This window comes from Pseudoxanthomonas sacheonensis, assembly GCF_031455975.1.
Taxonomy (GTDB): domain Bacteria; phylum Pseudomonadota; class Gammaproteobacteria; order Xanthomonadales; family Xanthomonadaceae; genus Pseudoxanthomonas_A; species Pseudoxanthomonas_A sacheonensis_A.
Map to the genome: position 1 here is coordinate 286,899 of NZ_JAVDTT010000002.1, position 111,125 is coordinate 398,023.

Consider the following 111,125-nt stretch of genomic DNA (forward strand, 5'->3'; position numbering starts at 1 on the left):
ACGATCTGATGTTGGCCGCACCGGTGGAAATGCGCGAGGCCATGCAGCGGGGCGGCGATAGCCTGTTCGCCATCGGCAACGAGGAAGCGGACGAGGAAGAGCAGGTCTACCACCTGTCGCGCCGCCACTTCCGCCTCAACGGACGCAAGCACGAACTGTTGCTGCTGCGCCTGCTGACCAACGAACTGCGCCGCCAGGAAGTGCAGACCTGGAAGAAGGTCATCCGTGTGATCAGCCACGAGTTGAACAACTCGCTGGCGCCGGTCGCTTCGCTCGCCCATTCCGGCGCCGAACTGGTCCGCCGCGGACGCCACGAACGGCTGGAGGAGATCTTCGGCACCATCGAGGAGCGCGCGCGACATCTGGAAGGATTCATCCGCGGCTATGCGCGTTTCGCCAAATTGCCGCAGCCGCTGTTGAATACGGTGGACTGGACGAATTTCCTGGCCAGCTTGCAACGCCAGATCGGATTCGAACTGGAGAGCTCCGCCGAGGGAATGAGCAGCCGCATCGATCAGGCGCAGATGGAGCAGGCGCTTTTGAATCTGCTCAAGAACGCGCACGAAGCCGGCGGCGAAGGTTCATCGGTGAGCGTGAAACTGACCCGCTTGCCGGAATGGCTGCGCATCGAGGTGCTGGATCGTGGCGGCGGCATGAACGAGGCGGTGCTGCAGAACGCGCTGGTGCCGTTCTATTCGACCAAGCGCAACGGCACCGGACTTGGGCTGGCGCTGACCCGCGAGATCGTGGAGGCGCATGGTGGACGGTTGTCGATGCATAACCGCGAGGGTGGCGGGCTGTGCGTGGCGATACAGCTGCCGGATGCGGGCTGAAGGCACTTCGGAAGCCTGAAAAGATTTCCCTCTCCCTTGATGGGAGAGGGTGGCCGAAGGCCGAGAGAGGGTGAACCGGAGCCAGTGCAGATCGATAACCACATCGCATCGAATGAGGAAGAGCCCAAGCACGCATCGCTACGCTCGCGCCCCTCTCCTGCCCTATGGGCATCCTCTCCCACAAGGGGAGAGGAGAACCTTCAACGGCCTGACATCCGTCGCTGCATAACTACCCGCAACTGCGTGGGAAACCCAAGCAGCCGTTCCCGCACCACAATCCCGCCGAGCTGCGGACCCCATAAGGACTCCGGCATCTCCACGAAACCGCGTGCCGCATAAAACGGCGCATTCCACGGCACATCGCGCAGCGTAGTCAGCGTCATCGTGGAGAATCCGCGCGCGGCAGCCTCGCTGCAGGCCGATTCGAGCAGCGCGCTGCCGATGCCGCGGCGGCCGTGTTCCGGCACCACGTCCATTTCGAACAGATGCGCATGCCCGTCGATCTCGCCGCACAAGGCGAAGCCCACCGCTCGTTCGCCAACTTCCGCCACGCGCAGGATTCCGTGCGCTATGCCGTCCTGCAGGTTCTGTGGCGATAAGGTATGCATGGCGAAAAGGTCGTACGCGCCATGGCCCAGCAATAGCTCGGCAGCACGACGTTCGACTTGCAACAATGCGTCTATGTCGGCTTCGGTTCCGGCGCGGAGAAGCGGATCGGTCATCGCCAAGATCTAGCTGATCCGCGCATGATGCCATTGCCAGACCAACCCGACACAAAGCCCTGCCGTGCCAACCATGCCGGCCAGAATGAAAGACATCGTGGATGCTCCGAACAACTCAACGAGACCCCACGCAGCAAGGGCTCCTGCTGTCGTAGGCAGGAAAAAACACCACGAATTGGCAAGATCTACAAGTTCGACTACCACTTCCACAATGTCGGATAGCGCCATCAGGATTCAGCCGTCTGGTTAATACGAGAGCCATCGATCCTGGCCATCAACCACTGCAATCCGGCCAGATGCTGCTGATCGTGGCTGCACAGCATGTGCACCAGGCCGCGCACGGTGATCGGTGCGCCATCGAACACGGCGGTGCGCTCGGACTGCTCTGCGGTCAGCGTCGAGAGGGTTTCAAGCGTCTTCACGCGAGCGGCACGGAAAGCGGCGAAGACCTCGGCTGGTTCGGCAGCAGCGTAGGCGCGCGCTATCGCCAGTGTCTCGCCGTCGACGTTCTCCAGCGCTGGGTTGGTTTCCTGCAGAGTGCGCCGGAAGCGCTCGTGGTAGCCGTCCACCTCGATATCGCGCACATGGCAGATCTGCTCGATGGCGCTGAAGGGTTCGCTGGGAATGCCTTCCCACGAATCCGGCTTCCAGTTCTTGGAGCCTGTGGGGATGATGTCGTAATAGGCTTCCAACTGCTGCGGGAAAGCGGCGAGTGCGTCGAGCGTGGTCTGGTTCATAGCTAGCGCCTGAATTAAGCTGCGAAGCGGGTTCGGCTTGAATGAATTGTTAGACGGCACGCTTGTCAACTATGCGCAGCAGGTGGCTGGCCAGAATAATCATCTCGACAGCCTCCATGGGCTCTATTGCAACCGATCGGTGGCTATGAGGATTCTTGTAAGATCCAATTGCCCCCGCCATCAGATGCATTAGCGCTTCCTGTTCCCCCGCTGGCGATGAAGCTTCCGAAAGCGGCCCCGTACCAGGTTTGAAAGCTTTGCGCATTAAGTCCATGCCGATATCAGAAGCCTCAAGAGATGCAAGCTTTCGAGTACGTACTTCCAACTCTTTAAAGCATTGAAAGACTGCTGTGTCGTAGTCTCCACGAAGGAAGGTGGCCCACACCTTTTGCGCAATTACCGGATGGAGCTTCTCTTTTGGGAGCAGGTTGATCTTCTTGTATGCATCAAACGCATCTGGACTAGCAAGTTCTTTGCCCCGGCGGGTAATAAATACCCAGTTGTTTGTACCGCCAGGCTTTGGCGCGAGCAATCCTTCTCGCTCAAGCCACACCCAAGCCTCCATCAACGCTTCTTGTGCTTGCTCGCGCCTGTTCTGGGGATAGCCTTCGACGTTGCTGTTAAGAGTGAAATTTCCGGCATGAAGTTCGGACGTACTTGCAGTTGTCAGGTATTGCAGAACGACGCCTGCGAGCTCTTCTGGCTCCAGGGCCAAAAGGGCGTCGACATCAGGAATGAGTTGATAGAACGCCATGATGCCTCCTGTGCCGTCTAACGCTTCTTCGGCCGCTGCCAACCCTCGAGCGTCTGCTGCCGCGCGCGGGTGATAGTGAGCTTGTCGGCCGGCGCGTCCTTGCCGATCACCGAACCCGCGCCGATGGTGGCGTTGGCGCCAATGGTCACCGGCGCCACCAGCGCGGAGTTGGAGCCGATGAAGGCGCCGTCCTCGATGGTCGTCGTGAATTTGTTCACGCCGTCGTAGTTGCAGGTGATGGTGCCGGCGCCGATGTTGACCTTGGAACCGACGACGGCGTCGCCCAGATAAGTGAGGTGGTTGGCCTTGCTGCCTACACCCAGCGTCGCCTTCTTGGTTTCCACGAAATTGCCGACATGCACACCATCGGCCAGCACCGTGCCCGGCCGCAGACGCGAATACGGGCCGATCTGTGCGGCGCCTTCGCTGACCACGCCGTCCAGATCGCAATGCGAACGCACCAGCGTGCCGGCGCCCAGTTTGACGTCCTTCAAGCGCGTGAACGCGCCGATGCTGACGCCGTCGCCCAGCTCCACGTGGCCTTCCAGAATCACATCCACGTCGATTTCCACATCGCGACCCACGGCCACCGTGCCTCGTTGGTCGAAACGCGCCGGATCCAGCAAGCGGGCGCCCTGCGCGCAGATCGCGCGCGCCTGACGCAGCTGGAAGGCGCGTTCGAGCTGGGCGAGCTGCCAGGGGTCGTTCGCGCCCTCGGCCTCGATGGGTTCGCCAACCAGCACCATTTCGGCAGCGCTGAATTCGGCGGCGGCGGCGGCGAACACATCGGTGAGGTAGTACTCGCCCTGCGCGTTGTCGTTGGACAGGTGCGCCAGCCAGCGCTTCAGCGCGGTGGATTCGGCGGCGATGATGCCGGTGTTGATGACGCGGATGCGGCGCTGCTCCTCGTCGGCGTCCTTCTGCTCGACGATGGCGGCGACGCGGCCTTCGGCATCGCGCACGATGCGGCCGTAACCGGTGGGGTCCGCGACTTCGGCGACCAATACAGCCAGCCTTCCTGGCGCTTCCAGCAACCGCTGCAGGGTTTCGCTGCGGATCAACGGCACATCGCCGTACAGCACCAGCACGGTGGCCGCGTCGGGCACGTTGGGCATCGCTTGTTCGACCGCATGGCCGGTGCCGAGCTGCTGCGCCTGCTGCGCCCATTGCAGATCGGGCTGGTCGGCGAAGGCGGCCTGCACCTGGTCGCCGCCATGGCCATGGACCACGTGGATGCCTGCCGGATTCAACGCGCGCGCGGCGGCGATGACTTGCGCCAGCATCGGCTGCCCTGCGATAGGCTGCAGCACTTTCGGTTTGGCCGAACGCATGCGCTTGCCTTCGCCGGCGGCGAGGATGATGACGTGCAGGGGTCCGGCCATGTGCGCTCCAGCGATTCGATGTCGTGACCCATTCTAAATCGGCGCGCTGTTAGCATGCGCGCGATGATTTCTTCCCCTTCTTCCGTTCGGCCGCCGGATCCGCCGTTAGCCGACCCGCCTTTGAACGACCCGCCTTCGAGCAGCGCTCCCGCTAGTGGCTGGCAGATCGCCCTGCTTTGGGCGGGTGTGCCGTTGTGCGCCTTCGGCCTGTTCCACTACCGGCTGTGGGAACAATGGCATTCGGGCCGTTTCGGCGAGCTCTTGCTGCTTTCCCTGCTGGCATGGGGCCTGTCCTGGCCGTTGCGGCGATTCGCGGGCTGGTCTTGGGCCAGCGCCCTGGCCTTGCCGTGGTGTTTGGCATTGGCGCTCTTCGCCGGCGTAGTGCCGGTGGCGGCGACTCTGGTACTTGCAGCCACGGCCATCGCTCTGGGTGGAATACTGGCCGGCCGCGAGTCGCTTGCGCTGCAGGCGGTCTGCGGCCTGGCGCTGCTGGGAGGCGTGCTGGGATGGCTGCTGCCATTGCCTGTGCATTACCGATGGAGCTATTTATGTTTGAGCATCGTACTTGTGGTGCTTAGGCGCGAATCGCTGCTTGCGGCGCTGCAGGCGCTGCGGCAGGGCTGGCGGGATGCGGCGGCTACCGCACCGCGTGGCGCGGCCTTCGCAGTCCTCGCCTTGGGTCTGGCCAGCACCGGATGCTGGTTGCCGACCCTGCAGGTGGATGACCTGGGCTATCACCTGCGCCTGCCCTGGGAGCTGATGGAACAGGGCCGCTATGCGATGGATCCGGAAACGCACATCTGGGCGCTGGCTCCTTGGCTGGGCGATGTGCTGCAGTCATTCCCTCAGGCGATCGCCGGCGAAGAGGCCCGAGGCCCGGTTAATGCCTTGTGGATACTGCTGACCGCTTCCGGCGTCTGGCAGTTGAGCAAGGCGCTGGGAGGCGATACGCGTGCCAGCTGGGCGGCCGTTGCGCTCTACGCCAGCCTGCCGCTGACCGCAGTGCTGGCGGGCAGCATGCAGACCGAAACGCCGACCGCTGCGTTGCTGGTGTGGCTGGCGGTGCTGATAGCGCGCGCTCCCCTTACGCAGTCGCGCGGCCTGTATAGCGGAGCGGCACTCGTCGGCGGTCTGCTCGGGTTGAAGTTGGCGGCCGCCGCCGCTGCGATCCTGCTGCTGCCATGGGCGATCTGGCGGCACTGGCGCTCACTGCGACCACTTCGGACTTTGCTTGCGATCGCACTGGCGCTGGCGGTCGGTGCCAGCAGTTATGTGTATGCAGCGATCCTCGCGGGCAATCCTTTCCTGCCGCTGTTCAACGCTTATTTCCGCTCGCCGTACTTCCAGCTTTCCGATTTCGACGATACGCGCTGGCATGCGGGCTTCGATGCGCTGCTGCCCTGGAAGCTGACTTTCGACACCGGCCGTTATCTTGAAGCGTTCGCAGGCGGTGGCGGTTTCGTGCTGATCGCCTTGCTCGGCGGCTGGATACTGGCGATGACGCAACGCCGGACCGCACTGGCGGCAGTGATGATGGCGGTGTCGATCGCCATTCCGCTGATTCCGATGCAGTACCTGCGCTACGCATTCCCCGCCAGCGTGATGTTGCTGCCGCTGCTGGCGGTGATGGCCTTCCGTGTCCATCCGCGGCGCGCGAGCTGGTTGCTGGGAGGCGTGTGCCTGCTTAACGTGGCTTTCCAGGCCAATGGCCACTGGATGCTGAGGACGGGCGCATTGAAGGAGGCTATCGTGGCGCACGGCGATGACGACGCCTCGTTCCGGCATTACGCGCCGGAACGGATTCTGCTGGCCGAATTGCGCGCTGCGCCGCCCTCCGCCGGCAATGTGCTCGCGCTCGATCCGGACATCGCCTTCTCGGCGGAGATGGGCATGCGCGCTCGCACGGTGTCGAACTACGATCCCTCCCTCGCCGCAGCGGCAATCGCCGCCAATCAGGACTCCACCGGTGCTGCCTGGCAATCGCTGCTGGAGAAGGAAGACATCAGCGAAGTGCTGCTGCGCGCCAAGACGCTGACCGCTGCGCAGCGCGCCGGCTTGTCGCGCGCGAACGCGACGTTGCGCGCCGAAGAAGGTGATGCGCAGTGGTGGAGCGTTCCGGCCAAGGGAGATGCGCGATGAGTATTCTCCGCCAGAGCCGCTACTACCTGCTGATCGGCATCCTGCAATGGTTGCTGGACTGGGGCGTGATGGTGGGCCTGAGCCATAGCGGCATGCCGGTGGAGCCGGCGAACGTGCTGGGGCGCGTCAGCGGTGCCTTGCTGGGCTTTTGGTTGAATGGCCGCATCACCTTCTCCGGCGATCAGCACCGCATGGGACGCAAGCAGTTCGCACGCTTCCTGCTGATGTGGCTGGCCACCACCGCGGTGAGCACGTGGTCGATGGGTAGCATCGACGACTGGTTCGGCTTGCAATGGGCCTGGATCGCGAAGCCTGCGGTGGAGCTCGTGCTAGGTGCGCTCGGCTTCCTGCTGTCGCGGCATTGGGTCTATAACCACTGAACGTAGAGCAGGCACTGCCCGCCTGAAGGACCCTTCGCATCGTGTCAGACGCGGCGGGCAATGCCCGCCCTACGGCGTCGCGGCCTGGCGTATGTGGTGGGACAAACAAAAACGCCGGCATTGGGCCGGCGTTTTGATATTGCGTAGCGCGAGAGGAACTCAGTGCTTGAGGGTCTTGCGCAACCGCTCCAGTGCCTGCAGCTGCACTGTCGCCTCGACCAGCTTCTGCTGGGCCTCGGCCACGTCCATCGCTTCGCCACGGTTGGCCAGCATGCGCTCGGCCTCTTCCATGGCGGCGCGCACGGCGGCTTCATCGATGTCCGTCGCGCGGATCGCGGTGTCGGCCAGCACGGTAACCACCTGCGGCTGAACTTCAAGGATGCCGCCGCTGATGGCGAAATCCAGGTGTTCGCCGCTGGGCAGGGTCACCACGACCTTGCCCGGCTTCAGGCGCGTGATCAGCGGCGCATGGCGCGGGGCGATGCCCAGCTCGCCCTGCTCGCCGGTGGCCACGACCAGCGTCGCTTCGCCGTGGAAGATTTCCTGCTCGGCGCTGACGATGTCGCAACGGATGGTAGATGCCATGTGTGTCTCGCTTTGTTCGGCTTGGGAAGGTGAGAAGTGAGTTGGGAGAAGTGAGAAGTGAGAGCTTCTACTCGCTCCTCACTCCTCTCCCCTCACCACTATTCTTACGCCTTCTCGGCCAGCTTCTTAGCCTTCTCGACCGCTTCTTCGATACCGCCGACCATGTAGAACGCCTGCTCGGGCAGGTGATCGTACTCGCCATCGACAATCGCCTTGAAGCCGCGGATGGTGTCCTTCAACGACACGTACTTGCCCGGCGAGCCGGTGAACACTTCGGCCACGTGGAACGGCTGACTGAAGAAGCGCTCGATCTTGCGCGCGCGCGACACGGCCTGCTTGTCCTCTTCCGACAGCTCGTCCATGCCCAGGATGGCGATGATGTCCTTCAGTTCCTTGTACTTCTGCAAGGTGGACTGCACGCGGCGCGCGGTGTCGTAGTGCTCGTGGCCGATCACGTTCGGATCGAGCTGACGCGAGGTGGAGTCGAGCGGATCGACCGCCGGGTAGATACCCAGCGAAGCGATGTTTCGCGACAGCACCACGGTGGCGTCCAAGTGGGCGAAGGTGGTCGCCGGCGACGGGTCGGTCAGGTCGTCCGCAGGCACGTACACGGCCTGGATCGAAGTGATGGAACCGGTCTTGGTGGAGGTGATGCGTTCCTGCAGCACGCCCATTTCCTCGGCCAGCGTCGGCTGGTAACCCACCGCCGACGGCATGCGGCCGAGCAGCGCGGACACTTCGGTGCCGGCCAGGGTGTAGCGGTAGATGTTGTCGACGAAGAACAGCACGTCGCGGCCCTTGCCGTCGGCGTCCTTCTCGTCGCGGAAGTACTCGGCCATGGTCAGGCCGGTCAGCGCGACGCGCAGGCGGTTGCCCGGCGGCTCGTTCATCTGGCCGTAGACCATCGCCACTTTCGACTCTTTCATGTTCTCCAGCTTGATGACGCCGGCTTCGGCCATCTCGTGGTAGAAGTCGTTGCCTTCGCGGGTACGCTCGCCCACGCCGGCGAACACGGAAAGACCCGCGTGCTCGGTGGCGATGTTGTTGATCAGCTCCAGCATGTTGACGGTCTTGCCGACGCCGGCGCCGCCGAACAGGCCGACCTTGCCGCCCTTGGCGAACGGGCACATCAGGTCGATCACCTTGATGCCGGTTTCCAGCAGGTCGTTGCCCGAGGACTGATCGGCGTAGGCGGGAGCGGCGCGGTGGATTTCCCAATGCTCGGTCGCTTCGACCGGACCGGCTTCGTCGATCGGCTCGCCCAGCACGTTCATGATGCGGCCCAGCGTGCCCACGCCGACCGGCACCGACACGGCCTTGCCGGTGTTGGTGGCGATCAGGTTGCGCTTCAGGCCGTCGGTGGAACCGAGCGCGATGGTGCGCACGATGCCGTCGCCCAGCTGCTGCTGCACTTCCAGCGTGATGGCGGTGTTGTCCACCTTCAACGCGTCGTAAATCTTCGGCACCTCGGTGCGCGCGAATTCGACGTCGACGACGGCGCCGATGATCTGAACGATCTTGCCCTGGTTCATTGCTGCAGCCTCTAAGTTATGCATTCTTTATTTAAAAACAGTGACCGCGCGCGTCAAACCGCCGCTGCGCCGCCTACGATTTCGGAGATTTCCTGGGTGATGGCTGCCTGGCGGGCCTTGTTGTAGACCAGTTGCAGATCGCCAATCAGTTTGGTGGCGTTGTCGCTGGCCGACTTCATGGCCACCATGCGCGCGGCGTGTTCGGACGCTACGTTTTCCAGCACGGCCTGGTACACCAGCGATTCGACGTAGCGCGTCAGCACGTGCTCGAGCACGGTGGCGGCATCGGGTTCGTAGATGTAGTCCCAGTCGTGGTGGGTGATCTGGGTGTCGGCGGCCGGCAGCGGCAGCAGCTGGTCGAACGCCGCGCGCTGGGTCATGGTGTTCACGAAGTCGTTGTAGACCAGATAGACGCGGTCGACCTTGCCGGATTCGTAGGCGTCCAGCATGACCTTGACCACGCCCACCAGCTGCTCGAGCTGCGGCTTGTCGCCCAGATGGGTGACGCTGGCCAGCATGTTGACCTTGATGCGACGGAAGAAGGACGACGACTTCTGGCCGATGGTGACCACGTCGACTTCGGCGCCCTTGTCCTGCCACTGGCGCACTTCGCCCAGCACCTTGCGGAACAGATTGTTGTTGAGGCCGCCGGCCAGGCCGCGATCGGAGGACACGATGATGTAGCCGACGCGCTTGATCATGCCGCCCTCGAGCAGGGCGCGATCGACCAGGAACGGATGCTGGTATTCGGAGTTGGCCTGCGCCAGATGGCCGATGACCTGCTTCATGGCGCGCGCATACGGACGCGAGGCCTTCATGCGTTCCTGCGCCTTGCGGATTTTCGAGGCCGAGACCATTTCCAGCGCGCGCGTCACCTTGCGGGTGTTCTGCACGCTCTTGATCTTGGTTTTGATTTCTCTGCCGCTTGCCATTCGTTGTCGCTCGCTATGCTCGCTGTAAAGGGTGAAGGGTGAAGGGGGCGCTTGCTGCGCAAGCTCAAGAGTTGAAGCGGTGCCGCTTTACTTCACTCTTTACCCTTTGCCATTTACCGCCTTCGTTACCAGCTACCGGTGGTCTTGAACTCGGAGATGCCGGCCTTGAAAGCGCCTTCGATCTCGTCGTTCCAGTCGCCGCTGGCGTTGATCTTCTCGATCAGCGCGCCGGCGGTGTTGGCGAAATGCGCGTGCAGGCCTTCCTCGAACGCCAGCAGCTTGTTCACCGCCACATCGTCCAGGTAACCCTCGTTGACCGCGTAGATCGACAGCGCCTGGTTGGCGATGGACATCGGCTGGTACTGCTTCTGCTTCATCAGCTCGGTGACGCGCTGGCCGCGCTCGAGCTGCTTGCGGGTGGCTTCGTCCAGGTCCGAGGCGAACTGCGCGAACGCAGCCAGCTCGCGGTACTGGGCCAGCGAGATACGGATGCCGCCGGACAGCTTCTTGATGATCTTGGTCTGGGCCGCGCCGCCGACGCGCGACACCGAGATACCGGCGTTCACCGCAGGACGGATACCGGCGTTGAACAGGTCGGTTTCCAGGAAGATCTGGCCGTCGGTGATCGAGATCACGTTGGTCGGCACGAACGCGGACACGTCGCCGGCCTGGGTTTCGATGACCGGCAACGCGGTCAGCGAACCGGTCTTGCCCTTCACCGCGCCGTCGGTGAACTTCTCCACATATTCCTCGGACACGCGCGCGGCGCGCTCCAGCAGGCGGCTGTGCAGGTAGAACACGTCGCCCGGATACGCTTCGCGGCCCGGCGGACGCTTCAGCAGCAGCGAGATCTGGCGGTAGGCCACGGCCTGCTTGGACAGATCGTCGTACACGATCAGCGCGTCTTCGCCGCGGTCCATGAAGTATTCGCCCATGGTGCAGCCGGAGTAGGCGCTGATGTACTGCATCGCGGCCGATTCCGAAGCGGTGGCGGCGACCACTATCGTGTGGGCCAGGGCGCCGTTCTCTTCCAGCTTGCGCACCACGTTGGCGACGGACGAGGCCTTCTGGCCGATCGCCACGTACACGCACTTAATGCCGGTGCCCTTCTGGTTGATGATGGCGTCGATGGCCAGCGCGGTCTTGCCGGTCTGGCGGTCGCCGATCACCAGCTCGCGCTGGCCGCGGCCGATCGGGATCATGGCGTCGACGGTCTTGTAACCGGTCTGCACCGGCTGCGACACCGACTTGCGCCAGATCACGCCCGGGGCCACACGCTCCACCGGGGCGGTCATCTTGGCGTCGATCGGGCCTTTGCCGTCGATCGGCTCGCCGAGGGCATTGACCACGCGGCCCAGCAGTTCGGTGCCGACCGGCACTTCCAGGATGCGGCCGGTGGTCTTGGCCACATCGCCTTCGCGCAGGTTTTCGTAATCGCCCAGCACCACGGCGCCGACCGAGTCGCGCTCCAGGTTCAGGGCCAGGGCGAAGGTGTCGTTCGGCAGTTCGATCATTTCGCCCTGCATCACGTCGGCCAGGCCGAAGATGCGCACGATGCCGTCGGACACGCTGGTCACGGTGCCTTCGTTGCGGGCCTCGGCGGCCAGCTTGACCTTCTCGATCCGGGTCTTGATCAGTTCGCTGATTTCGGAGGGGTTGAGCGTGGTTGCCATCGGTAAGTCCTATGTGCCGGTTGAGGCCGGCGGTTCAAATGAATTTGGTCGCGCGCAACGCCTGAGCGTTACTGCGCGAGTGCGGCCTGCAGCCGCGAGAGCTTGCCTTTCAGCGAGCCGTCGATCACCACGTCGCCCGCATCGATCACCGCGCCGCCGATCAGCGACGCGTCGATCGCGGTGCTGAGTTCGACTTCGCGGCCGAAGCGTTTCTTCAACGCTGCTTTCAGCACGTCCAGCTCGCCGGCCGGCAGTTCGGCCGCCGAAGTAACGGTGGCCTTCACCACGCGCTCGGCCTCGGCCTTCAGTTCCTCGTACAGGCCGGAGATCTCCGGCAACTGCGCCAGGCGGCGGTTTTCCGCCAGCAAGGCGAGGAAACGCGAGAACGATTCGCCTGCGCCATCGACCGACAGCAACGCAACCGCTTCGGCGTGGGTCAGCTGCGGATTGAGCAGCAGCGAAGCGGCGCGCGGGTCGGCGGCCACCTGCGCGGCGAAACCCAGCGCGTTGGACCAGACGGCGAGACCGTTTTCGTCCTGCGCCATCGAAAACGCGGCGCGGGCGTACGGGCGGGCGAGCGTGAGGGCTTGGCTCATCGATCAGATTTCCGCGGCCAGCTCGTCGAGCAGCGCCTTGTGGGCGTTGGCGTCGATTTCGCGCTTGAGCAGCTTCTCGGCGCCGCTCACGGCCAGGACCGACACCTGCTTGCGCAGGTCTTCCTTGGCGCGGGTGCTGGCGGCGTCGATCTCGGCGAGGCCCAGCGCCTTCTGGCGGTTGGCTTCGGCGATCGCGTCGTTCTTGGCGGCTTCGACGATCTGGTTGGCGCGCTGGTGCGCCTGATCGATGATTTCGTTGGCCTTCGTGCGCGCTTCTTTCAACGCGTCGTTGACCTTTTCCTGCGCCTGCGCGAGGTCTTTCTGGCTGCGGTCGGCCGCGGCCAGCCCTTCGGCGATCTTCTGCTGACGCTCTTCGATGGCCGCGATGATGTGCGGCCAGCCGAACTTCATCACCATCCACGCCACCGCGAAGAACGCGAAGCCCTGGACGATGAAAGTGAGGTTGATATCCATTGCGTACTCCAGACGCCGGCGCGCTAGACGCCGGCGTTAGCCAAGACCGGTTGCCTGATCAGCCCGCGATCGCGGACAGGAACGGGTTGGCGAAGATCAGCAGCAGGGCGATGGCGACGCCGATGATCGGCACCGCGTCCAGCAAGCCGGCGACGATGAACATCTTGGTCTGCAGCATCGGGGTCAGTTCCGGCTGGCGGGCCGAACCTTCCAGGAACTTGCCGCCGAGGATGGCGAAGCCGATGGCGGTGCCGAGGGCGCCGAGACCGATCAACAGGCCGGCCGCGATGACCGTGAACTTCGCAATTTCTGCGTAGAGGGCGACATTTTCCATGGTGTTCTCCGTACTGCTCGTCAGGTAAAAAGGATTGGATTGAAAGGTAAGGGTGAAGCGAAACTCAGTGGCTTTCCGCCGCCATGCTCAGGTACACGACGGTCAACATCATGAAGATGAAGGCCTGCAAGGTGATGACCAGAATGTGGAAGGCGGTCCACACGAAACCGGAAATGAACTGCAACGGCGCCATCACGTAGGTCATGCCGCTGGAGAACAGCGAATTCCAGGTCATCAGCGCGATCAGGATGAAGATCAGCTCGCCGGCGTACATGTTGCCGAACAGTCGCAGGGTCAGCGAGAGCGGGCGCACCAACTCCTCGATCACGCGCAGCAGCAGGTTGGCCGGCGCCAGCAGGATCTTCATCACCGTACCTTCCGCATGGAAAGGCGCGGTGAAGGCCTCGGCGGTGAACTTGCCGATGCCCTTGTGGCTGATGCCGAAGACCTGGATCAGCAGGAACACCATCAGCGACAGGCCGAGGGTGGTGTTGAGGTCCGCGGTCGGCACCACACGCAGATAGGCGTGATGCGGATCATGGCCGGCCAGTTCGTTGCCCTTGACCCAGGCGCCCGGCAGCCAGTCCACCGGCAGCATGTCCATGAAGTTCATCAGGAACACCATGCAAAAGATGGTCAGCGCCAGCGGCGCGATCATCTTGCTGCGGCCGTGGAAAGTCTCGCGCACCAGACCATCGACAAAGCCGACGACCATCTCGACGGCGGTCTGGAACTTGCCCGGAACGCCAGCGGTGGCTTTCCGCGCAGTGCGCAGGAAGAAGAACAGAAACACGGTCGACAACACCAGCGTGATGATCACGCTATCGATATTGATGACCGGGAACTTGCCTTCCCCAACATGCCATTGAAGATGCTTGAGATGGTGCTGGATGTATTCGGTGGACCCGCCACCGGAGGCCGATTCAGCGCTCACGTTCTACCCTGACACTAAAGTTCAAAACCAGTGGGTGCGCGATCAAAGCGACCGCGAGCCCTGCCAGCAACGGGAGCGGCGCCAAGCGCCCAACACCCAATGCCATCGCAAATATCGTTATTACCACCGCCCATTTCAGGCCGGTTCCCAGCAGGAGCCGCAGGAATGCGGATCTCGCCGGAACCACTCCCCCGCCCAGCGCGACATTCGCGGCCAGAGCGCCTCCCAACACCACGCTGGCCCCGCCCAGAAGCGCCGCCAGCGAAGCGGACCACCCCTGTACAAGGAAAACCAGCGCCACCAGCACTACGGCGACCATCTGATAGGCCACCGCCCGCAATGCCAGTCGCCGGCCCGCAGCGGCGGAATTCAGCACACGCGAAACCCGGTGAGTAGGAAGGGACAAGGCCATTGAACGCGCCTCGCCGAGCCGCAAAAGTATAGCAGGCGTTAAATTTCAGCGGCAACCGCCGAAAGCCGTGTTTGCGACCAAGCCACCGGATTCGAGGCGGGATTCGACGCAGCGGAAGAACCACGCCGATGCTGGCGCTAAACGATTTCAATCAATTCGCCTATTCAGCCGGAAAGATCGGAACTTTCCCTTCAGGGCCGGGTCAGTCCTTGCACGGTCTGCGCTCAACTTCCTCGTCGATGCTCCGCCGCAGACCTTCCCAAGAAGCCCCGGCCCGCTGCCGGGGCTTCCTCTTTGGTGGCCCACAAGAACCAATCATAGGTAAAACCTATTGATTGACTAGAAACTATGCGCTGGACTTTGGCGCATTGCCCCCAATAATGAGACCAATTCTCATTTGGAACCGGCCATGACCAAGACTTTCAGCTTCGCGATGCTGCACTTCACCGTCGCCTTCCTGTTGGGCTGGCTGTTCACGGGCAGCCTGCTGGTGGGCGGCGCACTGGCGCTGGTCGAACCGGCCTGCAATACGGTGGTGTTCCACTTCCACGAGAAAGTCTGGAAGCGGATCGAACGTCGGCGCGCCGAACGCGCGGTGGCGCCATTGCCGGCCTGAATCCTTACATACGATTGAACCACCCCGCTGTCAGGATTTTCTCTTTGAACCTGCGGAAATGACCGGGTGCCAGCTCTGCTGCCTTGTCGCCCTTCATGACGACGGCGACGCGAGTTGGGGTGAAACATCGGCCAACGGCCACGGATCGCTGTCGACTTAAGTCGCCGTAACGTCCGATCTGGATCGCTACGGCTTTTTGCGCACGAGATTTTTGCGCGCGAGATAAGTAACGTCCATGGCACATTGATAGTCTGCAAATGACATCATTCCTATTGCCGCCCGGCGCTGATCGAGCTGCTCTACGGGCTCCTCGATCGGTTGCGGTACTTGGCGACCGTCTTCCTCAGTGAACTGGCTCCCGTAACGCTGAGGCTTGCCTTGAGCGCGCAGCACACGATCGGTCAACAGCGCGAGCTGCTCGCCCTCAATCAGGTGCTTTTCCATCAATAGTTCAAGCATGTCCTGCTGAAAAGCGGGATCGGGGTCGGCGTGCTGCACCAGCAACCATGCTGCGTTGAATCCATCGCGACCGACCATCGCCGCATCCGGAAATCCCTTTTCCAGGACAATCTGCTTCAAGCGGGCAAGATTGGCCGCATCGACTGCGGATAACCGATTCCATGCTTCGGGAGTACTCATATCCCCAAGCCTGGCGGCCTGATCTTTGCGGCTCATTTCCAGCAATTCGTCCCGCAATGCGGGATAGACGAGCGACGGCGAGGACGCTTGCGCAACCTCTTTCGCTTGGGACTCGGATTTCTCCAATGAAGCCAAGTCCGGATGTCCCCGCAGAATGAACTTGGCGGCGCCAGGGCATTTTTCCATCACCACCGTCATTATGGCGTCGCCTTCATCGGCGGCTGCCGTTTCAGGAAATGCGCCTGGGGTGAGGAGCAACATCGCCCAGAACGCCGCGCGGATGATGGGCATCTGCTATTTCTTCTTGGGAATATAGAGATCGGTGATGGTCCCGTCGAAGACCTCGGCCGCCATCCCCACCGATTCGCTCAGCGTGGGATGCGGGTGGATGGTGTGGCCGATGTCGGCCGCATCGGCGCCCATCTCGATGGCCAGCGAAATTTCCGTGATCAGGTCGCCCGCGTGCACGCCGACGATGGCGCCGCCGATGATGCGGTGGGTTTCCTCGTCGAAGACCAGCTTGGTGAAGCCTTCGCCGCGGCCGATGCCCACCGCGCGCGCCGAAGCGACCCACGGGAACTTGCCCACCCCGACTTTCAGGCCCTTGGCCTTGGCCTCGGTTTCGGTGACGCCGACCCAGGCGATCTCCGGATCGGTGTAGGCCACGGACGGAATCACCCGCGCCACCCATTCCTTCTTCTCGCCTGCGGCCACTTCCGCCGCCAGCTTGCCTTCATGGGTGGCCTTGTGCGCCAGCATCGGGTTACCGACGATGTCGCCGATGGCGAAGATGTGCGGCACGTTGGTGCGCATCTGCCGGTCGACGGGAATGAAGCCGCGCTCGGTGACGGTAACGCCGGCCTTGTCCGCGCCGATCTTATTGCCGTTCGGCGAACGGCCGACAGCGACCAGCACGCGATCGAAGGTGGTGGTCTGCAATTCCGCAGCTTGCCCTTCCACCGCACTTTCGAAGGCAACACTGATGCCTTTCTTCGAGGCTTCCACCTTGGTCGCCTTGGTCTTGAGATAAATCGCCACGCCCTGCTTCTTCAGGCGATCGGCCAACGGCTTGACCAGGTCCTTGTCGGCGCCCGGCATCAGCTGGTCCATGAATTCGACCACGGTGACCTGGCTGCCCAGCGCGCGGTACACCGTCGCCATCTCCAGGCCGATGATGCCGCCGCCGACCACCAGCAATTGCTTGGGCACGTCGGCAATCTGCAGCGCGTCGGTGGAATCCATCACCCGCGGATCGTCCCACGGGAAGGCGGGGAGCTTCACCGCCTGCGAGCCGGCAGCGATGATGCATTGTTCGAAGCGCAGCAGCTGGGTCTTGCCGTCTTCGCCGACGATTTCCAGCTCGTTCGGCGATACGAACGAAGCCACGCCCTGCACGACGCGTACCTTGCGCTGCTTGGCCATGCCGGCCAGGCCCTTGGTGAATTGGCCTACGACCTTGCCGTCCTTGAACGCGCGCAGCTTGTCCAGGTCGATCTTGGGCGGGCCGAATTCCACGCCGATGTCGGCCGAGTGCGCGGCTTCCTCGATCAGGGCGGCGGCATGCAGCAAGGCTTTGGACGGGATGCAGCCGACGTTGAGGCAGACGCCGCCAAGGCTGGAATAACGCTCGATCATCACCGTATCCAGACCGATGTCGGCAGCGCGGAACGCAGCGGTATAACCGCCGGGACCGGAACCGAGCACGACCATGCGGCATTCGATGTCGGCGGTCTTGCCGGTGCCTTGCGCGGCTTTGGGCGCTGGCGCTGCGGCAGGAGCGGCAGGCGATGGCGTCACCGGAGGCTTGGCCGGTTCGGCAGCGGCTTTCGCCGGCGCGGCAGCGGCCGGTGCGCTTGCGGCGGCACCTTCGGCTTCCAGGACCGCGACCACGCTGCCTTCGGAGAGCGTATCGCCCAATTTAACTTTCAATTCCTTCACTACGCCCGCAGCGGACGAAGGCACTTCCAACGTCGCCTTGTCCGATTCCAGCGTGACCAGGCCCTGGTCTTTCTTCACTGTGTCGCCGACGGCGACCAGGATTTCGATGACGGGAACATCGGTGTAATCGCCGATGTCCGGAACCTTGATTTCGATGACTGCCATTGGTTTCTCCAGATACCGTTTCAGCCGCCCGCACCAGCGAGGGATTGCTGCAAGGTTTGCAGCGACGCATCGATCTCAGCCCAGCGCCGCTCGCGTTTGCTTTCTTTCTCGTCGCTGGCCTCGATCAGCAGCCCGGCTTGTTCGAGGATTTGTTCGAGCGGGCCGCACTCGGAAACCGGACCGCTGAAGCGCACGCCATCGACCACGGCCGACAACACGTCGCCTTCATGGAAAGTGGCGGCCGCGGCTTCCGGCACCGCCTGCCGCAACGAGTCGCCCCACACTTTCATCAAACGCTGCGCGAGCGCTGCGGGAATCGGCACGGTGGACTGGCGAGGCGTCTGCTCTGTTTTCAGCTCGAGAGCGTCGCGGCCCCAGTGATAGACACGCTCGTCGGCTTCGCTGTAACGAAGGGCCCATGCCATGCCTTCGGATCCCGGTAGGAGGGCCAATCCGGTTTCCTTGCCGCTGCGGGGCAGCCAGACCAAGGACAGGGCCGGCGATGCCTGTCCGTCGAACAACCGTTCCACCGCCCCACCATAGTTAGCGGTTCCGGGCGGCCATCCACGACCGAGTTGCGCTGGGCACTCCTTCGCCATCGCCGACCAAGGCATCAGCGCTGCCGACAACACCAGCAACGCCGCAGGCAGCCCGGCCGCAGCGGCGACAACGCGTGGGTTCACAGCAGCACGCGGCGCATGTCGCCAAGCAGTTGGGCGAGATACGCGGTGAAGCGCGCGGCGGAGGCGCCGTCGATGACGCGGTGGTCGTAGCTCAGCGACAGCGGCAGCTGCAGGCGCGGCTGGAACTGCTTGCCGTCCCAGACCGGCTGGATCGAGGATTTGGATACGCCGAGGATGGCGACTTCCGGTGCGTTGACGATGGGGGTGAAGGCGACGCCGCCGATGCCGCCCAGCGAGCTGATCGAGAAGCAGCCGCCGGACATTTCCGCCGGACCCAGCTTGCCGTCGCGCGCCTTGCCGGCGAGCTCGGACATTTCCTTGGCCAGTTCGGCCAGGCCTTTCTTGTCCACGTCGCGGATCACCGGCACCACCAGGCCGTTGGGCGTGTCGGCGGCGAAACCGATGTGGAAATACTTCTTCAGGGTGAGGTTCTCGCCGCTGGCGTCGAGCGAGGCATTGAAGTCGGGATATTTCTTCAGCGCGGCGACCGTGGCCTTGAGGATGAAAGTGAGCATGGTCAGCTTGATGCCGGCCTTCTCATTCTCCTTGTTCAGCAGCACGCGCAGCTCTTCCAACTCGGTGATGTCGGCGTGGTCGTGCTGGGTGACGTGCGGGATCATGGCCCAGTTGCGCGCCAGGTTGGCGCCGGAGATCTTCTTGATGCGCGACAGCGGTTTGACTTCGATCTCGCCGAACTTGGCGAAGTCGACCTTGGGCCACGGCAGCAGGTTCAGACCATTGCCGCCGCCCGCAACCGGCGCCGCGGAAGCGACACCGCCGCCGGCCAACGCGTCCTTCACGTATTTCTGCACGTCTTCCTTGCTGATGCGGCCGGCGCGTTCGCTGCCTTTGACCCGGGTCAGGTCGACGCCGAGCTCACGCGCGAACAGGCGCACCGACGGGCTGGCGTGCGGGACTTTCTGCGGCAGCACCGCATCGGCGTTGAATTCCACCGGTGGGCTGTGCGGCGGCGAGGCCTCCGGATCGATGCCGGGCCTGCTGTCGAGCACCTGCGGACTGGCGGCTTGGGCCGGGGCGGCTCGTTCTTGCGCGATCTCGCGCTCGGCGATCTTGTCGGGCTGGGCGGCGGCGACGACCGGTTCGACTTTGGCGCCGGTTTCCGATGTCGCGACTTCCGCTTTCGCCGCAGGCGCAGGCGCGGCGGCGGTTTGGGAAGCGGCGCTATCGGCCGCTTCGATCATGGCGACCACCGAGCCTTCCGAAAGCGTGTCGCCCAGCTTGACCTTGAGTTCCTTCACCACGCCGGCGAAGGGTGCCGGCACTTCCAGCGTGGCCTTGTCCGACTCCAGCGTGACCAGGCCCTGGTCCTTGACCACCGTGTCACCGACCGCGACCAGCACTTCGATGACGGGCACATCGCTGTAATCGCCGATATCGGGAACGCGCGCTTCCTTGAGTTCGGCCATACAGAGACTCCAGTGATCAGATCGTGTGGGGACCCCTATTGTGGCCATCTACACGCGATGCGCCAACCTCTCACTGGAACAATTTGTCTCCTTATGCCTTACCGCAGCCCTGGCGTGGCGGAATAAGCGCTATTTTTCCGCATCGGCGTCGACCTCCGGCTTGATCCGCAACATATCGAGCGCCGCACCGCCCGGCAGACGATACGCCAGCGCACTGTCTAGCCGGTCCAGCGCCTCCATCTTTCCGCACAGCTGCTCGGCGCGCTGTTCCAGCGCCTTGGCGCGCGGCTCGATGCGTGCCTCGATCTGCTTGTCCAGGCCTTCCATTTGTTCCAGGCGCTGGGTGTCACCGCTCAGCGCGGCCCGCACTGCGCCGCCGACGATATCGCCGATGACCAGGGGAACGACTTCCGATACGGCCTGGCCGATGCCCTCGCCCAGATCGCCGCCGTCGAAACGGTTGACGGTGATCGAGCGCGCCAGACGCGTATCGATCTTCTTGCGGGCCTGATCCAGCTTGGCGCGGGTTTCGGTCGGGTCGCTGCTGAAACCGGCGGCGACTTCGCCCAGCGCGGTGAAGGCGATGCCGGCGGCCTCGCGGCCGATTTCGCGCGCCAGCGGCATGATCTCGCGTGTGCCGCGGTCGAAGTCGGCGATGCGCCGGCGATCTTCCTTGCCGAGCGCGACCCATCGATCATCGACGAACAACCGGTCGCCGCGGATCACGATCCACTTGGGCGTGCCGCTTTCGCGAGTCAGGATCACGCTCTGGTCGTTGATGCTGAGGTCGTAGTCGCTTTCGATATTGCAACTGACGTTCTTGGCCTGGGCGCTGACGGCCAGCGACAGCAGGGCGAGAGAGCAGAAAGTGCGGCGCATGGGAATCTCCCGGGTGATCGGAGGACGCCAGCATGCCATTTCACGCGCCGCCGCCAACGTGCCGTTCGGCAGGGAGGTCGTTGGTCATGCCTGCTTGTGGTCTTTAACGTGGGAGCGGCGTCCCACCGCGAGCTTTTCGCATGACAGAAAAAAGCAGGAGCTCGCGGCGGGACGCCGCTCCCACCCCCGCCTCTTTCTACTGCCATCAGGCGGCCGACTGCCAGGGTTTCACCACCAGCAATGCGCCGGCCACCACCAGCAGCGCGCCCACCACGCGCAGCGGATCGATCGGCGTGCGCGTGTGCAGCACGCCGAAGTGGTCCAGCAGCAACGATCCGACCACCTGCCCGAACACCACCGCGCAGATCAGCGCCGCCGCGCCCATGCGCGGGACCAGCAGCGTCGCGGCCGCGACATAGACAGCGCCGATCGCGCCGCCGGTCCAGGCCCACCATGGCACTTTCGCCAACGCCGCCGCTTCGAACGTCGGCCGCGATGCCGTCCACCACACCGCCAGTACGATGGTGCCGACGGCGAACGACATCAGCGCCGCGAACAGCGGACCGAAGGTCTGCCTTCCCAAGGCCGCATTGATCAAGGCCTGCAAGGGCAACAGCATGCCGATGAAAACCGCCAAGGCCAGACCGCTCGTCGCATTCATCCCGCTCTCCTAGCAATATCGAAGGCGTCCAAGATACGCGAGCCGATCCCGCTTTCCTTGTCATCCCGAGCGCACTTTGTCGTCCCGAGCGCAGGGAGGGATCTGCTTCATCGTTTTTCGCCGGGCTTCCGGGAAGCAGATCCCTCGCTGCGCTCGGGATGACAGGGGTTGGGGGCCTAGTTGCCGGTCGCGCCTTCAATCGCGGCACGGCCCAGCCGGCGATCGAAGAAGCGTGCGATCAGGCCATAGGCTTCTTTCGATTCCGGCAGATCCGGGAACACGAAGAAGGCATGCCACAGCCCGTCGAAGACCACCAGTTCCGCGTCGACGCCGGCGGCCAGCAAACGGCGTTGCATGGTGGTCAGCGCGCTCACCGAGAAATCGCGACCGCCAGCCAACAGCAGCGTCGGCGGAAACCGCGCCAGCAGTTCCGGCGACTGCCCCGGATAAGCAACCGGATCGTCGGCTTTGGCGGTCTGCAGGTAAGGCAGGCGAAGCTCGCCGTCGGCCGGCATCGGCGCCGCGCCCACGGCCAACTGGCCCAGGATGGCCGAATCGCCGCCGAAGGGCAGGCCGGAACCGCAGAAGGTGCCGATGGCGCCGGGACGCGGCAGGTTGGCCTGCAGGATGCGCGCGGTCGCCTGCGCGGTCAGCGCGCCGCCCGCCGAGCACCCGTAGATGCCGATGTTTTCCGGGCGATGGCTTTTCAATAATTCGCGGTAGACCGCTTCCACATCGTCCACCGCCGCTGGATAGGTATGCTCCGGCGCCAAGCGATAGCCCACTGCGACCACGCGCATGCCTGCGACTGCGGCGATGGGGATCGCTTCGACCAGCGCCCCGCTGCCCGCGCCCCACATGAAAGCGCCGCCGTGCAGGTTGATCAATACACGATGCGCGTTGTCGCCACGGGCGCCGCCTTCCGGATCCACTACCTGCACCGGCACGCCGCCCATACGCGTGGACTGGACGCGGCTTCGGTACGCGCGTTCGACCTCACGCAGGCGATCGTCGTTGTAGCGCTGGTAGAAGCGGCGCTGGTCGGCCAAGTCGGCCGGATCTGGGCCTTTGCCTTCGCGTGTTTCCGCCAGCAGCTCGGCAAACTTGGCGCGCGCCTGCGGACTGGCGAAGCGGCTATAAGGCAGCGCGGTGGCCGGCATCGCAGCCGTGGCCGATTCGTCGGCCGGTGCCTGCGCGGCACGCAGCGGCGCGTGCGCGGCCAGCAATACGGCTGCGACCGTTGCGTGCATGCCGTACCGGCCCAAGGTGGTGAAAACTTGTCGGAGGCTCATGGGCGCTTTTCTTCCTGCGGCGTTGGCTGCTGCGCCGCGCTCGGCGATGGCAACGCCAGGAACACCGTGCTCCACAACTGCGCCGCGTTGGATTCGTCGGCGTCGCCGCTGTTCTGCCCGAACGGCGCCGGCTGGTAACGACCATCGGTATAGGTCCATGACCACAGTTCCGACGTGCGCATTCCCCGGGTGTTGCCGATCACCGTCCACAGCTGGCGCTGGGCCGAACGCAATCGGGTCAGGGTGGCCGCCGGCAGATCCTTGCGTTGCAATTGTCGTTGCAGGCCTGCCGCCAACAAGGCCTGCTGCCACGACCACACGACGGTGCCGTGATAAGCGTTGCGGCCGAAGCGACGCTGAATATCGGCATCGGCGAAGGCCGGGTTGGCGACCAGCAGCCCAGCATCGGTGAGCAAGCCAGCGGGGAACGGGCGCAGCATCGCGTCGACCAGCGGCTCCAGCTCGGTCGCCGGTGGATCCTGCAACAGCAACGCAAAGCCGCCGTCCGAATGCAACACCGGGATCGGCCGGCCTTGCGCATCCAAAGCGATGGCGGCGAAGTCGAGCCCCGCGGTCGTCAGGCTGGAGAGGGCGGACGCAGGGGCGATTCCCTGGCTATCGGCGTAGGCCTGCACCTGGCGCTGGGCATCGGCGGTCGGCAAGTGCACCTGGAACAGCGCCGGCACTTGTCGCGACCACACCTCGGCCCGACCGGCCGCGGCCGACAGAGCCTCGGCTTGTTCCGGTGTCGCGTAAGGCGCGAGCAGTCCCTCGTCGCGAAAGCGCCCGATCGCGTTCAATGCGGCAGGCACGAACACTGCGTTGACATCGTAGGGATAGCGTCCGTCGGCCAGGCCGTCCTCGCTGTCGCGCCATTGCCCGGTCTTGCGACCTGATTTGATCGGCACCAGGTTGCGCGCCTCCGGCGTTGCCGCGAAGGCCTGCGCCGAATCGGCGACGAAAGCGAAATTGCGCGCGAGCGCGGCGCCGACCGTTTCTCCCGACGGCAGTTTCCGCGCCAGGAACTCGGCGGCGCGCGCGCGGCCATCGCTCTGGTCGAGCAGATACGCCGCCGCCACTGGAGCCAACATGAAATCGTCGTCGACCATGCCATAGTCGTAGATCGGCGCATCGTTGGGCGGGTCGCCCTGTTTGCGATGGCGCAGCACCGCGAACTCGCCGATGTCTTCCTCATGCGCCACTTCGCCCTGCGCGTTGAGTCGTTCCAACACTGACGCCAGTCCATCTTCGATCGCTACCGGCTGCAGTGCCGGCATCAGCAAGCGCAACGACATCAAAGTGTCGCGGCCGAAATAGGTGTCAAAACGCCAGGAACCGGCGAGGAATTTTTCCTCATAGCTCAGGAAGGCCAGCGCCTGTCGGCTGCGTAGGTCGGCGCCGGCGCGCGCATTGAGCAAGCGGTTTTCGCCGAGCGGGGTGAGCGGAGTTTCGCCGGTCAGGGCGGTGATGCGCAGACGCATCGGTTTGCCGGGAGCGGATGCGGCGAAGGTCCACGGCGACTTGCCATCGCCCACGAGGCTTCCGTTTTCGACGGCGACCGAGATCAGATATCCCGCCGCGCCGTCCAGTCTCGGTCGCGACCAAGTAAGCGTGTTGCCGCTGCGCGTGGGTGTGGCCGCGGTTTCGGCGGGATAGCGGCCATCGATCTGGTAGTCGCGCAGGATGCGTACGCTACCCAACACCGCGTCGCGCACTACCAGGTCCCCATCGACGCTGGCGGTAGCGACGATTCCGTGCAGCGGCCGTCCTTTCGCGTCGGCCTGTTGGAGAGCGTGCGTTTCTTCAAGCGTCCAGTGCACCGGCGCCTTGGTCGGCTCGAACCAGATTCCGGTACCGCTGTTGCCGGCCGGGAACGCCACCAGCACCCGCGGCTGGGTGCCGGAATTCAACAACAGGTGCGCAGCCACCGGACCTTGCTGATAGAACGCGTTGAGGGTACGGCCTTCGGTGATGTTGAATTGCAACGGCGCCGATGCGACAGGCGGCTTGGCGCCGGCAACAATGGCCAGGCTAAGCAGAACAACGGCCAGCAATCTTTTTGCGTATGCGGTCATGGCCAAAGTTCTCGGTTCAAGCCGCTTGCGGCGCGGACGCGGCATGCAGGGTCGATTGCCGCTTCAGCAGAAATACCGCGATGAGCAGAAGCGCCATCGGGATCAGCGACAGGTAAAACGCGGTCTGCCCACCCAGGCGCGCGAACACCTGGCCGGTGATGAAGGATCCGGTGGTGCCGCCCAAGGCGGAGAACACCACGATCAAGCCGGTCATCGCCGCATGCCGAGCCTTGGGCAGCGCGCTCAGCACCACCGAATTAATGGCCGGATAGATCGGCGCCATGAACAAGCCCAACAACGGGAAGATGAACGCGACCGCCGGCGCATGCCACCAGCCCTCCTGCGCAGGCGGCTGCACTTGCGCAGCCATCGGCAGCACCAGCAATACCAGGGTCGCCATCGCCAACAGGCAAATGATCAGCAACCAATGCCAAGGCAGGAAGCGCAATACCAGCCCCGCGCCGAGACGTCCGATCGCGGTGGACGCGGCGAACAGACTGGCCAACTGCACGCTGGTCACCGTGGACAGATGCAGCACCTTGTTGTTGAACGTCGGCAGCCAGGTATTGATGCCCTGCTCTATCAGCACGTAGAGAAAGGCCGAAACCAGGAACACGATCACCAACGGCAACGCCAGTAGCCGGAACAGATCCGCGAACGACTGCGCCGCACCGGTGTGCGCTGCGCCTTCGTCGATATGCGAAAACATGAGCAATGCGATGGTCACCGCGCAGGCCAGCGCCAGCCACCAGTACACATCCAACCAGATCGGGTCGGTCGAGCTGTCCTGCTGTCCCACGAATGCGGCCAGCACCCAGGGCCAGGCCAGCACGCCCAGCATGAAACAGCCTTCGATGAAATTCATCAGACTGGCGTGGGCTTTGTTGCCTTCGGTGAGCAGGCCGATAGTGGAATACACCGACATCTTCGCCAGCGCGAAGCCGGCGCCGACGGCGACCAGCATGATCTTGACCATCCAGAACGCGTTGGCCAGCGGCATCGCCACGCAAGCGGCGGCGACCAGCGTCAGGCCCAGCATCATGCTTTTCCGGTAGCCGATCCGTGGCAACAGCGAAGTCGCCACGAAGGCCACGACTGCGATGGTCAGGTCTTTGAACCCGTCGAGGAAACTGGTGGCCTCTATGCTGGCCCCCAGCGCGTTCTGGCTCATCAGAATCAGGGTACCGACGCTGTTGAGCAGCATGGCGAAGATCACGTAAGTCAGGATCATCGCCAGGATCATGCGGGTTCGGTTCATGCGGGCGCCGGAGACTAGAAAGGAAAGAATGCTTCTCTGCGCGCTAGCGGGAGAAGATGGCGTGAAGCGCCGGGTGAGCGGCGATAGGCGAGGGAATACCCTGCTTCGGACACCCTCGGCAGTCTACCGGCGCCTTCTCCCCGCGAACGGGGAGAAGGCCCTCGCACTTCCTTAGCTCTTTACTCGCTTACCAGCTGTACTTGGCCTGGAAGTTGACTTCGCGACCTTCCAGCGGACGCGCCAACAGCACGCCACCCGCGCTGGCGGCCGAACCGAAGATGCGCGAGTTGCTCTCGGTCAGACCCAGTTCGTTGGTCATATTGGTGCCGCGCAGGTTGAACTGCCAGTTCTCGCCGACGTTGGAGGTCACACCGAAGTCCACGGTGTGGTACGAACCCAGCTGCTGCAGACCGGACTGGTCCTGGGTGTGGTCGCCGACGTGGGTATAGGTCACGTACGGCATGATGTCGCCCCAGTCGAACACGAACTTGTAGCTAGGCGTGAACATGAAGCGCACCTTGGGCTGGCGTTGCAGTTGCTGGCCTTCGATCGGCGCGCAGGCGGGCTGGTCGTTGATATCGGTGTATGGGAAGCAGGCATTGAAGTCGGTGTACTCGCCATCGAGATAGTTGGCGACCAACTGCAGACGCAGATTCTCGATCGGAGTCAGCGCGCCGATGAAGTTGACGCCCACAGAATCGGAACCGTAAATCAGTGGCGTACCCACTGGCGTACCCGCGCCATCGGTCGGCTGATACTGCAGGCCGCTGAAAACGCGCCGGTATGCGCTGATATCCGCATACAGCAGATCCGACTGGTACTTGAAGCCGATTTCGTAGTTACGGATCTTCTGGATCGGCGGGGTGTTGCCGGTAGTGCTGCCGCGAATGCCGTTATCGAAGTCGAGGAAGTGGCCGCCGGTGTTGACGCGGCCGTACATCGACATATGGTCGTTGAACGAATAATTGGCGCCCGCGGTGAAGGCCGGATGGCTCTTCTTGTAGTCGGTCCGCGCATAGGTGCCGTTGCACATTTCGACATTGTTGTCGTAAAGGGTGTTCGGGTCGCCATCAAGGCCGCCCGCGCCCGGATTAACCGCGCTGCGATTGCAAACGTTGTTGGTCGCGTCCTGATTCTCCAGGCGACCGGACAAATCCAACAGCCATTTGCCGACCCGCCAGGAATCGGACAGATACAGCGCCATGTTGGTGGCGCTGCCGTGCTGGGCGATGTGGAAGCCGCCGAAGTCGGCGAAGCCCTGGCTATCGGTGCGCTGGTAAGTCTGTCCACCGTCGACGTAGCTGACTGTGATCGGCGTGGCGTTGGGCGTGTTGCTCATCAGCATCTGATTGCCCAGCGACCACTTGTCGTCCATGGTGTAGTGGTTGACGTAGAAGCCGATGGTGAGTGTGTTGCCCTCGAACAGCTCCTTGCTCAGCCGGAAGTCGTTATTGAAGCTCCTCAGGTGCTTGTGGATATGCCACCAGCCCTGTTGGATCACGCTCTGGTCCAACGGCACCGCACCACCGCCGACATAAGTGGCCGTGGCCGAACCGGCGGGCAGGCTGAAGCCGCTCGGCGTACCTGCGGTGTAGAGCATGTCCTGCAACGTGGCCGGATTGTTGCCGGAGAACAAGGCATTGGTATCCACGTCGCCGTCGTTGAACAGGAACTTGTCGCTGATCGACCAGCCGTTGTCGAAACTGAAGTCGAAGTTGCCGCCGACGAAGATCATGTCGGCGCCGCGGCCGTCGGCGAGGTCCGCGTCCGTGCCGCCACCCGGATAGGTGGGCAGATGCACATGCTGGATCGCGCGGCTGTAATAGGTATCGGTGAGCGGATCGAAGCCCGGATATTCGCTGAAGCTGTCTTCGCCGGTCTGGATCAACGGAATCGGAGTGATGAACTGGTTCTTGTCGTTGAGGTAGCGCGCGTACAAGACCATCGAACCCTTGTCGAAATCGTGGGCCAGGGTCGCGGTCAGCTGACCGCCCTCGTCGGCCTTGAACTCCGGCGAACGCACGCCATCGGAAGTGCGCCAGAAACCGCCGACGCTGCCGTACCAGCCCTCGGCGATCTTGAAGCCGGTGAATGCGTCCAAACGATAAAGGCCTTCGTCGCCATAGGTCAGGCCGACGCTGCCGGTCGGCTCCTCGGTGCCGGTTTTCAGGAAGAAGTTGGCGGTCGCGCCCATCTGGCCATCGGCGAACACCACCGACGGACCGCCCTGCAGGATTTCGACCGATTCGATGGTGTCGTCAAGGCGCATCAGCGTCGTGGTTTCGAAGAACGACAGCGTGGGCATGCCGTAGACCGGAGAACCCATCAGCAAGGTGGAGAAATAAGGCGCGTCGCCACCGCCCGGGAAGCCGGCGATCTCGATGTTGGCGCCGGTCTGGCCACCGGTCGATTCGGGCCACATGCCAGGAGAGATCTTGAGCAGATCGGCCGTGCTCTTGGGGTTGGCCTGCTTTATCTGCTCGGCGTTGGCGGTGACGATGTTGTAACTGGCCTCGATTTTCTTCACACCGCCGGCCGCGCTACCGGTGACGACGATGGTGTCGAGCGTAGTGGCGTCCTGCCCGCTGTTGGCCGGCTCTGCTGGAGCAGCTGGGGTCGGCTCTGTGGGAGCGGTCTCCTGGGCGTAGGCCAGGGCCGGCGCCAAGGCCGCGGCGATGGCTACGGACAATGCGTAACGGATCAGTGTCGTCTGTTGCATGGGTGTTCCCTCCACTCTTGTTTAGACAGGTTGGTTACGAATCCGTCGCGGCTCTGCGGCCGCGTACGGTCAGGTTGAAACGAAATCCTCCAGCCGCAACGCGGCGATATCCGGCAGTACCGCATCGGCCTGGTCGAGCACGCGTGAATCGCCGATGCCGATAGCGGGCATGCCCGCGGCGTGGATGGCGACGATGCCGGCGGCGGCGTCCTCCACGCCGATGCACCGTTCCGGCGCGACGCCAAGTTCGCGGGCGACGGTCAGGAATATTTCCGGGTCGGGTTTTGCGCGTGCGATCCGCCCGGCATCGGCGATGTAATCGAAGCGGTCCTCGATACCGAGTTTGCGCAGCAACGCGGGCGCGTTGCGGCTGGCCGAAGCGAGTCCGAGCTTGAGCCCGGCCGCGCGCGCCGCTTCCAGCAGTTCGCGCACCCCCGGGAACAGGTCCTGCGGGCCGAAACTCTCTATTTCCGCCACGTAGTAGCCGTTCTTGCGTTCGGCCAATGCGCGTTTGGCTTCGGCCGTGAACGGAGCCGCGGCGCTTTCCAGGATGATGTCCAGCGAAGCGGCGCGATCCACGCCTTTCAAGCGTTCATTGGTACGCAGATCGAAGGGCACGTCGATCTCATCGGCCAGCCGTTTCCACGCCAGGTAGTGGCTGTGCGCGGTGTCGGTGAGCACGCCGTCCAGATCGAAGATCAACGCCTGGCATGGCCGTGGGAACACCGCGTCCGATTCCTCCACCTGCTCCTTCCCCAACTGCGCCAGCGCCAGCGTCTGCGCTTGTCCGCCTCGCAATTCCAAGGCCCGTCCGGCGTGATGAATCGTCAGTGCATCGCCATCGCGCAAGACATAGGTCGCTCCTTCCCGGGAGACGTCCACGCGCAGGCTGCGCCCGCGCCAACGCAGGTTGAAGCCGTAGCCGTTCCACGCCTGCGGCACGCTAGGTGCGAAATGCAGTTGCGATTCGCGCACGCGCAATCCGCCGAAGCCCTGCACCAGTCCCAGCCAGCTGCCGGCCATGGCGGCCATGTGCACGCCGTGGTCGGTGTTGCGATGCAGATCGTCCAGGTCCACGCGCAGGCTGTCGTGGAAATAGCGCCAGGCCTTGTCCGCGTGGCCGACTTCGCCAGCGAGGATGCCGAACACCGGCGCGGACAAAGTGGAATCGTGGGTGGTGACCGCTTCGTAGTAATCGAAGCTGCGACGCTTGCGCGCCAGCTCGATATCGTCGCCGGCCAGCACCAGCGCCATCACCACGTCGGCTTGCTTGCAGACCTGGTGCCGGTACAGAGTGAGCGGATGGTAGTCGAGCAGCAGCGGGCGGTGCTCACTACTTTGCGACGAGTCGTGCCTGTTTCTCGCGTGCACTGGGAGCGGCCAGCGCGGCTTGTCCAGGAAGCCGTCGTCCTGTTCGAAGATTCCCAGCGCCGCGTCGTAAGGCAAGTACATCGCATCGGCTGCGCGTTGCCACAGTTCGATTTCCTGCGCATCCAGCTTCAGGCGCGCAGACAGTTCCCGCATCCGCTGCGGGCGTTCCCCCGACAGCCAGCGCCAGGCGGCGACCGCGCAGCGCAGATGCCGCTGCGCCATGCGGTTGGTGTAGTAGTTGTTATTGACCAGGGTGGTGTATTCGTCGGGACCGGTGACTTCGTGGATGCAGAAGGCGCCGTCGCGACGCGGATTGAAGTGCCCGACCTGCGGCCAGATGCGCGCGGTTTCGAACAGCATTTCCGCGCCGGCCTGGTCCAGGAAGTCGAGGTCGTCGCTGCTCTCCAGATACAACCCGATGCCGTAAGCGATAGCGGCATTGATGTGGTACGCCGCCGAACCGCTGGGGTAGTGCGCGGAACCCTCGCCGCCATCGATGGTGCGCCAGGGATATAGCGCGCCGGTCTGGTGATTCATTTCGCGCGCATGCCCGCGCGCAGCTTCAAGCGTGCGGTAGCGGTACATCAGCATGGCGCGCGCCACTTCCGGCGCGGTGAAAGCCATGGCCGGCAGCACGAAGGCTTCGGTGTCCCAGAAGCAATGGCCTTCGTAGCCTTCGCCGGTCAGCCCCTTCGCGGCGGTGCCATCGACGCCGTTGCGTCCTGCCGATTGCAGCAGGTGGAACAAGTTGAAGCGCAATGCCTGTTCGGATGCCGCGTCGCCGTCGATGGACAACTCCGCATGGCGCCAGAACGTTTCCAGCGCGTCGGCCTGATCGGCGGCCAGTCCGTCGAAGCCCGCAGCGGTCGCTTCCGACAAGGTCGCCCGCAAGCGGTCCTCGCGCGTGGCTGCGTCGCCGTCGACGACGTAGGCGACGAACTTCTCCAGCGTGACCGTACGGCCCGGCTGCAGCATGGCGCGGAAATGCTGTTCGACGCGCGTGCCTTGCGCTTGCGCTTCGACGAAAGACAGATCCTCGGTCGGATCGCCGGTCGGAAAACGGTGCGCCTGTCCGCAGGCCACTTCGATGCCGCTGCCCGAGGCGCGCTGCGACAGCTGCGCGCCGTGGCTGTCCGCATGCAGGCCGAAGATCTGCATGCCTTGGCCGCCGGATACGCCGATGCGCGGATCGTCGCCCTGTTCTACCGCCTGGCGTCCGCCTTCGATAAAGGAAACGAGCGTCAGCGGGCCTTGGTAATCCAGCGAGGTAACGCTGAAGCGGATGGCCAGTAGCGCCGGCTGGGTGAGCGGCACCACGCGTTCGGCGCGGATCTCGATACGCTGGCCTTCGGCGGTTCTGATTCGCAGGCGTCGGTCGAGCGCGCCACGACGCAGATCGAGCGAACGCTCGAACTGCAGCCATTCGGCCTGATCCAGCCGTACGCGCCGGTCGCCCAGCCATACGCCGATGCCCTTGCCTTCGGCCACCGGCACGCGCGTGTCGGTGCTACGCGCGAAGCCGGACAGGCGCTCGTGATAGTGGATGGGATTCTTTTCGAACACCGCGGCCAGGAAACTGCCGTCGCTGGGGCTGTCGTCTTCCTCGAAGCCGCCACGCACGCCCAGCGATCCGTTGGCCAGCGCGAACAGGCTTTCGTCGCGCGCCCGCTGCGAAGGCTCGAAGCTGGTTTGTTGCAGGCGCCAAGGATCGATAGCCGCTTGCGCGCCCTGGGTCCGACCGTTGTCCTGGATTGCTTCCGCCACGCGCGTCCCTATCCCGATGCTTGCTTGTCTGCCGCCGGCGGCGATGCCGACGGGGAGGCAAGCTAGGAAGCGTTGTTATCGATGTCAAGTTATCGATAACAAATGGCTGCTGCGGCCCTTGTTGCGCTTGGCTCGGGACATTTGGTAATACGAATTACCGTAGCCGACGGGGGTTTTCCCTAAACGAAACAGGGACTTGGCGCCACGATCGTGCCCGCCGCGCCAGCAAATCCATCGAATGGGTATCTAGCGCGTTCGCTGCGATGCAGCAGACTCCAGCGCTCAGGTGGCGCGCAGCACCAGATGGGTAGGCAGGGTTTCGGACGTGGCGGGCTGGCCTTCGATCAGGGTCCGGATCTTGCGGGCCAGCAACACGCCGGCATCGATGAAGTTCTGGTGCACCGAACTCAACGGCGGCACATAGGTGGCGCCCAGGGGTGTGTCGTCGTAGCCGATCACCGAAACGTCGTCGGGCACCCGCCGCCCATGCTCGATCAGCGCGCGGATGGCGCCGATGGCCAGCAGATCGCTGGCGGCGAACAAGGCGTCGATCTGCGGATGCTGTGCCAGCAGCGCATGCACTGCTTCGGCGCCCGCGGTGACGGTGAAACTGGAAACCATGGGCGTGAACGGGGTGATGCCGTATTTCGAAAGGGTACCGGCGAAGCCTTCCAGTCGTTCGGCGAATTCGGCGTGCGCCGGATCGCCCAGGAACACGGGGCGACTGCGGCCCAGGGCCAGGAATCTTTCCGCGGCCAGCGCGCCGCCGCGGCGATTGTCGCTGCCGACCACCACGTGCGACTCGTGCCGGCTGACTGCGCCCCAGACCACCATCGGACGGCCCCAGCCCTGCACCTCGTGCATCGCATCCTCATGCGCGCCCTGCCCCAGCAGGATCACGCCATCGGCCGCCTGCACGTGCGACAGCGCACCGCCCTGCAGGGAAGTGAGCAATACGCTGTAACCGGAGGAAGTCAGTTCCTGGGTGATGCCGCCCAACAGGTCCAGCGGATACGGACCGGACATCTGCCGCTCCAAGGTAGGCTTCATTTCCACCACCACCGCCACGGTCATGCTGCGGCGCAGGCGCAGATTGCGCGCGCTGACATTGAACGCATAGCCGTACTGGCGGGCGATCTCGGCGATCCGCGCCCGGGTTTCGGGATTGACCAGCGGGCTGTCGCGCAACGCGCGCGACACGGTGATGGCGGAAACGCCGGCCACCTTGGCCAGATCGGCCATGGTCAGGCTGTCGCTTTTTCTGCCGTCGGCAGGGCCGGTCTTGGGGGGGCGCATGGGCTCAGTCTCGCACGCGGCTGGCTTCGTAGCGCGCTATGTGCACTTCCGGCGGGGTCGAAGCGATCGCCGCGGCCACCGCGGATTGCAGCAACGCGTCGAGCCGGCGGAAGCGCAGGCAGCTCTTTCCCAGGTCCAGTTTCAGGCCGGCCGCGGCATAGGCGGCGCGCAGGTCGCGCTCGTTCTGCGAATCGGCATACGCGCACATCAAGTACAAGGCGTAGTGATTCTTCTGCGCCGCCAGCGCGGCGTATATCAAAGGCTGCTTGTTATAGGTGACCGGGTAACGCGACAGCGGAATCTCCCAGCTGACCATTCCCCAGTTCATGCCCTCCACATAACCATCGGGCAGGTTGGCATTGACCAAAGCGCGCACCGTTGCGATCACTTCGCGACGCTCGGGCGGAAGTTCGGCCAGATACGCTTCGACGGTTGTGGCGGCGCTGCCGACCATGTTCTTTCGTCCCTCATGTGGAGTTGCTTAAGCGAGCGCTGCAAGCGGAAAACTGAACCCATTGTTATGCGATGCACGCGAAAAACGCCAGACTGAAGCAAAGATGAAAACGGGCGTTAACAAAAATGCGCGTGCCGGTTCGCATTCATGCGTCGGTGGCTAGGGTGTGCGCGCCCACTCCCCGGGCAAACAAAAAACACATGGAGAGAATCATATGTCTTCACTTCGCCCCCTGAGCATGGCCCTGCTATCCGCTCTGGCGTTCGCGCCTTCCGCATTTGCGCAGGATGCAGGAACCACCAGCACCGACACCACTTCCACCGATACCGCTTCGGGCAAGCGCATCGCCATCGTAGGCGGCGGCGCGATCCTGCAGCCCGACTCCGATCCGCTGCCGGGTGCGCGCATCGACATCGATGGCGGCACTGCGCCTACCTTGAGCGCCAGCTGGTACATCAACGACAACATCGCCGTCGAGTTGTGGGGCGCTGCCGACAAGTTCAATCACCGCGTGCGCGGCGATGGCGGCAAGATCGGCACCATCGAGCAGCAGCCGATCGCGTTGAGCGGCCAATACCATTTCCGCAGCGCCGATAGCGTGATGCGTCCGTTCGTCGGACTGGGCTATTACGAGTCCAACTTCAGCAACGAGGACATCTCCGGCGGCGGCCCGCACGTCGGCCTGGACACCGCCAAGGGCGCCATCGCCACCGCCGGCATGGATTTCAACATCAACAGCCGCTGGTTCGCACGCACCGACGTGCGCTACATGAAGGGCGATGCCAAGGTGAACGTGGCAGGCGAGCCGAACGGCGACGAAATGACCATGGACCCGTGGACCGTCGGCCTGGGTCTGGGCGCACGCTTCTGATTCTGCGCGCTTGATCCACTGGCTAGCGGCGCAGCAAATCGCTGCTGCATCCCGGCAACACCGGACGACGGGCCCCGCAAGGAGCCCGTCGTTTCTTTTGCAACTGATTCGGCCTCGTTGGTTGGGAGCAAGTGGTCACCTGATTGAAGGATCCCTCTCACTCCGCCTTAGCGCGGCGATGGCTACGGTACCCGTCCCCTTCTCCTTATACCGGACTAACCTATGCCCATCGTCCGACTGCGCGTTACTGGCAACGAGTACGCGGCTTCCGAGATCATTCATGCACTGGAAGCCATCGAAGGCATCGAACACGTGGAAGAAGTCGCCGACCTGATGCCGCACATGGACGACGACGATTCCAGTTCCGCCGGCCTGCCGGACGACGAATCGCCGGGGCTGCACAACATCGAAATCGAAGCCCCCAACGACGAAGCCGTGCGTCGCATCCATGCCGTGGCCGAAGTGCTGGCCGAACGCACCGAAAGCGCGATCGAGATCGTCGAGGACTTCTAGGCCACGCGTGGCGGCAACCGCCGCCGCAAGCCCCAGGTATAGCTGAGGTAATAGCCAAGCAACAGACCGGCCACGGCGAACAGGCTGGCGTGATCGAGCACCGGGATGATCGACAGCGCTTCGCGGCCCTGCCAGTAACGCCACATTTCTACGAAGCCCATCGCGATGCGGGCGGCCACCAGCAGAGTCAGGGTCAACACCAGCCAGGGATTGGGCGTGTAGTACATGCCTTGCGGGGTCTGTTCGAAGCGGCTGAGCCACAGTCCGATGATTCCGGTGAGCAACCCGGCCCCCATTCCCGCCAATGCATAAGCCAACGCACCGGGCCACCACACGTTGGTGATCGCCATGCTGGTCACGAACAGACCGACGGAAAGCAACAGCAGCCACGAATTCAGTCTCACCAGCCATGGCCACGCCTTGCGTCGCGCCTTGCCCAAGCGATAGCGCTGCCATAACGACAGCGGCAGCAACAGCAGCCACAGAACCAGCAGGACCAGGATGACCAGCGGAACGATCAGCAAAGGCATCAGGGATGCTCGGTTTCCGCATGCACTTTTTCGCGGCGCAGCAGGTACAGGCCGCTGATGACGATGATGCCCGCACCCAGCCAGGTCACCCCATCGGGCAGCACATGCCACAGCGCCAGATCCAGGCATACGCCCCAGACCAGCGCGCTGTATTCCAGGGGCGCGATCAGCGAAGCCTCCCCGCGTTGAAATGCCTCGGTCAGGGCCACTTGGGCCAACGACCCGGCAACGCCCACGCCCGCGATCACCCACAAGTCGGCCGAACGCAGCGGCAGCCAGTTCGGGGCAGCCATCGCTCCGGCGCCCAGCGACAGCAGCACGATGAACCACAACACCATCGCCTGGATGCTGTCGCGCTGCGCAAGCAGGCGCACGGTGATCGCGCTGGCCGCATAGCAGATCGCGGCGACGAGGATGGCCAACCCGCCCAGCGTCGCCATTCCTTGCCCCGTCGGCCGCAGGATCACCAGCACGCCGACCAGACCGACCACGATGGCGGTCCAGCGCCGCGGACCCACCCGTTCGCCCAGGAAAGGGCCGGCCATGGCGGTGACCAGCATCGGCGCGACGAAAGTAATGGCATACGCGGTGGACAGCGGCATGCTGCGCAGGCCATACACGAATCCGAACATCATCCCGATACCCAGGGCTCCACGCAGCAGGTGCAAGGGCCAGTGCACGCGCCAGAGGGTGTTCGGCTTGGCCGTCCACAACACCCACACCAGCACCAACGGCAGCGACGACAGGCCGCGCAAGGCCGCCACCTGCAGCGGCGGATAGTGCGGCGCCAGCAGCTTCAGGCCCGCGTCCATCAACGCGAACAGCGCTACGGCGGAAAGCATGAAAGCGATGGCGGACAGGTGCGAGGCGCGGGTAGTCATTCGGCATTATCGCCAATTTACTGCGGCTCTTTCGCCTCAAAGGAAAGGAAAACGGGACCGCCTGCGTTAACCTAGCCGCCTCCCCACCGCACAACGCACGCCCATGCCTTCCTTCGACGTCGTTTCCGAAGTCAACACCCACGAACTCACCAATGCGGTCGACCAGGCCAACCGCGAGCTCACCACGCGCTTCGATTTCAAGGGCGTGGACGCCAGGTTCAGCCTGGACGACAACGTCATCAGCCAGTCCGCACCCAGCGACTTCCAGCTCAAGCAGATGTCCGACATCCTGCGCGCGCGCCTGATCGCACGCGGCATCGACGCGCGCTGCCTGGAGGAAGGCGAGGTGGAAACCAACCTGGCCGGCGCGCGCCAGAAGATCACCGTCAAGCAGGGCATCGAGCAGAAGCTGGCCAAGAAGATCGCCGCGGCGATCAAGGAAGCCAAGCTGAAAGTGGACACCCAGATCAACGGCGACAAGCTGCGCGTCAACGGCAAGAAGCGCGACGATCTGCAGGACGCGATGGCGCTGCTGAAGAAGGGCGATTTCGAATTGCCGCTGCAGTTCGACAATTTCCGTGACTGAATTTCTCTCCTTCCCCTTCAAGGAGAAGGCCGGGATGGGGATGGTTTTCTCCTCCGACGATGAAAACTCTCCCAACCCCGGTGCAACACCCTCCCCACCCAACCCTCCCCTTGAAGGGGAGGGCTATCGACGCCGATCTCAATGACCTCCAACTCAGATCCCATCGCTGAGACCAAGCACTGGCTGGAGCGCGCGGTGATCGGCCTGAACCTGTGCCCGTTCGCCAAAGCCGTTTACGTCAAACAGCAGGTACGCTTCGTGCTGAGCGATGCGAGCACGCCCGAGGCCTTGCTGGAGCAACTGGCCGAAGAACTGCTGCTGTTGCGCGACACGCCTGCCGACGAGATCGACACCACTCTGATCGTGCACCCCGATGTGCTGCAGGATTTCCTGGACTACAACGATTTCCTGGACAACGCCGACGCCGCGGTCGAGGCGCTGGATCTGGAAGGCGTGCTGCAGGTGGCCAGCTTCCATCCGGCCTACCAGTTCGCCGGCACCGCTTTCGACGACATCGGCAACTACACCAACCGCTCGCCCTATCCCACGCTGCACCTGCTGCGAGAAGACAGCGTCAGCCGCGCGGTGGAGGCTTTCCCGGACGCGGACCAGATCGTGGACCGCAATGTGGAAACGCTGGATCGGTTGGGCGTGGAAGGCTGGCGCAAGCTGTTCGCGCCATGACTCCCTCAGATCAGGCCGCAACCCTCATGGGCACCCGCATTTCGATGACAAGGCTTGGCGAAGAGGAAACCCAGCGCCTACTGGACCATATTCCGTACGTAACGCTGGCCAAGCAGGGAAACGCCAAGCGTCATGTCGAACGCCTGGTCCGCGATGCGGAAGAACTGGAATCCATGCTGTTGCGGTATCCACAGGTCAAGTACGAGCCGCTGGACCCGCACTACGTTCTGCTGAAATGCATGGCCAACCTGGATGCGACGTTCATCGACGATCTTTGCAACCATTTCGACTGGCGCGGCGTGGTGTTCGCGGGCTGGTTCGCCGCGCTGCGGCCGGACATCACCTATCGCGAATCGTTGGTTGCGGCGCTAGGGAAGTCCCAGCGGAACGATTGGCTGCTGGAATTGGCTCTGGCCGAGATCGACAACAGGATTTGGGCGCTGGACCCGGATCTGCAGCAGTTGATCCGTCGTTTGCGTTCTTGCCTGCAGCCCTTGCTCGAGCTCGCCTGATCGCAGCACCCGGCTCAGGGCGACAGGCTTATGCTCGGGTCCAGCGATTCCAGATTCAGCCACTTCTGAAACCAGGCTCGGGCCCGATCCAGATCGGGAACGACCTTGGCCAGTGTCAGGGTTGTCTCGGATGCGGGCAGCAGATCGGGCACCTGGATCACCCGCATTCCGGCTGCGGAAGCCGCGCGCACGCCGAATTCCGAATCCTCGATCGCTATGCATTCGCGCGGCGGGATGCCCAGTCGTTCGGCAGCCAGCAAATAGAGATCAGGCGCGGGTTTCGCTTGCGCCACATCGCTGCTGGTGACCACATGGTTGAAATATCCATCGATGCCGCTGCGCGCCAGCTTGAGTCGCGCCCGCTCGCCGCGGGTCGAGGTAGCGACGGCCAGCGGCACGCCTAGATCGAAAAGATCCTGCAGCAGTTCGCGGGCGCCCGCCTTCAGGGGCAATCCCTCTTCGACCAACAAGTCGTATCTGCGCTTGCACTCGAGCGTCAGCCGCTCGGCCCGCTCGGCGCCGAGCAGCCCGCTCAGCAGTTCGGCGCTGCCCGCATCGTGCAGACCCACCATCGACAGCCACAGCGTGTCGTCCACCGCCAACGACTGCTCCGCAGCGGTGACCCGCCAGCATTCCAGGATGACGCGCTCGCTGTCGATCAGCAGGCCGTCCATATCGAAAATCACCGCGCGTGCGCTCATGCGTTGAACAGCTCCGTTCTCGCCGCCTCATCCAATAGGCGCCATTCGCCGGAAGGCAGATTCTCCAGCCCGAGCCCGCCGATTCGGCTGCGATGCAACGCCTCGACATGATTGCCGACCGCGGCGAACATGCGCCGCACCTGATGGTAGCGACCTTCGTGCAGCGTCAACCTGACATGGCGTGAGTCGACAATCTCCAGGTCCGCGGGCAGCAATGGCGTCTGCTCGGATTCCAGCATCAGCGTGCCGCTGGCGAAGGCCTGCGCTTCATCACCACGCAAATCGTTGGCGAGGGTCGCCTCGTAGACTTTGGAGAGTTTCGATTTCGGCGACACGATCCTGTGCAGCAGCGCGCCGTCGTCGGTGAACAACAGCAGACCGCTGGTGTCCCGGTCCAATCGTCCCACCGAGGACAGCAGCGGCGAACGAAGCCGATAACGTGGCGGCAACAGATCGTAGACGATGCGGCCCGGATCCTTGGTGGAGCAGGTATAGCCCACCGGCTTGTGCAGCATGATCAGCAGGCCCTGCGGCGGATCCAGCGGCTCGCCGTCGACGCGGAGATTGTCATGGTCCACGGGATCGTCGGCATACATCACTTCGCCCTGCGCATCGGTGATGCGCCCTTCGCGGAACATCAGGGCGACCTGCTTGCGACTGCCATAGCCCAGGTTGGCGAGATGCTTGACCAGTTTCATCGCGGAGACTTGTTCGACCTTGACGACGGCATGGCCTTGATGGCTTCGATCACCTTGAAGCCGTCGCGCTCGCCCACCACCCGCACCTGGCCGAAGCTGGCGTTCAGCACCGCCTCGTACGGCAGGTGCCGGTTGGCGACGAGGAACAACCGGCCGCCGGGCTTGAGGGATTCTGCGGCCACCGCAATGAAACGGCGGCCGACATCGGGACGGTCCGCACGGCTTTGGGTATGGAAAGGCGGATTACTGACGATGAAGTCGTACTGCTCCGGCACGCCGGTGGTGACATCGTGCCAGCGATAACCGAGCGTCGCCTGCTGCTCGAACCGCGCGAGATTCTGTTTCGCGAGCGCGAGCGCGCGCGCCTCGGCTTCGTAGAGATCCAGCGCCGAGACCTTGACGCAACGCGACAGGATCTCCGCCGAGAGATATCCGTAACCCGCGCCCAAGTCGGCGCCCTTGCCCGCCAGATCGGCGGGAAGATGCTCGACCAGCAAAGCCGACGCCGGGTCGATGCGGTCCCAGGCGAATACGCCCGGACGGCTGCTGAAGCGACCCTCCAGGATCGGACGCGGCGCATCCAGCCCGGTCCATTTCGCGATCGCCACCTGATCTTGGGAACCATCGATCGGTTTGCTCCAGAACACGCGGCAATGGTTCTTGGTCAGGCTTCCGCCCAGGCCGGTGAGCTGCTTGAGGTCGGCCTCGCCGGATTTGGCGCCCTCGTTGTTGGTGATGCTGGCCACGATTACGCCGCCTGGCGCGCACAGCGAGACCGCCCGTGCGAACAGCGCGCGCGCCTCTTCGCGCTGGCGCGGCGGCAGCACCAGCACCAGTGGGTAGCGGGCGGTCGATTCCGACGCATCGGCGATCACCTGCAATCCGCCGCGCTCCAACTCATCGGCGAACGGCTTGTAGCTCTGTTCGCACACCAGTTGTGCGAGCGGAAACTGCCGCATCGCCCAACCTTCGCGCGCGCGCAGGAACAGCATCGGACCGTCCGCCCACGTCAGCGAGCGACTGGAGAACGGCAGGAACAGAGAATCGAGCGCGGGATCGGAAATGGGGGCGGACAAGAGGTGTCACCGAAAAGAATCAGCGACGATTCTACCTGTCGCGCCGATTCGGCAACGATGCGGATCGTTCGCCACTGCATCGCAACCGTTCGTCGGGTTCGCGATTCTGATGTTAAAAAATAGTTGCGGATCGAAAACAACGCGCGTATCGTGCGCGGCCTTCGCCCTTGCGGCGCATTGCGACACAAGAATTTCCCATGAAACCGAACTTCGTCAACGCGATCCTCTTTGCACTGTGGCCCACCGGCCGCGGCGCGGACGCGCGCGGATGCATGAAGGACAGCGATCGTCTACCCGGCGAACGCAACCGGTACACGCACACCTAGTCACGGTCGGACTCCCTGGGAGATCGGCCACCCCGATCTCCCGAGGCAACGCGAACGCCCTCGGGTCGCAAGTCCCGGGGGCGTTTTGTTTCCAGCGTTCGCAAAGGAAGCGCATGCAGCGCAAGAGTTCGGCAAAACCAGCCAACGGAAAATCGGCTTTCAACAAGCGATATTCGCCCTGAAGCATCCGGGCGCAGCGATGCTGCGCGCCCGAGGCAGGGGCGCGGCTGCGACCGGCGCATGTGCGCCGCGTGGTGATGCTTCGACGCGGGCGGCGCGAGGCTGGGTTTGCAACGCACAAGGCGCAATGCGCCTGCAAGGATTGCCGGTTGGCGACAGCCGGCAATACGGAACATCGATCGAACACGCTACAGCGGTACGGCTTGCGACGTCGTCCGGTGCGCGCGGCCTTGCCGTGGCGTATGCCGAAGCGTGGGAGAAGGTGTTTCGCGAGGACGGAAGCTCAGAGGCAGAGCAGCGGCGCAAGCCGTTGGCCACCGGTTCGAATCCGGTTCGTCCACCACTGGATAGCTCAAATGGTTAGAGCATCGGTCTGATAAACCGACTGTTGCGGGTTCGATTCCCGCTCCAAACATGACCAGTTACGTCATGACCAGGAACGAAAGTTCCACAACAGGAAATGCCCCGTGCGGCGTTCCGGATATCCGCGAAGGAATGCGGACAACGGAACAAGGCAGCGGTGGCGAAGCCGGATCGCCGCCCTCGAGGCGGATGGACGGAAGCGGATCGTCGACGCGGCAGGACATCGCCATGCCGACAGGAGGCTTCCGGCTCTCCGCGGACAGCGCCGCGGTTCCGCTTCGTCGACGTCAAGGGGGTTTCCACTTTTCTTTCCCTTCTCCCCTCGGGAGAAGGTGCCCGCAGGGCGGATGAGGGCGTGAACTCACCGACCCACGGGCAGTTTTCGAAGGTCGGAATTCTCCCGCCCTCATCCGGCGCTTCGCGCCACCTTCTCCCGGTGGGAGAAGGGATAACCACAACGCGCGCGCCAACCGATCCGGCATGCGTATTGAAGTAAGAAACGGATCGGACCACCAGAGCCATACCAAGGAGTAGTGCCATGTTCTGGACCAAGAGGGTCGTGATCGGTGACGGCGAGCGCGGCCTGGTGTACCAAAATCGTCAGTTCGAGCGCGTGCTCGCGGCAGGCGTGTACCGCATGTTCGATCCGCTGAAGCGCATCGAAGTCGCAGTGCACGGCATCGCCAATCCGGAATACGCCGGCCGCGATGCCGACGCGTTGATCGCGCGCCTGGGCGACAAGCTGGACGAGACCTTCGTGCTGGCCGACATCGGCGCCGATGAAGTCGGCCTGGTGTCGAAGAACGGCAAGCTGGAAGACGTGTTGGCGCCGGGTTCGCGCAAGCTGTACTGGCGCGGACTGGTGAAGGTCGAAGTGCAGCGCGTGTCGCTGGCCGACAACCTCGAGGTCGACGCCACCGTCACTCGCCGTTTGCGCCAGCTCGGCGTGCTGTCCAAGGTCGCGGTGATCGCGGAAGTGCCGGCGGAATCGGCGTGCCTGGTGTTCGTCGACGGCAAGCTGGCGCGCACGCTGGCGCCGGGCGCGTACGCCTTCTGGAATTTCCAGAAGAACGTGAGCGCCGAGGTGATCGAGTTGCGCGTGCAGTCGGTCGAAGTTTCCGGCCAGGAACTGTTGACCAAGGACAAGGTCAGCCTGCGTGTGAACCTGGCCGCCAGCATGCGCGTGACCGATCCGGTCGCCGCGCGCACCAAGGTGGCCAAGTTCGGCGACCACTTGTATCGCGAACTGCAGTACGGCCTGCGTAAGGCGGTTTCGGCCAAGACGCTGGACGAATTGCTGGGCGACAAGGCCTCGCTGGACGCCGACATCTTCGGTTACGTGCGCGGCCAGGTCGGCGCGTTCGGCGTCGAGGTGCTGGGCGTGGGCGTCAAGGACGTGATCCTGCCGGGCGAGATGAAGGAGATCCTCAACAGCGTGGTGCAGGCGGAGAAGGCGGCCCAGGCCAACGTCATCCGTCGTCGTGAGGAGGCGAACGCCACGCGTTCCCTGCTCAACACCGCCAAGCTGATCGAGGAGAGCCCGGTGCTGATGCGCCTGAAGGAGCTGGAGGCCTTGGAGAAGGTCACCGAGAAGATCGACAAGCTCACCGTGTTCGGCGGCCTGGACGGCGTGCTGAAGCAGTTGGTGACGTTGAAGTAACATCCCGCGTATCCGCAGGGAAGCGGATGCGCGGACTTTCCATGGAACCAGGAGAAGTTTTATGAGTACTTACGAACTACTGCATGCCGAAGGCAGCGCGACGCCGATCAAGGGCTGGGTGCGCGGCGTGCCGTTGGAAGAGCAGGCCCATGCGCAATTGCGCAATATCGCCAGCATCCCGTTCGTCGGGCCGTGGGTGGCGGTGATGCCCGACGTGCATCTGGGCAAAGGCGCGACGGTGGGCTCGGTCATTCCGACCCGCGGCGCGATCATTCCGGCTGCGGTCGGCGTGGACATCGGCTGCGGCATGGCCGCCGTGCGCACCACCCTGCGCGCCAACGATCTGCCGGACAATCTGGCGCAACTGCGTTCGTCCATTGAACGCGGTGTGCCGGTCGGCAACGGTCCGGGCGGCGAGCACCGTCGCTTGCCCGACAGCCACGAAACGCGTATCGCGCAATCGGGATTGCATGCCGGCCTGGAAGCGATCAAGCAGAAGCACCGCAAGATCCGCACCGACAAGCTGGAGCGCCAGATCGGCACGCTGGGCGGCGGCAACCACTTCATCGAGATCTGTCTCGATGAAACCAACGCGGTGTGGGTGATGCTGCACAGCGGCTCGCGCGGCACCGGCAATCTGATCGGCAGCTACTTCATCGAGCTGGCGCGTGAGCAACTGGCGCATCGCGTGCTGGGCTTCCACGTCCCGGACAAGGACCTGGCCTTCTTCATGGAAGGCGAGCCGTTGTTCGACGACTACGTGGAGGCGGTGTCGTGGGCGCAGGACTACGCACGCCACAACCGCGAGGCGATGATGGCGCGGGTGCTGGCGGAGATGCGCCATCGCCTGCCGAAGTTCCAACTGGAGAAGACCGCGGTGAATTGCCATCACAACTACGTGCAGAAGGAAACGCACGGCGGCGAGGAACTGCTGATCACCCGCAAGGGCGCGGTCAGCGCACGCGAAGGCGAGTTGGGCATCATTCCGGGCAGCATGGGCACGCGCAGCTACATCGTGCGCGGCAAGGGCAACGCGGACAGCTTCCACAGCTGCAGCCACGGCGCCGGCCGGGTGATGAGCCGTACCCGCGCACGCGCCGAGATCACCCTCGCACAACACCGCGAGGCCACCGCGCACGTGGAATGCCGCAAGGACGCGGCCGTGGTCGACGAATCTCCGGCCGCCTACAAGTCGATCGACGCAGTCATGGCTGCGCAGAACGACCTAGTGGAAGTGGTGCATACCCTGCGCCAGGTGATTTGTATTAAGGGCTGATCAAGCTCGCAACAAACGGCGCCGCCCTTCACAGGGCGGCGCTTTCTTATTGCTGCCGTAGGAGCGACGGAAGTCGCGAACCCATCCGTCCATGCACTAGGTTTCGCGACTTACGTCGCTCCTACGTCGGTCCTACGGCGCCTCTACCGCGCATCCCGCTACTTCGCCTTCACCTTACGGTCGCCGAACAGCGCGCTGGCCACGATGCTCGCGCCCAGGCCCACGCCAAGCAGGAACAGCAACAGCGCCATGGTCGGATAACCCCACAGCGTGCTGCTGGTGGGGATGCGCATCATCAGCGCCGAAGCCAGGATCAGGGCGGCGGTGACCACGCCGGCGGCGATGCGGTTGGCGATCTTCTGCAGGCTCTCCATCAGATGCGATTCCTCCAGCCCGGTCACGCGCAGCTGCAGGCGGTTGTCCGCGACCAGGCCTAGGATGTCGGTGACTTTGCGCGGACCATCGCGCATCAGCGATTGCAGTTCCATCAGTTCGCTGGCCAGGCTGGGCGAGGACAGCGACCGCCGCAGGCGCGCGCGCATGACGTGCTGCAGGTGGTTTTCCACCGCCTGTTTCGCGTCGAATCCCGGCACCAGCAGCTGGCACACCGCGTCCAGGTTCAGCAGGGTCTTGCCCAACAGGCTCACTTCCGGCGGCGTGCGCAGACCGTGGGCGGTCGCCAGCCGCACCAGCTCCAGCACCACCCGCCCTTCCGACATCGAGGCGCTGTGCGCGGCGTACCGGGCGACCAGTTGCCCGACTTCACGGGTGAAGCGCTCGTCGTCGTAGTCGTCCAACGGCGTGCCCAGTGCGATGGCTTCCTGCGCGACCTGTTCGCCGCGTCCGTCGACCGCTGCGAACAACAGTTTGAGCATGCGTTCGCGCTGGCGCGGCGGCACGTTGGCGACCATGCCCAGGTCGAAGATCGCCAAACGGCCGTCGCCGGTCACGCGCAGATTGCCGGGGTGCGGGTCGGCATGGATCTCGCCGTGCACGAACATCTGGTCCAGATAGCCGCGCATCAGCGCGTCGGCCAAAGGCTGCATCGGTTGTTCGGTGCGGCGCACGCCGGGCACGTGATCCACGCGCGCGCCTTCCAACAGCTGCATGGTCAATACGCGACGGCTGGTGAGGTCCCAGACCGGGTACGGCACGCACAGCTCCGGATACGGCGCCAGGTGTTCGCCGAAGCGTTCCAGATTCTGCGCTTCGGCCACGTAGTCGAGTTCGGCCATCAGGGTGCGGTTGAATTCTCCCAGCCAGTCGGCGAAATGCACATGCCGGCCGAGCTTGGTGATGCGATCGGCGGCGTTGGCCACGCCCCGCAACAGCGAGAGATCGGAAGCCAGCTGCAGTCCCACGCCCGGCTTCTGCACCTTGACCGCCACCGGCGTGCCGTCGCGTAGCGTGGCGCGATGGACCTGTGCCAGAGAGGCGCAGCCGATCGGCTCGCGATCGAACTGTTCGAAGGCTTTGCTGAGGCGCACCCCTAGTTCGCCCTCCACCACCTCGCGTACATGCTCGAAAGGGATCGGGCCGACGTTCTCCTGCATGCGCTCCAGCGCAGTGGCGTAGGCCGGCGGCACGATGTCCGGGCGCGTGGAAAGCATCTGCCCCAGCTTCACGAAGGTCGGGCCCAGCGCCTCCAGATCGCGGCTGAATTCCTCCGGACTTCCTTCCGACTCGGACCGATGCTCGAAGGACGGTTCCAGCGAAAGTCCCGAGAACACGCCCGAATTGCGGTAGCGCCACAGGAAACGCAGGATCTGCGCCCTGCGCTCCATGCCGCCGCCGACCTGCGGCGCGTTGTGCGAGTTCGAATCCATCGCTCGGCTCCGTGCGGTTTCCAGCGAGTGTGTCCACGCATTGGTAATCGCACGGTGAAACGAGGGCCAAACGCTCAATAGCGCGCGAATCCGGACCGCCGGCTCAGCCCTGCAGCTCCCGCAACGTCACCGAAGGCGGCGCATCAAGCACGCGGCGCGTGGCGAACAGCCCTGCGACGAGCGCGGCCAGCATGCCCAGCCCCCCGCCAATGGCGGCGAGCGACCAGTTCGCCTTCCACGGCAGATCGAACACCTGGGTGGCGACCACGCCGGACAGCACCGATGCCGCAATGGCCGCGACCAGCCCCGACAACAGGCCGATGGCGGCGAACTCCGAGGCCTGCGCCAGACGCAATTGCCGACGGCTGCCGCCGAGCACGCGCATCACGCCGCCTTCCAGCAGACGCTCGTCCTGACTGGCGCTGACCGCCGCGAGCAATACCAGCACGCCCGCGGCCAGCGAGAACCAGAACACCACCTGCACCACAGTCGACACCTGGTCGGCGGTGCTGCGCACCTGCTTGAGGACCGCGTCCACATCGATCACCGACAGATTGGGGAAACGCTCGACCAGCTGCGCGGTGAAACGTTTCTGGGTGGGCGGCACGCTCACCGCGGTGATGTAGCTGGCGGGATAGCCCTGCATCGATCCCGGCGAGGCGATCACGAAGAAGTTGGGGCGGAAGCTTTCCCAGTCCACGCTGCGCAGGCTGGTGATCTTTCCTTCGAAGGCTTGGCCGGCGATATCGAAGGCGACGCGGTCGCCGACTTTCCAGCCCAGTTGTTCGGCGAAGCGCTCTTCCACCGAGAGCTCGGGCGTCGCTGGCGTGCGCCCGGCCCAGAACCTGCCCGCGGTGACCTTGTTGTCGTCGCGGAGCGTGGCCGCCGTGGACAGGTTGAACTCGCGTTCGGCCCGGCGCTTGGCTTCTTCGTCGTCGGCGTAGTCGGCGCCGCTGGTGGGCTTGCCGTTGAGCGAGACCAGGCGCCCACGGATCATGGGATACAGCGTGGGCGGCGCGATCTTCTGCTCGGCCATGAACGCATTCACGTCCGCCTGCTGGTCTTGCTGCACGTTGATGATGAAGCGGTTGGGCGCATCGGCGGCCAGCGACAGTTGCCAGCGATCCAGCAGGTCGGTGCGCACGAAGGTCAGCAGCAGCAACGCCATCAATCCCAGGCCCAGCGCGGACACTTGCGCCACGCTGGTGCCGGCGCGACGGCTCACGTTGGCCAGCCCATAACGCAAACTGCCGCGCAGGCGCGACCGCAAGCGGCGCACCAACAGGATCATCAGCCAGGCCAGCAGGGCGAGCACCGCCAGCGTGGCCAGGATGCCGAGCAGCATGGCCGTGCCTAAGGTCGCCGAACCCGCCTTCCACCACAACAAAGCGCCCAGGCCGACGAAGCCGGTCAAGGCGACCAGCCATGCGCTGGGCTCGGTGGGATCCAAGTCGCGACGCAACACGCGCAACGCAGGCACGCGACGCAGCGCCAGTACCGGCGGAGCGCCGAAGGCCAGCAATACGATCATGCCGACACCGTATCCCTGCAGCGCAGGCAACCAGCCCGCGGGGGGAATCGAGATCTTCATTTCCGCCTGCAGCCAGCTGCCGATCGCCCACTGCAATCCGAAGGCGATGACGACGCCCACGGTGCAGGCAATCAGACCGAGCAAAACCAGTTCGCCTACGTGGATGCCGACCAGGGTGCGCTGGCTGGCGCCGAGGCAACGCATCACCGCAGTGCCGGAAAGATGCCGTTCGCTGTGGCGGCGCGCCGCCATCGCCACGGCCACGGCGGCCAGCACGACCGAAACCAGCGCGGCGAGCCCGAGGAAACGCCCGGCCCGATCCAGCGAGGAACGGATTTCAGGCCGCGCGTCCTGGATCGTTTCCAGGCGCTGGCCGCGCGCGAGCGCGGGGCGTGCAAGGGAAGTGAAGCGTTCCACCGCCGCAGCGTCGCCCGCCACCACCAGCCGATAGCCGAGGCGACTGCCTTCCTGCACCAGGCCGGTGGCCGGCACATCGGCAAGGTTCAGGAAAACCTTGGGCGCGACGTTGAAATAATCCATCGAAGCATCGGGTTCCTGCACCACCAGCGCCGCCAGGCGCAGTCGCGAATCGCCGATACCGATCTCGTCGCCGATCTTCGCTTCCAGCGTCTCGGCGCCGGACTGGCTCATCCACAGGGTGCCTCGTGCAGGAATGCCTTTCGCGTCGTGTTCGGCGCCTCCGGCAGCGTCGACGATGCGGAAGCTGCCGCGCAACGGGAATCCTTCGCCCAATGCGCGCAAATCGCCCAGGCGCAGCTGTTCGCCGGCGCGGATCATGCTGTCCAGACTGAGCGTTTCGGTGCGCCGCAATCCGCTGGCGTTGGCCGCGTCGCGCACCACGCCGGTGATGGGCGCATCGCCACGGACGACGACATCGCCGCCCAGCAGGCGGTTGGCTTCGATCGCCAGCGCACGCTCGGCGCGATCGGTGACGAAGCCGACCGCGGTCACCGCGACCACGGCCAATACCAGGGCGGCGAACAGGATGCGGATATCGCCTGCGGCCACGTCGCGCAGCAACTGCCGCCATGCCAGCCTCAACGTTTTCATGCCGTGCGGCTCTCGCCGACCAGCTCGCCGCTGTCCAGCCGCAGGATGCGGCCGCAGCGGCTGGCCAGGTGTTCGTCGTGGGTGACCAACACCAGCGTGGTGCCCGCTTCGGCGTTCAGGGCGAACAGCAGTTCGATGATGGCCTGTCCGGTATGCGTATCCAGATTGCCGGTGGGTTCGTCGGCGAACAACAGCGAGGGCCGGGTGACGAAGGCGCGCGCCAGCGCCACGCGCTGCTGCTCGCCACCGGACAGCTGGCGCGGATAGTGGCCCAGGCGTTCGCCCAATCCGACTTTCTGCAGAATCTGCCGCGCCGGCGTTTCCGCGTCGGCATCGCCACGCAATTCCAGCGGCAGCATCACGTTCTCCAGTGCAGTGAGCGAAGGCAGCAGCTGGAAACTCTGGAAGACGAAACCGACCTTCTCGCCGCGCACCCGCGCGCGGCCGTCTTCGTCCAGCGCGGAAAGCGCTTCGCCATCCAGCGTCACGCTGCCGTCGCTGGGGCTGTCCAGGCCGGCGAGCAAGGACAGCAACGTGCTCTTGCCGGAGCCTGAGGCGCCGACGATGGCCACCGTATCGCCATGGCCGATCTTGAAGCCGACTCCCTGCAAGATAGTCAGCTCTCCCGACGGCAGCGGCACACGCTTGCCCAACGCGTGGACTTGCAGGGCGGGGGTCGGCTCTGGCTCTTGTCGTGCAAGTGCGGGCCGCGCGACTTCAGCGCGCAGTTCGGTGGAATCGGCCATGATGGTCCTGGTTATGCATCGGAGACGTGGGATGTCGTCAGGTTATGCGGGTTGGCGGGGTCGGGTTCAATGTGCCATTGGTCTTGTGTTCCTGGTTTTCGCGACGCTGGTTCCGGCTTCGTTCGCACAGACGCCCGCCGCCAAGGCTGCGCGCACCGTTCTGGTGCTGGGCGACTCGCTCTCGGCCGCTTATGGCCTGAGCGCCTCGCAGGGCTGGGTGGCGCTGACCGCCGACCGGGTCAGCAAGACCCAGCCGGGCTGGCGCGTGGTCAATGCCAGTATCAGCGGCGAAACCAGCGCCGGCGGCGTATCCCGCATCGCCGGCGAGTTGAAACGCAACCGCCCAGCGGTGGTGGTGATCGAACTGGGCGCCAACGACGGCCTGCGCGGCCTGCCCTTGCAGCAGACGCGCAGCAACCTGGAGCGCATGATCAAGCTATCGCAGGCCGCCGGCGCCAAAGTGCTGCTGATCGGCATGCGCATGCCGCCCAATATGGGACGCGACTACACGCAAGGTTTCGAACGCAACTTCAGCGAGCTTTCGAAACTGCACAAGACCGCCTACCTGCCGTTCCTGCTGGAACCCATCGCGCTGGATCGTGGCGCGTTCCAGGCGGACAACCTGCACCCCATCGCCACGGCGCAGCCGAAGCTTCGCGATCATGTCTGGAAAGCCCTCGCGCCTTTGTTGAAATGACGAGTCGCCGGCGGGTATCGGCGATCTTCTTCACGCAGACTTGTCGCAATCCCAACGCCAACTTCATACAACCCCAACAATGCGTTTGCGATGCTCCGCTACGTCTGAGGATTCCTTCCTCTTAGGAGAATTAAGATGCGTGCTCTGTTCATTGGCGGTGTAGTCGACAACAGCGAAATGGACTTGGACGGCAACCAACCGCCCGTGCACTACCCCGAAAACAGCGGCAGCGGCCGCCCCCGCTACCGCCTGCACCAGGTCGGCCAGCGCGATGACGGCAGCATCGCTTATGCCGTCTATGGCGCGCCCGACCTGGCCGACCAGGAAGTGGAACGCGTCGCCGACGAACGCGGTTACGCCCGGCGCTTCGAAGCCATCCCCACCATTGCGACGCATTGATCGGAGGCTCCGTATTTCGAGTCGGATGAAGGAGCTTGGCCTTCAGCCTTGCTGACCTCGAACAGCGCAAGTTGCGGTGCCGGCGAGCCGGTTGTCGGCGAATCCGGGTAAGACTTTTCCTACGCGGCAAAGGGTTATCGCCCTAATGTGATTCATGTCACATGAGTCCAGGATGCTTCTGCGGCACCAGTATCGCCACCAGGAGAACCCGACATGCAGCAGCGCTTGATGTTCACTATCGTCTCCGCGTGCAGCGGCTGGCAGCTCTATGAAGGCGACCAGGGCCGGCTATGGTTCGCCTCGCGCAGCGACGCCATGGAAACCGCCGACCTGATGGCGACCTCTCTGCACGAAAACCACGGCATTCCCACCGCGGTGGTCATGGACATGGCCGGCTGCGAGTCGGTGATGCTGAACTGCCACGGCTGAAATTGCCGCGGCCCAGGCCAGCCGCGGTCTCTGCGGCCGGCGCGGACAATTAGGGTTTAGGCGGCGCCGCGGGAATCCCCGCCAATTGACGCAGGGCCTGTTCGAACAGTTCCACCGGTTGCCCGCCCTGCACGAGATGCCGGTCGTTGAAGATTACCGACGGCACCGCGGTGATGCCCTGGCTGGTGTAGAAGCTTTCCTGCGCACGCACGGCCTGCGCGTATTCGTCCGACGCCAGGATCTGGCGTGCGCGGTCTCCCTCCAGACCGACTTCCACCGCAAGCTGCGCCAGCACTTCGGCCGAGGACACGTCCTGGCCATCGGTGAAATAGGCGCGCAGCAGCGCGTGCTTGAGCGCCAGTTGCCTTCCCTCGCCCTGGCTTTCCGCCCAATGCAGCAGGCGATGCGCATCGAAGGTGTTGTATATGTGCCGGCGCCGGTCCATGCGGAACTCGAAATCCAGCTCGGCGCCGCGCGCACGGATGGCTTCGCCATTGCGCGCCGCCTGTTCGGCGGTGATGCCGTACTTGCGGGTCAGGTGTTCCACCGCATCCTCCCCTTCGGCGGGCATCTGCGGATTGAGTTCGAAGGGCTGGAAACGCAGCTCGACTTCGAGTTCTTCGCCTACGCGCGCAATGGCCGCCTGCAACGACTTCAAGCCCACCGCGCACCAGGGGCAGGCGACATCGGAAACGAAATCGATCTTGACGGGAACGGACACGGCATCTCCACGGAATTCGGCCAGCGGCGATGCCGCGATACCGGGCAGATGGGGGCGTTGCGCCGGGGATCAATCCGGATACGGCGTGGTCGTCGCGAATCGGACGCCGGAGCAATGCAGTGATCCAGGTACGGAACACTGGGGTTTCGGTTGTCCTCCGCCCTGGCCTGCCAATCCGATGTCACAAAAACGGCATAACCGCGGCGTAGCTTCGTTGTCACCTCAATGTCTTGAAACGAAGCTCTCTACCCGCATGCTCGTTCCCACCACGGATGCTCCTTCCTTCCTCGGCATGCCGTGCCTGGTATGGGCCTATGGTTTCGATGCGGAAGGCAACGCCAGCACCTTGGACGCCGCCATGCTGGATCGGGAGCGGCTTGCCGATGCGCGACGCGATCATGCCTGGCTATGGCTGCACTTCAACACCAGCGATGCGCGAACCGCCCATGCGATCGGCGAACTGGGCCTGCCCGAAGCCGCCGGCGAAGCCTTGCTCTCGCACGATACCCACGTCAGCCTGCACCTCGAAGGCGGCACCGCTTATGGCGTGTTCGTGGACTGGCGCCACCAGCGTGGCAGCGATCACAGCAAACAATCGTTCGCGCGCGGCGACGCGGAAGTGGGCTGGCTGCACTTCGCCCTGGCCGACGGCCTGATCGTTAGCGCGCGACGGCAGGCGTTGCGCTCGGTGGAGCAGGTGCGCCAGCACGTGCGCGGCGGCGTGCGCTTCGATTCTGCGACCGAGGTGCTGGAAGCCATCGTCGAGCAATTCGCCGCTTCGGTCGCCCACGCCACCTTGGAACTGGGCGAGGAGCTGGACCACATCGAAGACCGCGTACTCGCCGACCGCATCGGCGAGGAACGCCGCGATCTGGCCCTGTTGCGTCGCCAGGCGGTGCACATGCACCGTCCCCTGACTGCGTTGCGGCGCGTGCTGCGGCAGTTCGAACAACGTTACGCCGTCTCGTCCCGGCATGCCTTGCTGCCGGCGGCCACCCGGCTGTCGCAGCGCTTCGACGAACTGGACAGCGATGTGGCCACCCTGCACGAGCGGGCGCGACTGCTGCAGGACGAAGTGGCGGCGAAACTGGCCGAGCAGACCAATCGGCACTTATTCGTGCTGTCCGTGGTCACCGCGTTGCTGCTGCCGCCCACCTTGGTGGTGGGCGTGTTCGGCATGAACATGGGCAATCTGCCGCTGCTGTCGAGCGAACACGGGTTCGGTATCGCCATGGGGCTGTGCGTGGCCTCCAGTGTGTTCGTGTACGTGCTATTGCGCAGGTTCGGCGTGGGCCGCTGATCGTCCCGCCGTCAGCGAACCGTTTGTGGTGAGCTTGCCGAAGATCCCGTTCGTGGTGAGCCTGTCGAACCACGCCTTTCGCGCTAAAAATCAACTATCGCAAGCTGTGACGATCCGCTAAGAGCGTGGTTCGACAAGCTCACCACGAACGGTTTCATGACAGCCTCACTACGAACGGGACAAGTGTCCCTTGATTCCAATGCGATACCTTTGGTGGAAATACGGCCATCGCGTCCCCATATCGCGTCCATACGGGCCTCCTATGCCTTCGCGCCTGGCCCACGCGTACTACGTAAACTTCGATCCTAATTCAGGAGCCCGCCATGAGCGCATTCGACCTCAGCCCACCCAGCCCGACCCAGCGCCAGCAACTGATCGACGGCCTCAATGGCGAAGAACGCCGGGTATTGCTGGAACATGGAACCGAGGCGGCGTTCTGCGGCGTGTTCCTGGACAACAAGCTGGAGGGCGTCTACACCTGCCGGCTATGCGGGCTGCCCCTGTTCCGCTCCAGCGCCAAATTCGATTCCGGCACCGGCTGGCCCAGTTTCTTCCAGCCCTACGACGATGCGCACGTGAAGACCATTCGCGATACCAGCTACGGCATGATCCGCACCGAAATCGTCTGCGCGCGCTGCGACAGCCATTTGGGCCATGTTTTCCCGGACGGTCCCCCGCCGACCGGCGAGCGCCACTGCCTCAATTCGGTGTCGCTGGGCTTCACCGAACACGGGGCGCCGCTGCCCGATCCGCTGCATCGCGGGGGCGCGGAAGCGGGCACCGCCGACTGACCTCCACGTCCGCGCTGCATGAATGCCGCGCAACGGCAGCGCAACGAATCCACGGCCTGCTGCGTATGAAAGTACCGAGGGGAGCACAATCGCATCCCCGCCTAATGGAGTTCTCCCCATGAAAACCTCCTCCCTGTTCGCGGGTATCCTGCTGGCGCTGTTCCTCGCCGGCCCGGTGGCGGCCAAGTCGCGCAATGTCACCGATCCGGACGCCCCGCGCAGCCTGCCTGCCGAAGGCCCGGTCAGCGTGGACTGGACCGATCCGGCGCAGTTTTCCGATATCCGCTACAGCGGCAACCGCTGGGAAGCGCAACGCGGCAACTGGGTCGAACAGCTCGCCCAGCACCTGCAGAAGAGCGCGGCGAAGAAACTGCCGTCCGGCGAAAAACTGCAAGTCACCATCACCGACATCAAGCGCGCAGGCCAGTACGAGCCTTGGCGGGGACCCAACCTGCAGAACACCCGTTTCGTGCGCGAAATCTATCCGCCGCGCGTGTCGCTGACCTTCAAGCACACCGATGCGCAGGGCAACGTCATCGATCAGGGGGAACGCAAACTGGTCGACTCCGGATTCCTGATGGGCAACAGCATGTTCGGGGACAGCGATCCGCTGCGTTATGAGAAAGGCCTGCTGGACGACTGGCTGCGCAAGGAACTGAAGCCGAAAACCGAGCTCAGCGCGCGCTGATAACGACGGAAGCCGGGCGCCGTCGCGCGCCTAAGAACGCGGTAGCGCTGGTCCGCGGCCCGAGCCGGTATCCTATCGGCCATGTCGCTGCGCACCATCTCCGCCACCCGCTATGTCACGCCGCTGCGCGAGGGCGGTTCCATGCCTGCGGTGGTGGAGGCCGACGACGAAGGCATGTACGTGCTCAAGTTCCGCGGCGCCGGTCAGGGTGCGAAGGCGCTGGTGGCCGAACTGATCGCAGGCGAAATCGCGCGCACGCTGGGCCTGCCCATTCCCGAAATCGTGCTGCTGGAGCTGGATCCCGACCTGGCGCGCACCGAGCCCGATCCGGAAATCCAGCACCTGATCCGGGAAAGCGCGGGCCTGAACCTGGCCCTGGACTACCTGCCGGGCGCGGTGAACTTCGATCCGGTGGCAGAACAGCCCTCGGGCGAACTCGCGTCGCGGATCGTCTGGTTCGACGCCTACGTCAGCAACGTCGACCGCACTCCGCGCAACACCAACCTGCTGATGTGGCATCGGCAACTGCGCCTGATCGACCACGGCGCAGCGCTGTATTTCCATCATGGCTGGGACGGCAGCAGCGCCAATGCCGGCAATCCGTTCAAGATGATCAAGGACCACGTGCTGCTGCCGTGGGCGGAAGCATTGCCCGCCGCGGATGCGGCGCTTTCGGCGAAACTCGATCGCGGCATCCTCCAGGACATCGTGGCGCAGGTGCCGGACAGCTGGCTGCTCAATGCCGATGCCTTCGCCGATCCGGCCACACAACGCTCGGCCTACGTGGAATATCTGGTGCGGCGCCTCGATCAGCGCCAGTCTTTCGTGCAGGAGGCCATCCATGCACGCCAATAGCCATAACGACAACCATTACGACTATGCGGTGATCAGGGTCGTGCCGCGGGTGGAACGCGAGGAGTTCGTCAACGTCGGCGTGATCCTCTCCTGCGAGGCCTCGCGCTATCTGCAAGCGCGCATCGAACTGGACGAGGCCCGCGTGCTGGCGCTGGCGCCCGACCTGGACCTGGAATCGCTGCGCCGGCATCTGGACACCATTCCCGCGATCTGCCGCGGCGGCGCAGGCACCGGGCCGATCGGCCTGCTGCCGCAACGCGCACGCTTCCACTGGCTCACCGCCAAGCGCAGCTCGATCATTCAGACTTCGCCTGTTCACATGGGCAAGTGCGGCGACATGCCGGCGACCATGGAGCATCTGCTGCAGCGCATGGTGCGGCTGGAGCGCTGACCACGCTGGCGGGAATTCCGATGGCGCGTGGCTTTCTCGCGCGACATGCTCGCGCGCCGTTAACATTTTCTTCCACACAATCGCGCTTCGCTTTTAACTTGCGCTGCCGCCACGCTTCTGGGGTCGGCGCGCCGCAACGGGGAGTCGCATCACATGAACCAGAAGCTCAAAGCCGGCTCGGTGGAGCTGGAAATGGCGTTCATCGATTGGGTCAAGCAGAACGCCTATCACCCCCTCGAGGCGATCGACCATTTCATGGAACGATCCGCATACGTCCGCAATGCGGTGGATACGGTCGTCGAGCACGCGCGCAAGAAGATCGCCGAACGTACCCGCCAGCACCTGGCGCGGCTGGCCGAGGACAAGGTGTTCACCGCCCAGTTCCCCATGGTCTACGGCTGCAAGAACCTGGACGACAAGGACATGCGCTACACCGTCTCCCTGACCATCGGCGAGACCGAAGCCGAATGGGTCGGCAAGGTATGGGCCGACGGCGAATACCTGGGCGAAGTGCACGGCAGCGGCAGCGGTCCCAAGGCCAACTACATGGATCTGGCGCGGATGCATATCGAATCCCATATCCGCTGCGCGGGCCAGTTCAAGCCGCGTCTGCGCAAGAGCTGACCGGATCTGCGGAACGGATCACCGGGTGTAAAAAAAATATAGCGCGCCCGTCGCAACCGATTAACGGCAATGGGCCTACAAAGCAGCTCCGGCGGCGATCCCGCTAGCCGGCAACCGGCCACCAGGAGCCTCTTGATGAACACACGCACCAATCACGACCAGATCGGCGGCGACGAGGAAGAGTAAGCCGCCACCCCTTGTAGCGGAGTCCTGCCTGCGATGCTTGTAAGTTCCGCCGACCACGCGGCAAACGCATCGCAGGCAGCCCGCTCGACGGGCGATCAGAACGAATCGCTGCCCGGCCGCAACTCGATGTTCAACGCCACGGCCACCAGCCGCATCGCTTCGTCGTCGCGGCTGGAAGTGATCCAGCCGCCGTAGTTGTCGCTGCCGGTATCCCAGGTCCACAGGGTATAGCCGCGTTCGCGCAGACGGTCGTAGGCCGTGGACATCAGCGCCGGCACATCGGTGTTGTCCAGGAAATCCTCGTCCGAAGGATCCCCGCCCCAGTCGATCTCCAGGTTCCAGCGCCGCACCAGCTCGGTGACGCTGTCGATGAAGGATTCGCTGTCCTTCCAATCGACGAAGAAGCCGGAAGTCCAGTCGATCGCGTCCTTCAGCAGCCACACCGGCTCGGCCTCTTCGCCGGCTTCCTGTGCCGCCTCGCGGTAGTGCGAGAACTGGCGCAAAGCGGTTTCCTCGTCGCCGGGATTGACCAGCAGAAGCAATTGCCAGACCAGCGCCTCGGTCGTCAGCTCATCGGCATCGTCGAGGTCTTCGGGATCGGCTTCGTGATCGCCGTAGTCGGCTTCGTTGTCGGGCATGTTCATAAAAGGTATGGAGGAACGATCAGGATATCGATAGTGGCGCTTGGCGGAGGACTTGGAAAGCATTTCCTGGTCGGACTGCAAGCAGCCCGCGTAGCGATCATTCGCGGATGTCCGGTAAGTGTGGAAAACTCGCGGCATGACCGTTTATGTCGACGATGCAGTGACCTGGTGGCGCGGCCAGCGTTGGGCGCACCTGATGGCCGACACGCTGGACGAACTGCACGCGATGGCCGCGCGACTGGGCATGCCGCGGCGCGCCTTCCAGGACAAGACCAGCGGCGCGCACTACGACGTCACCGTGGAGCTGCGCGAACAAGCGTTGCGTCTGGGCGCGGTGGCGATCTCCCGCCACGCCGACCGCGAACTGGTCCGCGCGGTGATCCGCAAGGCCAAGGCGCAAGCCACGCAGCCGTAGGATGGGCCTTGGCCCACCATTGCCATGCTTTCGTTTGCACCCCTATTCGGTGGGACTTGAGTCCGCCGTTCCGTTCGAAGCCAACACAAAGGAACGCTCAGGACAATGGAGACCGGGCCTCGGCATCGCGAGCTGAAGAGGACGATGTCGCCGCAAGCCGCAACCCATCGCCTGCGTCCGGGTAACGCATGGGCTGCCGGCGGCCGTAGGTCAACGAACGCCACGCCCATTCCATCGGCCCGAAGCGGAATCGCGCCAGCCACCAATGACTCAGCGCGATTTGCGTAGTGAAGATCGCTACCCAGGCCAAACCCCAACCTGCCAGACCCCAGCGCGGCCCGATACCCAGGCCGATGGCGTAGAACAAGCCGATGCCGATCAGGCTCTGGCTGAGGTAATGGGTCAGGGCCATGCGTCCCATTGGCGCCAGCACTCCCAGACCGCGTCGCCACCACGGCCGCAGGAACAACAAGGCGAAACCGGTCGCATAGGCGATCCCCAATGCCAGCGGACCCGCCCGTAACAGTACCCGGATCAGGAACTTGGAGGCTTCACTGTCGAGCAACGGATAGTGTTGGCGCAGACCGGCCTGGGTGAACTGCAACACCGTCATCGCCACACCGATGCCCAGGCACCACCAGAACAGCCGCACGATCAGAACCTTGTGCCGATGCGGATACTGCAGCAGGCCACGACGTCCGGCCCAGTAACCCAGCAAGAAACGTCCCAGCACGAAGCAAAGCAAAGCCCAGTTGGAAACCCGCGCCCAGTTGGCCATGTCGATGTTGCCGCGCAAGGCCTCCGTCAACGACGGCGATGAGAATGCAACCAGGGCACCTGCATAGGCCTCCGCCTGCTTCGGCCATTCGGAAAGCACTTCCCGCATGTACGGAGAAAGCAGCGGCGGCAGCAGCAAGGCCAACGTGAGTCCGGCCGCCAGCAACACACGATTGGAGGCGTGGCGGAAGCACACCAGCAGCAGACCCACCACCGCATAAGTCAGCAGGATGTCGCCCCACCAGATGAAATAGCTGTGGATCAGGCCAATCGCCAGCAGGATCAGCAGCCGGCGCACGAATCGGGCCAGTCCGCCCTTCGCCTGCGCCCGCTCCATCTGCAGCGAAAAGCCCAGGCCGAAAAGCAGGGAGAACAGGGTGATGAACTTGATGTTGACCAGCAGTTCCATCGCCTGCAGCGCAATGGCGTCGAATCCGGCCGTCGGCAGGCTCGCGCGCGCGGCATCAGGTAGGAATTCGTACAGGGTCAGTGAGGCCAGATTGACCATTAGCACGCCGCCCAGCGCGAATCCGCGCAAGGCGTCGATGAGGTCATGGCGCTCTCGCGCCGGGGCAGGCGGCTCTGTCTGGGCAGCGTCGTCGGTCATAGGGGCAAGACTAAACCACGGCGCGCGTTTATTCTTTCCGCTTCCCTACGCGCGCCATCGAGCCCCGACATGACCGACACGCCTCCCGACCACCTGGCGATCAACCCCGCCAGTCCTTTCCACGATGCAGTCGCCATCGATCGCGGCGTGGGCATCCGCTTCAACGGCGTGGAGCGCGACAACGTGGAGGAATACAGCGTCAGCGAGGGTTGGATCCGCGTGCAGGTCGGCAAATCCAAGGACCGCCGCGGCAATCCGATGACCATCAAGGTCAAGGGCGAAGTGGTCGCCTACTACCGCGATATCGCCTGAAGCGTCTGGCGCCTGCGCTCGCAAGCGGCGCCATTTGCTAGGCTGCGCGCACTCCGGACGCGCCTGACCCTATGAAAACCAGCGGTATCTCGTTCCACCACCCCTTCGCGTTCTGGTTGGGGTGCTTGCTGGTGCTGGCGGGAGTGCTGGCTCATGTGCCGATGTTCATGATGGGCCAGCACACCCACTGGCAGATGGTCGGCATGCCGATGAGCGTCGAAATGTGGATCGGCATGGCGCTTATCCCGGTCGGCCTGGCGTTGTCGATGTATGGGCTGATGCCGCGCATGGAGCAGATGCGCAACACCGCGCAGCGCGCGCGCGACCATCGCTATTTCCATATCGCCGATGGCGTGCCGCTCAACCGCGCGCACTGGACGCTGGTGATCGTGCTGATCGTGGCGCTGGCGGTGGATGTGATGAAGCCGGCCACGCTCGGCTTCGTCATGCCCGGCATGAGCGCCGAGTACGAGATCACCAAATCCAGGGCCAGCCTGCTGGCGCTGTTCGCGCTGACCGGTACCACCGTGGGTTCGGTGCTGTGGGGCCGCATGGGCGACCTGTTCGGACGCCGCGCCGCGATTCTGTTGTCGGCGTTGATGTTCATGGGCACTGCGATCTGCGGCGCGATGCCGAGTTTCAACTGGAACCTGGCGATGTGTTTCCTGATGGGCGCATCGGCGGGTGGCCTGCTGCCCATCGCCTTCACCCTGATGGCCGAAACCATTCCGGCCGCGCACCGCGGCTGGCTGCTGGTGGCGCTGGGCGGCATCGGCACTTCCGCCGGTTACCTGCTCGCCTCGGGCGCGGCGGCCATCCTGGAACCGATGTTCAGCTGGCGCGTGCTGTGGCTGCTGGGCCTGCCGACCGGCGCGCTGATCGTGTTCCTCAACCGCTGGATCCCCGAATCGCCTCGCTTCCTTTCCAATGCGGGACTAGAGAACGAGGCGCGTGCGGTGTTGAGGAAATTCTCCGGCGCGTCCTCCGCGGCGATCGAAGCGGACAATTCGCCCGAAGCGGCCGGCAGCGTGATCGACGAACAGCATCCGGTGGTGGGCATGCGCCAACTGCTGCGCGGCCGACATGCCAGCATCACCTGGGGCCTGCTGGTCTGCGGCGTGGCCTGGGGACTGGCGAACTTCGGCTTCCTGCTATGGCTACCCACCAATCTGGTGGAACTGGGTGTGGACGCCAAGGGTGCGAGCGCATTGCTGGCGCGTTCGGCCATCCTGGCGCTGCCCGGCATCGCCGTGGTGGTATGGCTGTACCACCGCTGGAGCAGCATCCGTGCGCTGGTGCTGTTCATCGCCCTGACCACGCTGTCGCTGCTGGCGTTCTGCGCGATGAGCTGGATGCAGTTGCAGTCCGCCGCCGCGACCGTCGTCGCCACTGCGGCGCTGCTGATCAGCGTTAGCGGCGTGATCGCGATGCTGATTCCATACGCAGCGGAAATCTACCCGGTGCACCTGCGCGCGACCGGCTCGGGCGTGGTCGCGGCCAGTTCCAAGTTCGGCGGCATCCTGGGCGCCGGCTTCGGCGTGCTCGGCTTCTTCGAGAATTTCCTACTGTCGGCGCTGCTCATCGCATTGCCGATGGCGATCTCCGGCGTGATGCTGCTGCGCCGCGGCATCGAGACGCGCGGGCATGGGCTGGAGGATATCCAGCGTGAGCTGACCAAGTAACCGTTAGTGCGGCTGCAGCGCTTGCCGCGCCTTGATCATTTCGCCTTGGCCCCACCCAGATGCTGGGAAAGGAACGCCAGCAGCCGTGTGTAGTACTCGCGCCGGTGCGGCTCGGTGAAGAAGCCGTGGCCTTCGCTCTTGAAATAGAGCGATTCGACCGGGACACCTGCTTCCTTCAGCGCCTTTTCCATCTTGCGGGTGTGTTCGACGGGCGCGCGCTCGTCCTGGCCTCCAGCGGCCAGGAACACCGGAGCCTTGATGCGCCCCGCGAGGTTCACCGGCGACACCTCGCCCAGCGCGTTGCGATCCCCTACCCAGTCGTTGGTCCAACTTCTCCAGGAACGGCTATGCGCCGCATCGTCCTTGTGCATTTTCTCCAGGTCGTACACGCCCACATAGCCGGCCGCGCATGCGTACAGGGCAGGTTCTTTTGCCGCCCCCATGAGTGCGGCATAGCCGCCATAGCTCGCCCCGTAGATGCAGATGCGCGCCGGATCGGCCACCTGCTGCGCGATGGCCCAGCGGGTGGCATCGGTCAGGTCGTCCTGCATGGTTTTGCCCCACTGCCGGGCCCCAGCGTTCTTATAGTCGCGCCCGTAATTTCCCGATCCACGGAAATTGAGCCGCAGCACCGCATAGCCCGCATCGGCGAGCATCTGGCTGTCATCGTCGAATCCCCACGCATCGAAGATCCCGAACGGACCGCCGTGGGGCAAGACCACCAGAGGCAGGTGTTTCTCCTTGCCTAAAGGCAGAGTCAGGTATCCGTGCAATTTCATTCCATCCCGTGCGCTGACTTCGATGGCCCGCGAGGCGGATACCTTGGCCGGATCAAACCATTCGCGCCGACTGTAGAGCAGGTCCGCGCTCTTCTTTTCGGTATCGAACAGATAGAAGTCGCCGCTATTGCGATCACTCCAGATGTTCAGCACGGCCAGGCGTCCATCGCGGGTCGTGGAAGTCACCGCGATCGCCTGGCCGGGGAAAGCTTTTTCGAGGCTGCGGTAGAGACGCGCCGTTGGCGATGTCTCATCGAAGAAGCGGCTACGGACCCTGTCGCTCATGAACCATACGCCTGCCGGTTCCTGCGAGCCCAGACGTTCGATCAGCGCCCAAGGATCCGCGACCGGGTCGCGGATGAGTTGCGTGCGCGTGTCGGTCGCAGGGTCGTAAGCGAAGATCGCATCCGGACCACCCGGTACTTGCGCCGTCAGGTAGGCCGTCTTCCCATCGACGGAAAAGCCCGAGGCGGTCATCACGATGCCACTTGCAGACTGGTCGTTTATCAAGCGCCAGTCCTGACCCCGAGCCTCACGGTAGTACAGTTTTCTGACGTTGTCGTAGCCCGAGCCATCCGCGAACCGCACTTCGCCTGCGCTGTCTACGGCGAACGAAGCGTTGCGCACAGGCGCGGAGGCGACCAGTGTCCGACGACGATTGTAGATGTCCATCTTCTCGACGTAGGTCAGCGGATCGGTGGTCAAGCGCATTGACGACACCAGGATGTTGCGTTCGTCGCTGGCCAGTGGATCGATCATGAACACGGCCGGATCTGCGGTCATGCGAATCTTGCCGCCGATGCCGACCATGTCATCGACACCCCGGGGGCTGGCCAGCAGCATGCCCTTGGTGCCGTCTGCATTGACCGCGTGCAGTTCACCGGTCGCAAAAGGCGCGTCCTGCGTGCCCAGGCGCTGCGCCATCGCGACCACCACGCGTTCGTCGTTGGCCCACCAGAAATCGTCGACCAGCGAATGCTCGCCGCCCATGGCCTTGGCGGTGATGGTCTTGTCCGAACGCCGCATGATGGCCAGGGCCGTACGGTCCGGCAAAGGCACGGTTACCGCCATGTACTCCCCGGTGGGGGAAATCTTGATGCGCTCGTATTGGTCCCGCTTAAGGTAGGCGTCCAGATCCACCTGCGCCAAAGCCGGCGCGGCCAACAGCCACGCGGCCAGCAGGACCAGCGCATTCCGCTTCCCCATCGATTCTCTCCCCCGGCCGTTGCGGCCCCGGGTTATTAGAACCGATCAGGATTTCAGCTTCCAGCCGGTCCTGAAGATCCACCACACCACCGCCAGACACAGCGCCAGAAAGCCGAGGATGGCGGCCAGGCTGATGCCGACATTGACGTCGGCCACGCCGTAGAAACTCCAGCGGAATCCGCTGATCAGATAAACGACGGGATTGAACAGGGTGATCTTCTGCCATACCGGCGGCAGCATGCTGATGGAATAGAACGCGCCGCCCAGGAAGGTCAAAGGCGTCACCACCATCAACGGGATCACCTGCAGTTTCTGGAAGTCGTCTGCCCACAAGCCGATGATGAAACCGAACAGGCTGAAGGTCACCGCGGTCAACAGCAGGAAGCACAGCATCCAGAACGGATGCGCGATTTCGTAGGGCACGAAGATGCGCGCGGTGACCAGGATCAGGATGCCCAGGATCAGCGATTTGCTCGCCGCCGCGCCCACATAGCCGATCACCACTTCGATGTACGACACCGGCGCCGACAGCAGCTCGTAGATGGTACCCGCCCATTTGGGCATGTAGATGCCGAACGAGGCGTTGGAGATGCTTTCGTTCAACAGCGACAGCATGATCAGGCCGGGAATGATGAAGGCGCCGTAGCTGATGCCGTCGATGTCGCCCATGCGCGAGCCGATCGCCGCGCCGAACACCACGAAGTACAGCGACGTGGACAGCACCGGCGAGGCGATGGACTGGGTGATGGTGCGGAAGGTGCGCGCCATTTCGAAACGGTAGATGGCGCGGATCGCGTGCCAATTGAGGAGCGTGCTCATGCGCGTGCCTCCTGCTTGCCCGCGTGCACCAGACTGACGAAGATCTCCTCCAGCGAACTCTCGCTGGAATGCAGGTCCTTGAAGTCGATGCCCAGTTCGCCCAAGCGTTTGAGCAGCGCGGCGATCCCGGTTTCCTCGGTCTGGGTGTCGAAGGTATAGACCAACGCATGCCCTTCGTCGGTCAGTTCCAGCGCAAGCGCGGACAGTTCGTCGGGAAGGCGCTGCAACGGAGTCTGCAACTGCAGCGTCAGCTGCTTCTTGCCCAGCTTGCGCATCAGCACATGCTTGTCCTCGACCAGGATCAGTTCGCCCTTGCTGATCACGCCGATGCGGTCGGCCATTTCCTCGGCCTCTTCGATGTAGTGCGTGGTCAGGATGATGGTCACCCCGTTTTCGCGCAGGTTGCGCACCATCTGCCACATGTCGCGGCGCAGCTCCACATCGACGCCGGCGGTGGGCTCGTCCAGGAACAGGATGGTCGGCTCGTGCGACAGCGCCTTGGCGATCAGCACCCGGCGCTTCATGCCGCCGGACAGGGTCATGATCTTGCTGTCCTTCTTGTCCCACAACGACAGATCGCGCAGGACTTTCTCCAGGTATTGCGGATTCGGCGGCTTGCCGAACAGGCCGCGGCTGAACTTCACCGTGGCCCACACCGTCTCGAACGCGTCGGTGGACAGTTCTTGCGGCACCAGGCCGATCTTGCTGCGCGCGGCGCGATAGTCGCGCACGATGTCGTGGCCGTCGGCGGTCACGCTGCCGGAACTGGCGTTGACGATGCCGCAGACGATGCTGATCAGGGTGGTCTTGCCGGCGCCGTTAGGTCCCAGCAGGGCCAGGATCTCGCCCTTGCGGATCTCCAGATCCACCGACTTGAGCGCCTGGAACCCGGACGCATAGGTTTTGCTGAGTTTGTTGATTGAAATGATGGATTGCACGGCATTCCCGCATTGACGCGATGAAGTGCGTGAATCCTACCGGAGCCGGGCTGCCGTCGCTGTCCCGGATACGGGAAGATGAATCCCTGTGCATGCGCAGCTTGACCTCGCGGCGGGCAACCGGTACTTGTGGCAGCCCATATTGGAGGCCGCCATGCAGCAGTTCCTGGTCCTGATCTACAACGACGAAACCCTGCTCGAAGCGATGCCCGCGGGCGAGTTCGACCGCACCATGCACGGCTGCTTCGTCCATGCCGACGAGTTGCGCGCGCAGGGCAAGCTGAAGGACTCCATGCAGCTCGAAGCCGCCTCCACCGGCAAAACCGTGCGCATCCGCAACGGCAAGACCAGCGTGGTCGATGGTCCCTTCGCCGAGACCAAGGAAATCCTCGGCGGCTTCAATCTGATCGAAGCGGCGGATATCGACGAAGCGGTGCGCATCGCCGCCGAGTTCCCGTGGGCCGCGACCGGCTGCATCGAAGTACGGCCGGTGCGCGACATCGATGCGGTACGCCGACGCGTGGGCGCCTGATCCCCTCCCTCGCCGCGCTGTCGGCGGCGCGTGGGGCTTAACGAATATTGTCGGTCGCGAAATCCACAATGCGGTTCCCCCGCAAAGAGATTTCGCCATGAAGACACGCACGCTCGGCCGCAATGGCCCCGAGGTTTCCGCCCTTGGCCTGGGTTGCATGGGCATGAGCGCGTTCTATGGCGGACGCGGCGAGGAAGCCGACGCGATCGCCGTGATCCATCGCGCGCTGGAGCTGGGTGTGAGCCTGCTCGATACCGCCGACATGTACGGCCCGCACACCAACGAGGTGCTGGTGGGCAAGGCGATTGCCGGCCGCCGCAAGGACGTGTTCCTGGCGACCAAGTTCGGCATCCAGATGGATCCCAACGATCCCGCCGCGCGTGGCATCAACGGCCGGCCCGAGTATGTGATCGGCGCCTGCGACGGCAGCCTGAAACGTTTGGGCGTGGATCATATCGATCTCTACTATCAGCATCGCGTGGATCCCACCGTGCCGATCGAGGACACGGTAGGGGCGATGTCGCGGCTGGTGGAACAGGGCAAAGTGCGTTTTCTGGGCTTGTCCGAAGCCTCCGCCGAAACCGTGCGTCGCGCGCACGCGGTGCATCCGATCACCGCGCTGCAGACCGAGTACTCGCTGTGGTCGCGGGATCCGGAAGCCAATGGCGTATTCGACGCCGTGCGCGAACTAGGCATCGGCTTCGTGCCTTATTCGCCGCTGGGCCGCGGCTTCCTCACCGGCGCGATCAAATCGCCGGAAGATTTCGATGCCGACGACTACCGGCGCCAGTCGCCGCGGTTCCAGGGCGACAACTTCGCCCGCAACCTGCAACTGGTCGATCAAGTGAACGTACTGGCCCGCGACAAGGGCATCACGCCCGGACAACTGGCGTTGGCCTGGGTGTTGGCGCAGGGCGAGGATCTGGTGCCGATTCCGGGCACCAAGCGCATCAAGTACCTGGAGGAAAACCTGGGCGCGCTGGAAGTCAGGCTGGATGCCGACGACCTGGCCAGGATCGAGGCGATCTTCCCGGCCGACGCGGCCGCGGGCATGCGCTATCCGGAGGCCATGATGGGCGCACTGAACCGCTGACTCCACTGACGCTGGGGAAGGTGTTGCGATAGCTGTTTCAACGCGATGGCTGGTGCGAAAGCGGTTGCCGCCTGTAAAACACTCTATCTCTCCTAAGGTGGCGAAGCCCCTGCAGCGTCATCAGAAGCGTTCAAACCTCCTATTTAGTCCTGGCGGCCGGCGCAACGATCACACCGTCCTGCCGCCTAAAGGCGCATAGTGGGGGCGGAAGTCGCGTTGGGCGGCCTCCGAGCCGGAGGCATGACGCCTCCGCCGCCCCGCAGGAGGGGATTGATGAAAGCGAAGAAAACCAGTGGCAAGGGGCCGGCCCCCAAGGGACCGCCCGCCGGCAGCGACGGCAATCCGCATAAGCGCCTGGAAAGCGAGCGTATCGCCAGCGACATCGCCGATTACGAAAAATCCGGCGGCAAAGTGGAGAAGCTGGGCGTAACCCGCGTGCTGCAGACCGTGGCCCCTGCGCAGAAAGGCGAAGTACCCAAATCCGCGCCTTCGGTGCGGCCGCGTTCGCGTTAGCGCGCGCGATGACCGCCATGCTTCCGCATGGCGGCCTGGAGTCGGCGACCGGCAACCGATCGCTCAAGGATCCGCGTACTGCGCCTCGCCGTTGCCGAACGACCAGTTCTCCTTCACCACTTCCACCAAGCTGATGAACACATCCTCCCTGCGCAGGCCGAGCCGCGCCTGCAAGCCGTCGGCGACCGCGCGATAGAAGTCCTTTTTCATCTGCACGCTGCGGCCGGCATTGAGGGTGACTTGGATCAGCACGCATTCGGCGCTGCGCTGGATGCCCAGGTAGCGCTCATCGATGAACAACGTGCCCGGCTTGTGCTCGGCGATGACCTGAAAGCGGTCGTCCGCAGGCACATTCAACGTCGCTCGCATCGCGTCGTAGACGGCCTCGCCGAGACCAGCAAGGTAATCGGCGGACTTGCCTTCCAGAAGATCGACTCGTACGAACGGCATAGGGTTTCTCCAGCGCAAACGCAGACAGGGCGGGGCTGCCATCCTCGAACCTGAACGCGTGCGCGGTCAATCGTCAGCAAAAAGATCCCTGTTCAGGTAAGCGCGCCTAGCCTGGCTGTGCACCAACCCACAGGGAGTCTCATCATGAAACGACTGTTGCTCACCACCTCCATCGCCGTCCTGCTGCTGTCTTCGGCCGCGGCCATGGCCCGCGATCATGGCAAGGACAAGCACGACCGCTACGACGATGATCGCTATGGTTACAGCGACCGCCGCGACCGCGATGACGACGACCGTTACGACCGTCGCTATGACAATCGTCGTTATGACGACCGTCGTTACGAGGGCCGCCGCCACGACAACGGCCGCCACCTGGGCCAGATCAAGCACGGTTATCGCCGCGGTATGCACGCCCCGGTGGTCTACCTGCAGCCGCGCTATTACGTGACCGACTATCGTCGCTACCATCTGGCCGCGCCGCCACGCGGCTATCGCTGGGTACGCCCGGCAGACGATCGCTACCTGCTGGTAGAAGTCGCCAGTGGCCTGATTTCGCAGGCACTGGGCTACTGAGTCCGCACTGGCGACGGATTCGCAACAGGAAAGCCCCGCCCAGGCGGGGCTTTTTTGTGCGCCGCGTTGCAGCAAGTGAAGTGATGGAGGCCGCACTTCCCTGCAACCCCGATGGACTCCGGCCATCACATGCGCTCACATGCGCTCCGATAAGCTTCCGGTGCCGCACAGGGCAGGATGTCCACTGTTGAACGACGACACGTCCTCACAATCGCACCGCACCCGGCTCTGGCGGGACCGGCTGATCATGGCGTTGCTGATCGGCGCCACGGCCTGGGTGTCTTTGAACGTCGCCCGCTTGCCCGGCGAGGTCTCCGCGGTATGGGTGAGCAGCGGCATCTTCGTCGGCTGGCTGCTGTCGCGTCGGACCGAACTCTGGCCAGGCTATGTCGGCGCCGGCTTCGTCGCCGAACTCTTGGTGCGGCTGCTGTCCGGCGACGGTCTGGGTTTGAGCTTCGCACTCAGCGCCTTCAATCTGCTCGAAGTGCTGATCGTCGCCGGCATGGTCCGGCGGCTGGTCCCGGATATCGGCAATCCCACGCGCTGGCTCGGCCTGGGAGGCATCGCCACCAGCAGTACGCTGGCGGCCTGCGCCGTCTCTGGCCTGCTGGCCAGCGCAGTCGTCTCCGCCACTTCCCACACGCCGTTCCTGACTACCTTCCTGATCTGGTATTCGGCGCACGTAGTCGGCATGGTGATCGTAGCGACGCTGACGCTGGTGGCCCATCGAAAGGGGATCGGCCTGAGCGACGTTCCCGGGCGGCGCTGGATTTTCCTGAGCGACATGTTGCTGATCGCCGTGGTCTGCGCCGCGGTGTTCTACCAGTCCAGTTATCCATTGCTGTTCCTGGTCTATCCGCCATTGCTGTACGGAGTTTTCCGGCATCGCTTCGCCGGCGTGGTGGCCGGCATCTCGTTGCTGGCCATCGTCGGCGGCGTCGCCACCGCGCTGGGCTATGGGCCGCTGGCCCTGGTGCACGACAGCAACATTATCCAACGCACGATCCTGTTGCAGTTGTTCGTCGGCACGGCTTGCCTGATGAGTTTCCCGGTAGCGCTGAGCATGGCCGAGCGCGCCCGACTGACGGCCCGCGTGCGCGAGAGCGAACTGCGCTACCGGATGCTGGCCGACTATTCGCACGATGTGGTGGTACGGATGCGCGCGGACGGGCAACGACTCTATGTTTCGCCGTCGGCGCGAGACATTCTGGGTTGGGAGCCGGCCGAGCTGCTCCGGCCCAGCCAGGACCTGGTGCATCCCGACGACCGCGCCGTGCAGCAGCAGACGATCGCCTCGGTGTTGGCTTCGGGCCATCCGGTTACCGCGATCTACCGACTGCGCCACAAGGACGGGCACTACGTCTGGATGGAAGCCGCGGCGCGTTCGATCCCTAGTGCCGATGGCGGCGCGGCGATGGACATCATCTTCGCCGGTCGCGACGTCTCCCAGCGGGTGGCCGCCGAGCAGGCGTTGCGGGAAAGCCGCAATGAGCTGGAAGCGCTGGCGCGTCTGGACAGCCTCACCGGGCTGGCCAATCGCCGCCAGTTCGACGAGCGGCTGACGCATGCGCTGGGCCGGCCGCGGCGGCAGGGGCTGGCGGTGGCGTTGATGTACATGGACATCGATCATTTCAAGCAGGTCAACGACAGTTACGGCCATGCGGCGGGCGATGAGGTGCTGCGCATCTTCGGTCAGCGCCTCAGCGCGTGCGTGCGTTCGGGCGATCTGGTGGCGCGGCTGGGCGGCGACGAATTCGTGGTGCTGATCGAGGATCTGTCGGCGCCGGCCACCGCCGAAATGATCGCCCGCAAGCTGATCGAATCGATGGGCGAAGGCATCGCGGTGGGGGATTCTATTCTGCACGTCACCACCAGCATCGGCATCGCCTATTCGGTGCACCCGGCCGTGGCCAAGACCCTGACCGCCGCCGCCGACGCGGCGTTGTACGCGGCCAAGAAGGCCGGCAGGAATACCTGGCAGTTGCTGCCGACGGACGACGCGCGCGGCCGTCTGTAGGAGCGACGTCAGTCGCGAAGTCCTCGTCCTTTCATCCACTCACTCATGCAACCCATCGGACAGAGGCGTCCGCCTGCAGTTCGTACGGTCGAGTGGAAGGTGGCCTGCGGCCGCACGTGTTTGCTGATCCAGAAATTACGATTGACCGGCACTCCGGTGTCGGAGGACTATTAATTTCGCCTCAAAATTGGGGCACACTGAGAATTAGGCCGTTTGCGCTTAACCACTACTCTTAGAGAACTAATGTCCAAACTTCCTCCCGTTCCCGAACTTGCTCCCGGTCGTTACAGGCACTACAAGGGCAACGACTATGAGGTGGTAGCCGTTGCTCGGCACAGCGAGACTCTTGGGGCTGTCGTTGTCTATAGGGCGCTTTATGGAGACGGTGGCCTCTGGGTTCGGCCGTACGCCATGTTCTGTGAGCATGTTGTCATTGACGGCCATCGAGTTCGCAGGTTTGCTCCTCTTACGTCGGATGCGACCTAAATCATTCAAGCCGAACTGACTTCGCAGTCGGCTCGATTCAGGCGTTAGGTTGCGGAGAGACCATGCAGGCGTTAGGTTGCGGAGAGACCATGCAGGCCTTAGATCCGGAGTCGATTCAACTCATCCAACTCAGTGTGCCCAACCTGTGCCGTCTTGCCGTCTCTGAGCGCATTGAGCTCGAGGCACTGCACATTGCTGAGGGTGCATTGCCGCCTTCCAAGACCGTCGCCCGTGCACTAACGCAGCTGGATCTGGGCACGCCGGCTCTCTGGTGCATTCCGTTCTTGATAGTTTCCACCTCCCGTTCAACGCTGCTTGGCGCATGCGGCTTCAAAACCGCGCCCGTTAACGGCAGCGTGGAGATCAGTTATGGCGTCGCCCGCGCAGAGCGAGGTCACGGAATCGCAACCATGGCCGTTGGGAAGCTCCAACAACTGGCCGCGCGGAGCGATCTGGTCCAGCAAGTCGTTGCCCATATACTTCCGGACAATACTGCGTCCTCCAACGTGGTCGCTCGCCTGGGGTTCTCCCCGGAAGGTACGCTGGTGGATACGGATGGAGAGCTGGTTATGCGTTGGGTATGGCGGGTCGCCTCCTAGCAATTCGTTCAAACCGAATCCGCTTCACGGATCGGCACAACTCAGGGGATAGGCGCTACGCATGCGGCTCTGGACATTGCATCCCAAGTACCTGGACCCACAAGGCCTGGTCGCGCTATGGCGCGAGGCTTTGCTAGCGCGCGCCGTCCTTCGCGGTGAAACACGGGGGTATACGCACCACCCTCAGCTTGAACGCTTCAAAGCGCATGCATCGCCGCGTCTGGCGATCAATGCGTATCTGGCAACCGTCCACGCCGAAGCGACTTCGCGCGGCTACACGTTCGATCGCACCAAGATCGGTCCCGTTCGGCCGGTCGCGCCTATTTCGGCGACTCGCGGGCAGATCAACTACGAGTGGGAGCATCTCCTGCAAAAACTCGCTGCCCGCAGCCCCGCGCTCTTTGCGCAGTGGCGCGAGCTCGGCAGGCCCCTATGCCACCCGCTATTTCATTCCGGTCCCGGACCAGTGGCATCATGGGAGCGAGCGTCTGGTGGCGCCTGACAATTCGAGCCGAAACCGCTTCGCGGGGTCGACTTAATTCAACCTAGGTGGAAATCGTGGCTCGTGACCGCATCCTGCTCTTGGCCATCGCCGCAACTTGGCTAGTCGGCGGTTTCATCGAGCCGTTTACGCCGAGTTTTGGCCAGCCCTACAACGAAGCAACTCTGCCACATGCGGTGGTTCTCTCCGTCCTTTTATTTGCGTGGTGCAAATCGCACGCCGCAACTTTTGGAATCGTACCGCCCATGGGAGCTCCGCTGTTAGTCGGAATTATCGCGCCTGTTGGCATTCCCTACTACTTCTTTCGCGCATTTTCATGGCGTCCAGCCCTGCTAGCTATGGGCAAAACACTCTTGTTCTCCGCATTTTGTGTTTTTCTTAGTGCGAGCGGGCAATTCCTGGCCTTGCGGGTTACCACCTAACCTCTCATCCAAGCCCGGCCCGGATCACGGGCCGGCTCAAACCTGGCGATAGTCGCAATGAAAATTCATCGAGTGATTTCTGCTGTCTTTCTTGCTGCGGCAGCAATACCAGCTTCGGCGACCAGCACGATGTGCGCGTTCGAGGGTTCGAGCGGCTCTTCGTCTTACAGCATTGAATTCATCGGTTATGGGGAAATAGGGGCGATTCTGATGAGCCTGCCCAGGGGCCCACGCAGTCTTCCCGCGGGCTCATACAAAGTTTTGGAGTTCGACGAACGAAAAAGCAAGATCAATCTCGCCTATCGCAACCCCGGCGATCCGAGCCTTCCGCCATCTTTCACCCTTGAGGGTATAGGTAACAATGTCCGCATGACCATCGGCAAAGAGCGGATCGTCGGCAAGCTGCATTGTGATTTCTGAGGGCAGGGAAGCAGCAACTGGAAGCTCATACAATCGCACACAATCGTTCGAATCCAAGTTTGAGAGAAAAGCCATGCATCATTCCCGACTCTGTGCGCTGCTGATCGACTGCAATACGCCTGATATCGATGAGGCCGCCAACTTCTGGGCCGGAGCGTTGGGACGCGCTATCGACCCCGATCACCCGGGCACTCGCGGCAATTACCGCATGTTGGAGACACCGGCCGACGAACCTATCGTGCAGATTCAGCGCGTCGACCATGAGAGCAGAGTTCACCTAGACATCGAAACCGACGATATTCCCGCTGAAGTGGCCCGCTTGGAAGCATTAGGCGCCGAAGTCGTCGACCGCTTGGAGCGGTGGGTGGTGATGCAGGCCCCGACCGGACAACGGTTCTGCGTCGTCCGCATCCAACGCCCGGGATTTCCCAAGAATGCGAACGCGTGGGCCTGAATCGCCTAGCGACGAGTCCGCTCGTGGGACCTGATTCAGGGATGCCCAGTCCTTGACCGATACCGCTCTTCTCGCGCTATTCATCGCCGTGGTTTTCACGGCGGCAGGCTTCGTGAAAGGCATTGTCGGCATGGGCCTTCCCACGTTCGCGATGGGACTGCTCAGCCTGGCCATGCTGCCCGCCAAAGCAGCCGCGATCCTGATCGTCCCCTCGCTGGTCACCAACCTCTGGCAGCTTCTCGCAGGCCCCAACTTCGTCGCTTTGCTTCGGCGTTTGGCGCCCATGATGCTCACGCTCTGCGTGGGCACAGGGATCGGCATCGGCGTCCTTACCGGCGCGTCTTCGTCCATGGCTAGCGCAGCGCTTGGCGGCATTCTGGCGCTTTATGGCTTGGTAAGCCTCGTCGCCCGCCGCTTCGCCATTCCCGCCAAAGCGGAATCCTGGTCGTCGCCCCTGGTCGGCCTGCTGACGGGCGTGATCACCGGAGCCACGGGAGTGTTCGTCATTCCCGCCGTGCCTTACCTGGGCTCTCTCAATCTGTCCAAGGACGAACTCATTCAGGCCTTGGGCTTGTCTTTCACCGTCTCGACCATCGCGCTGGCGGCAGCGCTCGCACTGACCGGCCACTACGAACTGACCGAAGCCGGCAATTCGCTCCTCGCCGTTCTTCCTGCGCTTGCCGGCATGTATCTCGGACAACGCGTGCGCGACAAACTGCATCCCGAAGCGTTTCGCCGTTGGTTCCTCGCCGGACTGACAGTGCTGGGGCTATATATGCTGTTGAGGGCGCTGCTGCCCGCCTAGGGCTTCGCGACTCGCGTCGCTCCTACAGGGCTTTTCCTGGCCGATGGAGGCGTTGCGTGGCGTTGGTTGAGGAATAGGCAGGACGACAGCGATCCATCGCCTCCACCACGTCCGCAGCGGAGGAGCGCGCCATGCGAATCGCCAAGAACGATATCCCCGTCCGTATCGAAATACCGGGGGCGACGGCCCGACAGACGATGGATTTCGGCGATGCCTCCGGTTACGGCAGGATCGGCGGCGAATACTTTTCCCTGGGTGCCGGCACGGATATCGCCCCGCTGCTGCAAGGCTTGGAAGGCGACCTGTGCCAATCGCCTCACTGGGGCTACCTGCTGCAGGGCGAAGTCACCGTCACCTACGCGGACGATAGCCAGGAAGTCGTCAACGGCGGAGACCTGTTCTATTGGCCGCCCGGCCACACGATAAAAGTCGGCAAGGATGCCGAGGTCATCCTGTTCAGCCCGCAACACGAGCACAACCAGGTCATCGACCATATGCTGGAAAAGATGGCGGGCTGAACGGCAAAAGGCGCGAGTTTTGGCCGACGGCGGCGTTGCACGGCGTTGGTTTCTGTGGGACTTCACTGGAGAAACCGCCATGCCGAAGTACGTGATCGAACGCGACCTCCCCGGCGCCGGCAAGTTGTCGGCCGAGGAACTCAAGAACATTTCGCAGGCTTCCTGCGCGGTGTTGAGCGACATGGGCCCGCAGATCCAGTGGATCCACAGCTATGTCACCGGCGATAAGATCTACTGCCTGTATCGCGCAGAGAACGAGCAGATGGTCCGCGATCACGCGCAGCGGGGCGGCTTTCCCGCCAATCGCGTTTCCGAAGTCATCGCCACCATCGATCCGACCACGGCGGAGTAGCGGGGCCCGGCGCGGCGGCGATCCGCGCCGGAAGGAAGTTCGGGAAAAGCCCTCCTGCGAACAGAAAAGTTGGACCACACACGACCTTTTCACGGCAAGTCGGGCATAACATGGAGCCGTCCGATCCTTCTCCGAGGAAGCCGATGACCTCGCCCGCTGCCGAGAAACGGCCGCTCGCCTTTTTGGAAGGCGGTGGCGAAATGGGCGAGCGAGCGCGGGCCTTCGACTGGGCGTCCACGCCGCTGGGCGCGCCGGAGACTTGGCCTGCGCAACTGAAGACCGCGGTACGGCTGCTGCTTTCGACCCCCCACCCGATGTTCATCTGGTGGGGTCCGCAGCTGATTCAGTTCTACAACGACGCCTACGCTCGCTCGCTAGGTCCAGAGCATCATCCTGGCGCATTGGGCCAGCGCGGCCGCGAATGCTGGAGGGAAATCTGGGACATCATCGGTCCGCAGATCGAACAGGTGATGGAAGGACGCGACGCCACCTGGAAGGAGAACGCGCTGGTGCCGATCACGCGCAACGGCGCGCGCGAGGACGTGTACTGGACCTACAGCTATAGCCCCATCGACGAACCCGATGCGCCGCACGGAGTGGGCGGCGTGCTGGTGGTGTGTGCGGAAACCAGCGAACAGGTTCTCGCGGAGCGCAAGCATTTGGCCGAACGCGACCGGCTGAAGGAGCTGTTCCGGCAGGCGCCGGGATTCATGGCGTTGCTGGACGGACCGAACCACGTCATCGAGATGGCCAATCCCGCTTACCTGCAACTGATCGGCAATCGCGAGGTGCTGGGCAAAACGGTGGCCGAGGCGCAACCCGATGCGGTGAAACAGGGTTACCTGGACCTGCTGGACGAGGTGTATCGCAGCGGCAAGGCTTTCTCCGCCACCGGTGCGAAATACGAGGTAACCCGTGCGCCGGGCACCGCGTCGATCGAGCGCTACGTCGATTTCGTCTACCAGCCCATCGCCGATGCGGAAGGCAAGGTGACCGGCATCTTCGTGGAAGGCTTCGACGTGACCGGCGCGCATGCCGACGCCGACGCCGTGCGCGAGCTTTACGACACGCTGGAGCAGCGGGTGGCCGATGCGGTGGCCGAGCGCAACATTCTGGCCGACTTGGTGGAGTTTTCCGACACCCACATCCTAGCCATCGACCTGTGCTACTACGTGCTGGCGGTCAACAATTCCTATTCCGACGAGTTCGAGAGGATCTACGGCCACCGCCTGAAGGTCCATGACAACCTCCTGGAAATGCTCAAGGGCGATCCGGTGCGCGCCGAACGCATGCGCGGATTCTGGAATCGCGCGATCAGCGGCGAGGATTTCCACGTTCCAGAGACGTTCGATTCGCCCACCGAAGGCAAGCGTTACTACGACGCGCGCTTCAACGCACTGAGGGACCGCAGCGGCAAGCAGGTCGGCGCGTTCGTGGTGGTATACGACGTGACCGATCGCGCCAGCGAACAGGCACGCCTGGCCGAGGCCGAGGCTCGCGTGCAGCAGGCGCAGAAGATCGAGGCGATCGGGCAGCTGACCGGCGGCGTGGCGCACGACTTCAACAACCTGCTGATGGTGATCTCCGGCGGATTGGAGGTCATGGATGCCCTGGCGCCCGCGCGCCGCGAAAAAGTGATCGCCGGCATGCGCCAGGCGGTGGAGAAAGGCGCCGGCCTGAGCCGCCAGCTGCTGGCGTTTTCGCGTCGCCAGCCGTTGCGTCCGGAACCGGTGAACCTGGCGCGCAAGATAGGCGGCATGCGCGAGATGCTGGACCGCAGCCTGCGTGGCGACGTGCATGTGGAAGTGGCTTTCGACGCAGGACTGTGGCCGGTGGAAGTGGATCCCGGCCAGCTGGAACTGGTGATGCTGAACCTGGCCGTCAACGCGCGCGATGCGATGCCCGGCGGCGGCACCATCCGCATCGGCGGCCGCAACGCGCCCGCCTTGAACGACGAAGAGCTGTTCGGCGATTACGTGGAGTTGTCCATCGCCGATACCGGCACCGGCATGCTGCCCGAAGTGCTGGCGCGGGTGTTCGAGCCGTTCTTCACCACCAAGGAAATCGGCAAGGGTTCGGGACTGGGGCTGGCGCAGGCGCATGGCTTCGCCAAAGCCTCACGCGGCACCGTGCGGGTCGAGAGCGAACCGCGCAAAGGCACCACGGTGTTCCTGTACCTGCCGCGCACCGACAAGCTGCCCGTCGACGACGCGGAAGAGCAGGAAGCGGAAACGCCCGACCGCAACGCAGTGCAAGCGCAGGGATCGTTGCTGCTGGTGGAGGACGACGATGAAGTGGCCGCACTGACCGGCGAAATGCTGGCCGCGCTGGGCTACGAAGTGACGCGGGTGGAGAATGCCGATGCCGCACTGGGCGCCTTGGCCGGCGAGAAACCCTTCGGCGTGGTGTTCTCCGATGTGATGATGCCGGGCCAGCTGGACGGCATCGACCTGTCGCAAGAGATCCGATTGCGTCGTCCAGGACTTCCGGTCGTGCTCACCACCGGCCACGTGGAAGCGGCGAAGCAGAAAGCCGAGGCACTGGGGCTTTCCGTGCTACCCAAGCCGTATCGGCTGCAGGAACTGGAAGCGGCGCTGGGCGATGCGCGCAAGCATGCGCGGGACGCATCGCCGGCCTGATATCCCTTACGCCGATATTCGCCGCATCGCCACGTTTGCGACAGACAACCCGGTAAGCTGCCGGCATTACGGGGGAGCAGCGACGAAGATGGGCGGTTGGCGATGAATCGATACGGTTGGATGGTGGTGCGTGCCTACCTGCCCGCGCTGACGGCGCTGGCGGCGGCGGCGGTGTGCATGTTGTGGACGTCGCTGTTCGGCAGCGTGGAAAGCCTGCGCCTGCTGGTGCCGTACGTGAAATGGCTACCGCCGGTGTTCCTGCTGGCCGCATTGGTCACCGGCCTGGTCGCGACGCTGCGGCTGTGGAATTGGAAAAGCGGCAAGACGCCTCGCTGCGCCGGTTGCGGCGGACCGCTGAGCGCGCTGCATCATGGCGCGCACGGCGACTACCGCAAATGCCTGGCATGCGGCGGCAAGCAAACGCAAAGTCCTTAGGTCCACAAGGCAACGGGAGAGAATTCGATGAGGCTGGGGTCGCTGCTTTCCGGATCGTTCGCATTGTTGTGTCTGCAGGCCGCCCACGCGGCCGTTCCCACCGAAGCGGCGCTGGACGCCGAAGCCGCGCGTGCGATGACGGCCACGCAGGCCAAAGGCCTGGCGATCGCGGTGATCGATGATGGCAAAGTGGTGCAGGTACGCAGTTACGGCGCGCGCAACGCCGCTGGCGACCCGTTGCAAACGGACACCATCATGTACGCGGCCTCGTTGACCAAGGCCGCGTTCGCCTACACGGTGATGCAACTGGTGGATGAGAAGAAACTGGACTTGGACAAGTCCATCGGCGATTACCTGGCCAAGCCGTTGCCGGAGTATCCGGACGACGACCGCTATGCGCCCTGGTCCAGTCTGTCGGGCGACGAACGCTGGCGTGCGATCACCCCGCGCATCCTGTTGACGCATAGCGCAGGCTTCGCCAACTTCTATTTCGTCGAACCGGACGAGAAGCTGCACTTCCACTTCGCGCCGGGCAGCCGCTACGCCTATTCGGGCGACGGCATGATCCTGCTGCAGTTCGTGATCGAGCGCGGGCTGGACCTGGACCTGGGCGCGGAGATGCAGCGGCGCGTGTTCGACCGGTTCGGCATGACCAATACCAGCATGATGTGGCGGGCGGACTTCGCCAAGAATCTCGCCGATGGCTGGCGCGAGGACGGCAGCGTCGAAGCGCACGACGAACGCAGCAAAGTGCGTGCCGCCGGCTCCATGGACACGACGATCGCCGACATGGCGCGGTTTTCCGCAGGATATATCCGCGGCGAGGGCCTGTCGGCGCAGGGATCGGCGGAGCTGGCGAAGCCGCAGCTGCCCATTACCACCGCCAGCCAGTTCCCCTCGCTGCAACCGGAACTGCCGACCGAAAAACGGCGCAAGGATCTAGCGGCGGGACTGGGCGTGGTCGTGTTCGATGGCCCGCAGGGACATGGCTTCTTCAAGGGCGGTCACAACGACAGCACCGGCAACACTTGGGTATGCCTGCAGCGCGGACGCCGTTGCGTGGTGATCCTGGCCAACGACGTGCGCGCGGAAGCTGCGTTCCCGCAGCTGGTCCGTTTCGTGCTGGGCGAAACCGGAGCGCCGTGGACGTGGGAGTATGGCGAGATGAAGTTCTGGAAGGCGGACTGAGCGCATTGCCGCCCCACTAGGAGCGGCTTGAGCATCCGAGATCAGCCCTTCTTCAGCGGCTGTGCCATGCCCTTGATGATGGCTTCGTACATCAAGTTCTTCGCATCGCGCTCTGCACGCGCATCGGCGGCCTTCATCCGCTTGTCCAATGCGGCCTGCTCGCGATCCAGTTCGGCCATGGGCGCGGCAAGCTCGGCCTGCTGCCTTTCCAGTGCCGCCTGCTGGCGATCCAGCTCCGCCATGCGCGCATCGGCTTCGTTTTCGCGCATCCGCCGCGTGGCGAGCTCGGCTTGCTTCATGCCCAGCTCGGCCTGGCGGCTGCCGATAGCGGCCTGCTTATCGCCGATCGCGCTCTGGCGATTGCCCATGGTCGATTGCGCATCGCCCAGGCGCATGACCTCCGCATAGGTGGCGCGAAAGCGTTCCAATGTCGCGGGATCGCGGATTACATACCTGGACTCGCCTCTGCGGAACCACAGCAATTCCTCGCCATTGCGCTGCAAGCGTTGCGCCTCGCGCAGGTCTTCCATGGAGCCGTTCATCACACTGTTGTCTTCACGCAGCAGTACGTACGCCTCGTTGGCGTTCGTGGCCAGATGAAAGGTGCCGCGGGTGATCCGTGCTGCGGCAGGCGGAGCAGGAGGCGCAGGCGGGGCCGGCAATGCCGCAGGAGTCGGGGCCGAGACCGGAGCGGGCGGGGCCGGAGGCGCAGGAATCGGTCGGGGGGGTGCTATTTCGGCGGCCGGGCTGATCTCCGGAGTCTCAGCGGCAACAGGGGTCGGGGCCGGTACCGGGGTGGCCGCGACGCGCGGAGCCGGCGCAGCGACCGGTGCGGCCGACGGCTTGGGCGTAGTCGCGACCGGCGCCCGCGGCGCGGTCGCGGTTTCTGCCGCAGGCGCGGGCGCCGCGATGATGCGGTACGGCATCACGCCGAGCACGGCGACCACCCCGAGGATGGCCAGCGCGACGACGCGCGGCGTGGAAGCGGTGTTCTGCAGCATGAGCAGTCTCCTCTTGAGGATATGGAAGGTAGGCGACGCGCTGGCCAGGCCGGCGCTGGGCCTTGGCGCGACGCCCAGTCGAATCAGCAGGCGTCCATAGTCGCGCGCGCAATGACGGTTGCCGGCCAGCACGGCGGCATCGCAGGCGACTTCGCGGGCCAGCGCGTATTCGCGCGCGGCCAGATGCGCGAGCGGATGGAAGAAGAACAAATGCTGCGCCACCGCCGGCAACAAGCCCCACCACAGATCGTGTCGTTGCAGATGGACCAGTTCATGGGTGAGCGCCATGTCCAGTTCGTCGGCATGCATCGATTGCGGATGGTCGGCGGGCAGCAGCAATACCGGCCGCCATGGACCGATCAGCTGCGGAGAATCGATCGATGCCGACAGGCGCAGGTGCGGCGTGCGGCGCAGGCCGTGCGCTTCGGCCGCCAGTTGCAGGGCGTGCAGCAAAGTCCTGTCCTTGCAGGCGCGCGAGTCGCGCAACAGGCGTCGCGTGGCCATATAACCGTGCAGGGTGCGGGCAACCATGAAACTCAGGCCCAGCAGCCATAGCCAGGCCAATGCCCCGGACCACGACCAGGACGACGCTGCCGATGACGCGAGGTAGGGCGAAGCGCTCGTCATCGGTGATGCGAGCGTTTCGGCAGGCGCGAGGGAAAGCACGGTCATCGGCGCCGGCGCTGCGCTAGCCTGCTCCATCACTTCGGCGGGAAGCAGCGGCAGCGCCAGCGGACTGGACCACAGCACGCCGACCACCAGTTGCAGAGCCACCAGCCACCACAAGCCGGCGCGCGCGGACGCCGACAAGCGCGGCAACGATTTGCACAGCGTCCAGACCACGACGACGAACAGCGTGGATTGCACGCTGGCGGCGAGCAGGCGCGGCAGCAGGATTTCCGAAACGAATTCGAGGGCCATGGCTCAACCTTCCTTACGCTTGGATTGCAGGGTGGCGACCAGCGCCTCGAGTTCCGCCAGTTCGTTGTCGCTGACCTCGGTGCGCTGCGACATCCACGCCACGAACGGCGACACCGAACCTTGCAGCGTCTTCTCCACGAAACTGCCGACCGCGTTGCGCACCACATCGTCCTGTTGCGCGGTGGTGGAATAGCGGTACACGCCGCCATCGACCTGCTTGCGCCTGAGAAAAGCTTTGGCGCGCAACCGCTCCATCATGGTCAGCACGGTCGAGCGCGCCAATCCGCGCGGTTCGCCGAAGGCGGCGGCGACTTCGCCGACCGATGCGTCCCCCTGCTCCGCGATGTGCTGCAGCAACGCCAGTTCCTGATCACCGATGCTCTTGCGACTCATGCCATCCACCTTGTGACTACATATGTAGTCATCATGCATATGACTACATATGTAGTCAACAGGAAGAAAGTCATGGGTCAGAGGCTAGGCGACGAACGGTCAGGACGTCGTGGTGCACTGCGGCTCGCATGTAATCGTTTTCAACACTAGTATCCGGGGCCACGCGAAGCCCGGCCCCACGGCTTCATTCCCCTGCAATCGACGCGGAAAACCCACGTGACCACCCAATCCCCGAGCTCGTCCCCGGCCGTCAGGCTGTCGCGATTCGCCCTGTTGTCGGCGCTGTTTCTGTCTTCCTCGGTCGCCCTGGCCAAGGGCGACGCCCTGCCCCCGCGCTCGCAGTGGAAGGCCACTGGGTCCTCGCTGCAGGTGCCGGCGCTGGCCGCGTCGCACGCGATCGACGGCGATCCCAAGACCCGTTGGGGCGGGGCTTTCAGCGCCGACCACTGGCTGCAGGTGGACCTGGGCAAGGTCGCCGACGTCGGCGGCGTGCTGCTGCATTGGGACAGCGGTTTCGCCGTGTCCTACGCCATCCAGACCTCGGTGGACGGCAAGCAGTGGCACGACGCTTATGTCAGCGGCGATTCGCGCGGATTCACCGACTATCTGTTCTTCCCGACGGCGAAGGCACGCTACGTGCGCCTGGCCAGTCTGCCCAAGACTGCGGACTGGGGCGTGTCGGTATTTGAGTTCGAGCCGCTTGCGCCCAGCCAGGCAGCGCGCATCGTCAACCTCGCCGGCAAGGACAACGTGCAGGCGCTGTGGGCCGCCACCGGACCGGCGCGCGCGCTGCAGGCGAAGGGCCAGGCGCCGGGCACGCGCGAAGTGGATATCGCGCTGGGCCGCCCGCTGCCCACCCCGGGCCTGGAAGTCTGGTGGGAAGGTCCACGCAACGGCGCCAAGCTGGAAGGCCGCGATGCCTCCGGCAAGTGGATCGTACTGGCGGAAGACCCCGGATCGCAGGGTGATCTTTCCAACCTCGCCGCGCGCGAGGTGCATACGCTTTCGGCGCTGCGCCTGAGCGCGGGCGAGATCGATGGCGCGGCGCCCATGATCAAGCGCCTGCGCTTGCTGGGACCGGAACGAATCATGACGCCGACCCGCCGCTATGAAGCGGTGGCGTCGCGCGCGAACTCGCAACTGTTCCCGTCGTCGCTGCACCAGCAGCAGGTGTACTGGACCGTGGTCGGCATTCCGGCCGGCATGCAGAAATCGATCTTCGACGAGTACGGCAATCTGGAAGCGTATAAGGGCGCGCCGATGGTGCAGGCCGCGTGGCGCGATGCCTCGGGCCGCGTCGCCATTTCCGACAACGTCGAGCGTACGCATTCGCTGCGCGACGGCTGGATGCCGATGCCCGCGGTGCAGTGGGAAGCGCAGCCCGGCTTGCAGATCCGCACCGAAGCGATGGCGGTCGAACAGAACGGACAGCCGGTGACGCTCACGCGTTACCGCGTCAGCAACACCGGTCGGCAATCCATCGACGGAACGCTGGCGTTGGTATTGCGTCCGCTGCAGGTGAATCCGCCGTGGCAGCACGGCGGCGTATCGCCGATCCGGGAAGTCGCCATCGAAGGCGCCGCCGATCGCACCGATGTGCGCGTCAACGGCCGCGTGCTGTTCGCGTCGCTGACGCGGGCCGATGCGCGCGGCGCGTCCGCCTTCGGCGCGCACGGCGAAGGCGAGATCACGGCGCACGTCGCCGCGGGTACCGTTCCCGAGGCACTGCGGGCGAGCGACGCGGACGGGCTTGCCGCGGCATTGCTCGACTACAAAGTGAAGCTTGCGCCCGGCGAACACCGCGATGTCGTACTGGCGTTCCCGCTCGGCACTTCGCGCGCGGACGCCAAGACCGACGCGTTGCCGGAGGCGCCAGCGGTCGACCGCGTGGCGCTGATCGGCGCCAAAGGCGATGCGGGCGCGGGTTTCGACAAGGTCGCTGCGCAAGTGGCGCAGCAATGGCATTCGCGCTTCGGCAAGCTGGGCCTGTCGCTGCCCGACCACTCGCTGGTGGACATGCTGCGCGCGCAGGGCGCCTACATGCTGCTCAACCAGACCGGACCGGCGATGCAGCCGGGTCCGCGCAACTACAACCGCTCTTTCATCCGCGACGGCGCCGCTACTTCGTCGGTGCTGCTGCGCGTGGGTCAGGCCAAGGTGTCCCGCGACTATCTGAAGTGGTATTCCGATCACGCCGTGCACGAGAACGGGTTGGTGTCGCCGATCCTCAACCAGGACGGCACCGTCAACACCGGCTTCGGCAGCGACATCGAATACGACAGCCAAGGCGAATTCATCGCGCTGGTGGCCGACACCGCGCGCTACGACGGCGGCGCGGCGAGCGTGCGCGACTACCAGGACGTGGTGAAGCGCGCCATGAAGTTCATGCAGGAACTGCGCGAGCGCACCATGGCGCCCGGTTACTTGGCCGATCAGCCGGCGCCGGAACGCTTCCACGGCATCATCGCGCCCTCGATCAGCCACGAAGGCTATTCCAGCCCCACCCACAGCTACTGGGACGACTACTGGGCGCTCAAAGGCTGGCACGACGGCGCTTGGCTGGCCGAGCAATGGGGCGATGCGGAAACCGCCAAGTGGGCGCGCGAACAATACGCCGCGCTGCGCGAATCGGTGGCCGCCTCGATCCGCGCGACGATGAAGTGGAAGGGTTCCGACTTCATTCCTGCCGATGCCGACACCGGCGGCGGCGATCCGACCAGCGTTTCGATCGGGCTGGATCCGGCCGGTCAGCAGGACCTGATGCCGGCGGATGCGCTGAAGCTGACTTTCGAGCGTTATCTCGCCGACGTGCGTTCGCGCGACAAGCCCGGGGCGCTGTACGCGTACACGCCGTACGAGATGCGCAACGTGCTGACCTACATGCACCTCAACCAGCCGCAGGACGCCGACGAACTGCTGATGAACCTGCTGCGCCACCGCCGTCCGCTGCCGTGGCAGGTGCTGGCCGAGGTAGTGCATTCGCGCCTGCGCTATCCGGGCTACCTAGGCGACATGCCGCACACCTGGATTGGTGCGGAATACGCGCGCACCATTTTCGGCATGCTGGCTCATGAAGACGACGACCGTCTGGCGTTGCTGCTCGGCACGCCGCCCTCGTGGGTGGCCGGCGAAGGTCTGAAAGTCGAGGACCTGCCCACCATGTACGGTCGGCTGAGCATGAGCGCGCTCCAGCAGGGAAAGCAGCTACGGGTAAGGCTGGAATCGGGATTGAACAAGAACACCGCACTGTCGGTCAGCTGGCCCAACCGTCGAAAGCCCACTCGCGTGACCGTCGACGGCAAGCAGACCGCCGATTACGACGCCAACGGCATCCGCTTGAGCAAGCCGTTCAAGGATCTGATTGCGGAATGGTGAAAGTGGTTCGGCGCAGGGCCCGGGACTCATCGGATCAGCGCGCTGATTCCCGGGCCTTCCGAGTGCAGGCGGCAGTCGCCCCGACACGTTGCATGAGCTCGTCGCACAGCCGATCGGCTGCCGCGATATCGCCGCCGGTTCGCAATACCTCGGCCAGCCCGCCTGTCGCCTCGGGCTGCAGCGGCGACTGAGTCAGCACACGTCGATACCAGGCCTCGGCGGCAAGTAAGTTTCCGCGCGCGCGATAACGACTGGCGATGAGCACGCCCATGGGCGCATACCAGGGCCGGACCTGTACCGGGTTGCGGTCGTAGGCACGCCCCATCGCCGCATAGGCCTGCTCGAAGTACGCCAGCGCTTCATCGTCGCGGCCGCTGATTTCCAGCACGTCGCCGATGTTGATCAGCGGCCCCCAGGCATCCGGGTCCAGTGCGACCGCACGCCGGTAGGAAACCAGTGCCGCTTCGAAACGCCGTTGTGCGCCGGCCACGAAACCCAGCGCCTTGTGCGTGGCGGCCGAATCCGGCGCCACACCGACTGCGCGCTCGGCCAATTGCCGCGCGCGCCGCAATTGGGTACGCGCGGGTTCGCGATCCAGATGGCCGTTGGCCAGCGCATCGCCCAACCGGGTGAATTCCGCCGGACCGGTACCCGGCGATTCGGGCCAGCGGATCGCACGCTGCGTGAGTGCGTTGGCCAGACCGGCCAGAGCCGGTGCGTGATCGGGATGCAGAGCCAGCACGCGCTGGTAGAGTTCGATGGCCGCCTCGTTATCGGCGCGGGAGAACTGGAAGTAGTAATCGTCGGCGCGCGAAACCAGCAAGGCGCTGTCATCCGACGAAACGGGCGGTGCCGGTCCGCGGCCAAGCAGCCAGCCCAATCCGATCAGGCCCGCTATTCCCAGCGCAGCGACGCCGAGCCATTTCTTATGGTTCCGGGCTGCGGATACTGGCGCGACCGTCGGCGCTGTGGTCGGTGTCGCGGCGGCGGACATGGTCACTTCCGCCAATAGCCGATAGCCCCGCTTGGAAATGGTTTCGACATAGCGCGGCGATCTGGCGTCATCGCCCAGCGCCTGACGCAGCTTGGAGACGGTACGCGCCAGACTGTCCTCGCCCACCACCAACCCGGGCCACAACGCATTCATGATCCGTTCGCGCGTCACTACCTGCCCGGGCTGCGAAGCCAGCAACAACAGCAGGTCCATCACTTTGGGTTCCACCCGTACCGCGCCCGGCACGCCGGACAATTCGCCGGCGGCGCTGTCCACGCTCCACTCGCCGACGCGCAGACCGGTGTTGGAAGCGGGCGTATTCATGGACGTTTTGCGGCCGGGCGGAAGAAATCAGGAAAACGGGAGGATTCGGTCATGGCCCGGCTAGCATGGCCTCGACTCCAATGGCGCCGCAACCGGCAGACGATCTGCCGGCCCGTCATAAGGAAACCTCATGCCATTGCACCCAAGAATCTCCCTGACCGGTATCCTGCTGGCCCTCAGTCTGGCGCTGCCGGCCTGCGCCGCCTCCGCACCCTCCGGACCGGCCGATAGCTCGCCCGCGCAAACCGTCCCGTCCCTGGTTTCTCCGGACGACAGCCGTGCCGATTTCGACGCTCTGTACGCACGGCTGCAGGACTCGCACTACGACCTGTTCGTGCGTCGGCCCGAGCAGGAATACGACGCGCTGTTCCAGCAGATGCGCGCCGGGTTCGAGACGCCGTTGGCTCCATTGGAAGTCTGGAAACGCTATCAGCGATTCGTGGCCTACGGCAACGTGGCCCACGCGCGGGTAGATCCGGTTGCCGAGCATTGGGAAAACTTCCGCAAGGCCGGCGGCAAAGCTTTCCCGCTGTTCCTGCGAGTGGTGGACGGCAAGGCCTATGTCGCCGACGACTACAGCGGCCTGGGAACGATCGCGCAGGGCGACGAAGTGGTGTCGATCGATGGCATGCCCGCCCTGCGCTGGCTGGAGCCGACGCGCACCTTCGTTTCGGCCGACAACGACTACATGGCATGGGCGCAGCTGGAGTCGCAACTGCCGATGTTCGTGTGGCTGGCGCGAGGCGAAGTGCAGTCCTTCGCCCTCGTGCTCGGCAAAGCCGACGGTACGCAGGCCGGAGTGGCTTTGCCGGCGCTCAGCCGCGCAGATTTCGAAGCGGTGGCGGCCAAGCGGCCGAAACGTTTCGAACTGGACTGGAGCGCGCGCGAAGCACGCATACTCGAGGGCGGTCTGGCCTACCTGCGTCCCGGCCCGTTCTACGACAGCCGCCCGGACGCGGCCGATCCTTGGGACACCACCGCCTTCGCGTCCTTCATCGACGAAGCCTTCAGCCGCTTCATCGCCCAAGGCGCGGATCGTCTGCTGATCGATCTGCGCGATAACCCCGGAGGCGACAATTCCTTCAGCGACCTGATGGTGGCCTGGTTCGCGGACAAGCCGTTCCGCTTCAGCGAGGAGTTCGACATCAAGGTCAGCACTGCGGCCATAGAATCCAATCGCAAGCGGTTGCAGGGCAAAGGCGGGGAAACGAACTCGACCTCATTGCGATTGGCGGCCGCCTATGACGGCAAACCTTTGGGCAACCGGGTCAGCTTCCCTATTTCTTTGGTCTCTCCGCGTGAAGGTGTTCGTTTCGCCGGCCCGGTGTACCTATTGATCAACCGCCATTCCTATTCGAATACGGTGCTGGTTGCGGCTATCGCGCAGGACTATGGCTTCGGCACGGTGCTGGGCGAGGAGACCGCCGATCTGGCCAGCACCTACGGCGCACTGGAGAAATTCACCTTACCCAGAACCGGCATCGAAGTGAGTTTTCCGAAGGCGAGAATCCTGCGTTCTAACGGCGATACGCGAGCGCAAGGGGTGGTTCCGGACATCGCCATCACTACGCCCCTGGTCGACGATGGAACCGACATGGTGCTGCGGCAGGCGATCAAGATCATCGACGGCAAACAACGAGCGCGATCTATTCCCAAGTGAAGCACAGACCGCAGCCTGGCCGCGCGGCCGCATTGCCGATGTGTTCGCGCGCAGAGATGCCTGAACAGACAGTCAGATCGCGGAAAGCATGGTTCCCAGCATCATCCCCAGGCACAGGAAGCATGCGGCTCTCAATGTCTTCATAAAAGTACCTTCCCGCCTACCCTCGTAGCGCTATCTTCCACCTGTCCCGTGAGCCGGCCGTGACGCCGTCGCCGCCCGGACTACATGCCTTATTAACGACCTGAACCGCATAAAGCGGACATCCAGTTTCTGCACGCCATCCTCACAGCGGGTTGCCGACTATCGGCGCATGTTAGTTACGGTCCTTCCGAACCCAGCCCTTGGAGCAGTCATGACAGACCAACCAGACGATGCTGGCCACGACAACGACAACACAAGCCTGATTTCCCTGCAGCAACAACAGCAGGTGCAATATTGGACGACACGCTTGGGCGTTTCTCGTAACCAGCTGTTACAGGCCATCGACGCCGTGGGCGACTCCGCGCCTCAGGTAGAAGCCTGGTTGAAATACCAGGGCCAGCTCACCAACTGAGTCGCTGTGGTTGCCGCGTAGGCTGACAACGCGCGGATCAGAAGCGCGTTGAAGTCAGCTGCTCGGAAATTTCCCACAACCGTTTGGCGACTCCGGTATCGCTCGCCCGCTCGGATATCTTCGCTGGCGCGGGGGCGCCTTTGAGTTCGTTGAAGCCGTCTGGCCCGTAGTAACCGGCATTGGTGGCCGCAAGCGAGCTGGCTGCGAACAGCGTGGGCAAGGCGCCGGCGGCGGCGGACTGGCTCAACCAGGGCTGGAACACCGCGGACAGCGCGTTCATAACGACTCGTCGCGCTTCCGAATTCGGCCCATTGGCCATCAGCTCGGTGCGCGCCCATCCTGGATGCGCGGCGGTGCTCTTCAGCTCCCAGCCGTTTGCGTCGCTACGTCGTTGCAGTTCCAACGCGAACATCAGCATCGCCAGTTTCGACTGGCTGTAGGCCTTCCAAGGTTTGTAGAGCCGTTCGCCCTGCAGATCGCCGAAGTCGATCCGGCCCTGACGATGCACCAGGCTAGCCAGACTCACCACCCGCGCGCTGTCGCTGGCGCGCAGCAACGGCAGCAAGTGCGCGGTCAGCGCGAAGTGGCCCAGATAGTTGGTTCCGAATTGCATTTCGAAACCGTCGCTGGTCGTCTTCCGCTTCGGCAGCGCCATCACCCCTGCGTTGTTCACCAGCGTATCCACCCGCGGAAATTTTTCCGCGATGCGCTTCGAAAAGTCGGACACCGACGCGAGACTGGCCAGATCGAGCGTCTGCCAATGCAAACGCGCCGAAGGAATCGCCGTGCGTATGGCCTGCAGTGCGGCGCGTCCTTTGTCTTGGTTGCGCCCGGCCAGGATCACGTCGGCGCCCGCATCGGCCAGCGCAAGCGCGGTTTCGTAACCCAAGCCGCCGGTGGCGCCGGTGACGAGGGCGATCTTTCCGCTTTGCGGCGGAATGTCGTGGGTGGTCCATGTGCTCATGATCTTTTTTCTCGAATCCGCGTGGGAAGAAGTCACTGCGTCGCCAGCCACCAGGCATCGCCTGCTTGCGGCCTCTGCAGATCCAGCCGCTGACCCATGGACGGGGTAGTCAAGCGCACGCCCTTCTCCGCGGCCAATGCGGAGATGCGGTCGAAAGGTTCGTGCCAGGCGTGCATGGCCAAATCGAACGTCCCGTTGTGCACCGGCATCAACCACTTGCCCTTCAGGTCGAGATGCGCCTGCAACGTCTGCTCCGGCTGCATGTGCACATGCGGCCATTGTTTGTCGTAAGCGCCGGTTTCCATCAGCGTCACGTCGAACGGACCGAAGCGCTCGCCGATGGCTTTGAAGCCGTCGAAGTAGCCGGTGTCGCCGCTGAAGAACACGCGCAGATCGTCGTCCACGATCACCCACGACGCCCACAGCGATTTATTGGCATCGAACAGACCGCGACCAGAGAAATGCTGCGCAGGCGTCGCCACGAAACGCAGGCCGTCCACTGTGGCCGCTTGCCACCAGTCGAACTGCTGCACCTTGTCCGCAGGCACGCCCCATTCGATCAAGGTGTCGCCCACGCCCAGCGGGGCGAGGAAGTAGTCGGTCTTGTCGGCGAGCGCGAGGATCGCGGCGTGATCCAGATGGTCGTAGTGGTTGTGCGACAACAGCACGCCCTTGATCGGCGGCAGGTCGGCAATGGAGATCGGTGGTTGATGGAAACGCTTGGGTCCGGCCCATTGCACCGGCGAGGCGCGGTCGGAAAACACCGGATCGGTCAGCCAGAACTCCCCGCGCAGTTTCAGCAGCACGGTGGAATGCCCCAGTCGGAACAAGCTGCGGTCGGGCGCCGCCACCAGCTCGGCGCGGGTCAGGGTCTGCAGGGGGATGGCACCGGCCGGCACGGTGTCGCGCGGCTTGTTGGTCAGCACGTTCCAGGCCAAGCGCACGGTTTTCAGGAAGCCCGTGGGCGGCGTGGGCACCGCGTTCTGGAACTTGCCCTCGTGCAGCTGCGGCGAGTCCGGGTGGGCGGGGGTACGGGAAGTGGCATGCAGGACGCAGGCGGTCATGGTCAGAATTCCAAGCAGGATCAGGGAGCGGACGGGGAGTTTCATGGGCGGCGGGGCGTGGCTGGCGATGGGCTGGACAGTGACGGCCACTGCCTACACTGCACAGTGTAGTTCCCATATTTTAAAAAGTAAACCACTGAGTGTAAAATGGCAGCATGTGCCCGATTTCCAAGTCTTCCCCTGCCCCGCAGCGCCTGACCGACCGCAAGCGCCTGGCCATCTTGCAGGCGGCCATCGACGAATTCCGGGGCAATGGTTTCGAGGCGACCAGCATGGATCGCATCGCCGCCACCGCCGGCGTCTCCAAACGCACGGTCTACAACCACTTCCCCAGCAAGGACGCGCTGTTCGCCGAGATCCTGGTGCAGCTGTGGGAAAAGAGCACGGCCCTGATCGACCTGACCTATCGCCCCGACCGCCCGCTGCGCGAGCAGTTGCTGGAACTGCTGCGGCAGAAACTGCGCATGCTGGACGACGCCAATTTCATCGATCTGGCGCGCGTGGCGATCGCCGAAACCATCCACTCGCCGGAGCGCGCGCAAAGCATGGTGGCGCGAATGGGCGGCAAGGAGGAAGGCGTGACGATCTGGATCCGCGCCGCGCTGGCCGACGGACGACTGAAGCCGCTCGATCCGGTGTTCGCCGCGCATCAGATCCAGGGACTGGTGAAGAGTTTCGCCTTCTGGCCGCAGATCACCCTGGGCGCGCCGCCACTGAGTAAGGACATGCAGGAGCAGGTGGCCGCATCGGCGGTGGACATGTTCCTGGGCTGCTACGCGAAAGACTGACCTGCGCTGCCGGCAAGTCACCGCACCCAGGTGGACTCTTCATGAAAGCCCCTCTCCCAGCGGGAATCGAAGCCGCCTCAAGCGGCTGAGGGTTGGGGTGAGGGTACGGCGGAGTATTACAGGCGAACAATCAATCCAGCGACAGAAGCGCAGCGCGCCTGATAGCAAGAATTGCATACCGCACTTCACAGTCGTTTTCCTAGAATGACCGAAATCGTCCGCCTGCCCGGACGTCAGGAGTCGCCCAGATGGAAACCTCTCGCGCCGGTTTCGGATCCTTGCTGTCGCTCGCCTTACTGGCCGTCGTTGCGCCGCATCCCGCAGCTGCCCAGACAGCAACCGCGACCAATGCACCGGCGTCGGAAGCGCGACGCGATGGGCAGCATGATTTCGACTTCGAGATCGGTACCTGGCGCACGCAGCTGAAGCGGCTCGTCGATCCGCTGTCGGGCTCGAAAAAATGGGTCGAGTACGAGGGCACTACCGTCGTCAGCAAAGTACTGGGCGGACGCGCGAATCTGGTGGAATTGGAGGTGCAAGGCCCTGCCGGCCGCATCGAAGGACTCTCGTTGCGCCTCTACAATCCGCAAACGCGCCAATGGAGCCTCAACTTCTCCAATATCAGAACCGGCACCCTGAGTCCGCCGTCGATAGGCGGATTCAGTGGAGGTCGCGGCGAGTTCTATTCGCAGGAAACGCTCAACGGCCGCGCCATCCTGGTGCGCTTCGTCGTTTCCGATATCACTGCGACTTCTTGCCATTTCGAGCAGGCGTATTCGGCCGATGGCGGCAAGACCTGGGAGGTCAACTGGATCGCGACTGACACCCGTGTGGCGCCCGGATCCGGCGACCGCTGATCGCGCGGGCGTGTGCCCGGCGGCGATGCGGGCGCGATGCTGCCTTCAGCCCTTCGCCAGCGTCACCAGAAACATCACCGCAGCCACGGTGGCCAGCAGATTCACGTACACGAAGCCGATAACCGAATACTTCACCAGCGTCATGATCCAGCCTTGCCCATAAACGCGCTTCTGCATCAGCAGCAGGTAGATCGGCATCCACAGCAGCAACAGCACGACCGCGATATTGAGCAGAATCGAAAGCCAGTGCACGTGCGCGGACAACGCCCCGCTCAGGGCCATGAACACGAAGATCGTCGTCAACGCCATCAGCAGGAACACATGGCTGTAAAGAGCCACCACCAAGTGCTCCATGTACAGCCTGCGCTGGAAGAAGTAGGACAGCTTCAACATCAGCGCGAACACCGGCACCAGCACGAACAGGGCCGAAGGCAACGAGCCCATGAAAGCCTGGAAATAGCGGTCTGGCCGGTTCTCCATGAGCTTTATGTTGTCGATGGCATGGCCCGCTTTGCGGGTCAGCCAGGCGTTGGCGAAAGCCGGCAGCCAGCCGATCTTCACTGGATTCGCTTCGGGGTTCCAGGCTTCATTTTCGATGGAGAATAGTTCGCCCTTGGACGGAGCGGCTTCCGCACCGTCTTTTTGCGCAGTGGAAGCAGCCTCCGCATTCTTGCCGGACGTCAGTTCCACGATACGGTTGGCCGCCTCGCCTTGGATCTTCACTTGCGCGGCGATGATCACCGCGTCCACGCCCGGAATTACCTTGCCGCCTTCCTTGCGCCCCTCTTCAAGCTCGGCCAGCATTCGGTCGCGATTGCGTTCCACTTCCGCCACGGTCTTGCTTTGAGTAATGGCAGTGACGTCGACTTGGGGAGAAACCGGCTCGTCGTCGAAATGGATCGTGGCCCTGCCCACGAAGAACGCCAGCAGGCTCATGATCACGAAAATGCGCAACGGCGGCAGGTAACGCTGACGGTGGCCGGCCAGGTATTCCATGGCGGTGTGGCCCGGTCTCAACAGATCGCGCAAGGTGCGGAATACGCGTCCGTCCAGATGCCAGAACGACTCGAACACTTCTTCCAGCGCATGCCCCGCATGGCGAACCGGGTTGTGGATGGATTGTCCGCATTGATGGCAGAACTCGCCATGCAGCGGTGCGTGACAGTTTTCGCAATGGGCCGGCGCGTCGTGTCCGGTTGCGTTTTCGGACACGGTCATCGCGGCCGGTTCTCGAGTGATGAGGGCGGGCGCTACGATAGCGGCCAGCAGCACCTGGACGCCAGCCTTGCGTCTACTTCTTGATTGCTTCCGCTTCGACCACCGGTTCGTCCGCGGCCACGGCCGATGCTTTCGATGCCGGGCTAGGGAGCCGGTTTGCGCCTTGCCGGTTTTTGCTCGGGCTCTCGAGGCTTAGGCTTGGCGTTGTCGGCGTTCTCCGGCAGCTGCCTTCCGTCCTTGTTCTGGTGCTGTCCGGGTTGTCCGCGTGGATCGTGCTGTTCCCGATAACCGCTTTCCGGGGCGGGTCTGTGTTTCTGCTTGCTGTCGGCCATGGCGACGGTTCCTGCATTGCGGTCCTGTCGCCACCCTTCCACGCCGCACGTTCAGAACGGGTGAGGCGCTCAACAGCTCGGCGGAGGGAAACGAGAATGCGGCACAACATAGCCGCTCGCCGGCCTGCCGATGCGTCACAAAGTGACGCATCGCCACCTGCGGTCCGCATTTGCCGGCATTTGGCGGCTATATTCAATGACTTACGAATGGCACTCAAGTTGCGTGTGCTGGCCATGTAGATTTATGGAAACGTGACCGATATCGCCGTACGCAACTCCTTTCGCTGGACCTTCGCATGAATGCCGTACAGACCCGCCGACTTACCCAGGAGATGGCCGACACCTATCAGCGCGCGTTGACCGGTGGTCCGTTCTATGCGGCCTCGTGGCTGCTGGTCGGCATCTATGGGGACGCCTTCGAGCGCGAGCCGATGCTCAGCTGGGGATTGCTGTTGGCTTTCATCGGACTGACGGTCTGGCGCTTCCTGCATCGCCCGCTCCCCGACGGAGCCGAAGGCCCCGCGCTTTCGCGCTGGTTGCGCCTGCACTGGGGGATCGTGCTCTTCACCACCGCGCTGTGGGGAGGCTTGTTCTGCTGGGCCACGCTCGATTCGGGGTTCGGGCCGGCGCGCATTACCGCGCTGTTGTTCACCCTGGGCCTGGCCACGGCGATCGCGCATGCTTTCAGCATGCGCCGCGGTTTCGCCTTCGCCGGCATCGGCCTGTTGTGCGTGCCCGGCCTGTTCCTGCTCTGGAGCGACCCAGCCGATCGGCCGAACGGCTTGATGGTGACCATCTACCTGGTCTACGTGGTGATCTCGCTGTTGCGCAGCTACGCCGAATACCAGCAGCGGCTGGACCTGGATCAGGAACTGCGCAGCCAGCGCGATCTGTTTTCGCGGCAAAGCAGGATCGATCCGTTGACGGAACTGGCCAACCGCCGGCAGTTCGCCGATGTACTGGAAGCGGCGACCGAGCGGACCAGGCGCAGCGAACCGCTGACTTTGCTGTTGCTGGACATCGACCATTTCAAGCAGATCAACGACACCTATGGCCACGCCATCGGCGATGCCTGCCTGATGGCCATCGCCGCGCGGCTGAAAAGCAGCTTCAGCGAACCGGGCGATTTGCCGGCGCGGGTCGGGGGCGAGGAATTCGGCGTGGTCCTGGAGGGACAGGGTCTCACCACGGCGATGCAGCGTGCGGAACGTTTCCGCGCGAGCCTGGTCGAGAATCCCATCGCACCGGATGGCATCGTGCTGGTCATGACCGCCAGCATCGGCATCGCCGAGTTCGACGGCAATCTGCATCAGGACGACGACGCGCTGTATCACGCCGCCGACAGCGCGGTGTACCGGGCCAAAGCCGCAGGCCGCAATCGCGTGTGCTGCGAGGAACCGGGACTGGCATTGGCGAGCGAGAGTCTCTGACTCCGCCCGGGAAGTCGTCCGTTTCCTATGCCTGCGTTGGGCACAGCGAAATCGGCGAAGCGATCCGCCTCAGTCCCCAACCTCCAGGTCCGGGAAACGCTCCGCGACCTGTGGAAATGCCGCCAGCACCACGCGCAACTGCAGCTCCATTCTTGCTATCCGCGCCTCCAGTTCATGGATGCGATCCTTCGGGGTCGTCACAAGCGGAATCGTTTCGCTGATCGCAGCTTGCTCGACCGGCTTGTTCCGCCTGCGGCGGATCTCCAGATGTTGGCGAACCAGTCGCTGCAGCGCGGGCAGCCGCGGGTCGCCTTCCAGACAGGTGCTCACATAGTCCCAGACATCCAGGCGCGCCCATCTGGCGAACCGTTGGTACACGGCGTGGAAATTGCCGTAGGACTTCGGTAGCTGGGGCCAAGTGGAGTCGGTAGCGGCGATCCAAAGGACCGCTTCTATGAATCTGCGCGTGCTCAGCCCGCCTACGGACTTGATGGCCAACTGGCCGGGCAGACGAGAAGCCAGGAAATGCCATTTGCGGATCGCCAACCGGCCTTCCGGCGGATCGTCCTGTCTGGAAGGCGAGATTGCGGTCGCAATGACCGCGTTCGCGGTGTCCCTTAACCGGTGAGCCATCAACTTCTCTCTGGCGGGTGTTGTCTGGGGAAGAACGTGCCGCCGTCGCCAAAGCGGACACTTCTGGCGGCGATGGGCACTGTGTACGAGTCCGAGCAATGCGACTCGCATTGCGGCCAGCGGCATTCTACGGGGTCTGGGGAAGCGCGTCGGTAGGGAAAGGACGCTGTGTGCTGATGGAGGAGGCACATGGCACGTGCACTACGGCCTTCATCGCCCGATTACGTCTTGGCGCTTAGCCTCGCCTCCGTGTTTCATAGCCGGGAGAACGCGATGCCACGTGGAGACAAGTCTTCCTATTCGGACAAGCAAAAACGGCAGGCCGAACATATCGAGGAAAGCGAACGGGAGCAGGGACGTTCGGAGGCGGCCGCCGAGCGGATCGCCTGGGCCACCGTCAACAAGCAGGACGGCGGCGCCAAGGGCAGCGGCCGCAAGACGGCGACGAAAAAGACCGCGAGCAAGAAATCGACCACCAAGAAGACGGCCAAGAAGACCGCAAGCAAAAAATCCACCAGCAAGAAGTAGGGCGGGCACTGCCCGCCAGCTCTCAGCGCGACTCGAAAAACACGGCAGGCGCACCCACCTCCGTTTGCGGCATGATGCGCGCAGGGGAAACCTGTCTTCCTCCAAGGAGCGTGCCGATGCGCGTATGGATCGTGTTCCACCTTCTGATGTTAGCCTCGGCCACGGCCAATGCCGCCGATGTATGCCCAGGTCTGGATCAACAGCGGGCGGCACCGGAGGTCGCCACCCGCATCGCCGCCTACGCCTGCCACGAGCACGGCCTGTGGTACCGGCCCTTCATCGATCGCAACGGCCGTATCGCCAACAGCGCGATCACGGAAGCCGAAGCACAGCCGTTGGGCGATGGCCAGACCGAGGCTTGGCGTCGGGTAGCCGGTTATTGGCAGCAAAGCGGGGTGTTGCGACAGGTAGGCCAACTGCCAGGCGCCAGCGAGTGCGAGGGCGCCGCCGCCGGCAACTATCCTTCGCCCGCTTGCCGCGGTTTCGTCATCGACAACCCCTGGTCGGCGGCTTTCATTTCCTGGGTGATGCGGAAGGCCGGCGTACCGGGCTTCCGCGCTTCGGCCAGCCATATCACTTATGTGCGCGACGCTTACCAGCGTCCGGAAACCAGCGCCTACCAGTTCGTCGATCCTGCGCATGCCAAACCCGGGGCCGGCGACATGCTCTGTTACGTGCGGAACGGCAACCGCACGTACGGCTACGAAGGTTTGTCTTCGGTGGTGAGCGCGGGCAGCGCGGGTCTGGAGATGCACTGCGAGATCGTGGTGGCTGCCAGCCCCGACAACGACAACACCGCCTACCTGATCAGCGGAAATGTGCAACAAGCCGTGATCATGCGATTGCTGCCCTTGAACCGCAACGGCGAGTTCTGGGGCTTGCCGTACCGCAATGGCGGCGAGTCGCTGTGCGCGCCGGACAACGAGGCGGCCTGCAACGTCAACCGTCAGGACTGGGCGGTGTTGCTGAAGCTGAAACCCGCCGATGTCCTGGCGAAGTTGCCGGGTGCGTCCAGCCTCGCACCGGTTCCTGCCGAGCCGTTACCCACGCAGGCGCCAACTTGCTGCGTGCATTGCGTGGTCGGATCGGGCGTGCCCAGATGCCCGCCGAAACAGGAGCCTTGATCGCGCGGAGCTGCAGAAACCCTATTCCAGCGGCAGCCATACCTTGAGTTTGTCCAGTCTCGTTTCGTATCGAAGCCTGTAGGCGCAACGATCCCTCGCCTCTTTGGTTTCCAGCGGATCGCATGCCTTGGAAACTTCCTGCTCGATATCGGCACTGAGGACTCCAGGCCAGGAACCATACGCAGGGTTGGGGAGGATGAACCAGCGTTTCCCCCACAAGGGCGCCAACGCAGCTTCGTTCTGCGCATAGACGGCACGACTCTCGACGAAGTCCTCCAGGTCGTCGCCGACGAGCATCGCGATGCGGTGCTTGGCCGCGATCTTCTGACGTATTTCCTCTTTCGATCGCAGATCGGTGTACATGCCTTTCAGATAGAACGCGGACCGATCCTTGGCTTTTGGAAACCCAAGCTTGGCCATCCGCGACATCGTGTCGAGCAGTTGCGGACACAGCTCCCTCACTTTCTGCTCCACCCTGATCTTGTCGATCGGTCGCCGGCACGCCCGGTTGGAGACGTAATAGATTCTGGCCACCTTGGAAGCCGCTTCGACGAAATCCACCGCGCCGGCGATCTCCATGGCCTCTTCGGACTTGACCCAGGTCTCCCAACGCGCGTCGTCATAGAGCTCGCGATGTTTGATCTGGAACGCCTGGTAGGCGGAGTTGTCCAGCAGGGTTTCGTCTAGATCGAAGATGATGGCCGCAGGACGTTTCGCCCAAGGCGATTTCGCGCCGCACGCACCCTTGCTCTGCTGCAGTTGCCCCGCTTCTGCCGTACCGCATTTGGTCGCGGTTTTCAGTTGCGCTCTGGCGCTTTCGAAAGCCTGCAGGGCGGCGGCCCGGTATTCGGTGCTGTGCTGCATCCACAATGTGGCGTAGAGGATCTCGCGAGAACGCTGCGCATTGGCTTCATCAGTTCCGCCGACATCCTCCACGCCCTGACTTTTGGTCTGCATGTGTTCGCACCCCGGAAGGAGCAAAACCATCACCCAGACTAGGAATAGTGATTTCATAAGGATCTCCCGTCGACCCCCGTAAACTTGCCAACGAGGGAATCCCGTCCGAGCGGACACGGCGGATTGCCTCGCTCCAATCAGGGCGCCGACACCCTGGATTACGGGGGGCAAGCGTGGGGTGGGTACGCCCCGTGGAGGCCATGTCGGGTAGCCTTGTCGTCCCCCCACCCAGGACCCAGGCAATGCCCCGATTGAAACTCGACCCGATCCGGTCGCGGAACCTGACCAACGATTACGCCAAATGGCTGCTGCAGGAAAAACGCGAGCGCACAGCGGCCAACGGCAAGCTTTTCGCCAAGCGCCATACCCCCGGCGGCCGCCGCTTCCACGGTTTCACCGAGGCCCAGATCTGCACGATCATCGGCGGCGATTACTACGACGAATCGCGCTAGCGGATTCCTGCGCGGATCAAGGCACGGCACTGCGTCGTGCCCGCCTTCAACCCGTCGTCGCTTGACGCGAATCATCTTGCGGCAGGGCCTGGGGAAAGAAGATCTCGGGCCACGGATGATCTTGCGAACGCCTGTCGAAGGAATCGCATTGCGATGCCGGTCACACGATCGCATCGCAATCACGCACAGGCCGGGCTTTGGACTTCAGCCATTGAAAGCGCCGTGCTACTTTCCAATCGAGCGGCTTGGAGGGGTCGCTCATACGCTCTGGCTATCGTGGCCATAGCTTTCTGGCACAGGGGAATTTGATGACCTGCATACAACAGGAGCGGGCTTTGCGGCTCGCCTCGCGTGGCGTTGAACACGATCTGCAACTACCGCCGCTTTGGCAGGAATCGATAGTCAGAAACGCACGCGAGGAGGCCGAACGCATCGGCAAAGCGCGCCGCCGCAAAAAGCTTTCCTTTTCCATCGCCGCCACGCTGGTCGCAGGCGTGGTCGCGCGGCCCACGACCGTGCACGCGACCGACCATAAAGATCCCATCACCGGCGTCGCCGACCACGACAAGCCAGGCGGCACCGGCGGCTACGTCCCCGGTTACGACCTCAGCTCCGATGGCACGACTCTGCACTACCGCTTCGCCGATGGCGACCGTGTGGCGCTGGAAGGCGTCGACCGCGATGTGATTGCCATGTCCGTCACCGGCGGCAACCCGCCGGTCGTGCTGGACGTCGCCGGCGACGGCTGGCTGGAGCTATCGGCGATCCGCGGCGAGAGCAGCACCGTGGGCAGCGCGGTCGGCATCCTCAACGACGGCAACACGGTCACCGTCAACGGCAACACCAGGATCTCCACCAACGCCGACGACCTGGATTTCGGCACGGTCCGGGGTAACGGTGCGCAAGGAGTGATCGGCCGCGGCCGCAGCACCACGATCTTCAACGGCGCCACCGACATCCACGCCCGTACGCAGGGCCATGCGCGTGCGGTCTGGGCCGATAGAACCAGCACCATCATCTTCAACGGCCCGACCACGATCCTGGCCGAGAGCCGCGGCACGCTCGATGCGGTCTACAGCTTCGATGGCCGCATCACCTTCAACGGCGACACCACCATCTCGGCGCTATCGATCTGGCCCAGCGACAACGCCCATGCGATCTACAACGACGGCGTCGGCAGCCGGCTGACGGTGAACGGCGACCTGTCGCTGACCACCGTCGCGATGGGCTCGACCGCATTCGGCGTGCGCAACCAGGGGAACATGGAAGTCAACGGCGACACCACGGTCAATGTCCAGGGGCCCCGCTCCACGCACGGGATCGCCAACACGCATTGGCGGGCGCGGATGACCTGGAATGGTAATGTCGACGTGCGCGTACGCAGCGAAGGGCCGGAAAACGGCTACACGCCGTTCGGCAAGCCCTCCGGCCTCAGCAACGACCGCTCGCCCGGTGCGGTGATGACGTTCAACGGCGCCGTCAATGTCGACGTCGCCTCGGAGACGGAAACCTACGGACTGGTCAGCACCGGCACCATCGACTTCACCTCGCCCACCGCGCCGGTGTCGTTCACCGTCGCCAACGTTTGCAACCCGCCAGACCACCCGAATTGTGCTGATGTCGACGTGTACGGCATCCGCAACTTCGGCACTGTCAACGTCGCCGGCGGCCTGACCGTGTCGACCACCGCGGGCGGCACCGGCACTGCGTATTCGATCTGGAGCGTGCCTCTCGACACGCAGAACGCGAGCGTCACGGTCAACCAGGCCGGTGGCCACACCGTGCAGCTCGACGGCGATATCGTGACCGCCCGCAACACAGCCAACGGATTTCTCGGCTCGGTCGATCTCAACCTGGACACCTCCGATTCCTGGTTGCGCGGCTCGGTCGGCGGCCTGCAGACCGCCACCGGCTTCAGCGTCGGCAAGGCCGATCTGACGTTCGCCAACGGCGCAACGTGGATCCCGCAAGGCACGGGCACATTGAGCAATGATTTCGGCTCCGGTTCCCTTAGCTTTGGCAATGGCGGTGCGATCGATATGGCCGCGTACTGGGGAACCTTTTCGCCCACCTCCGTCCCCACGCATTCGTATCGCACCTTGCTGATCGACAGCAGCAACACCAGCATCGGCGCCACCGTGGCGTTGGCCGACGGCGCGCGGTTTCTGGTGCTCAGCGACATCACCGGCATAAAGGGCACGGCCAGCGCCGACCAGATCGTGTTCGGCAGCGGCATCAGAACCTTTTCCGCCACCGGCACGCAGGGCGTGGGAATCGTCTACGACCCGGTGCTGGACGACACGTCCTGGGTCAACGCCACGACCGTCCGCGACGGCAGGTCGATTCAAGCCGATGCGGCGCTCGCCATCGTCGATGCGAGCGCGGCCGCGGGCGGAAGCGCCACGTTCTCGGCAGTGGCAGGCCTGGATGGCGAATGGAGCGGAATCTACGAAAACAATCTGGTGAAGTTCAGCTATACCCCGCAGGTAGCGCTGAGCGCCGATGGAAAGCGGATCCTGCTGACCGGCATCACCATCCACGGCACGGGCGGTGACGGTGACGGTGACGGTGACGGTGACGGTGACGGTGACGGTGACGGTGACGGTGACGGTGACGGTGACGGTGACGGCGGCGGCGGCGACATTGACGATGGCGGCGGGGATATCGGCATCCTGCCCTCGGAGACGGTACAGACCGCCGCCGATGCGGCCGACAGCTTAGCCAACTTGTGGAAGATCAGTGGGCAGACTTCGCTGCAACGCGTGCGCAGTCAAACACGCGACAATACCGCGGATCAATCGGACGTCTGGGTAAGGGTCGATAGCGGCGAACTCACGGCCAAGACCGCGTATTCCCGCCATTATCGCCAGGACTACCAGGGCGCGACGCTGGGCGCGGATCATGGCTTCGCGCTGGCCAATTCCTCCGCCGCTGTCGGCTTCACCGCAGGCCGCATCCGCTCGACCGCGCATTACGCGGCGGGCCGTGGCGAGTTGAGCGGAACCACGCTGGGGCTATACGGCCGTTGGAGCGCCAATAGTGGTGCCTATGTACTGCTCGGGACGAGTGCTTCTTCGCTGGAGAACCGATACTCCGCGCGCGATTCCCAGGGTCGCGAAATCGCCGGCAAGTACCGTACCGAAGCCGGTCAGTTCTATGCCGAGGGCGGATATCCGTTCCAGCTTTCCAAGTCTTATTACCTGGAACCGCAGCTTGGCCTGTCGGTGGGCGCAATCCGCGACAGCCAGCACACCACGCTCAATGGCGTGCGCATCGATCAGGACAGATTCGATAGCTCGTTCGCGCGAGTCGGCGTCGCCTTCGGAAGGAAGCTGCAGGGAGCGCGACAAGGCAATGTCTACGCGCGGGCATCCGCACTGCACTACTTCGGCGACAACCTGGACATCACCGCTTCAATGAATGGGGGCAGCATCGTGCCGGACACGGCGAAGCGCAAAGGCACGGGAGGCGAACTCGTACTGGGTGCCGACGTGAGCTTCAGTCGCAAGCGCACGGGGCTGTTCTTCGAAGCGTCCGCGGCCTCGGGCATGGAAACGAAGCAGTACTGGGCCGTGCAGGCGGGATTGCGGCACAGCTGGTAGGCGTTGCCGTCTCCCGGATGGTGCGGCGATCAAGTTCCGCTGAGGCTGTAAATGTAGGCGTCCACCACGGTGCCATCGTCGAGCCGCACTGGGGTTAGCACGCGCGAATAGCCATCGCCTTCGAACGCATCGAGCCTGGCCCAGCACTCGGCCAGGTTCTCCGAGCTGAAGAGGAAGCCTTTGACTTCGCCACCACGCTCATCCAGGACGATTCCCGGATAGCCCACCTCCGCACCCCAACCTTGCTGACGCAAGGTTCCAGTGACGGTCGCGGGCTCCCACTGTCCCGGAACCTCCGCCAGGACGTGCGCGTTGGGCCGGCCCGGGGCGAGCGTTCCGTAAACGAAGAGTCGATGAGTCATGGATCTTCCAAGGCACTGGTAACGGGTTCGGCTTCGAATTACTGGGCGCGCGTCTTTATGCTGGAGGGCAGGACAACGAAGTCGCTGGTCTTCTCCAGCAGATTCATGGCCGATAGCAGCGCCGGCGGTGGCGCCATGAGCTTGCGCTCGGCCAGGTTGAGCCATCCGCCGGTGCTGGTGACGCGCGCGCTGAGTTTTCCATCCGGGCGGAAGATCTCGTGTCTGAGCAGGAAGCGGCTGCCGTCCGGCGCGTGGCCGGCGAGCGCGTAGGTCACGGTGATTTTTTGCTGCAAGCCCACTTCGCTGAAATATTCGACTTCGTCCTTCATGACCACCGGACCTATCCTGAGCCGCACGAACTCTTCCATGGGGAAGCCGTTCTCCATCAGGAACATCTGCCGCACATCGGCGCTCTTGTCGAGGTATGCCGTGTTCTTCATATGCGAGTTGAAGTCCATGTCGGCCCAACCCGCGTAAAGCGTCTTCGTGTACATGTGGTTGCTCCTTGATGCGTAAATATCAGGGAGGCGTTGGTGCTAGCGCCTAAGCTGAGCCGCTCCATGAAGCGGGATTCGATTTGAAAGAGATGTTAGACGGAACCCGATCTGCTGCCAGCCATCTGAAAGATAATTCCCGCAATCAAGCCGATCAACCCTATAAAAAATGCAATCGCGGCAGACGCCGGTGTCTCACCAGTCAAATAGTAGAATGCGATAGCCCCGGCTACACCGATGGCGAATGGCACAAAGAAACGACGGGCCATAAAGATATCGATGATGGTTCCGAGGTCGAGCAAGTCCAACGCCATGGCTGCCTCCGTGTGCCGCCGATTCTAAGCGTGCCGAGAAACGTGGGATACCGGATAGTCGCCTCAGCCCCGCTGGCCGTCAACAGGACCACTCAATCTGCAGCACGATCAGCGGCCCACGGAGACGCGCCAATCGTTGTTATGTCTTCAACGCTGCGGCCCATTCAGGGCGACTGGCGAGGTAGCTTTCGTGGTCGACGCTGATCAGGTGCTGCTGATCCAGCGAGCCGACCGCGATCTCGACGACGTCCTCGCCCTCGTCTTCCAACAGCAGCAGCTGCGTGCCGCAGACCCCGCAGAAGTGGCGGTACGCGTGCGAGGAAGATCTCCAGCGCGACACCGGGCCGTGGATGGAAAGCGAGGAACGGATCGCATCGACCCAGGCCATGCCCCATGAACCCGATGCGCGCCTGCAGGTTTCGCAATAGCAGACCGCGCACGCGGTTTCCGTCATCGCCTGGAACACGACCTGGCCGCAGGCGCAACGGCCGGAGAGTGGCGTTTGTTTCATCTTGGGTACGTTGCATGGGGGTAGGGCGACAGACTGCCACAGCTTTCGGCTGCGGTGAGCCGCGGACTTCAACCTCAGCTGTACGCTCTGCCCTTCCGCCCATAAGCCTCTCTTCACGCCGGGATGATACGAATGCGGGTAAGAGAACGGGGCGGTTTGATTTCGATGGAGTAGGAACATGAGCACCAAGAACCCTCTGCCCCCCGAACTGGATCCTTCCGAACCCGATGCGGCCCTCGAGCCGACGCATGAGGTGGGAGAACAACCAGGAAAGCGATCGGGCGAGGAACGCAACGATCCGGAAGTGGAGCCGGGCGCCCGCCAGGACTAGCTCTGCGGAATTTTTTTGCTGACGGCGCTTGCTGTCTATTTCGGCCACGCTCATTCGTCGTTCGAAGGAGATCGGTGAAACCATCGGCCTTGCGGGCACGCCACCGGGCGCGTCCGGATTCTCCAGCAACGCAGCGGAGCGGACATGGGCAAACTCATCGTGGAACAGATCCTCAGCGCCGACGGCTACGCCGCGGATGCGGACGGCGGCATCGGCTTCTTCTCTACCGCGCGCCAGCTCAACGACGCCGATCCCGAGCAGCTGCGGATGCTGGCCAGCGTGGAAGCCATCGTGTTCGGCGCGACGACCTACCGCATGTTCGCCGACTACTGGCCGACCACCGAGGCGCAGGCCGAGCCGGTGGCGGCGCCGATCAATGCGCTGCCCAAATTCGTCGTTTCCTCCACGCTGCCATCGGCGCCGTGGGGCGATGGCCGCGCGGTCGAAATACTGAGAGGCGACGGTGTGGAAGCGGTGCGTGCGCTGCGCGCGCGCATCCGCGGCGATCTGATCGTGTGGGGCAGCCTGACCTTGGCCGACGCGCTGCTGCGCGCAGGCGAGGTCGACGTGTTGCGTCTGCGGGTGTTGCCGGTGCTGATCGGCGATGGCCGCTCCTTCACCCCTACTGATCTGGGAGAACGCAAGTTGAAACTGTTGAGCGCCCAGTCGCACGCGGGCGGACTGGTGGTGCTGGAGTATGGTCTGACCATCTAGAGAGAGCCGGACCGTGGATCATTCTGCCGACTCGCGCGCGCCCACCAGCAGCAGCCACAGGCAGATTCCGATTTCACCGATGGAACCGGGAAGCCCGACGAAATCGGCGATGCTACTTTCGGCGTAGCCGGGAAAGAACACTTTCCCGATAAACTCGATCAGATAGCCGAAGCAGCCGAGCATCAACAGGATGCCCAGCAACCGGGGGAGGATGCCGGATTTGTACACCAGATATCCGAACGGCAACAGCCACAGGCCCCAGAAGATCTGCGCGACCAGCAATCCGTCGCGATAGGACTGCAACGCCTGCATGACCCGTGCCTGCAGCTCCTGCGCGCTGAAGGCCTGCAGGTAGTCGGCGCCGCCCAGCAGCGCCAGCACGTCGAACTTGTTGAGCGTGACCGCGAACGAGAGGGGAACGCTGGCCACGGCGAACGCGACCATGAGCACGGCGGCTTGTCTGCCGAAAGGACTGAGCAGCCTGTACAGCGCCAGGGGCAGCAACAGGAACGCCGTGTAACAAATCAATCCGGCCACGATGCCGAACCTAAACAGCGATTCGTGCGCGACGATATTGCGGACCGTCGCCGTGGCATCGCCGGACACATTGATCTGCGACGGAACGTAGGCCAGGCTGAAGATGCCGGCCAGCACGACGATCAGATACAACAGGCCGGCTATCCTTGCGGTGCGCTTGTTCGATCGCATAGCCCTGCTCTCCGGTTCTCTTGCAGAAAAGTGGCCGCCGCAAGAGCGACACGCAAAGCCGGCGATCCCGCCTATGCCGGAAACCGCCAGGGATTCTCATCCATCCTCCCATCCAGGCTGAAGGCGCATTGGTCACGGTGACTATGGGCAGGGTACGCAGTGGCGACGGTCTTGGCCCTCCATTGCCTGCCAAGAAGCCCGTCTTAGCGCGGCGGCGGGAGTAAGATGCCTCTGGCGCTCCCACAGCCACCGTTACCCGCATCACGCGTTTGGTTTCCGCCCGCTCCATCCATTGCGCGCCATCACCCAAACCCGAAGGAGCCCCGTCATGAATGCTTTGCCGCAACTCTGGCTGCCCATCCTGGTAGCAGCGGTCCTGGTCTACATCGCCAGCAGCCTGATCCACATGGTCTTCAAGTGGCATAACAGCGACTACAAGAAACTGTCCAACGAAGACGAAGTGCAGGCCGTTCTGCGCAAAGGCGCGCCCGCGCCCGGCCAGTACGGCATTCCTCACTGCACGGACATGAAAGCCATGCGGGAAGAAGCCATGATGAAGAAATACGTGGACGGCCCGATCGGCATGCTGACTGTGATCAAGAGCGGCCCGCCCAAGATGGGCGGCATGCTGATCCGCTGGTTCCTCTTCAACCTGGTGATCGCCCTCGCCGCCGGCGCCATCGCGCTGCAGGTCTATGGCCTGCCCGGCAACGCCCACTACGCCGGGCATCTGGTCGGTCTGATCACCTTCCTCACCTATGCGGGCGGCAGCGTGCAGTCCGGCATCTGGATGGGCAAGCCCTGGATCAGCGTGATCAAGGATCTGCTGGACGCTTTGATCTACGGGGTCGTCAGCGCGCTGGCGTTCTGGTGGTTGTGGCCGGCCTGATAAGACCGCATGGCAAACGGGCAGTTCATAGGGCGGGCTTGAGCCCGCCCTATGGGATTCTCATCAACCGATCGGCGTACATAGCTCGACGAGCGTGCCATCAGGGCAGCGAACATAGGAAACGACTTGCCCCCACGGCTTTTCGGCAGGAGCAGCCAGCTCGAAAGCGCCTGCGGCAATGGCGCGCTTATGCGCCGAAGGCACGTTCGCAGTGACAAGCGCTATTTCCATACCCAAGGGCTTGGCCGAGCTATGCGCTTCGATATGCCCTCCTGGGAAATGCGTTTCGGCCAGGTCGTGGCGAGCAAAACCGAGGGCGGTCTCTCCCGTTTCAAGCTCACCGTATTCTCCCGACTCATGGAGAAAGCGGCGCTCGATGCCGAATGCCTGGGTAAAGAAGTCCAACGATGCGTGGACATCCGGGACATAGACGATTGTGTAGCCAAGCTTCATCGGAATTCCTTTTGAGGCCAAACGTCTGAGCTAAGGCGACCTGCGAAGCGCCTTCGGCGTGAACAACTTGTTGGGCGGATCTTTCGCCCCGAAGCGCTTAGCCGAAAGGTTCGCAGCCTTATTGCGCTCGACTTCTCGGTTCTTTGGCGGTGTGAATGTGGTGAGCGAATCGATGAGCGTTGTCGCTGCCAGCGTAACTTGCCTCACCGCCTCATTGAACGCTGCTTCATTAGCTTTCGATGGCGCATTAAACCCGCTCAATTTTCGAACGAATTGCAATGCAGAGGCTCGGATCTCATCTCCAGTTGCCGGAGGGTCGAAGTTGTACAGCGTCTTGATATTTCTGCACATAAACACCTCCACTACTCGACTATCGCCTAACGCCTGAACCAGGAAGACCCGCAAGGCAGGTTCGGCTTGAATGAATTATCAGGCCCCACCCACGGCAGCCTGTGAACAATTAGAACTCTCGATGCTCAAGTTGAGAAGCGCCAAAATAATGCTGCGTGAACTCGAGCGCTTGACGGACATCGAATGCCTTGCAGGTGAACAAGACCGTCGCAAAGAACTTGCGCTCCGACCAGACATAAAGCGAAATGCCAGAGTCGATCAGCGGAATGAACGCGTCAAAGCCGGCGTTCTCCAGTTTTCCCTCACCAGCGGGAGAGTGGATGATCGGCGTCCCGTAGGTGCGCAGGTTCAAATGCGCCGCTACGCCGGTCAAGTATCCCTCAACCGAGGCGCGATCCACTGCACCGGTATAGAAACCCTCGATCAGCAAGCGCTGCCTGGTTATGTCTGGGGCTAAATTTCGCATAAATCCTCTATGCAGCCTAACGTTTGACTCAAGCGGACGGCCGTATGCGAGTCCGCTTGAAGGAAGGGTTTTACGTCATCTGTGGCGGCGAGTTTGCGCGGACTGGATTTCTGCCTGTACGGCTTATAGATGCCGCGTCTCTACAGGCTCTGTCCACCAGCTGTTGTCCCGCCCATTGGCGAACCGAACCGGCGCCTGCAGGAGTTCCTCGGGCGGCGCATCGTCGAGTGTGCCCAATTGGATGGAAACGTAGTCTCCGCCGATCTGCTCGACGTATCCGCGGCCGAACGACCGAACGCCGCAATGCCTGCAGAACAAGTGATGCCCGCTCTTTGTTCCGAACTGATAGTCGCTCAGATCGGACTCGCCAGAAAGCAGGCGGAAATCATTGGGTTTGACAATGACGCCCCAGTTTCGCGTCTTCGTACAGATCGAGCAGTTGCACTTTCCCGAGCCAGCGCTCAGATCGATGTCCGCCTCGTAGCGTACTGCGCCGCAGTGGCAACTACCGTGGTAGGTTTTCTTCATATACGTTCTCCGTAGTGAGAAGGACATATCCTGAATGACATCCGACACCAGAATCAAGCCGACCCGCGAAGCGGGTTCGGCTTGTATGGGCTGTTAGGCGCCAGACGTAACCATCTGCACGTCTGGAACCCACAGCTGTAACCACCTGGAAATCTTCTCATCTTGATTCAGGGCTTGAGGGGACGCTGGGGAGGAACTCCCGAGCCTGTTATGCCCATCCAAGCAGCCAGTATTCACTGCACCGTAAATGCGGAAGTTGTGCTCGTAGGTGACCGCAACAAGCACACCGCAGTATGCGCAGATCAAGAAATCGGCTGCGTTTGACCCCTGACGATACTTACGCACTGCGCCTTGACTCGAAGACACTGACAATCTCCCGGCAGGGTCTGAAACGTAAGCTGCGCCGTGCTTCCGACAGAACGCGCAATCGCACGCGCGCGGAGTGACATTTTCTAGGTTTAAGCCAGTGGAAAAGTCGACGCGTAATTTTCCGCAATGACAACTTCCATGAAGTGTTACCCAATCTGTCGCCATCGACATTGTCGCACCTAGCGCCTAACGCTTGACATGACCGACCCACGGAGCGGGTTCGGCTTGAATGAATTGTTAGGCCGCATTGTCACTGCCACAAGGCAAGGATGACAATGGCCATAGGTGCAACACATGCGATGGCTGCAACAACCGAACGAATCTTGGCACCAGCAAAGCTATAGCCAGATAGCCAAAGTGAACTGAACAAACACAGCAGGCCGGCCAGTAGGATGATGGTGGATCTATGGCTATTGGCCTCGATCACGGCACGAGGGGTAGACGGTGCGTAGTCGCCCAGTTGCGACATGACGCCGAAGTACGCAAGTGGCCACGCGAGTACGACAAGTGCGAGAGCTAAGTTGGATGCGGTGGTCTGTCTCATGCGGCCTAACGCCTGAATTAAGCCGACCCGCAGAGGGGCAGCGACTGAATGCAAATATAGCCGAAGGCGTACAGTCAGGCGCCGCCCTGATGTGGGCTCGGCTTGAATGAATTGTTAGGCCTCTGGCGCAAATGCCGGTTTCTTGCAATGCGGGCAAGCATTGGAGTCAATGGCCATCTTGGCTGCCTGTCGAACCATTGGTCTATTGCAGGTGTGGCACAGCAGGCCGGTACTGCGGTCAACGCGCTTGGACCACCACAAGTAGCCGATACTTCCAGCGAATAGAAAAGCCACGTAAGCCCAAACCATAGAGTCAGGCAGATAAATGGAGATGGGCCAGCCTGCCAATGCAAATGCGCAGATCACAACAGTGTGAGCAAGATCGTACGGTAGCGCCCCGAAGTTGATCCTGCGGCCCCGCGCGATGAAATCGTCTTTAGTCATGCGTGATTCCTGGGAGGCCTAACGCCTGAATAAGCCGGCCCGCATCAGGGCGGCGACTGGATGCGAAATAGCCGAAGGCGTGCACTCAGACGCCGCCCTGATGTGGGCTCGGCTTGAATTGTTAGGCTGCGCACCTCAGAAACAAACTTGCGCATCTTCGAAGTGGCCCTTTGGATCATTCGGAATCCTACATCTCAGTTGTATAGCGTCTTGTTTCTTGTCGTCAACAATCATGAAATCGCTGTAGATTTTGCCATTGACTGTGAAGCATGGACGGATCGGATACTTGTCAATTGACGCCCTAAACTTTCCCGACTGATCCGTCACAGCCGCGAGCGGAGCGCCGCCGCAATCAGAATAGTCATCGATGTTATTTGGAAGTCTCACCTCTACGCCTGGCGTAGGCTTTCCATCCACCGTAAACAATCCTTCAACCACGCGGCCTGGTTTATTGCAGCCAGTGATCGCAACAGCAAATATGAGGAGGAGATATCTCATGTGCGGCCTAACCCCTGAGTTAAGCCGACCCGCTAAGCGGGTTCGGCTTAAATGAATTGTTAGGTCCCTTCAGGGCGAACATGTGGTCTCCACAGTTGACACTGTACCAGCCTGAAACTTCAGCCGAAGCCAACAGCCGTCGTCCCATAGATAGTCCCTGAAGGTAGCTCCATCTCTCTCATATGCGTCGGAAGGCCCATATGCTTTTACAACTTGCGCATATGTCATGCCAGGGCAGATCTTTGCCGGGGTACAGAACTTCTTGCTGGTGCTGAGCACGCCGCCGACACCTTGCTCATCAAAGGAAACTACAAGACCTCGATAGACCAATGTTATGGGTAGAAAGAAGTGTTCTTCTTGTTTACGGTGCCGAGGTTTGCCTAGCGTTGCGATAACGGACGCCTCGCTCTGGCCGATCGTGATCCCGCCTAATGTCAGGCGCTCGGCCTCAGGAGCAATGGGGCCAGCATTCGCGCGCGTCACGGCGAATTGGCCACATATCACCAGCAGTAAGAAGAGTGCCTTCATAGGGGCCTAACGCCTGAATTAAGCCGACCCGCACTGGATTGGCACCGAAGCCGATATTACCGAGAACCAACCGAAGTTAGCGAACCTGATGCGGGTTCGGTTTGAATGAATTGTTAGAGCCCGCGCCCCACGAACCCAGCGCCTTGAGTAGCGTAGTAAATTGCCATGAGCCCGAATAGGAGTGACAAAAGGAACTGCACCATGTGACGGGTTTTAGCTGGGTCTGGCAAAAATACAGAGCTCATCCCCCTAGGCTGAATGAATCCTACGACTGAGTAGAACATCAAGGAAATGCCGCAGGCAGCTAGTGTGAGCAAGGCGAGAACTGAGAATTGCGGAATGTTGATCGCGTTGCGTCCGGGATTGAGAAGCAGCGTGACCACCATGGGCAGCCAGAAGAAGCACGCATTGAACCAGGGCCGAACATTTTTCACGTGGGCTCTAACGCCTGAATTAAGCCGAGCCGCGAAGCGGGTTCGGCTTGAATGAATTGTTAGGCGCCA

General features: G+C 63.5%; 116 protein-coding genes, 2 tRNA genes and 1 pseudogene (1 of these 119 only partly in view). 56 read left to right on the forward strand and 63 right to left on the reverse strand.

Annotated elements, in window-relative coordinates; genetic code table 11:
- Positions 1-833, forward strand: partial view of a sensor histidine kinase gene (locus tag J2W94_RS08380; RefSeq protein WP_310092116.1) — the 3' portion only. The gene continues 499 nt to the left of window position 1, outside the view; the window shows 833 of its 1,332 coding nt (coding positions 500-1,332); its start codon lies off the left edge, out of view; its stop codon occupies positions 831-833.
- Positions 834-1,033: 200 nt separating this feature from the next.
- Here J2W94_RS08380 and J2W94_RS08385 read toward each other — a convergent pair whose 3' ends face one another.
- From J2W94_RS08385 to glmU, 4 genes are all read right to left on the reverse strand, one after another.
- A complete protein-coding gene (locus J2W94_RS08385; RefSeq protein WP_310092118.1) occupies positions 1,034-1,555 on the reverse strand; it encodes a GNAT family N-acetyltransferase in 522 nt (173 codons plus the stop codon).
- 227 nt (positions 1,556-1,782) lie between these two features.
- Positions 1,783-2,292 (reverse strand): DinB family protein, encoded by a 510-nt coding sequence (locus tag J2W94_RS08390; protein WP_310092120.1) that lies wholly within the window; start codon positions 2,290-2,292, stop codon positions 1,783-1,785.
- A 49-nt stretch (positions 2,293-2,341) separates the two neighbouring features.
- Positions 2,342-3,046 (reverse strand): TIGR02391 family protein, encoded by a 705-nt coding sequence (locus J2W94_RS08395; protein ID WP_310092122.1) that lies wholly within the window; start codon positions 3,044-3,046, stop codon positions 2,342-2,344.
- A gap of 17 nt (positions 3,047-3,063) precedes the next feature.
- Positions 3,064-4,428 (reverse strand): bifunctional UDP-N-acetylglucosamine diphosphorylase/glucosamine-1-phosphate N-acetyltransferase GlmU, encoded by a 1,365-nt coding sequence (gene glmU / locus J2W94_RS08400; protein ID WP_310092124.1) that lies wholly within the window; start codon positions 4,426-4,428, stop codon positions 3,064-3,066.
- A 63-nt stretch (positions 4,429-4,491) separates the two neighbouring features.
- Here glmU and J2W94_RS08405 point away from each other — a divergent pair, with 63 nt between their 5' ends.
- Positions 4,492-6,567, forward strand: a complete 2,076-nt coding sequence (locus tag J2W94_RS08405) for a hypothetical protein (protein WP_310092126.1) — start codon at positions 4,492-4,494, stop codon at positions 6,565-6,567.
- Positions 6,564-6,947: a GtrA family protein gene (locus tag J2W94_RS08410; protein WP_310092128.1), complete on the forward strand. Its 384-nt coding sequence runs from the start codon at positions 6,564-6,566 to the stop codon at positions 6,945-6,947. Before J2W94_RS08405 ends, J2W94_RS08410 begins: the two co-directional genes overlap by 4 nt.
- A gap of 159 nt (positions 6,948-7,106) precedes the next feature.
- On the opposite strand, the gene J2W94_RS08415 is transcribed toward J2W94_RS08410, so the two are convergent.
- The 9 genes from J2W94_RS08415 to J2W94_RS08455 all read right to left on the reverse strand — a co-directional run bounded on the left by J2W94_RS08415 (position 7,107) and on the right by J2W94_RS08455 (position 14,419).
- A complete protein-coding gene (locus J2W94_RS08415) occupies positions 7,107-7,532 on the reverse strand; it encodes a F0F1 ATP synthase subunit epsilon (RefSeq protein WP_310092130.1) in 426 nt (141 codons plus the stop codon).
- A 104-nt stretch (positions 7,533-7,636) separates the two neighbouring features.
- Positions 7,637-9,064 (reverse strand): F0F1 ATP synthase subunit beta, encoded by a 1,428-nt coding sequence (gene atpD / locus J2W94_RS08420; RefSeq protein WP_310092132.1) that lies wholly within the window; start codon positions 9,062-9,064, stop codon positions 7,637-7,639.
- A gap of 53 nt (positions 9,065-9,117) precedes the next feature.
- Entirely contained in the window at positions 9,118-9,996 is an 879-nt protein-coding gene (gene atpG / locus J2W94_RS08425; RefSeq protein WP_310092135.1) for a F0F1 ATP synthase subunit gamma, read from the reverse strand.
- Between the two features lie 125 nt (positions 9,997-10,121).
- Positions 10,122-11,669: a F0F1 ATP synthase subunit alpha gene (atpA, locus tag J2W94_RS08430; protein WP_310092137.1), complete on the reverse strand. Its 1,548-nt coding sequence runs from the start codon at positions 11,667-11,669 to the stop codon at positions 10,122-10,124.
- 68 nt (positions 11,670-11,737) lie between these two features.
- Positions 11,738-12,265, reverse strand: a complete 528-nt coding sequence (locus tag J2W94_RS08435) for a F0F1 ATP synthase subunit delta (RefSeq protein WP_310092139.1) — start codon at positions 12,263-12,265, stop codon at positions 11,738-11,740.
- Positions 12,266-12,268: 3 nt separating this feature from the next.
- Complete coding sequence (locus J2W94_RS08440) at positions 12,269-12,739, reverse strand: F0F1 ATP synthase subunit B (RefSeq protein ID WP_310092141.1); 471 nt, start codon at positions 12,737-12,739, stop codon at positions 12,269-12,271.
- A 58-nt stretch (positions 12,740-12,797) separates the two neighbouring features.
- Entirely contained in the window at positions 12,798-13,073 is a 276-nt protein-coding gene (gene atpE / locus J2W94_RS08445; protein ID WP_093285301.1) for a F0F1 ATP synthase subunit C, read from the reverse strand.
- Between the two features lie 64 nt (positions 13,074-13,137).
- On the reverse strand, positions 13,138-14,007 hold the full coding sequence (gene atpB, locus J2W94_RS08450; protein ID WP_310092146.1) for a F0F1 ATP synthase subunit A: 870 nt from the start codon (positions 14,005-14,007) through the stop codon (positions 13,138-13,140).
- On the reverse strand, positions 13,997-14,419 hold the full coding sequence (locus tag J2W94_RS08455) for an ATP synthase subunit I (RefSeq protein ID WP_310092148.1): 423 nt from the start codon (positions 14,417-14,419) through the stop codon (positions 13,997-13,999). The genes atpB and J2W94_RS08455 overlap by 11 nt, the downstream gene beginning before the upstream one ends.
- Positions 14,420-14,828: 409 nt before the next feature.
- On the opposite strand from J2W94_RS08455, the gene J2W94_RS08460 reads away from it, so the two are divergent.
- Positions 14,829-15,035: a DUF2061 domain-containing protein gene (locus J2W94_RS08460; protein WP_310092150.1), complete on the forward strand. Its 207-nt coding sequence runs from the start codon at positions 14,829-14,831 to the stop codon at positions 15,033-15,035.
- Positions 15,036-15,221: 186 nt separating this feature from the next.
- On the opposite strand, the gene J2W94_RS08465 is transcribed toward J2W94_RS08460, so the two are convergent.
- The 13 genes from J2W94_RS08465 to J2W94_RS08525 all read right to left on the reverse strand — a co-directional run bounded on the left by J2W94_RS08465 (position 15,222) and on the right by J2W94_RS08525 (position 33,656).
- Positions 15,222-15,965, reverse strand: a complete 744-nt coding sequence (locus tag J2W94_RS08465; RefSeq protein WP_310092152.1) for a DUF6624 domain-containing protein — start codon at positions 15,963-15,965, stop codon at positions 15,222-15,224.
- A 3-nt stretch (positions 15,966-15,968) separates the two neighbouring features.
- On the reverse strand, positions 15,969-17,777 hold the full coding sequence (gene lpdA, locus J2W94_RS08470) for a dihydrolipoyl dehydrogenase (protein WP_310092154.1): 1,809 nt from the start codon (positions 17,775-17,777) through the stop codon (positions 15,969-15,971).
- 20 nt (positions 17,778-17,797) lie between these two features.
- A complete protein-coding gene (locus tag J2W94_RS08475) occupies positions 17,798-18,427 on the reverse strand; it encodes a hypothetical protein (RefSeq protein ID WP_310093654.1) in 630 nt (209 codons plus the stop codon).
- Positions 18,428-18,456: 29 nt separating this feature from the next.
- On the reverse strand, positions 18,457-19,887 hold the full coding sequence (locus tag J2W94_RS08480) for a dihydrolipoyllysine-residue acetyltransferase (protein WP_310092156.1): 1,431 nt from the start codon (positions 19,885-19,887) through the stop codon (positions 18,457-18,459).
- A gap of 129 nt (positions 19,888-20,016) precedes the next feature.
- The gene (locus J2W94_RS08485; protein WP_310092157.1) at positions 20,017-20,766 is read right to left on the reverse strand and encodes a DUF2884 family protein; all 750 of its coding nucleotides are present in this window, start codon (positions 20,764-20,766) and stop codon (positions 20,017-20,019) included.
- A gap of 205 nt (positions 20,767-20,971) precedes the next feature.
- Complete coding sequence (locus tag J2W94_RS08490; protein WP_310092159.1) at positions 20,972-21,427, reverse strand: DMT family transporter; 456 nt, start codon at positions 21,425-21,427, stop codon at positions 20,972-20,974.
- Between the two features lie 176 nt (positions 21,428-21,603).
- The gene (locus J2W94_RS08495) at positions 21,604-22,719 is read right to left on the reverse strand and encodes an alpha/beta hydrolase (protein WP_310092161.1); all 1,116 of its coding nucleotides are present in this window, start codon (positions 22,717-22,719) and stop codon (positions 21,604-21,606) included.
- Positions 22,716-24,794: a hypothetical protein gene (locus J2W94_RS08500; protein ID WP_310092164.1), complete on the reverse strand. Its 2,079-nt coding sequence runs from the start codon at positions 24,792-24,794 to the stop codon at positions 22,716-22,718. The genes J2W94_RS08495 and J2W94_RS08500 overlap by 4 nt, the downstream gene beginning before the upstream one ends.
- 16 nt (positions 24,795-24,810) lie before the next feature.
- The gene (locus J2W94_RS08505) at positions 24,811-26,052 is read right to left on the reverse strand and encodes an MFS transporter (protein ID WP_310092166.1); all 1,242 of its coding nucleotides are present in this window, start codon (positions 26,050-26,052) and stop codon (positions 24,811-24,813) included.
- A 187-nt stretch (positions 26,053-26,239) separates the two neighbouring features.
- Positions 26,240-28,771 (reverse strand): TonB-dependent receptor, encoded by a 2,532-nt coding sequence (locus J2W94_RS08510; RefSeq protein ID WP_310092169.1) that lies wholly within the window; start codon positions 28,769-28,771, stop codon positions 26,240-26,242.
- A 69-nt stretch (positions 28,772-28,840) separates the two neighbouring features.
- Positions 28,841-31,906 carry a beta-phosphoglucomutase gene (gene pgmB / locus J2W94_RS08515; protein WP_310092171.1) on the reverse strand — a complete coding sequence of 1,022 codons (3,066 nt, stop codon included), beginning with the start codon at positions 31,904-31,906 and terminating at the stop codon, positions 28,841-28,843.
- 282 nt (positions 31,907-32,188) lie between these two features.
- The gene (locus tag J2W94_RS08520) at positions 32,189-33,202 is read right to left on the reverse strand and encodes a LacI family DNA-binding transcriptional regulator (protein WP_310092175.1); all 1,014 of its coding nucleotides are present in this window, start codon (positions 33,200-33,202) and stop codon (positions 32,189-32,191) included.
- 4 nt (positions 33,203-33,206) lie between these two features.
- Positions 33,207-33,656, reverse strand: a complete 450-nt coding sequence (locus tag J2W94_RS08525; RefSeq protein ID WP_310092176.1) for a DUF1801 domain-containing protein — start codon at positions 33,654-33,656, stop codon at positions 33,207-33,209.
- Between the two features lie 214 nt (positions 33,657-33,870).
- On the opposite strand from J2W94_RS08525, the gene J2W94_RS08530 reads away from it, so the two are divergent.
- Positions 33,871-34,527: an OmpW/AlkL family protein gene (locus tag J2W94_RS08530; RefSeq protein ID WP_310092178.1), complete on the forward strand. Its 657-nt coding sequence runs from the start codon at positions 33,871-33,873 to the stop codon at positions 34,525-34,527.
- A 222-nt stretch (positions 34,528-34,749) separates the two neighbouring features.
- Positions 34,750-35,040, forward strand: a complete 291-nt coding sequence (locus J2W94_RS08535) for a hypothetical protein (RefSeq protein WP_310092181.1) — start codon at positions 34,750-34,752, stop codon at positions 35,038-35,040.
- Here the strand turns inward: J2W94_RS08535 and J2W94_RS08540 are convergent.
- Together J2W94_RS08540 and J2W94_RS08545 are read right to left on the reverse strand one after the other, a co-directional pair.
- Positions 35,037-35,570 carry a DUF1453 domain-containing protein gene (locus J2W94_RS08540; RefSeq protein ID WP_310092183.1) on the reverse strand — a complete coding sequence of 178 codons (534 nt, stop codon included), beginning with the start codon at positions 35,568-35,570 and terminating at the stop codon, positions 35,037-35,039. The two genes, J2W94_RS08535 and J2W94_RS08540, sit on opposite strands and share 4 nt — an antisense overlap.
- Complete coding sequence (locus J2W94_RS08545) at positions 35,570-36,451, reverse strand: DMT family transporter (protein WP_310092185.1); 882 nt, start codon at positions 36,449-36,451, stop codon at positions 35,570-35,572. The genes J2W94_RS08540 and J2W94_RS08545 overlap by 1 nt, the downstream gene beginning before the upstream one ends.
- A 103-nt stretch (positions 36,452-36,554) precedes the next feature.
- On the opposite strand from J2W94_RS08545, the gene J2W94_RS08550 reads away from it, so the two are divergent.
- From J2W94_RS08550 to J2W94_RS08560, 3 genes are all read left to right on the forward strand, one after another.
- Positions 36,555-37,037, forward strand: a complete 483-nt coding sequence (locus tag J2W94_RS08550) for a YajQ family cyclic di-GMP-binding protein (protein ID WP_310092187.1) — start codon at positions 36,555-36,557, stop codon at positions 37,035-37,037.
- A gap of 141 nt (positions 37,038-37,178) precedes the next feature.
- Positions 37,179-37,721, forward strand: coding sequence for a DUF1415 domain-containing protein (locus tag J2W94_RS08555; RefSeq protein WP_310092189.1), 543 nt, complete (start codon positions 37,179-37,181; stop codon positions 37,719-37,721).
- Between the two features lie 26 nt (positions 37,722-37,747).
- Positions 37,748-38,233, forward strand: a complete 486-nt coding sequence (locus J2W94_RS08560) for a hypothetical protein (RefSeq protein ID WP_310092191.1) — start codon at positions 37,748-37,750, stop codon at positions 38,231-38,233.
- Between the two features lie 14 nt (positions 38,234-38,247).
- Here the strand turns inward: J2W94_RS08560 and J2W94_RS08565 are convergent, their stop codons facing one another.
- The 3 genes from J2W94_RS08565 to J2W94_RS08575 are packed head-to-tail and all read right to left on the reverse strand — an operon-like array spanning position 38,248 to position 40,708.
- Positions 38,248-38,934 (reverse strand): HAD family hydrolase, encoded by a 687-nt coding sequence (locus J2W94_RS08565; RefSeq protein ID WP_310092193.1) that lies wholly within the window; start codon positions 38,932-38,934, stop codon positions 38,248-38,250.
- Positions 38,931-39,632, reverse strand: coding sequence for a pseudouridine synthase (locus tag J2W94_RS08570; RefSeq protein WP_310092194.1), 702 nt, complete (start codon positions 39,630-39,632; stop codon positions 38,931-38,933). Before J2W94_RS08570 ends, J2W94_RS08565 begins: the two co-directional genes overlap by 4 nt.
- Positions 39,629-40,708, reverse strand: a complete 1,080-nt coding sequence (locus J2W94_RS08575) for a class I SAM-dependent methyltransferase (RefSeq protein ID WP_310092196.1) — start codon at positions 40,706-40,708, stop codon at positions 39,629-39,631. Before J2W94_RS08575 ends, J2W94_RS08570 begins: the two co-directional genes overlap by 4 nt.
- Before the next feature lie 197 nt (positions 40,709-40,905).
- Here J2W94_RS08575 and J2W94_RS08580 point away from each other — a divergent pair, with 197 nt between their 5' ends.
- The 5 genes from J2W94_RS08580 (at position 40,906) to J2W94_RS08600 (ending at position 44,513) form a co-directional block, all read left to right on the forward strand.
- Positions 40,906-41,034: a hypothetical protein gene (locus tag J2W94_RS08580; protein ID WP_310092200.1), complete on the forward strand. Its 129-nt coding sequence runs from the start codon at positions 40,906-40,908 to the stop codon at positions 41,032-41,034.
- A gap of 453 nt (positions 41,035-41,487) precedes the next feature.
- A tRNA-OTHER gene (locus J2W94_RS08585) sits at positions 41,488-41,557 on the forward strand.
- A gap of 1 nt (position 41,558) precedes the next feature.
- Positions 41,559-41,626: transfer RNA gene (locus J2W94_RS08590), tRNA-Ile, on the forward strand.
- Between the two features lie 489 nt (positions 41,627-42,115).
- Positions 42,116-43,237 carry a slipin family protein gene (locus J2W94_RS08595; protein WP_310092203.1) on the forward strand — a complete coding sequence of 374 codons (1,122 nt, stop codon included), beginning with the start codon at positions 42,116-42,118 and terminating at the stop codon, positions 43,235-43,237.
- Between the two features lie 61 nt (positions 43,238-43,298).
- On the forward strand, positions 43,299-44,513 hold the full coding sequence (locus J2W94_RS08600) for an RtcB family protein (RefSeq protein ID WP_310092205.1): 1,215 nt from the start codon (positions 43,299-43,301) through the stop codon (positions 44,511-44,513).
- 158 nt (positions 44,514-44,671) lie between these two features.
- Here J2W94_RS08600 and J2W94_RS08605 read toward each other — a convergent pair whose 3' ends face one another.
- From J2W94_RS08605 to J2W94_RS08615, 3 genes are all read right to left on the reverse strand, one after another.
- The gene (locus tag J2W94_RS08605) at positions 44,672-46,339 is read right to left on the reverse strand and encodes an ABC1 kinase family protein (RefSeq protein ID WP_310092208.1); all 1,668 of its coding nucleotides are present in this window, start codon (positions 46,337-46,339) and stop codon (positions 44,672-44,674) included.
- A gap of 103 nt (positions 46,340-46,442) precedes the next feature.
- Positions 46,443-48,941 carry an ABC transporter permease gene (locus tag J2W94_RS08610; protein ID WP_310092210.1) on the reverse strand — a complete coding sequence of 833 codons (2,499 nt, stop codon included), beginning with the start codon at positions 48,939-48,941 and terminating at the stop codon, positions 46,443-46,445.
- The gene (locus J2W94_RS08615) at positions 48,938-49,687 is read right to left on the reverse strand and encodes an ABC transporter ATP-binding protein (RefSeq protein ID WP_310092212.1); all 750 of its coding nucleotides are present in this window, start codon (positions 49,685-49,687) and stop codon (positions 48,938-48,940) included. Before J2W94_RS08615 ends, J2W94_RS08610 begins: the two co-directional genes overlap by 4 nt.
- A 31-nt stretch (positions 49,688-49,718) precedes the next feature.
- Between J2W94_RS08615 and J2W94_RS08620 the strand changes: the two genes are divergently transcribed.
- The 3 genes from J2W94_RS08620 to J2W94_RS08630 all read left to right on the forward strand — a co-directional run bounded on the left by J2W94_RS08620 (position 49,719) and on the right by J2W94_RS08630 (position 51,212).
- On the forward strand, positions 49,719-50,384 hold the full coding sequence (locus tag J2W94_RS08620; protein WP_310092214.1) for an arylesterase: 666 nt from the start codon (positions 49,719-49,721) through the stop codon (positions 50,382-50,384).
- 135 nt (positions 50,385-50,519) lie between these two features.
- Positions 50,520-50,783: a hypothetical protein gene (locus tag J2W94_RS08625; protein ID WP_310092216.1), complete on the forward strand. Its 264-nt coding sequence runs from the start codon at positions 50,520-50,522 to the stop codon at positions 50,781-50,783.
- A gap of 213 nt (positions 50,784-50,996) precedes the next feature.
- Positions 50,997-51,212 (forward strand): hypothetical protein, encoded by a 216-nt coding sequence (locus J2W94_RS08630; protein WP_310092218.1) that lies wholly within the window; start codon positions 50,997-50,999, stop codon positions 51,210-51,212.
- 49 nt (positions 51,213-51,261) lie between these two features.
- On the opposite strand, the gene J2W94_RS08635 is transcribed toward J2W94_RS08630, so the two are convergent.
- A complete protein-coding gene (locus tag J2W94_RS08635) occupies positions 51,262-51,933 on the reverse strand; it encodes a DsbA family oxidoreductase (RefSeq protein ID WP_310092220.1) in 672 nt (223 codons plus the stop codon).
- Between the two features lie 253 nt (positions 51,934-52,186).
- Here J2W94_RS08635 and J2W94_RS08640 point away from each other — a divergent pair, with 253 nt between their 5' ends.
- From J2W94_RS08640 to J2W94_RS08665, 6 genes are all read left to right on the forward strand, one after another.
- On the forward strand, positions 52,187-53,233 hold the full coding sequence (locus J2W94_RS08640) for a transporter (protein ID WP_310092222.1): 1,047 nt from the start codon (positions 52,187-52,189) through the stop codon (positions 53,231-53,233).
- Between the two features lie 323 nt (positions 53,234-53,556).
- Positions 53,557-54,024: a peptide-methionine (R)-S-oxide reductase MsrB gene (msrB, locus tag J2W94_RS08645; RefSeq protein ID WP_310092224.1), complete on the forward strand. Its 468-nt coding sequence runs from the start codon at positions 53,557-53,559 to the stop codon at positions 54,022-54,024.
- 118 nt (positions 54,025-54,142) lie between these two features.
- On the forward strand, positions 54,143-54,712 hold the full coding sequence (locus J2W94_RS08650; RefSeq protein WP_310092227.1) for a DUF3016 domain-containing protein: 570 nt from the start codon (positions 54,143-54,145) through the stop codon (positions 54,710-54,712).
- Positions 54,713-54,799: 87 nt separating this feature from the next.
- Positions 54,800-55,567 (forward strand): HipA family kinase, encoded by a 768-nt coding sequence (locus tag J2W94_RS08655; RefSeq protein WP_310093657.1) that lies wholly within the window; start codon positions 54,800-54,802, stop codon positions 55,565-55,567.
- A complete protein-coding gene (locus tag J2W94_RS08660; protein ID WP_310092229.1) occupies positions 55,554-55,958 on the forward strand; it encodes a DUF3037 domain-containing protein in 405 nt (134 codons plus the stop codon). The genes J2W94_RS08655 and J2W94_RS08660 overlap by 14 nt, the downstream gene beginning before the upstream one ends.
- Before the next feature lie 153 nt (positions 55,959-56,111).
- A complete protein-coding gene (locus tag J2W94_RS08665) occupies positions 56,112-56,582 on the forward strand; it encodes a hypothetical protein (RefSeq protein WP_310092231.1) in 471 nt (156 codons plus the stop codon).
- Between the two features lie 281 nt (positions 56,583-56,863).
- Here J2W94_RS08665 and J2W94_RS08670 read toward each other — a convergent pair whose 3' ends face one another.
- On the reverse strand, positions 56,864-57,406 hold the full coding sequence (locus J2W94_RS08670; RefSeq protein ID WP_310093659.1) for a DUF6630 family protein: 543 nt from the start codon (positions 57,404-57,406) through the stop codon (positions 56,864-56,866).
- Positions 57,407-57,548: 142 nt separating this feature from the next.
- On the opposite strand from J2W94_RS08670, the gene J2W94_RS08675 reads away from it, so the two are divergent.
- Entirely contained in the window at positions 57,549-57,827 is a 279-nt protein-coding gene (locus J2W94_RS08675; RefSeq protein ID WP_310092233.1) for a DUF4031 domain-containing protein, read from the forward strand.
- A gap of 97 nt (positions 57,828-57,924) precedes the next feature.
- Here the strand turns inward: J2W94_RS08675 and J2W94_RS08680 are convergent, their stop codons facing one another.
- Positions 57,925-59,211 carry a DUF418 domain-containing protein gene (locus J2W94_RS08680; protein ID WP_310092235.1) on the reverse strand — a complete coding sequence of 429 codons (1,287 nt, stop codon included), beginning with the start codon at positions 59,209-59,211 and terminating at the stop codon, positions 57,925-57,927.
- Between the two features lie 69 nt (positions 59,212-59,280).
- On the opposite strand from J2W94_RS08680, the gene J2W94_RS08685 reads away from it, so the two are divergent.
- Both J2W94_RS08685 and J2W94_RS08690 read left to right on the forward strand, forming a co-directional pair.
- Positions 59,281-59,523 (forward strand): DUF3297 family protein, encoded by a 243-nt coding sequence (locus J2W94_RS08685; RefSeq protein WP_310092237.1) that lies wholly within the window; start codon positions 59,281-59,283, stop codon positions 59,521-59,523.
- A 71-nt stretch (positions 59,524-59,594) separates the two neighbouring features.
- Entirely contained in the window at positions 59,595-61,205 is a 1,611-nt protein-coding gene (locus J2W94_RS08690; RefSeq protein ID WP_310092239.1) for an MFS transporter, read from the forward strand.
- 35 nt (positions 61,206-61,240) lie between these two features.
- On the opposite strand, the gene J2W94_RS08695 is transcribed toward J2W94_RS08690, so the two are convergent.
- Genes J2W94_RS08695 through J2W94_RS08705 form a run of 3 tightly spaced genes read right to left on the reverse strand, consistent with a single transcriptional unit; the run spans position 61,241 to position 64,947 of the window.
- Complete coding sequence (locus J2W94_RS08695) at positions 61,241-63,190, reverse strand: alpha/beta hydrolase family protein (RefSeq protein ID WP_310092241.1); 1,950 nt, start codon at positions 63,188-63,190, stop codon at positions 61,241-61,243.
- A 45-nt stretch (positions 63,191-63,235) separates the two neighbouring features.
- Positions 63,236-64,009 carry an ABC transporter permease gene (locus tag J2W94_RS08700; protein WP_310092244.1) on the reverse strand — a complete coding sequence of 258 codons (774 nt, stop codon included), beginning with the start codon at positions 64,007-64,009 and terminating at the stop codon, positions 63,236-63,238.
- Positions 64,006-64,947 (reverse strand): ABC transporter ATP-binding protein, encoded by a 942-nt coding sequence (locus J2W94_RS08705; protein ID WP_310092247.1) that lies wholly within the window; start codon positions 64,945-64,947, stop codon positions 64,006-64,008. Before J2W94_RS08705 ends, J2W94_RS08700 begins: the two co-directional genes overlap by 4 nt.
- A 154-nt stretch (positions 64,948-65,101) precedes the next feature.
- On the opposite strand from J2W94_RS08705, the gene J2W94_RS08710 reads away from it, so the two are divergent.
- The 3 genes from J2W94_RS08710 to J2W94_RS08720 all read left to right on the forward strand — a co-directional run bounded on the left by J2W94_RS08710 (position 65,102) and on the right by J2W94_RS08720 (position 67,085).
- Entirely contained in the window at positions 65,102-65,479 is a 378-nt protein-coding gene (locus tag J2W94_RS08710) for a YciI family protein (RefSeq protein WP_310092249.1), read from the forward strand.
- A 97-nt stretch (positions 65,480-65,576) separates the two neighbouring features.
- Positions 65,577-66,572, forward strand: coding sequence for an aldo/keto reductase (locus J2W94_RS08715; RefSeq protein WP_310092251.1), 996 nt, complete (start codon positions 65,577-65,579; stop codon positions 66,570-66,572).
- Positions 66,573-66,845: 273 nt separating this feature from the next.
- Entirely contained in the window at positions 66,846-67,085 is a 240-nt protein-coding gene (locus J2W94_RS08720) for a hypothetical protein (protein WP_310092253.1), read from the forward strand.
- Between the two features lie 63 nt (positions 67,086-67,148).
- Here the strand turns inward: J2W94_RS08720 and J2W94_RS08725 are convergent, their stop codons facing one another.
- Entirely contained in the window at positions 67,149-67,535 is a 387-nt protein-coding gene (locus tag J2W94_RS08725; protein WP_310092255.1) for a tautomerase family protein, read from the reverse strand.
- Positions 67,536-67,679: 144 nt separating this feature from the next.
- Here J2W94_RS08725 and J2W94_RS08730 point away from each other — a divergent pair, with 144 nt between their 5' ends.
- The 14 genes from J2W94_RS08730 (at position 67,680) to J2W94_RS08795 (ending at position 78,945) form a co-directional block, all read left to right on the forward strand.
- Positions 67,680-68,108, forward strand: a complete 429-nt coding sequence (locus tag J2W94_RS08730) for an RcnB family protein (RefSeq protein WP_310092258.1) — start codon at positions 67,680-67,682, stop codon at positions 68,106-68,108.
- A 187-nt stretch (positions 68,109-68,295) separates the two neighbouring features.
- A complete protein-coding gene (locus J2W94_RS08735; RefSeq protein WP_310092260.1) occupies positions 68,296-70,125 on the forward strand; it encodes a diguanylate cyclase domain-containing protein in 1,830 nt (609 codons plus the stop codon).
- 243 nt (positions 70,126-70,368) lie between these two features.
- The gene (locus J2W94_RS08740) at positions 70,369-70,611 is read left to right on the forward strand and encodes a DUF1653 domain-containing protein (RefSeq protein WP_310092262.1); all 243 of its coding nucleotides are present in this window, start codon (positions 70,369-70,371) and stop codon (positions 70,609-70,611) included.
- 89 nt (positions 70,612-70,700) lie between these two features.
- Positions 70,701-71,210 carry a GNAT family N-acetyltransferase gene (locus tag J2W94_RS08745; RefSeq protein WP_310092264.1) on the forward strand — a complete coding sequence of 170 codons (510 nt, stop codon included), beginning with the start codon at positions 70,701-70,703 and terminating at the stop codon, positions 71,208-71,210.
- Positions 71,211-71,271: 61 nt separating this feature from the next.
- Positions 71,272-71,712 (forward strand): pyrimidine dimer DNA glycosylase/endonuclease V, encoded by a 441-nt coding sequence (locus tag J2W94_RS08750; protein WP_310092266.1) that lies wholly within the window; start codon positions 71,272-71,274, stop codon positions 71,710-71,712.
- Positions 71,713-71,768: 56 nt separating this feature from the next.
- Complete coding sequence (locus tag J2W94_RS08755) at positions 71,769-72,134, forward strand: hypothetical protein (RefSeq protein ID WP_310092268.1); 366 nt, start codon at positions 71,769-71,771, stop codon at positions 72,132-72,134.
- Positions 72,135-72,191: 57 nt separating this feature from the next.
- Positions 72,192-72,554: a hypothetical protein gene (locus tag J2W94_RS08760; RefSeq protein ID WP_310092270.1), complete on the forward strand. Its 363-nt coding sequence runs from the start codon at positions 72,192-72,194 to the stop codon at positions 72,552-72,554.
- A gap of 73 nt (positions 72,555-72,627) precedes the next feature.
- Positions 72,628-73,008, forward strand: coding sequence for a VOC family protein (locus tag J2W94_RS08765; RefSeq protein ID WP_310092272.1), 381 nt, complete (start codon positions 72,628-72,630; stop codon positions 73,006-73,008).
- 52 nt (positions 73,009-73,060) lie between these two features.
- Positions 73,061-73,813, forward strand: a complete 753-nt coding sequence (locus tag J2W94_RS08770) for a sulfite exporter TauE/SafE family protein (protein WP_310092274.1) — start codon at positions 73,061-73,063, stop codon at positions 73,811-73,813.
- A 131-nt stretch (positions 73,814-73,944) separates the two neighbouring features.
- Positions 73,945-74,331, forward strand: a complete 387-nt coding sequence (locus J2W94_RS08775) for a hypothetical protein (RefSeq protein ID WP_310092276.1) — start codon at positions 73,945-73,947, stop codon at positions 74,329-74,331.
- Between the two features lie 79 nt (positions 74,332-74,410).
- On the forward strand, positions 74,411-74,683 hold the full coding sequence (locus J2W94_RS08780) for a DUF4242 domain-containing protein (protein ID WP_310092278.1): 273 nt from the start codon (positions 74,411-74,413) through the stop codon (positions 74,681-74,683).
- A 143-nt stretch (positions 74,684-74,826) separates the two neighbouring features.
- Positions 74,827-77,322: a PAS domain-containing protein gene (locus J2W94_RS08785; RefSeq protein WP_310092280.1), complete on the forward strand. Its 2,496-nt coding sequence runs from the start codon at positions 74,827-74,829 to the stop codon at positions 77,320-77,322.
- Positions 77,323-77,424: 102 nt separating this feature from the next.
- Positions 77,425-77,757 carry a hypothetical protein gene (locus J2W94_RS08790; RefSeq protein WP_310092282.1) on the forward strand — a complete coding sequence of 111 codons (333 nt, stop codon included), beginning with the start codon at positions 77,425-77,427 and terminating at the stop codon, positions 77,755-77,757.
- 27 nt (positions 77,758-77,784) lie between these two features.
- Positions 77,785-78,945 (forward strand): serine hydrolase domain-containing protein, encoded by a 1,161-nt coding sequence (locus tag J2W94_RS08795; RefSeq protein ID WP_310092284.1) that lies wholly within the window; start codon positions 77,785-77,787, stop codon positions 78,943-78,945.
- A gap of 41 nt (positions 78,946-78,986) precedes the next feature.
- Here the strand turns inward: J2W94_RS08795 and J2W94_RS08800 are convergent, their stop codons facing one another.
- Positions 78,987-80,867: a M56 family metallopeptidase gene (locus J2W94_RS08800; protein ID WP_310092285.1), complete on the reverse strand. Its 1,881-nt coding sequence runs from the start codon at positions 80,865-80,867 to the stop codon at positions 78,987-78,989.
- 3 nt (positions 80,868-80,870) lie between these two features.
- The gene (locus J2W94_RS08805) at positions 80,871-81,260 is read right to left on the reverse strand and encodes a BlaI/MecI/CopY family transcriptional regulator (RefSeq protein WP_310092287.1); all 390 of its coding nucleotides are present in this window, start codon (positions 81,258-81,260) and stop codon (positions 80,871-80,873) included.
- Between the two features lie 216 nt (positions 81,261-81,476).
- Between J2W94_RS08805 and J2W94_RS08810 the strand changes: the two genes are divergently transcribed.
- Positions 81,477-84,635, forward strand: coding sequence for a discoidin domain-containing protein (locus J2W94_RS08810; RefSeq protein WP_310092289.1), 3,159 nt, complete (start codon positions 81,477-81,479; stop codon positions 84,633-84,635).
- A 34-nt stretch (positions 84,636-84,669) separates the two neighbouring features.
- Here the strand turns inward: J2W94_RS08810 and J2W94_RS08815 are convergent, their stop codons facing one another.
- Entirely contained in the window at positions 84,670-85,953 is a 1,284-nt protein-coding gene (locus J2W94_RS08815) for a winged helix-turn-helix domain-containing protein (RefSeq protein ID WP_310092290.1), read from the reverse strand.
- Positions 85,954-86,083: 130 nt separating this feature from the next.
- Between J2W94_RS08815 and J2W94_RS08820 the strand changes: the two genes are divergently transcribed.
- Together J2W94_RS08820 and J2W94_RS08825 are read left to right on the forward strand one after the other, a co-directional pair.
- Positions 86,084-87,613 carry a S41 family peptidase gene (locus J2W94_RS08820; protein WP_310092292.1) on the forward strand — a complete coding sequence of 510 codons (1,530 nt, stop codon included), beginning with the start codon at positions 86,084-86,086 and terminating at the stop codon, positions 87,611-87,613.
- Between the two features lie 355 nt (positions 87,614-87,968).
- Positions 87,969-88,169 (forward strand): DUF3606 domain-containing protein, encoded by a 201-nt coding sequence (locus J2W94_RS08825; RefSeq protein WP_310092294.1) that lies wholly within the window; start codon positions 87,969-87,971, stop codon positions 88,167-88,169.
- Between the two features lie 37 nt (positions 88,170-88,206).
- Here J2W94_RS08825 and J2W94_RS08830 read toward each other — a convergent pair whose 3' ends face one another.
- Together J2W94_RS08830 and J2W94_RS08835 are read right to left on the reverse strand one after the other, a co-directional pair.
- A complete protein-coding gene (locus tag J2W94_RS08830) occupies positions 88,207-89,133 on the reverse strand; it encodes an oxidoreductase (RefSeq protein ID WP_310092296.1) in 927 nt (308 codons plus the stop codon).
- A gap of 32 nt (positions 89,134-89,165) precedes the next feature.
- Positions 89,166-90,197 (reverse strand): MBL fold metallo-hydrolase, encoded by a 1,032-nt coding sequence (locus tag J2W94_RS08835; RefSeq protein WP_430540576.1) that lies wholly within the window; start codon positions 90,195-90,197, stop codon positions 89,166-89,168.
- A gap of 155 nt (positions 90,198-90,352) precedes the next feature.
- Here J2W94_RS08835 and J2W94_RS08840 point away from each other — a divergent pair, with 155 nt between their 5' ends.
- Both J2W94_RS08840 and J2W94_RS08845 read left to right on the forward strand, forming a co-directional pair.
- Complete coding sequence (locus J2W94_RS08840) at positions 90,353-90,985, forward strand: TetR/AcrR family transcriptional regulator (protein ID WP_310092299.1); 633 nt, start codon at positions 90,353-90,355, stop codon at positions 90,983-90,985.
- A gap of 248 nt (positions 90,986-91,233) precedes the next feature.
- A complete protein-coding gene (locus J2W94_RS08845; protein WP_310092301.1) occupies positions 91,234-91,842 on the forward strand; it encodes a hypothetical protein in 609 nt (202 codons plus the stop codon).
- Between the two features lie 45 nt (positions 91,843-91,887).
- Here the strand turns inward: J2W94_RS08845 and J2W94_RS08850 are convergent, their stop codons facing one another.
- Both J2W94_RS08850 and J2W94_RS08855 read right to left on the reverse strand, forming a co-directional pair.
- Complete coding sequence (locus J2W94_RS08850) at positions 91,888-93,060, reverse strand: DUF3667 domain-containing protein (protein ID WP_310092303.1); 1,173 nt, start codon at positions 93,058-93,060, stop codon at positions 91,888-91,890.
- A gap of 143 nt (positions 93,061-93,203) precedes the next feature.
- Complete coding sequence (locus tag J2W94_RS08855) at positions 93,204-93,392, reverse strand: hypothetical protein (RefSeq protein ID WP_310092305.1); 189 nt, start codon at positions 93,390-93,392, stop codon at positions 93,204-93,206.
- Between the two features lie 296 nt (positions 93,393-93,688).
- On the opposite strand from J2W94_RS08855, the gene J2W94_RS08860 reads away from it, so the two are divergent.
- Positions 93,689-94,822, forward strand: a complete 1,134-nt coding sequence (locus J2W94_RS08860) for a GGDEF domain-containing protein (RefSeq protein WP_310092307.1) — start codon at positions 93,689-93,691, stop codon at positions 94,820-94,822.
- Between the two features lie 69 nt (positions 94,823-94,891).
- Here the strand turns inward: J2W94_RS08860 and J2W94_RS08865 are convergent, their stop codons facing one another.
- The gene (locus J2W94_RS08865; protein WP_310092309.1) at positions 94,892-95,455 is read right to left on the reverse strand and encodes a transposase; all 564 of its coding nucleotides are present in this window, start codon (positions 95,453-95,455) and stop codon (positions 94,892-94,894) included.
- 273 nt (positions 95,456-95,728) lie between these two features.
- Between J2W94_RS08865 and J2W94_RS08870 the strand changes: the two are divergent.
- Positions 95,729-95,977 (forward strand): annotated as a pseudogene (locus J2W94_RS08870) (HupB); the annotation flags it as partial.
- Between the two features lie 122 nt (positions 95,978-96,099).
- Entirely contained in the window at positions 96,100-97,107 is a 1,008-nt protein-coding gene (locus J2W94_RS08875; RefSeq protein WP_310092311.1) for a DUF2272 domain-containing protein, read from the forward strand.
- 21 nt (positions 97,108-97,128) lie between these two features.
- Here the strand turns inward: J2W94_RS08875 and J2W94_RS08880 are convergent, their stop codons facing one another.
- Positions 97,129-98,064 (reverse strand): 5'-nucleotidase, lipoprotein e(P4) family, encoded by a 936-nt coding sequence (locus tag J2W94_RS08880; RefSeq protein WP_310092313.1) that lies wholly within the window; start codon positions 98,062-98,064, stop codon positions 97,129-97,131.
- Positions 98,065-98,306: 242 nt separating this feature from the next.
- On the opposite strand from J2W94_RS08880, the gene J2W94_RS08885 reads away from it, so the two are divergent.
- Entirely contained in the window at positions 98,307-98,516 is a 210-nt protein-coding gene (locus J2W94_RS08885; protein WP_310092315.1) for a hypothetical protein, read from the forward strand.
- Between the two features lie 308 nt (positions 98,517-98,824).
- Complete coding sequence (locus J2W94_RS08890; protein WP_310092318.1) at positions 98,825-102,118, forward strand: autotransporter outer membrane beta-barrel domain-containing protein; 3,294 nt, start codon at positions 98,825-98,827, stop codon at positions 102,116-102,118.
- Positions 102,119-102,147: 29 nt separating this feature from the next.
- On the opposite strand, the gene J2W94_RS08895 is transcribed toward J2W94_RS08890, so the two are convergent.
- The 4 genes from J2W94_RS08895 to J2W94_RS08910 form a co-directional block, all read right to left on the reverse strand.
- Positions 102,148-102,480, reverse strand: coding sequence for a gamma-glutamylcyclotransferase family protein (locus J2W94_RS08895; RefSeq protein WP_310092320.1), 333 nt, complete (start codon positions 102,478-102,480; stop codon positions 102,148-102,150).
- A gap of 38 nt (positions 102,481-102,518) precedes the next feature.
- Positions 102,519-102,974, reverse strand: coding sequence for a thioesterase family protein (locus J2W94_RS08900; RefSeq protein WP_310092322.1), 456 nt, complete (start codon positions 102,972-102,974; stop codon positions 102,519-102,521).
- Between the two features lie 95 nt (positions 102,975-103,069).
- Entirely contained in the window at positions 103,070-103,288 is a 219-nt protein-coding gene (locus tag J2W94_RS08905) for a hypothetical protein (RefSeq protein ID WP_310092324.1), read from the reverse strand.
- A gap of 139 nt (positions 103,289-103,427) precedes the next feature.
- Positions 103,428-103,799, reverse strand: a complete 372-nt coding sequence (locus J2W94_RS08910) for a GFA family protein (RefSeq protein ID WP_310092325.1) — start codon at positions 103,797-103,799, stop codon at positions 103,428-103,430.
- Positions 103,800-103,977: 178 nt separating this feature from the next.
- Between J2W94_RS08910 and J2W94_RS08915 the strand changes: the two genes are divergently transcribed.
- Together J2W94_RS08915 and J2W94_RS08920 are read left to right on the forward strand one after the other, a co-directional pair.
- Complete coding sequence (locus J2W94_RS08915) at positions 103,978-104,130, forward strand: hypothetical protein (protein ID WP_310092328.1); 153 nt, start codon at positions 103,978-103,980, stop codon at positions 104,128-104,130.
- Between the two features lie 144 nt (positions 104,131-104,274).
- The gene (locus tag J2W94_RS08920; RefSeq protein ID WP_310092331.1) at positions 104,275-104,844 is read left to right on the forward strand and encodes a dihydrofolate reductase family protein; all 570 of its coding nucleotides are present in this window, start codon (positions 104,275-104,277) and stop codon (positions 104,842-104,844) included.
- An 18-nt stretch (positions 104,845-104,862) separates the two neighbouring features.
- Here J2W94_RS08920 and J2W94_RS08925 read toward each other — a convergent pair whose 3' ends face one another.
- On the reverse strand, positions 104,863-105,552 hold the full coding sequence (locus J2W94_RS08925) for a DUF4386 domain-containing protein (protein ID WP_310092333.1): 690 nt from the start codon (positions 105,550-105,552) through the stop codon (positions 104,863-104,865).
- A 328-nt stretch (positions 105,553-105,880) separates the two neighbouring features.
- Here J2W94_RS08925 and J2W94_RS08930 point away from each other — a divergent pair, with 328 nt between their 5' ends.
- Positions 105,881-106,441 carry a hypothetical protein gene (locus tag J2W94_RS08930; RefSeq protein ID WP_310092334.1) on the forward strand — a complete coding sequence of 187 codons (561 nt, stop codon included), beginning with the start codon at positions 105,881-105,883 and terminating at the stop codon, positions 106,439-106,441.
- Between the two features lie 63 nt (positions 106,442-106,504).
- Here J2W94_RS08930 and J2W94_RS08935 read toward each other — a convergent pair whose 3' ends face one another.
- From J2W94_RS08935 to J2W94_RS08975, 8 genes are all read right to left on the reverse strand, one after another.
- Positions 106,505-106,894, reverse strand: coding sequence for a VOC family protein (locus tag J2W94_RS08935; RefSeq protein ID WP_310092337.1), 390 nt, complete (start codon positions 106,892-106,894; stop codon positions 106,505-106,507).
- Between the two features lie 30 nt (positions 106,895-106,924).
- Positions 106,925-107,245, reverse strand: coding sequence for a DUF2277 domain-containing protein (locus J2W94_RS08940; protein ID WP_310092339.1), 321 nt, complete (start codon positions 107,243-107,245; stop codon positions 106,925-106,927).
- Positions 107,246-107,354: 109 nt separating this feature from the next.
- Complete coding sequence (locus J2W94_RS08945) at positions 107,355-107,675, reverse strand: S-adenosylmethionine decarboxylase (RefSeq protein ID WP_310092341.1); 321 nt, start codon at positions 107,673-107,675, stop codon at positions 107,355-107,357.
- A gap of 159 nt (positions 107,676-107,834) precedes the next feature.
- Complete coding sequence (locus J2W94_RS08950) at positions 107,835-108,239, reverse strand: GFA family protein (RefSeq protein WP_310092343.1); 405 nt, start codon at positions 108,237-108,239, stop codon at positions 107,835-107,837.
- A gap of 619 nt (positions 108,240-108,858) precedes the next feature.
- Complete coding sequence (locus J2W94_RS08960) at positions 108,859-109,152, reverse strand: hypothetical protein (RefSeq protein WP_310092348.1); 294 nt, start codon at positions 109,150-109,152, stop codon at positions 108,859-108,861.
- A 114-nt stretch (positions 109,153-109,266) separates the two neighbouring features.
- A complete protein-coding gene (locus J2W94_RS08965) occupies positions 109,267-109,596 on the reverse strand; it encodes a hypothetical protein (RefSeq protein ID WP_310092350.1) in 330 nt (109 codons plus the stop codon).
- A gap of 135 nt (positions 109,597-109,731) precedes the next feature.
- Positions 109,732-110,094, reverse strand: a complete 363-nt coding sequence (locus tag J2W94_RS08970; RefSeq protein WP_310092352.1) for a hypothetical protein — start codon at positions 110,092-110,094, stop codon at positions 109,732-109,734.
- A gap of 69 nt (positions 110,095-110,163) precedes the next feature.
- Complete coding sequence (locus J2W94_RS08975; protein ID WP_310092354.1) at positions 110,164-110,622, reverse strand: hypothetical protein; 459 nt, start codon at positions 110,620-110,622, stop codon at positions 110,164-110,166.
- Between the last annotated feature and the right edge of the window lie 503 nt (positions 110,623-111,125).

Coding starts and splice junctions, on each gene's coding strand:
- atpE (WP_093285301.1), bottom strand. CDS start 13,073: ATGGAAAATGTCGCCCTCTACGCAGAAATTGCGAAGTTCACGGTCATC.
- J2W94_RS08455 (WP_310092148.1), bottom strand. CDS start 14,419: ATGGCCTTGTCCCTTCCTACTCACCGGGTTTCGCGTGTGCTGAATTCC.
- J2W94_RS08525 (WP_310092176.1), bottom strand. CDS start 33,656: ATGGTCGGCAGCGCCGCCACAACCGTCGAAGCGTATCTGGCCGAACTT.
- J2W94_RS08670 (WP_310093659.1), bottom strand. CDS start 57,406: ATGCCCGACAACGAAGCCGACTACGGCGATCACGAAGCCGATCCCGAA.
- J2W94_RS08545 (WP_310092185.1), bottom strand. CDS start 36,451: ATGACTACCCGCGCCTCGCACCTGTCCGCCATCGCTTTCATGCTTTCC.
- J2W94_RS08975 (WP_310092354.1), bottom strand. CDS start 110,622: ATGAAGGCACTCTTCTTACTGCTGGTGATATGTGGCCAATTCGCCGTG.
- J2W94_RS08900 (WP_310092322.1), bottom strand. CDS start 102,974: ATGTACACGAAGACGCTTTACGCGGGTTGGGCCGACATGGACTTCAAC.
- J2W94_RS08930 (WP_310092334.1), top strand. CDS start 105,881: ATGAATGCTTTGCCGCAACTCTGGCTGCCCATCCTGGTAGCAGCGGTC.
- J2W94_RS08750 (WP_310092266.1), top strand. CDS start 71,272: ATGCGGCTCTGGACATTGCATCCCAAGTACCTGGACCCACAAGGCCTG.
- J2W94_RS08895 (WP_310092320.1), bottom strand. CDS start 102,480: ATGACTCATCGACTCTTCGTTTACGGAACGCTCGCCCCGGGCCGGCCC.
- J2W94_RS08625 (WP_310092216.1), top strand. CDS start 50,520: ATGCGTGCTCTGTTCATTGGCGGTGTAGTCGACAACAGCGAAATGGAC.
- J2W94_RS08820 (WP_310092292.1), top strand. CDS start 86,084: ATGCCATTGCACCCAAGAATCTCCCTGACCGGTATCCTGCTGGCCCTC.
- J2W94_RS08490 (WP_310092159.1), bottom strand. CDS start 21,427: ATGAATGCGACGAGCGGTCTGGCCTTGGCGGTTTTCATCGGCATGCTG.
- J2W94_RS08725 (WP_310092255.1), bottom strand. CDS start 67,535: ATGCCGTTCGTACGAGTCGATCTTCTGGAAGGCAAGTCCGCCGATTAC.
- J2W94_RS08535 (WP_310092181.1), top strand. CDS start 34,750: ATGCCCATCGTCCGACTGCGCGTTACTGGCAACGAGTACGCGGCTTCC.
- J2W94_RS08500 (WP_310092164.1), bottom strand. CDS start 24,794: ATGACCGCATACGCAAAAAGATTGCTGGCCGTTGTTCTGCTTAGCCTG.
- J2W94_RS08825 (WP_310092294.1), top strand. CDS start 87,969: ATGACAGACCAACCAGACGATGCTGGCCACGACAACGACAACACAAGC.
- J2W94_RS08855 (WP_310092305.1), bottom strand. CDS start 93,392: ATGGCCGACAGCAAGCAGAAACACAGACCCGCCCCGGAAAGCGGTTAT.
- J2W94_RS08890 (WP_310092318.1), top strand. CDS start 98,825: ATGACCTGCATACAACAGGAGCGGGCTTTGCGGCTCGCCTCGCGTGGC.
- J2W94_RS08795 (WP_310092284.1), top strand. CDS start 77,785: ATGAGGCTGGGGTCGCTGCTTTCCGGATCGTTCGCATTGTTGTGTCTG.
- J2W94_RS08775 (WP_310092276.1), top strand. CDS start 73,945: ATGCGAATCGCCAAGAACGATATCCCCGTCCGTATCGAAATACCGGGG.
- J2W94_RS08695 (WP_310092241.1), bottom strand. CDS start 63,190: ATGGGGAAGCGGAATGCGCTGGTCCTGCTGGCCGCGTGGCTGTTGGCC.
- J2W94_RS08960 (WP_310092348.1), bottom strand. CDS start 109,152: ATGAGACAGACCACCGCATCCAACTTAGCTCTCGCACTTGTCGTACTC.
- J2W94_RS08880 (WP_310092313.1), bottom strand. CDS start 98,064: ATGCAGACCAAAAGTCAGGGCGTGGAGGATGTCGGCGGAACTGATGAA.
- lpdA (WP_310092154.1), bottom strand. CDS start 17,777: ATGGCAGTCATCGAAATCAAGGTTCCGGACATCGGCGATTACACCGAT.
- J2W94_RS08440 (WP_310092141.1), bottom strand. CDS start 12,739: ATGGATATCAACCTCACTTTCATCGTCCAGGGCTTCGCGTTCTTCGCG.
- J2W94_RS08610 (WP_310092210.1), bottom strand. CDS start 48,941: ATGAAAACGTTGAGGCTGGCATGGCGGCAGTTGCTGCGCGACGTGGCC.
- J2W94_RS08935 (WP_310092337.1), bottom strand. CDS start 106,894: ATGAAGCTTGGCTACACAATCGTCTATGTCCCGGATGTCCACGCATCG.
- J2W94_RS08790 (WP_310092282.1), top strand. CDS start 77,425: ATGAATCGATACGGTTGGATGGTGGTGCGTGCCTACCTGCCCGCGCTG.
- J2W94_RS08385 (WP_310092118.1), bottom strand. CDS start 1,555: ATGACCGATCCGCTTCTCCGCGCCGGAACCGAAGCCGACATAGACGCA.
- J2W94_RS08650 (WP_310092227.1), top strand. CDS start 54,143: ATGAAAACCTCCTCCCTGTTCGCGGGTATCCTGCTGGCGCTGTTCCTC.
- J2W94_RS08800 (WP_310092285.1), bottom strand. CDS start 80,867: ATGGCCCTCGAATTCGTTTCGGAAATCCTGCTGCCGCGCCTGCTCGCC.
- J2W94_RS08765 (WP_310092272.1), top strand. CDS start 72,628: ATGCATCATTCCCGACTCTGTGCGCTGCTGATCGACTGCAATACGCCT.
- J2W94_RS08875 (WP_310092311.1), top strand. CDS start 96,100: ATGCGCGTATGGATCGTGTTCCACCTTCTGATGTTAGCCTCGGCCACG.
- J2W94_RS08520 (WP_310092175.1), bottom strand. CDS start 33,202: ATGCGCCCCCCCAAGACCGGCCCTGCCGACGGCAGAAAAAGCGACAGC.
- J2W94_RS08740 (WP_310092262.1), top strand. CDS start 70,369: ATGTCCAAACTTCCTCCCGTTCCCGAACTTGCTCCCGGTCGTTACAGG.
- J2W94_RS08640 (WP_310092222.1), top strand. CDS start 52,187: ATGCTCGTTCCCACCACGGATGCTCCTTCCTTCCTCGGCATGCCGTGC.
- J2W94_RS08510 (WP_310092169.1), bottom strand. CDS start 28,771: ATGCAACAGACGACACTGATCCGTTACGCATTGTCCGTAGCCATCGCC.
- J2W94_RS08465 (WP_310092152.1), bottom strand. CDS start 15,965: ATGCCCATCATCCGCGCGGCGTTCTGGGCGATGTTGCTCCTCACCCCA.
- J2W94_RS08780 (WP_310092278.1), top strand. CDS start 74,411: ATGCCGAAGTACGTGATCGAACGCGACCTCCCCGGCGCCGGCAAGTTG.
- J2W94_RS08885 (WP_310092315.1), top strand. CDS start 98,307: ATGCCCCGATTGAAACTCGACCCGATCCGGTCGCGGAACCTGACCAAC.
- J2W94_RS08675 (WP_310092233.1), top strand. CDS start 57,549: ATGACCGTTTATGTCGACGATGCAGTGACCTGGTGGCGCGGCCAGCGT.
- J2W94_RS08720 (WP_310092253.1), top strand. CDS start 66,846: ATGAAAGCGAAGAAAACCAGTGGCAAGGGGCCGGCCCCCAAGGGACCG.
- J2W94_RS08560 (WP_310092191.1), top strand. CDS start 37,748: ATGGGCACCCGCATTTCGATGACAAGGCTTGGCGAAGAGGAAACCCAG.
- atpD (WP_310092132.1), bottom strand. CDS start 9,064: ATGAACCAGGGCAAGATCGTTCAGATCATCGGCGCCGTCGTCGACGTC.
- J2W94_RS08865 (WP_310092309.1), bottom strand. CDS start 95,455: ATGGCTCACCGGTTAAGGGACACCGCGAACGCGGTCATTGCGACCGCA.
- J2W94_RS08840 (WP_310092299.1), top strand. CDS start 90,353: ATGTGCCCGATTTCCAAGTCTTCCCCTGCCCCGCAGCGCCTGACCGAC.
- J2W94_RS08710 (WP_310092249.1), top strand. CDS start 65,102: ATGCAGCAGTTCCTGGTCCTGATCTACAACGACGAAACCCTGCTCGAA.
- glmU (WP_310092124.1), bottom strand. CDS start 4,428: ATGGCCGGACCCCTGCACGTCATCATCCTCGCCGCCGGCGAAGGCAAG.
- J2W94_RS08660 (WP_310092229.1), top strand. CDS start 55,554: ATGCACGCCAATAGCCATAACGACAACCATTACGACTATGCGGTGATC.
- J2W94_RS08565 (WP_310092193.1), bottom strand. CDS start 38,934: ATGAGCGCACGCGCGGTGATTTTCGATATGGACGGCCTGCTGATCGAC.
- J2W94_RS08605 (WP_310092208.1), bottom strand. CDS start 46,339: ATGGATTCGAACTCGCACAACGCGCCGCAGGTCGGCGGCGGCATGGAG.
- J2W94_RS08540 (WP_310092183.1), bottom strand. CDS start 35,570: ATGCCTTTGCTGATCGTTCCGCTGGTCATCCTGGTCCTGCTGGTTCTG.
- J2W94_RS08395 (WP_310092122.1), bottom strand. CDS start 3,046: ATGGCGTTCTATCAACTCATTCCTGATGTCGACGCCCTTTTGGCCCTG.
- J2W94_RS08435 (WP_310092139.1), bottom strand. CDS start 12,265: ATGAGCCAAGCCCTCACGCTCGCCCGCCCGTACGCCCGCGCCGCGTTT.
- J2W94_RS08700 (WP_310092244.1), bottom strand. CDS start 64,009: ATGAGCACGCTCCTCAATTGGCACGCGATCCGCGCCATCTACCGTTTC.
- J2W94_RS08410 (WP_310092128.1), top strand. CDS start 6,564: ATGAGTATTCTCCGCCAGAGCCGCTACTACCTGCTGATCGGCATCCTG.
- msrB (WP_310092224.1), top strand. CDS start 53,557: ATGAGCGCATTCGACCTCAGCCCACCCAGCCCGACCCAGCGCCAGCAA.
- atpG (WP_310092135.1), bottom strand. CDS start 9,996: ATGGCAAGCGGCAGAGAAATCAAAACCAAGATCAAGAGCGTGCAGAAC.
- J2W94_RS08910 (WP_310092325.1), bottom strand. CDS start 103,799: ATGAAACAAACGCCACTCTCCGGCCGTTGCGCCTGCGGCCAGGTCGTG.
- J2W94_RS08680 (WP_310092235.1), bottom strand. CDS start 59,211: ATGACCGACGACGCTGCCCAGACAGAGCCGCCTGCCCCGGCGCGAGAG.
- J2W94_RS08615 (WP_310092212.1), bottom strand. CDS start 49,687: ATGGCCGATTCCACCGAACTGCGCGCTGAAGTCGCGCGGCCCGCACTT.
- J2W94_RS08620 (WP_310092214.1), top strand. CDS start 49,719: ATGTCGTCAGGTTATGCGGGTTGGCGGGGTCGGGTTCAATGTGCCATT.
- J2W94_RS08905 (WP_310092324.1), bottom strand. CDS start 103,288: ATGGCGTTGGACTTGCTCGACCTCGGAACCATCATCGATATCTTTATG.
- J2W94_RS08600 (WP_310092205.1), top strand. CDS start 43,299: ATGAGTACTTACGAACTACTGCATGCCGAAGGCAGCGCGACGCCGATC.
- J2W94_RS08940 (WP_310092339.1), bottom strand. CDS start 107,245: ATGTGCAGAAATATCAAGACGCTGTACAACTTCGACCCTCCGGCAACT.
- J2W94_RS08690 (WP_310092239.1), top strand. CDS start 59,595: ATGAAAACCAGCGGTATCTCGTTCCACCACCCCTTCGCGTTCTGGTTG.
- J2W94_RS08685 (WP_310092237.1), top strand. CDS start 59,281: ATGACCGACACGCCTCCCGACCACCTGGCGATCAACCCCGCCAGTCCT.
- J2W94_RS08970 (WP_310092352.1), bottom strand. CDS start 110,094: ATGAGATATCTCCTCCTCATATTTGCTGTTGCGATCACTGGCTGCAAT.
- J2W94_RS08745 (WP_310092264.1), top strand. CDS start 70,701: ATGCAGGCCTTAGATCCGGAGTCGATTCAACTCATCCAACTCAGTGTG.
- J2W94_RS08480 (WP_310092156.1), bottom strand. CDS start 19,887: ATGGCCGAACTCAAGGAAGCGCGCGTTCCCGATATCGGCGATTACAGC.
- J2W94_RS08595 (WP_310092203.1), top strand. CDS start 42,116: ATGTTCTGGACCAAGAGGGTCGTGATCGGTGACGGCGAGCGCGGCCTG.
- J2W94_RS08845 (WP_310092301.1), top strand. CDS start 91,234: ATGGAAACCTCTCGCGCCGGTTTCGGATCCTTGCTGTCGCTCGCCTTA.
- J2W94_RS08495 (WP_310092161.1), bottom strand. CDS start 22,719: ATGAGCCTCCGACAAGTTTTCACCACCTTGGGCCGGTACGGCATGCAC.
- J2W94_RS08815 (WP_310092290.1), bottom strand. CDS start 85,953: ATGAATACGCCCGCTTCCAACACCGGTCTGCGCGTCGGCGAGTGGAGC.
- J2W94_RS08965 (WP_310092350.1), bottom strand. CDS start 109,596: ATGACTAAAGACGATTTCATCGCGCGGGGCCGCAGGATCAACTTCGGG.
- J2W94_RS08920 (WP_310092331.1), top strand. CDS start 104,275: ATGGGCAAACTCATCGTGGAACAGATCCTCAGCGCCGACGGCTACGCC.
- J2W94_RS08505 (WP_310092166.1), bottom strand. CDS start 26,052: ATGAACCGAACCCGCATGATCCTGGCGATGATCCTGACTTACGTGATC.
- atpA (WP_310092137.1), bottom strand. CDS start 11,669: ATGGCAACCACGCTCAACCCCTCCGAAATCAGCGAACTGATCAAGACC.
- J2W94_RS08530 (WP_310092178.1), top strand. CDS start 33,871: ATGTCTTCACTTCGCCCCCTGAGCATGGCCCTGCTATCCGCTCTGGCG.
- J2W94_RS08460 (WP_310092150.1), top strand. CDS start 14,829: ATGACCAAGACTTTCAGCTTCGCGATGCTGCACTTCACCGTCGCCTTC.
- J2W94_RS08860 (WP_310092307.1), top strand. CDS start 93,689: ATGAATGCCGTACAGACCCGCCGACTTACCCAGGAGATGGCCGACACC.
- J2W94_RS08405 (WP_310092126.1), top strand. CDS start 4,492: ATGATTTCTTCCCCTTCTTCCGTTCGGCCGCCGGATCCGCCGTTAGCC.
- J2W94_RS08580 (WP_310092200.1), top strand. CDS start 40,906: ATGAAACCGAACTTCGTCAACGCGATCCTCTTTGCACTGTGGCCCACC.
- J2W94_RS08555 (WP_310092189.1), top strand. CDS start 37,179: ATGACCTCCAACTCAGATCCCATCGCTGAGACCAAGCACTGGCTGGAG.
- J2W94_RS08550 (WP_310092187.1), top strand. CDS start 36,555: ATGCCTTCCTTCGACGTCGTTTCCGAAGTCAACACCCACGAACTCACC.
- J2W94_RS08785 (WP_310092280.1), top strand. CDS start 74,827: ATGACCTCGCCCGCTGCCGAGAAACGGCCGCTCGCCTTTTTGGAAGGC.
- J2W94_RS08760 (WP_310092270.1), top strand. CDS start 72,192: ATGAAAATTCATCGAGTGATTTCTGCTGTCTTTCTTGCTGCGGCAGCA.
- J2W94_RS08415 (WP_310092130.1), bottom strand. CDS start 7,532: ATGGCATCTACCATCCGTTGCGACATCGTCAGCGCCGAGCAGGAAATC.
- J2W94_RS08835 (WP_430540576.1), bottom strand. CDS start 90,197: ATGACCGCCTGCGTCCTGCATGCCACTTCCCGTACCCCCGCCCACCCG.
- J2W94_RS08850 (WP_310092303.1), bottom strand. CDS start 93,060: ATGACCGTGTCCGAAAACGCAACCGGACACGACGCGCCGGCCCATTGC.
- J2W94_RS08715 (WP_310092251.1), top strand. CDS start 65,577: ATGAAGACACGCACGCTCGGCCGCAATGGCCCCGAGGTTTCCGCCCTT.
- J2W94_RS08950 (WP_310092343.1), bottom strand. CDS start 108,239: ATGAAGAAAACCTACCACGGTAGTTGCCACTGCGGCGCAGTACGCTAC.
- J2W94_RS08665 (WP_310092231.1), top strand. CDS start 56,112: ATGAACCAGAAGCTCAAAGCCGGCTCGGTGGAGCTGGAAATGGCGTTC.
- J2W94_RS08925 (WP_310092333.1), bottom strand. CDS start 105,552: ATGCGATCGAACAAGCGCACCGCAAGGATAGCCGGCCTGTTGTATCTG.
- J2W94_RS08830 (WP_310092296.1), bottom strand. CDS start 89,133: ATGAGCACATGGACCACCCACGACATTCCGCCGCAAAGCGGAAAGATC.
- J2W94_RS08390 (WP_310092120.1), bottom strand. CDS start 2,292: ATGAACCAGACCACGCTCGACGCACTCGCCGCTTTCCCGCAGCAGTTG.
- J2W94_RS08485 (WP_310092157.1), bottom strand. CDS start 20,766: ATGCGCCGCACTTTCTGCTCTCTCGCCCTGCTGTCGCTGGCCGTCAGC.
- J2W94_RS08570 (WP_310092194.1), bottom strand. CDS start 39,632: ATGAAACTGGTCAAGCATCTCGCCAACCTGGGCTATGGCAGTCGCAAG.
- J2W94_RS08730 (WP_310092258.1), top strand. CDS start 67,680: ATGAAACGACTGTTGCTCACCACCTCCATCGCCGTCCTGCTGCTGTCT.
- J2W94_RS08805 (WP_310092287.1), bottom strand. CDS start 81,260: ATGAGTCGCAAGAGCATCGGTGATCAGGAACTGGCGTTGCTGCAGCAC.
- J2W94_RS08915 (WP_310092328.1), top strand. CDS start 103,978: ATGAGCACCAAGAACCCTCTGCCCCCCGAACTGGATCCTTCCGAACCC.
- J2W94_RS08630 (WP_310092218.1), top strand. CDS start 50,997: ATGCAGCAGCGCTTGATGTTCACTATCGTCTCCGCGTGCAGCGGCTGG.